Origin of the sequence: Methanobrevibacter sp., assembly GCF_045114555.1 — an archaeon.
Lineage (GTDB): Archaea > Methanobacteriota > Methanobacteria > Methanobacteriales > Methanobacteriaceae > Methanobrevibacter.
Map to the genome: position 1 here is coordinate 1 of NZ_JBGUKT010000016.1, position 115,343 is coordinate 115,343.

Consider the following 115,343-nt stretch of genomic DNA (forward strand, 5'->3'; position numbering starts at 1 on the left):
CATTTCTAATCTTTGATTTTCATCAATAACAGGAATTCTCTTTTTCTTTTTAACAGTTGAATCTCTTGCTATTACAACTACAAGGACTGCATCTTCTCCACCTAATTCCTTTGCCTTTTCAAGATACAATCCATGTCCCGGATGTAATAAGTCAAATGCTCCTGTTGCCATTACTTTCATGTTTTAATTCTCCATTTAATAATAAAATATATAATTATAATTTTAGATTTATTTTTAATTTTTAAATTTAGTTTAAATTTATTTTTTAGTTTTATTTTTAATTTTTAAATTTAGTTTAAATTTATTTTTTTAGTTTTTTATTTAATTTCTTGGTATTTTAAAGCATCTACAAGATTTATTTTGTCCTTGTATAATGCAGAACCAATTACAACTCCCTTAGCACCGGTTGTTTGGAGTTGTTTCAAGTCATCTAAGCTTGTAACTCCTCCAGAGTATACAACTGGAATGTCTACAGAGTTTACAAGGTCTATGACAGGATCCACATAGAATCCACCAAGCAATCCTTCCACATCAACATTTGTAAACAATATGCTTCCTGCACCAAGATTTTGGAATTCTTTGCTTATTTCAGTTGCAGACTTGTCTATCTTTTCCTGCCACCCTTTTATGACAACTTTATTGTCTTTGCTGTCAAGGGAAATCATTACCCTTTCACTGCCATATTCATCAGAGAGTTTAGTAATTGTTTCTGGGTTCTTGATTCCCATGGTTCCAATAATCAATCTATCAATATCAAGGTTGAGCAACTCTTCTGCATATTCAATGCTTCTTATGCCTCCTCCAAGTTGAATGGGAACGCTTACCTCATCAAGCACTTTTCGAATGGTTTCAATGTTTGTTGTGCTTTCAAGTGCACCATCAAGGTCAATCACATGAACAACTTCTGCACCTAAGTCTTCCCATTTCCTTGCAACCTTTTCAGGGTTTTCAATAATCACCTGTTCGGTTCCAGGTTCTCCTTGCACTAACTGCACGCATTTTCCATTCTTAATGTCTACAGCAGGCATAATCAGCATTTTATTATCTTGAAATGACATTTTGATTCCTTTAAAAGTGTTTTATAATACTAATTGAAAATTTCTAAATGAAAATTTTTAACAATTATAATATTATAATATATTCATTTTATATTATTAATTATTTATTGTTTAAAATTATTTTTTGTTTAAAAAGAATTTTAAAAAAAGTTTTTTTAATTATTTTTTATAATCAACTAATTCTCCAATTCTATTCAAAACAGAATCTATTGATTTTTTGCTGTAATTCAGTTCAATTGCATCAAATTTGCATACCTGCACGCAGTGTCCACAGCCAAGACATTTCTCTTGATTGATAGTTATCCTTCCTTCTTCAAGACTAATTGCATTTCCAAAACAAACATTTTCACTTAAGCATTTTTTACACATTCTGCAATTGTCATTTTGGGTATGGACTTCAACATCATCAAGTCTTTTTATCTTATTGCTGATATCATCATCTAAATCTGGAATGATTTTCCATAAGCAACAGCAGGGACAGCAATGGCAAATGGTCAATAGCTCTTCTTTAGGTCCTACATTCATTAGGACACTATCTATTTTATTTCTACCAATTAGATGGCTTAATCCAAGCTCATCTGCCATTTCAACATGTTCTAAAGCTTCTTCAACACTTGCGACTTTACCATATTTTGAAGCAATCTTTTTAGTTGCAGGGCCTAAAAAGATACAACCGAAGTCATGAGGATAATCCTTACAATTTGAAGAGCTTCTGCAAAGACAGCTGTTCATAATGAAAATGTCATTCGCTTCCTTTATTGCTTCCTTGATGATTTCGCTTGGCACAAATTCTGAATCATCTTTTTCAAAGCTTTGGTTGATTTCAATCTTTGCAGTGATTGTGGATCTTTTTGTATTATTGATTGTATTTTTATTTGGAAGGACAAAAAGCTCGTTATCTTCAAAAAAGACTTTATCTACTATTCTTTTAATTATCCTTGACTTTCTAGTTAATCTGGAAAAGAAAAAACGTGTTTGGAATGTGTATTTGACTAATGATTTTGAAAATGTTTTGTCTTTTTCCTCACCTATTTCATTGTCCTTCATATTTTTGTCTCTTTTCTTTTATTTTAATTCTATATACACTATTGTTTTATTTGTACTTAAAACATTTGATTTTTCTAAGGTTTTTGCTAATTTTAACAAAACATTTATATATGATGTAAAATAATTATTACATATGTAATGTATTTTTTACAAAAGTAAATAATTTTTAACAAAAGTAAAAAATTAATTACATATTTTCTAATTTCCTCCTTTGATTATTTTGTGCACATAATATTCAAATAAATTTAGAAAAAATTATTTTTCAATTTTAGAAATGTTGAAAATTTTTTTAATTGTTATATTAGTATATTTTATTATTATTTTATTATCAAAGGTGATATAGTGACTGATTATGTTATTGAAACAACTAACTTATCCAAAAGGTATTCAGAAAACTTAGTTGTGAATTCCATAGATATGCATGTGGAGAAGGGAAAGATCTATGGTCTTTTAGGTAAGAATGGGGCTGGAAAAACCACCACTATGTGTATGCTTCTAAACCTCGTGTATCCAAGCGGAGGGGAGATTCTTCTCTTTGGAAAAGATCCTAAAAGATATACAAAGGAAGTTTATTCTAACATAGGTTCGATTATAGAAACTCCAGGATTCTATGAAAATCTCACTGCTTATGAAAATTTAGAGATAATTGCTCGGCTTCGAGGAAATTATAATCCTCTAAATGTCAAGATGGTTTTGGAGATGGTTAATCTGGACCAAGAAAAAACCAAGCAATTCAAGGATTTTTCATTGGGGATGAAACAGCGCTTAGGAATAGCAGCTGCAATTATGCATAATCCTGAATTATTGATTCTTGATGAGCCTATTAATGGTCTTGATCCATTCGGAATTAAGGAAATCAGAGACTTGCTAAAAAAGCTCTCCTGTGAGTATGGTGTGACAATCCTGATTTCAAGCCATATCCTAAGTGAAATAGAAAACATTGCTGATGTAATAGGATTTATGGACAATGGCGTGTTAATAGATGAGATAAGTCGAGAAGAGCTTCACAATAGATTAAACAAATTCGTTGAATTTGAAGTTTCAGACATTGATTTGGCTGTTGAACTCTTGAATAAAACAGGAATGAAGGAAAATGCAGATTACTGCTTTAGAAGGAATTTAGGCGAATACATTGATGATTTGGATTCTAATAAAAACAGTGATAAAATGGTGATTAGCGGAACCATTCATTTGCTTTCAAATTTGGATTTAAGGGATGAGTTCAATAGCTTGTTTGTAAGTTCTGGAATCAAAGTAAGAAAAGTGAATCTGTGTGAAGAGAACTTGGAAGAATTCTTTACAAGAATAATTTCCAACACTTAGGAAATTAATATTATTATATTTTTTATAGGTGATTAGATGCTTACTTTTATAAAAATGGAATTTCTAAAGCTAAAAAGATCCAAGATATTCTTATTGAGCATACTTATGGCTGCGTTGCCTTCAATTTTAATGTTTATAGCAACATTTGCTTTTGATGAAACTCAAAGCTTTGAGGCATTATTCTCCACTGTGAATATGTATATGTCTGCATTATTTGCAATTCTTTTATTCTCAATAATCATTTCCTACCTTTTTGGAAGGGAATACAATGAACATACATTAAAGACCATGCTGACTGTTCCAATATCCAGAGGGAAATTCTTGATTTCCAAATATGTCATGTTTCTAATTTGGATTTTGATCTTAACAGTGGTTACAAGCCTATCCACTCTTGCATTTGGTTTTTTAGCAGGGCTTACTGGATTTACATTCCAGCTATTCATAAATAGTTTTGCTGAATTGCTGTTTGCAAATATCCTGTTGTTCTTGACATTCTCCCCATTTGTTTTCATTTCATTGTTCATTACAAATATGGTTCCTGCAATGGTTGGTGGTGCAAGCTTGACTTTAGTGAGCTTATTGGTTAATGGTCAAAGTTGGGCTCCATATGTCCCTTGGGCATGCCCTTACTTGATTTCCTCTGGTGAGATAGCAGATTATGGTGTAAGTCTGATGATTCCTTATGGTGTAATTTTAGCTACTTTCATAATTGGATTGGTTGTTTCCTATGTATACTTTACAAAAAAAGATGTTCCTCTTTAATTAAATTAATTTAAATTAAATTGTTTAAATAAATTAAACGCCTCATTTAACTAAAAAAGATGTTATTTTCTCAACCTCTTTTATTTTCAAAACATCTTTTTTAGTTTTCTTTTTTTAGTTTATTTTTTTTAGTTTATTTTTTTTTTTTATTCTGAAAATTAAATAAAAAATTTTAAATATAATTTTTCACTTAATAGTAATTAGTAGTACAAATTCATAAAAAAGTATTACTAATTCTAATTTTTTCTTAAAAATAGTAATAACTTTTCTTGGTGTGAAAGTATGAATGTTAATATTAAAGAGTTGAGCAATGATCCTAATGAAATAGGAAAAGTTCAAGAATTCTTATTCAAAATGATTAAAAAAGAATTTGGCTATGATTATGTGCCTGAGTGGCATCAGGATATAGTCAATATGGATGAATATTACATTAATCCTAAAAGAAATGCCTTTTTTGTTGCTTATTCTGAAGATGATGAAATTATAGGAACAATTGGCATACGAGCTTACGATAAAAACTTTGAGCAATTCAAAGGTATTTATTCAAATGAAACTACCTCAAGCATTTGGAGATTATTTGTAGATGAAAGATACAGACGCTGTGGATTGGCATCTAAAATCTATAGCATAGCTGAAAATTTTGCAAAGGAAAATGGATTCAATGACATTTATTTGCATACACATAGGAATTTGGATGGTGCTCTCCAATATTGGACAAAAATGGGGTTCATTATTAGATTAGATGAACAGGATGATTTAGAAACTGTTCATATGGACAAGCATATTAAAAAATTAGAAATTTCACCACAAGCAAGCATTTTGACTTATGCAATAAAGTTATAATCCATTAAATATTAACATTCTAAAATTAGTAAAACACATGCTATCCTTTTTAATTGGGATAGCTTTTTTTTTTAAAACTATGGCCTTTTAACAAATTTTTGAGTGTGTGGACAGGCATAAATGCATTTACCGCATACAGTATCAGGTTTTCCTAGGTTTTCTTCAGAAACTTTCAGTGCATACCTTTCACACTTCTTATCATCATAAAAATCGTTTCTTTTAAGTCTGTAATTCCAGTTCTTGCCGCTTATTGCACCTCCTGGACAGGCATCTCTGCAGATCATGCACTTCCCACATTTTGATTCAAGAATAGGTTCTCCAAAATCAAGAGGAGCATTAGTCAGAACTGATGACATTCTTAATGCAGACCCATACTTTAATGTTGTAAGGAGTGCAGATTTTCCAATCCAGCCAAGCCCTGCACGGGTAGCTATTGTTTTATGAGGAAGTTCAAATGAATTGAATTCACCAAAATCAGTTCCCAATCTCTTTTTTGTTTGTGCATATGCATCATATCCCTTATCAATCAAATATTCTTCACAAAGCATTCCAAGTGCATCCAATCGAGTATTCAAATCCACTAATTCAAGAACATACTCTAATGTTGGTGCATTTTCCATTTCCCTGATAATTTCCTTGGGGTAAGTGATATAAAAGACAACTCCAGAGTTCAATCCTTCCTTAGGTGAAAAATTGGTGATGTCTGCAAATCCTACTTCTGTTGCACCATGGCTTTGCAAATATTCTTTCAATTCAATCGATAATGACATGGTCGAATATTTACATTTAATGATATTTAAATCTATTTTAAGTATTATTTTTAGTCAAACCTAAATATTTTAGTTTGTAAAATTTATTTTAATATATTTAAAATATTGTAAAAATTAGTTCATTTTATTATTAATCCAACTATTTTTTTAATTTTTTTTTAAACAAAATTATATTTATCAAATATATTTGAAAAGTAATAAATATCTTTTTATATTTATTATTGCATAATTAAAATTAGTATTAAAATAATTAAATAAAGTATTACTAATATTGCATTTTTTTGAAAAAAGTAATACTCTATGAAATTAGGTTATTTTAATCAAAATTTTATATGGTGAATAAATTATGGACAAAAAATTGATTATAGGTGCTGTAGCTGCTATTGTCATTATTGCTATTGCTGCTTTTGCTCTTTCAGGCGGAAGCCATGACAGCGATCCTACACATTTGACTGTAGCTGCACACAGTAACATTCCAGAGCCGGAATCTGGTTTCAACCCACTTACCGGTTGGGGTTGTGGACACCAAAACTATAACCCCTTAGTACAAAGCTGTTTATTTAAAACAGATAAAAATGGAGATATAGTTCCAGATCTTGCAACTGACTATAAGATTAGTGCGGATGGTTTAACTTGGACTGTAAATGTTCGAGATGATGTTAAATTCTCAGACAACTCTAGTTTTAATGCAAAGGATGTAGCATTTACATTCAATACTGCAAAAGATACTGAGACTGATTTGGATTTAACTAACCTCAAGAAAGTCACTGCTAAAAATGATACTTGTGTTGAGTTTACCTTAGAAGAACCAAGATCTACCTTTATTTATGACTTAAGATATGTTGGTATTGTACCTGAAGAGTATGACAATGCCACTTATGGAGAAAATCCAATAGGTACCGGACCATATGTATTAGACCACTGGGATAAAGGTCAACAAGCAATTTTCAAAGTTAATGATAATTATTATGGTGACAAACCTTACTTCACACAAGTTACCATGTTGTTCCCTGATGAAGCTACTTGGTTAGAACTTGCTAAATCCGGTGATGTGGATGTAGTTCCTGTAGCAACTTCCGCTTTAAATCAATCTGTAGATGGATACAAATTCTATGAAGTATCTGCTGGTAGAGCACAAGGTGTATCCTTCCCTTATCTTGAAGATAACGGTCAAACTACTGAAAGTGGCTGGAAAATAGGTAATAATGTTACTGCTGATAAAGCAATCAGACAAGCATTGAATGTCGGTGTAGACCGTCAAAAAATGTGTGATGAAGTATTCTCTGGACATGCTAAACCAGAATTCACCAGTGTAGACACTAGAGATTATGCAAATGAAGCTGCTAAAGGAACTGATTCTGATGTAGCTAAAGCAAAACAAATCCTTAAAGATGGAGGATGGGAAGACACCGATGGTGATGGAATCGTTGAAAAAGATGGTGTAAAAGCATCCTTTGACTTATACTATCCACCAGATTATCTTGACAGGCAATCTTTAGCAACTGTATTTGCAGAACAAGCTAAAGAAATAGGTATTGATGTAAAACTCCAAGGTGCTGACTGGGATACCATTTATGCAAACATGTACTCTTCAGCTGCATTGATGCAACAAACTTCACCTGACCCATATAAATCCATCTATCAGCAATACCACAGTAAGGCTCCAGATGAATTCTATATGAACCCTGGTTTATACAACAATACCGCTTCTGATGCATTAATGGAACAAGCAATGCATGCTAATGACTTCAATCAAGCCAATTCCTTATGGGCGCAATCCGCACTTGTAGGTGATGGCGGTTGGGGTCCTGCTGGAGACGCTCCATTTGCATGGTTAGTCAACTATGACTACAACTATTTCATTAAGAATGACATCGATATTGGTGAACAACCAGATGGTTTAGGAAATGACGTTTTAATTAATATCTGTGATTGGACAAGAACCAATTCCACAGCTTAATTTTTCATTTCCTTTTTTATTTTTTTTTATAAATTTATTCTTTTAAATTCTTATTAAGTCTCATATTTTATCTAGAAGAAAATAATCTTGTTTAAATAAAAATTTCTTAGTTTATTTTAAAAGAATATTTTAGAATTTAAAAAATAATGGGGGTTTATTTTCAATGAATAAACAAAAAGTAGCAAAATATTTTGGTTGGAAATTAGTACGTTTTATCGTATTGATGATTGCAGTTGCAATATTTAGTTTTGTATTATTAGATTTATCCCCTATTGACCCAGTTAATGCTTATTTACATGGTGCTGCAGTATCAGAAGCTCAAAGACAAATTTTACAACAGTATTTCGGTACAAATGTCCCATTGCCTGAAAAGATTTTCCATTGGCTTTTGGACCTGATTCAAGGAGATTTGGGAACTTCTTTAATATATCGTAGACCTGTGATTGATGTTATTCTCGATAAATTCACTGCTTCTCTTGCTTTAATGGCAATATCTTGGATATTAAGTGGTGTCATTGGTTTTGCATTAGGAGTTGTTGCAGGTAAAAACAAAGGCTCTTGGATTGATAAGGCTGTAAAGGTATATTGTTATGCAATTCAATCTGCACCATCCTTTTGGGTTGGTATGCTTGTATTGATGATATTTTCAGTTTATCTGGGATGGTTCCCAATAGGATTTGGTGTTCCTATTGGTGTTAGAAGTACTGATGCAACATTTATAGAGTGGGCAACAAGGCTTGTCCTTCCTACATTGACATTGAGTCTTGTGGGTCTTGCTCCAATTACAATGTACACACGTAATGAATTGACCCAAGTTTTATCTTCTGATTTTGTATTGTTTGCAAAATCAAGAGGTGAAAAAGGTTGGGATTTAGTGAAAAACCATGGTATAAGGAATATATTATTGCCTGCAATTACATTGCAATTCCTATCATTCAGTGAATTGTTCGGTGGAGCAGTTATGATAGAACAGGTATTTTCATATCCTGGAATCGGACAGACTGCTGTTGCAGCAGGTCTGCAGAATGATGTTCCGCTATTTTTGGGGATTGTGGTCATCAGTGCCATATTTGTATTTGTCGGTAACTTGCTTGCGGATATTTCCTATTACTTTATAGACCCAAGAATTAAGGAGAATGAGTTCAATGATTAAGAAAAAAGCTAATGATAAAGAGCAATGGTTCATATACCGTGCGAATCTTAGAACAAAAACCCTTGTAGTAATTGGGCTAGCAATTGTGATTATCCTAAGCATTTTCATAAGTGGTTATTTCATTAGAGATATCCCTACTAACTTTGCTAGTGCAATGCAGATGCCTTCCTTAGAACATCTTTTCGGGACTGATTGGATGGGAAGGGACATGTTTCAGCGAACAATTGCTGGACTTGGATTAAGTATTATGGTAGGTTTCATTGCATCTGTTGTCAGTACAATAATTTCCATTGTTCTCGGATTATTCTCAAGCTTCAACAAATTCGCAGATGAAGTTGTTGCAGGGATAATAGACTTATTCGGATCAATTCCTCACATCCTTTTAATCATTCTTGTTTCAATAATGTTTGGAGGGGGAGTATACGGTGTAATCATGGGTGTCGGTTTGACACATTGGACACCTCTTGCAAGGGTTTTAAGATCTGAAGTTAAGGAGATAATGACAAAAGAGTACATTTCTCTAGCAGAAAATCTTGGAAGAAATAAAGTTTGGATAGCAATTAAACACATTTTCCCATTAATCATTTCCCAAATAATTGTGGGGGTAATCCTAATGTTCCCTCATGCAATCATGCACGAAGCTGCGATTACATTTTTAGGATTTGGATTACCTCCTCATGAACCTGCAATTGGGGTAATATTAGCGGAATCCATGCACTACTTATCATCAGGATGCTGGTGGTTAGCTTTCTATCCTGGTTTATCATTACTCTTAGTTGTATTGCTATTTGACTTGATTGGAGAAAATGTTGAAAAATTACTCAATCCTGAAACTGCACAAGAATAAGAGAAATTTTTAATTTCTCTTTTTTTAATTTTTTTGGGGATAATATGGATATAGAAATTAGAGAGATTCAAAATGATGCAGATGAAATAGAAGCTGTTCAGAAATTTTTGTATGAACAAATTAGGTTAGTCTATGATATTGGTCCCACTCCTAAATTTCACTACGATATTGAAGGGTTGGATGAGTATTACGTTTTGCCTAAGAGAAATTGCTTTTTTGCAGCCTATGATGGGGATAAGATAGTTGCAACAGCAGGAATTAGGGCATATGACAGAGATTTTGAGTTTTTCAGAGGACAATACACACAAGATAATACTGCAAGCATTTGGAGATTAATGGTTGATGAAGATTATAGGAGAAATGGAATTGCACGAATTCTTGTAAAACATATGGAAGAGTTCGCTAAAAAAGCAGGTTATAAGCAAATCTATCTACATACTCATAGGTATCTTGATTCAGGGTTGCCATTTTGGAAGTCTCAAGGATTTGTTATAACTGTAGAAGAGGATGACTATGATGAAACAAGTCATATGATAAAGATTATTTAATTATTTGATGTTTAAATTGAAATTAAAACAATAATAGGTGGTTTAATGGACAAATTATTGGATGTTGAAAATGTTTCAATTTCATTTACACAATATACGAAGGGATTAAATCAAAGAAATTTAAAAGTCATAACTGATTTGACCTTAGATATAGCTGAAGGTGAAATTTTAGCGGTATTAGGTTCAAGTGGGTCTGGAAAAAGCCTGCTTGCTCATGCAATATTTGGGATTTTACCTGAAAATGCTAATCTTAATGGAAAAATTAAATTCAAAGGCAAGGAATTGTCTCAAGAAGATAAAGAGGAAATCAGAGGAAAAGGCATAGTTCTTGTGCCTCAATCTGTCAACTTCTTGGATCCTTTAATGAAAATATCAGATATTGCAATTGGTCATTGCGATAGCGAGGAAGAGAAAAAGGCAAAGAAAATCAAGCAAAGGGAAATCTTTGAACATTATAATTTAGGGCCTGAAGTGGATGACATGTATCCATTCCAATTGTCTGGAGGTATGGCAAGGAGAGTTCTTGTATCAACTGCATTGCTTGCAGATCCTGATCTTGTTGTAGCTGATGAGCCAACTCCTGGGCTTGATGAAAAAACTGTTCAAGAGACATTAAATCATTTTAAGCATATGAAAGAAGCGGGAATAGGCGTTCTTTTAATCACACACGATATCCATGCAGCATTGGAAGTTGCGGATAGGATTGGAATATTCTATTCAGGTTATGTGATTGAGATTGCACTTAAGGAAGACTTCTCAGGGGATGGGGAAAACCTCCTGCACCCATATACAAAATCATTATATAAGGCATTGCCTGCAAATGGATTTGAAGTGATTGAAGGATATCAACCTTTGCATGGAGAAATCATTGAAGGATGTCCGTATTATGACAGATGTGATATGAGATTTGACAGATGTAAGAAAGAAAGGCCTGAATTGGTTGATGTTGGATTGAAGAAGATTAGATGCTTTAAATATTACGAAGATGCTGATGATGAGATTGTTGAAGAGCCTGTAATTGAAGAGGATGCTAATGAAATTATTGAAGAAGGTGCATAAATGGAGCTTATAGCAAAGAACATTTCATTTAAATATCCGTCAGCTAAAAAGTACTTATTGCAGGATGTTAATTTGGAATTGGACAATAAGAAGATCATAGGTTTGATTGGTGATAGTGGTAGTGGTAAATCCACATTATGCAAAATATTATCTGGATATGTAAGCAAATATCAAGGAGAAGTGACATTTGATGGCAAACCACTTCCAAAAAAAGGATTCAAGCCAGTTCAATTGATTTATCAACATCCCGAAAAGGTTATGAATCCTAAATGGAGAATGAGTCAGGTTTTAGCCGAATCTTGGGATGTAAAGGATGAAGATTTGGCCCAATTTGGAATTCAAAAGTCTTGGCTTACAAGATTCCCACAGGAATTGTCCGGAGGGGAACTTCAAAGGTTTTCAGTGCTCAGATCACTTAATCCAAATACAAAGTTCCTCATTGCTGATGAAATGACAACTATGCTTGATGCAATTACACAGGCACAAATCTTGGATACTGTTTTAAAAATAGTTAAAGATAGAAAAATGGGATTCCTTTTGGTAAGTCACGATATGGATTTGGTGGATACAATCTGTGATGATAAGATATATTTAAAGGATATCAATGCTGCTATGAAGTAGTAGTTAAAAATATTTTATTATTCATTATTTTTTATTTTTATTTATTATTCTAAACCACCTATTTTTTTATTTTTTCATAACAATTATCTCTTTTTTTATTATTTTCATTTTCTTTTTTTGCAGCGGTTCTTCTAAATTTTCAATAAAAAATAGTAAAAAATTAATTTCATGTAATTACATGAAATTAAAAAATCAATCAAAATCGTTCTTTAGTAATTTTCCTTGAAATTCTTCAGTAATCTGGAAAATATGGAAATATTTGAAGGTGGTTGTTCAATTTCCTCTTTTTTAAACCATTTCGCTTTGGTGATTTCATTCTCATCCACCTTGATTTCACCAGACTTGTATTTGCAGATGCAACCGATCATCAAGGAGTTTGGGAATGGCCAGGATTGGCTTCCAAAGTATTGGACATCTTCAACTTCAATTCCAACTTCTTCCATAACCTCTCTTTTGACTGCTTCCTCAACGCTTTCTCCAGCTTCCAAGAATCCTGCAATCAATGCGTATCTTGGATATTCGTGATAAGAATGTCTTGCCATCAAAATCTTTTTGGTTGGATTTCCATTTTCATCGAGGTCCTCTTCATCTTCCTTGATAATTGTGGTAATTATTGCAGGGCAAATCCTTGTAAAGCTTGTAAATCCACATTCAGGGCATACTTTAGCCATTTCCACATCAGATGTAACTGTCTTTGCACCGCATCTTCCACAATATTGGTGGTTGTTTTCCCAATCGATGATTTGAATGGCTCTTCCACCAAGATAATAGGTTTCTTCGTTAATGTCAAAAACTTCATAAAGATTGATGAATTTTAAATTGATCTCTTCATTCTCTTCCTTAAAAGCTTCAATGTCAAAGTCTTCAGCGAGTTCAACTGCATAAGCGTCCTTAAGGTAAAATTCTCCAAAGTAAATGCAGTTTTTAATATCCTCTTCATTGATGTTAAGCTCACTTAAGTCCTTGAGTAACGGGAGCTGATAATCAATCAATAAAAGGTCTCTGTCATTGAATATGAAATAAAACTTTTCATCAGTATCTTTAGCTTTAAGACCTATTTTATAATTATCATATAAGCTTAGTGATTCCTTTGTATCGTGTTGTGTTTTCATATTTTATAATATGTTATTTTAGTTTATATTTTTAATTATTGAGACTCGATTTTTTTTTAACAAATAGCTAAATATTTATATTTTTAATAAAAAAATTAATAATAAAATTATAATACAAATTGTATTAGTAATTAAAATTGTTATAAAAGTATACTCAAAATTATTATTTTTGTGATTGTTATGAAACGAACTGCCTTAAAGATTGCTTACATTGGAACTCACTTTCATGGATTTCAAAGACAGCCTGATGTAAGAACCGTTGAAGAGGAACTGATTTATCATCTTAGAAAATTAGGATACATTGATGATTTAAAGGCTTCAAGGTTTAGGATAGCTGGAAGAACCGATGCAGGAGTTCACAGTCTTGGAAATGTAATAAGCTTTCAAAGCGAGAAGGAAGTTCGTGTCAATCAGATAAACAATAGCTTGCCGGATGATATTCAGATAATCGCTTGGGCACCGGTTAGATTTGGATTCAAGCCAAGATATGCCCAAATGAGATGGTATCGTTACATTCTCTTTGAAGAGGATTTGGATATTGATCTTTTAAGACAGACTGCAGAGGTCTTTAAGGGAACTCATAACTTCACTAATTTTACTAAAAGAAAGCAGAAGACAACTGAAAGAACAATTGAAGATATCAGAATATCAAGACCAATAATTGATGAGGAAGACAAGAATAAGAACAATAATTTCGCTCATTTGAACAAGACTTACAGCCCTATTTTTGTAGACATTTACGGTGAAAGCTTCTTATGGAATATGGTTCGTAAGATGATGAGAGTTTTCTTGGATGTAAATTATGGAAAGCTCACTCTTGATGATGTAAGAAAATTATTGGACCCAGAAGAAGACGAGCCAAGAGCATATATCAAGGTTGTAGAACCTGAAAATCTAATTTTAATGGATATTGAATATGATGGAATAAGATTCAGATATGATGATTATGCATGCGAGAGGTTCAGAAGATATATGGTAGATAATCTCTTTGAATTGCAAAAGACTTATTCTGTTAGTGAATCTATGCTAAACAGTTTTGAAAGTTTAACTGATAGCGAAAAATAGTTTTATTTTTTTTATTATTTTTTTTTTTAAAGCATTGAAAAAAATAGAAAATTCTTATTAATTAAAGTAAATTAATTAATAAGAAGATATTTAATAAATCTTTAATTTTAAATTAAAGTATGTTTTAAGCCATCGCTAAGGTTAAAACAAAACCTAAAACCCATACGACTACTGCTAGAATCATAATATATTTTGCATGTTTTTGGTAGAATGGGTCTTCTTTTTTAACAAAGTATAATACTATTCCTGCAATTAAACCTAAGATAGGTATGAGTATAGCAAGAAGATATCCTACAATTACAATAATTTTGTCTATAGTTTCAGCCATTTTTTATCCTCCATAATTTTTAAAGAATAATTTACATTATTCTTTGTTAATAATATTTTTTTAGAAAGTAATATATTAAATTTTATATTTTTTATTACCTTTTTTAATTATTTATATTAATTGCTGAATATATTCATTTTTTTTAAAATTCTATTACAATATTATTCCAAATAATCATGAGTTTCTTTTAATTTTTCCATAATAAGTTTCATGGATTTCTTTTCCTTTTCATTTCCCACTTTTTGACAGACTCTATTCAGCTCTTTCATATGAGTCCAGATCATGTCCTGCTTTTCTTTGTACTTATGGTCAAATCTGCAGTAATAAACCAAGCTTTCTATAACGGCATTCATAGCTCTGTTTAAAGGAACAATCTCGTTATAATCACTAATGTAAATGTCTTCCACTTCACAAGTCACTACATTTCCAATTCCATTGTTGTAGTCATTCTCTCTTTTCTTCTCTATTGTCTTTACAACATGAGCCTTAAAGAATCCTAATGAGTCCTTTATCATAGGGAATTCATTGAACTCTCCAAAATACTCTTCTTCCAGTTCTCCAAGAGTAGAATAAGTAAAAATAAGTGGGTCTTTTGTAATGTTCACAATCAATTCCCCATTTTCCATAATGTTTAGATGGGTGTGAACACAATTGTCCAAATGAATGACAACATGATTTGAATCCTTGCAGATTACTCCAATTGGAGCGGCATTTTTTACATTTTCTTTGCTTTGTGTAGTGACAATGGTTTCATACAATTGTCCTTTAAACATGTTTAATGATTCTAAATTATCTGCTTTTTTATAGTGTTTATTGTTAATGATTAGTTCTTGGTTCATGTTTGTCCTCAATAATTATTTAAATATTTAAATTATATATTTTTTCTTTTTTTATTTTTTAACTTTCAAGATTAATTAAACTATATATTATTTGAAAAACATATCTTTAAATAATATAAATTATTATAAAATTTATCAAATCATAAACTGAATTATCAACTAAATAAAGGATGTTTTAAAATGAAAATAGCTATTGTACTTGGAACAAGACCGGAAATAATCAAAATGGCTTCTGTCATGGATGAGATTGAAAAGAGAGGCCATGAACTCTTATTGATTCATACTGGTCAGCATTATGATAAGGAAATGTCTGAGAATTTCTTCATTGACTTAAAGCTCCCAACTCCAAACTATAATATTCATGTTGGATCAGGGTCTCATGGAAAGCAAACTGGAAAGATGATGGAAGGTATTGAAGAGGTTCTCTTAGATGAAAAACCGGATATTCTACTTGTTCAAGGAGATACAAATGCAGTTCTTGCTGGTGCACTTGTTGCAAGCAAATTGCATATTCCTGTAGGTCATGTTGAAGCAGGGCTTCGTTCATTTGATGAGACAATGCCTGAAGAAATCAACAGGCTTGCAGCAGACATCTGTTCCAAATTATATTTTGTTCCAACTGAAGAGTCTGCAATAAACCTCGCTATGGAAGGAATTTCAAGAAAAAGGATATTCATAACTGGAAACACTGTTGTTGATGCATGTTTCAGAAACCTTGAAATATCCAAGAATAGAGAAAAAGATGAATACGATGAAGGTCTTGCAGAGCTTGATATTGACAATATGGAAAACATCCTTACCCTAACAATGCATAGGGCAGAAACAGTTGATGATAAGGAAAGATTAACCAATATTATAGAAGCTTTAGAGGAACTTGATGACATGAACATCATCTTCCCAATTCATCCAAGAACCAAAAAGACTATGGAAAACTTCGGTCTCTTTGACAGATTAAATGATCTCAAACATGTTCATATCATAAAACCAGTAGGTTATCTTGATTTCCTGCTTTTAATTTCAAAATCAACAATCATATTGACTGATTCCGGAGGTCTTCAGGAAGAGGCAATCACTCTTGATGTGCCTGCACTTACCTTAAGGTACAATACTGAAAGGCCTGAAACTGTAACTGCAGGTGGAAACATTCTTGTAGGTTCCGATAAGGAAGTCATACTTGAAAATGCAAGAAGAATTTTGGATGATGAAGAGTTTGCAAATAAGATGAAATCTGCTAAAAACCCATATGGAATGGGAAATGCTGCAGAGCTAATGATTAAAATAATAGAAGATGCAAATAAAAATGACAGTTTAAAAATGGAAGCTCCTGATGAAGTGATGTCAAGCTTTACAAGAAAGATGAAAGTCGTTGATGAAGATATAAGTGTGGTCGAATTTGAAGACAAGAACAGTTCGTTGATCAAGATTGCTTTTGATGGTGAGGAAATCAAATTCCCATATGATGATTTGAATTTGAATGGTTTAACTATTATCTATGAAGATTATGCTAATTAAGGTGGCAATATGCTCGATTTAAAAGATGTGAATGATGATTCAATATTAGTGTTTGAATACTTTACTGCTTCTGGTGTAGAGGATTTATCAATAGTTTCAGAAGCTGTAGAACTTATTAGATCCCTTGTCAGTGATTTGAAGGATGAGGATATTTATGTTTTGCTTGCAAAACAGTTTGAAAACATTTTTGATGACTTTGACTTTGATGTAAAAACCATGGTCATTGAAGAGTCTCTTGAAGATTGGCTCGAAAGGGAAGCTTACATATTCGATAGAGCAATGTTCATTGCAGCTGAAAATGACAATAATTTATACAATCTAACCAAATTGCTCGAATCCAAGGAAATAAAGGTTTACGGCAGTGACCATTTTGCAGTGAACCTTGCCTCTGACAAATATGAAACCTTTGATTATTTGGCCAATAGGATTCCTCAGCCAATGACCTATAACATTCTCTTGAACAAGAAAACCTATTGGAAAAGGGCTATTCAAATCTTCTTTGACACAATCAATGGGGATTATGGTGATGGAAGCAATGATAATGCAGTTCCTATCATGCAGAAACCTAAAGACATTCCAGTTTTGGACAATTCAGATAAAGATGTGGTTAAAGAGAACAAGCTCATTGCAAAGCCACGTTTTGGAGTGGATTGTGATGACATTAAGATAATTGCCTCTAAAAAGGATATTGATGATTTGGAGGAAATTTATGGTGACGGTTCAAGATTCATTGTTCAGCCATTCATTGAAGGTGATGTTTGCAGTGTCTGCCTTATCAGTGATGGCAAGGAAGCCCTTCCCATAAGCTTGAATAAGCAGATTGTAGAAATCGATGAAAATGGTGGGGAATATCTTGGAGGATACGTTCCATATGAACATCCGCTTAAGGATAAGGTCTTTGAGTATGCAAAAAAGGCTTGTGAATATGTTCCTGGATTAAAAGGTTTTATAGGAATTGATTTCATTATTGAAGATGAATACATTTATCTTTTGGAGATAAACTCCAGATTCACAACTTCCTATGTTGGACTTCAAAAAATCATCAACATCAATATAGCTAAAACAATCATTGATTTGATTGATAAGAAAATAAGTGTTGATGGTATTGGTGAAATTACTTATAGTTCAAAAGCAAGCTTTTATAAGAATGATGATGGAATTTTAGAAATTAAAATAGAAGATAATTAATTTTTATAATAGGATGAATTAGAAATTAAAATAGAAGATAATTAATTTTCATATATTGATGAATTTTAGAAATTAGATTGGGGAATAATTATACTTTTTTGGTGATAATGTGAAAGTAGCAGGTTTTGATATCGGTGGTGCAAACACTGATTTAGCAATTGTAGAATATGAAAATGGTGAAATAAAAGATATTCAAACAGTATTTGAATACTTGCCTATGTGGTCTCAAAATGAGAGATTGGGAAATGTCTTATACGATTTGATTGAAAAGATCTGTCCGGTTGATGAGATAGATGCTGTAGGAATTTCAATGACTGCAGAGTTAGTTGATGCATTTGAAACAAAGGCTCAAGGGGTATTGGATATTGCAACTACTTGCGAAAAGCTCTTTGACTGCCCTGTTGCATATATCGGTACAGATAAGGTTTTGTCACTTGCAGAGCTTATTGCAAACCCTATTGAAGTTGCTGCTGCAAACTGGATTGCCACTTCACATATTGTTGCTGAAATTGAAAAGGATTGCATTTTTGTAGATACCGGAAGCACAACCACTGACATTATTCCAATAAAAGATGGAAAGGAATGTGCAAAAGGCAGAACCGATTTTGAAAGGTCCGCTACTGGTGAACTTGTATACACTGGAACCTTAAGAACCAATTTAACAAGCTTTGTAGATTCAATTCCCCTTAATGGAGAAACCTACAGGGTTGCTTCAGAACTTTTTTCAATAACTGCTGATGTTTATAATGTCCTTGATTTGATTAAAGATGAGGATTATGTTTGCGCTACCTGTGATGGTGCAGGAAAATCAAAGGAAGAGTCTGCAAGAAGAATTTCAAGAGTTGTATGCGCAGATTTGGATATCTTATCAATGGATGACATTAAGGAAATGGCAGATTATATTCACAAGGAGCAAGTCAAGCAAATAGCTGCAGGCCTTAAGGAAGTTTCAGATAGGGAGGGATTGAATAAAGTTATCGTAACCGGTCTTGGAAAAGACATTTTATGTGCTGAAGCAGCTAAACTCTTAGGTCTTGATGTTAAATCCATGGGTGACTTTTACAGTGATGATGAATGTACAGTTGCTCCAGCTATTGGCACTGCAATCATGATGAAAAATTACTTGGATTAAATTTTTAGATTAAATTAAATATTAATTGTCAAATTTGTGATATTATGGGTAAAAAGGCTAAAATCGTAATAATTAGCTTAATAATTATCATTGCAGCTATTTTAGGATTTTTCATTCTAACTGAAGGCAGCAGCGAAATTATAGGTGAGAATAGTTTAGGCGCTGTAACTAAGGTCAACTATACTCACTCAGACGATACCACTGTGAAAATTGCAGTAGTTTCAGGTATGCATTCAAGAGAAAAACTTCATAAGATCATTCTCCCTCTAGTCTGCAGGGCCTTTGCATTTACTCATGGTGATGTGGAAGTCATAAACTATCAAGTTAAGGTAACTGATTCTCCAGATGACTTTGATAGAGGCAGAGCTAATGGGGAATCTTTAGTTCATGATTATGTTGTCCGTGATGTTGCCAAGTTAAATCCGGATTTAGTCATCATCGGTCATGACCATGAGCCAAGCTATGGTGAGGGTTATTATATAGCCACACCTACAATGGATAATGCGTCTGTTGATTTGGCTGAAGAAGTAACAGGTGATATTGGATTTAACTATTATAAAAGAAATAAGACAAGACCTGCAAAAAGCACATCTATCAAAAAGGTAGACACTCCTTTAGTTGAAACTGGAACTCGCGTATTCGTTTATGAAATTCCAGAAACAGATTCAAAAACCTTAGCCTTTATAGGATCCTATAGGTTATTGGAGGCATCCTATAATCATTTGCTTAATCAATAAGTGAAAATTGATTTTTAGTTGAAAAAATTAAATTGTTAACTTAAGAAATTACCCATAAGCTTATATACTTAAATTTATTAATAATTAAAAATATAGTTTTAAATGAAAATAACGAATTAATTTTATTTTGAGGCAAATAATGGAAATTGAAATTTTTAATTTACTGATTGCTGTTGCAGGTGCAATATATTTTATGCTACCTGCTTATGTCGCTAACCTTAGCGGTCTTGCATTCGGTGGAGGAACACCAGTTGACGGTGGAAAGGAATGCAAGGATGGGCGTAGGCTTATTGGTAATGGTGTAACATGGAAAGGCCTAATAAATGGTACAATTCTTGGGACCATTGTTGGTGGAGTATTGGGAATTATCGGTACCTTTTATGGAGATTTAAGTGTCTTGACTGGTGGGATAATAGATCTTCCAGTTTATGGTAGCATAACCGGTGGTTTAATCTTAGGATTCCTAATGGCTTTCGGTGCATTGTTAGGAGATTTAGTTGGAAGTTTCATAAAAAGAAGGATTGGCCTTCAAAGTGGAGAGCCAGCTCCTATTATGGACCAATTGGATTTCGTAGTAGGTGCATTGATTTTAAGCTTATTGGTCGTTAAGATCAGCTGGGAATTTTTCATTATAGTTGCTGTTTTAACTCTTATTTTGCATTTAGGCTCTAATATGATTGCTTATTTGCTTGGAATTAAGGATGTTTGGTATTAGTTCTGTGTTTATTAGTCCTGTATTAAAGTCCTTTTTTCTATTTTTTAACTATTTTTCTATTTTTGTTTTTTAACTTTTAATCTATCATTACCTTTCTTAATGATTTATTCTATTTTTAAATTATTCATCATCAAAAATATCAACTAATGGCTTTTGCTCATTTGTTTTAATGATTGGAGTTTCCTCTCTTTTTTTACCTTTCTCATCTCGTTTCTTAAATCTCCAACCATATTCCTTAAGCTCTTTTTCACGAACTCCATATTTGTTTGCTACCCATCTTAATCCGTGTTCCTCAACTTCCGATTTGACATCTTCTGGGTCGTTGAATGTTATTGGGTCTATGCTTTCGTAATATTCAAGGACTTTTAAAATTCTGTTATTAGGTATGTTATTTGCTTTAATCCATTCACTTAATTTCATGCCATGCACCTAAATTCTTTAAAATATGTTTTCTTAATTATATATTATTTAAACTGATTTATAAAACTTTAATATGGATTTCATTATCTGGTTATATTTTTTGCCATATCATTCAGTGTTTCATTGAATTATTTATCTGTCATTTTTTCAGTTCTTATGCTATTTTATATATTAAGTTTAAATATTAAAAAGGATATATTAAATATATCATGTTAATGTAAGTTTTTTAAAAGCTTAGTTCAGTTTACTATTTTTAGTAATGAGCTTTTTATTAAACTATTGTTTAGGAATACTAACTTTAAGAATTATATTTACACAGATCATGGATTAAAAAAATCAATTGTGGTGAAAAGATGCATATTAAAAATACAACTAGTTTATGTCCTATATGCCTTAAGCCTTTAGATGCGGAGGTCTATGAAGAGGACGGAAGAGTCTGGATTAAAAAAGAATGTCCAGAACATGGGGAGTTTAATAATACTTATTGGAGTGATGCAGAGTTATACAACAGAATTGATCAAGTTGACCCAATCACTCAAGACTTGGAAAATCCTATGGTGGAAAAAGTTGCAAAATGTCCTTCAAATTGTGGTATTTGTTCAGAGCACGAATCTTACACAGTTTTAGGATTAATTGATGTGACAAACAGATGCAATTTGAAATGCCCTATCTGTTTTGCTAATGCAGCAACTTCCAAGAAATTATTTGAACCTACTCAAGATGAAATCCGTCAAATGCTCAGGAACTTAAGAAGTGAAAAGCCTGTTCCTGCACCAGCTATTCAATATGCTGGTGGTGAACCTACTGTAAGAAAAGATTTGCCTGATTTAATCAGAATGGCTAGGGAAGAAGGATTCAATCATACTCAAATTGCTACCAATGGTATAAGAATTGCTAAAAAAGAAGGCTATGCTCAAGAATTAAAAGATGCAGGATTAAACACTGTTTACTTACAATTTGATGGTGTTACTGAAGAGCCTTATTTAATTGCAAGAAGCAAAAACCTATTGGATGTTAAATTGGAAGCAATTGAAAAATGTAGAGAAGCAGGTTTAGGTGTTGTAATTGTACCTACCGTTGTAAAAGGTGTTAATGACCAGCAAGTTGGAGACATTATCAGATTTGCTATTGAAAACATTGATATTATTCATGGTGTCAATTTCCAACCTGTATCATTCTCTGGAAGAACTCCATCTGACCAAGTTGAAGAGCAAAGAATCACAATTCCTGACTTCTTGAACTTAGTTGATGAACAAACTGAAGGTCAAATCTCCAAGGATGATTTCTATTCAGCTACATCTGTACAACCTGTATCTGAATTTATTGGAGCTTTAAGAAATGAAGAACCTCCAGTAACCTTAAACTGTCATCAACACTGCGGTTCAGCTACTTACATATTCATTGAAGATGGTAAAATCATTCCTATTACAAGATTCATTGATATTGATAAGTTCTTAGTGTTCTTAAACAAATACACTGAAAAATTGGAATCCGGTTCATTTGCAATCAAGTCCAGAATTTTTGCTAGTGCTACTAAAAACTTCAATAAAATCTTTAAGGAAGAAGAGGCACCATCTGGATTGGATATGAAAAAGATTATTTTTGATATCTTTAAAGATCAATCTTATGATGCTTTAGGTGAATTCCATGTAAATTCATTACTCATTTCATGTATGCATTTCATGGACCCATTCAACTTCGACACTGATAGGGTAAAAGACTGTGTTATTCACTATGCAGTGCCTGATGGAAGAGTCATTCCATTCTGTACCATGAACTCCATTTACAGACAAGGCATTGAAGATGAATTCTCAGTTCCATTAACTCAGAAAATGACTGAATTCAATGACAAGACTGGAAAAGAAGAGGAAGATGAAGATTAGATAATCTTCATTGTTTTTTAAATTCTTTTCTTTTTTTATTAAATTCATTTCTTTTTTTATCAAATTCTTTTATTTTTCTATTTTCATTCTATTTTTTTATAATTTTTTAATTAGTTTCTATTTTAGGATATCTTTCATTTGGTTTATATTTTAGGATATTTTTTTATTTCATTTCATTTTTTTCTATTATTCTATAATTTTTCAATTTTTAGTCTTTTTTCTATTTTTTCTTACATTATTTTCTAATTTTAAGCCATTTTTATAAAAATTTTTCAATAAGTTTATATAATAAAATTAATATATTAATATTGAAATATTTAAGTTTGTTAAATATTGTAATTTAATTAAAATTATAACATTTGATATTTGGAGTTAATGGGATAAATTGAAATTTTTTATCTTTTCCATTATTGAATAGTATAAAAATGGTCGTGAAATTATGATTATTAGAGCACCTTCAAGATTACATATGTCTCTTATTGATTTAAACGGGTCATATAAGAGAATTGATGGTGGTATAGGTCTCGCACTTAGCGATCCACAATTTGTTTTAGAAAGTGAAGAAACCAATGAAAAAGGATTTACCTTAGAATTTGCTGATGGCATTAGAGAGGATTCCAGAGAGGAATGTTTAGAAAAGATTCCAAATGCTGCAGAAAAAATTGCAAAGATTTGTGATATTGAATCTGGATTCCATTTTAAAGTTTTAGAAGCATACCCTGCTCATTCAGGATTAGGTTCCGGTACTCAAATTGCAGTTTGTACCGCTCACTTAATGACTGAAACTGCAGGACTTAAATTTACAAGCAGAGAATTAAGTACTATGGTCGGCAGAGGAGGAACCTCTGGTATTGGTACTTTTGCACATGACTTAGGCGGGTTTATTGTTGATGGGGGACACAGTTTAGAAGAAAAACCTGGATTCTTGCCATCTTCTGCATCTAAAGCAAAACCTGCTACATTGATTGCAAGATATGAGTTCCCTGAAGAATGGAATATCTTGCTTGCTATGCCTGAAGTGGAAGAGCATATGCATGACCAACAGGAAGTAAATGTTTTCCAAACATACTGTCCAATTCCAAAAACTGAAGTTGAACAGGTTTCTCATTTGATTTTAATGAACTTGCTCCCATTCTTGCTTGAAAAGGACATTGTTAACTTCGGTTGGGCAATCAAGGAACTTCAAAAAGTTGGTTTCAATAAGCTCGAACACAGTTTAGACCCACATTACTTGCCTACTATGCAAGCACTTGACGATGCAGGAGCTTATGGTACTGGTATCAGTTCATTCGGCCCTACCTTATACACTGTCTTCGATGATGACAATAAGGATATTGTAAAGGCAGCTGAAGAGATTGTAGGTAAGGATAAGGTAAAAGTAACCAAAGCACAAAACCATGGTTATGTAATTGAAAAATAGTTATCCTAAATCGTAACTATTTTTTATTTTTTTAATTATTTTTTGAATTTTATTAAATTTTTATATATGTAGTGAATACTATGGCTGAAATTAAAGGAAAGGTTTGGAATTTTGGAGATAACATTGACACTGATGTCATCATTCCCGGAAGATATTTAAGAACATTCAATCCAAAGGATTTGGCAGAACATGTTCTTGAAGGAGAAAGAGCGGATTTCACCAAAAATGTAAAGCAAGGGGACTTGATACTTGCTGGTGAAAACTTTGGATGCGGTTCTTCAAGGGAACAGGCTCCAGTGGCTATCAAGGCAGCAGGAGTTGAAGCGATCATTGCAAAATCATTTGCACGTATCTTCTATAGAAATGCAATCAACATAGGTCTTCCTGTTGTGGTTGCAGACATTGAAGCAGATGATGGCGATATCGTATCAGTTGATTTGGAGCATGGAATCATTGTCAATGAAACTAAAAACATTGAAGTGGAATTCCAAGCTTTTGAAGAATTCATGATAAATATATTGTCTGATGGTGGTCTAGTTAAACATTATTTAAAAGAAAAAGAATAAGTTTAATTAAATTGATTGGTGATATATTTAAACCAGTGTTGTTCTGGTAAACTATTTATTAAATCAATCAAACATTTATTTTAAAGGATATCATTTTGAAATATATCTTTCTTTTATTTTTTACTTAAGATTTTTTAGAAAAATTATATTATTTCATATTTTTGTGATGATTTTTTTTAAATCGAAATGATCTTTTAAAATTAATTTTTTTAAAATTAATTATGATTAATACATAAGTTTATAATTAACTTAATCTATAATATTATAATAATCAAAATAATTTATTAATTAAAATTAATGACATAGCTATTTTTAATTATTTTCTTAATTTTTCAAGTCATGAAAAATTAATATGTTTTAATTTATTATTTTTATTGAGATTTCAAATTTTAGATAAATTTTTAGCTGTGTTTTTAATGAAAAAAAAACAGAAGATAACGAGGTGAAAATATGGTTTGTCCAGTTTGCGGATCTGATGAAGCAGTCATTTTAAAGAATAAGCTTATCAAAGGCAAAAATAAGGAAATTAGAGAATTCCTATTGAAATGTGATGAATGCGGATCTGTTTATAATGAAAGAATTTCTCAGGATAACCCAAAACCATTCAGATTAATCATTAGTGAACATGAAGATACTCATAAGATATTCATTGACTTATTCCCTGATGAACAACTTGTTGTTGGGGATTTCCTAATGTCAGAGCTTGGAAAAGTGAAGATCACTTCTTTAGAGCTTGAAGGAGAAAAGAGAGTTAAGAAAGCTATTGCTCGTGATGTAAAGACCATTTGGGCGTCATCTGAAGAGATTCCTGCACGTTTTGGAGTTTCCATTGACTTGCATGGAAAAGTCGCTTCATTCAAATGTGAAACAGAACGTGACTTCAAGATAGCTGTTGACGATATTCTCAAGATTGACAAGTATGTTGCAAGAGTACATGTAATCAAGACAGAAGAGAGAAAAACCACTAAAGGTTATGCTAAGGCAAAAGTCATTAAAAGGGTTTATGCAAAACCTGTTAAGTTCAATCATTTTGATTATGATTTAACCAAATACATTGTTCAGGCAAAGCCTTTGAATAAACATAAAAGTTAATTTAACGACAATTTAAAACAATTTAAAATTTTCTATTGGGATGATATATTCAATTCCCATATAATCTATTTTTATTTTTAGAGGATAATATGAAAGTATTTATAGAAACTTACGGATGCACATTCAATCAAGCTGATTCTGAAATTATGGCAGGTATTTTAAATGCCAATTCCATTGATATTGTAGATAATCAAGAGGAAGCGGATGCAATTATTGTAAACACCTGTTATGTAAAATTGCCTACTGAAAGCAAGGTGATAAATAGAATCAGAAGGCTTCAAGAGGAATTTCCAGATAAGGAAATCATTGTTGCAGGATGTATGGTTGAAGTGGATCCTAAAAAGCTTGATGCAATTGGACCGAACTGCTCTTGGATTGGTCCTCACCAATTGAACAAGACTGCTGATGTTGTCAAGTCAGCTATTGGTGGGGAAGTTTCCAGAGAGTTTGGCTTTTCAGATGAGCCTAAAGTTTGTGTTCCTAAAATACGTCAGGACCCATATGTTCATGTTATCCAAATATGTGAAGGTTGCTTAGGTTCCTGCAGTTACTGTTGCACTCGCTTTGCAAGGGGCCATCTAAACAGTTATCCGATTGAGGATATTGTAAAGGAAGCAAAACAAGCTATTGAAGATGGTTGCGTAGAAATTGAGCTTACAGCTCAAGACACTTCTGCATTTGGAAAGGACACTGGTGAAAAGCTATCTGACTTGATTAAGGAAGTGGCTGGTTTAGATGGTGACTTTAAAGTTCGTGTTGGAATGATGCACCCTAAAAACATAGGAAATGACCTTGAGAATCTAATTGATGCATTTAAGATGGAAAAGGTATACAATTTCATCCATTTGCCTATTCAATCTGGAAGTGATGCAGTCTTGAAGCATATGAGAAGGAATCACACTGTTGAAGATTATAAGAAAATTGTTTATAGGTTTAAGGAGGAAATCCCAAACCTTACATTGGCTACAGATATCATTATAGGTTATCCTACAGAAACTGAAGAGGACTTTTTGATGACTGCAGATTTGATTGAAGAGATAAAATTCAATTTGATTCATTTATCAAAGTATCAGCATAGGGAAGGTGCAAGTTCATCTGATCTTCCAAATATTCCATTTGAGGATATGAAAAGAAGATCCAAAATTTTATCCGATATTAAATTTGGAATTATTGAAGAGGAAAACAAATGCCTAAAGGGTAAGGAATTAAATGCATTGGTTGTTGGTAAAGGTTCCAAAGGTGGTTTCATTGCAAAAACCGATTCATATATTCCAGTAGTTGTTCAGGATGTCGAATTAGGTGAGTTTATCAAGGTTCATATTGATGAGACAACCGGAACTTATCTGATTGGTCATAAGATCTAATTTTTTATTCTTTTCTTATTCTTTTATTTTATCATTTAATTTTTCATTTAATTTTTCATTTTATTCAGCATTTATTCTATCATTTAATTTTTTATTTATTTTATCATTAATTTTTCATTTTATTCAGCATTTATTTTATCCTTTATTTTTTCTTATTTTACTTTTATGAAATTATCAATTCCCTAATTATTTTTTTAAGGAATTTTTTCTAATTATTATTACTTTTACACTAATATTTTCATTATTTTCTAATTTAGAAAATTCTTAGAAAATTTAGATAAAAAACTCTTTTAAAATTAGTTATTTTTTTAAATAACTTTTAAATTATCTTGTATTTTTGTTTTAAAGACTAATTTATATTTTATTTACCTTTTAAAGAAAATTTTCTTTCTTTGCTTTTTTTAAAGACTATTTGTTATTTATTTAATAAAATAAAGATATTTGGCTATTTATTTAAAGAATTAAGAGTTTTTAAAAGGTTTATTTTTTAAGAGTTCTATGGCTTTTAAATACCTTTTTTTCATATATTTTTTATTAAATTTTTTTAATTAGTTTTAATATTTCTCATTATTAAAAAATCTATATTTTTACAACTATTTTTTGAATAATAAGTGATTTAATGGCCTTAAAAAAACAAAACATTTATATACTAGGTAGAACACACTTTCAATTGGAGGTGAAAATATGAGTGAATTACCAATCGCACCTGTCGGTCGTATCTTAAAAAATGCTGGCGCACAAAGAATTAGTGATGATGCAAAAGTTGCATTAGCTGAAGCTCTTGAAGAAAAAGGTGACGAATTAGCTAAAAAAGCAGTTAATTTCGCACGCCACGCTGGTAGAAAAACCGTAAAAGCTGAAGATATCAAATTAGCAATCAAATAAGTTTGTTATCTCTAGTTTTTAACTGTTAACTATTGGCCAAGATCTTTATTGGCCAATTATTTTTTTTTAAAATTTCTGTCTATTTTTATCTATTTTTACATATTTTTATCTATTTTTACATATTTTTATCTATTTGCACTGTTTTTTAATACTGTTTAACTTTTTTAAATATTATTCTTAATAATTAAAAATTTTTTCACATGGTTTTCCATTAAGTTTATATGTAATTATTAACATATTTTAATATGTCTGTCATTTTATTTGTTAGGCTCTAGGCATCGGTTTTTTAAGATTTTGTTTTTAAAAAGAGTTATTTTTAAATGAAATTTCTTAATTTTAATTTTCTAAAATTATTGATTTAGAAACATTTATATATAATTATAAACATATTTTAATGAGTAAGAAGGACCGGTGGTCTAGGGGTATGATACCGCCTTGACATGGCGGTGATCACGAGTTCGAATCTCGTTCGGTCCATTTGCCGTAGTAGTTCAGTTGGGAGAACGCCAGACTGAAGATCTGGATGTCGCTGGTTCAAGTCCGGCCTACGGCACTTTTTTTATCGAGGAATATTTAGTTTTATTATATACGAACTATTTTTTTAAAAATAAAACCAGCAGATTTTAAAATGCTTCAAAAAAAGAATGTTATTGATAATTAAAATTTGAAAAAATAGAAATAAAAAAGAAAATAAATAAATTATAAAATTTTGTATAATTTATTTAAATAAGTCTTGGGCCTGTTTTTTGATTAGGATCCACTTTCTGATTATCAAGTACATGATTAAGTTGATCCATAATGATGTGTCCGGAAGAAGTTCCAATCTTGCTTACTCCTGCAGCAAGAACATTATTTGCTAACTTATAGTTATCAATTCCGCCAGCTGCTTTCATTTCAAGATGCGGAGCATTCTTTTTCATAATTCTTAAACTTTCCATCAAGGAATAGAAATGTTGTTTTCCATTGAATCCGCTTGAGGTCTTAACGTAATCTGCTCCTCCTTCTTCACACATTCTGGAAGCTCCAGCCATTTCATCTTCATTAAGAAGAGGGTTTTCAATAATTACTTTGAGTATGTGGTCTCCAATTGCTTCTTTAACTGCTTTGATATCATTTTTAACGTATTCGAAGTCACGTTCTTTAATTGATGGGATATTTGCCATCATGTCGATTTCATCTGCACCATCTGCAATTGCAGCTTTAGCTTCTGCTACTTTTCCTTCGGTGTTTCCTGCACCTAATGGGAAGTCAATAACAGTCACCACTTTCATGTCAGTGTCTTTCAATTCTTCTTTTGCTAGTTTAACAAAATGAGGTAAAACTACAACAGCATAAAAAGGATATTCCTTTGCTTTTGCGAAGAATGCTTTCATTTCCTCAATGGTTGCAGTATTATCTAAATGAGTAAATTCAATAGCTTTTGCAAGTTTTTCAGCTTTGTTGATCATTTAAGTCATCTCCCTATTTTTAAAACGATTCTAATCTCCAATAAGATTAATTCAGTAATCATTCAATTATTTTTCATAATTAATATTAAATTTTAATCTTCAATAAATATAATTTTCATAAATAATATTAAATTTTAATCATTTTTTCATAATTTTAATCATTAATTTAATATTAGTTAATTTAATATTAGTTTTATATGTATATAATAGTTAGTTTAACTTCAAACTATATAATACTTTTGTCTTGTCTGATTGTTTCAACTTTTGATGTTTTTTTAATAAAACAAATATTTAAGTGCTATTTAAACCAATTTTTTAGCCATATATGGGCCTTTACGTTCATAACCGAATTTGCGGTAATAATTTCTGGCTCCAATGCCGCTGATAATCAATAGCTCTTCCTTGTTCTGGTCGATACTTATCTCTTCAGCACGTTTCAACAACTTTTCACCAAAGCCTGTGTGCTGTCCGATATTACTTCCTTTCTGTCCGATCTTTATCATGTTTCCATAAACATGCAATTCACGCACAATAGCTGTTTTATTATCAATCTCTTCTCTATGTGCTTTTTCGGAAGGCATTCTTAATCTTAGGAATCCTGCTAGGGTCTCTTCATTCTTATCTTCAATGGATAGGAAGTGTTCTCTTCCTTCTGTAGCAATGTAATCTTCTTCAAACAGTTTATAATCATCAATGGAATACTCTTCCTTGGTCTTTTTATGGCCTATTTCCCGGCATCTTATGCATTGGCAATTGATATTCTCTTCTTCAAGACGATTGTAGACCAGTTCGCCAAGGTTGGATTTCTTAACGCCATCTTCAATTAATGTGGATGGAATATCCCTTTGGATTCTCATGGTCCTTACCCATTTCGGCAAGATTTTCTTGATTTGAACTATCAGTTCAACAGCTTCCTCATCACTGTATGGTCTGTATCTGCCTTCTTTCCATAATTTGTGAAGCTCACTTCCATCAGTAACAAGACAAGGGTAAATCTTAAGCATGTCTGGCTTGAAGTTTTCATTTGTAAAGATGGTTTTAAACATTTCCAAATCTTTTTCTGGGCATTGTTCTATTCTAGGTTCATCTCTTGCAAGAGGGAAAAGACCAGGCATCATATGCATAGCCACTTTCACCCCAGAGTCCCTTAAAATCCTGTTTGCTTCAATGACATCCTCAACTGTATGCCCTCTTTTGATTTTTTCATAAATATGGTTATGGATGGTTTGAACACCTAATTCAACCCTTGTAACCCCCATCTTCAACATTCTGTCAACATGAGTCTCCTTACAGTAGTCTGGTCTGGTTTCAAATGTCATTCCAATGCATCTTACTTTAGAGCTTTCGTTTATTCTTTGGATGTCGTCTATAAGGACATAATCATTTGGGGGATATGTCTTAAGGGCATTGTTGCTATATGGAGGATACTTTAAGAGATCCTCTTTATTAAAAGTTTCAATATCTCCAATTTCAGTTATGTTTTCAAGAATCACTCCAAAGTCACTCATTGCCTTCAAACATTGTGAAACGAACCATTCCTGATAGCATATGTCTTTTGAAGGGAAGGTTCCTCCCATAATGATGAGTTCAACCTTATCGATTGGGTGACCTACCTTGTGCAATTGCTTTAGGCGGTTGTAGCACTGGACATATGGATGGAATTTGAACATCCTTCCTCTAAGTGCTGCAGGTTCCTCTCCAGTATAGCTTGGAGGTGCAATGTCACTTTCAGGACAATAGTAGCATCTTCCATGAGGGCATTGGTGCGGATGGCACATCACTGCAACAATAGCCACTCCAGATATTGTTCTGGTTGGTTTCTTTCTCAATAGATTGGAAACGATTTTCTTCTCTTCAAGGCTTGCATGTTCAAGGATTACAGAATTGCTCATAAATTTCTTTAGATTCCTATCTCTACAGAGCTGTCTTTTTTCCACTTCAAGCTCACGGCGAGTAGTTATCTTTCCGTTTATGATATCCTCGATGATAATTCGACATGCTTCTTCCATTAAGTTCACCATATAAATTTTTCAATATTTTTTTTTTAAGATTTAATTTGTTTTCTATTAATATATTATATTGCTTTTAAAATATTAATTTATTTTCACATATTATATAAATCTTATTACTTTTAAAAATATTTAGATAAGTTTATATATTTTCATTTCATATTCTTAAATAATGGAAATTATGTAATGGCATAATTTCATGAAATTAATAATTGAGGTAATAGAATGAAAATTAAACAATTATTAGGTATGATGGCTTTAGATGCTAATGCAAATGAAGTAGGTAAAATCGATGATGCTGAATTTGATCCTCAAGAAGGTAAAATCACTGCAATAACCATTGTCCTTAAGAAAAACTTCATCTCTTCCAACAAAATCGAAATTGACTTTGAAGATGTAAAAAGCATTGGAGATTACGTTTTATTAGATAAGGAAATCAACAAAGAAGCTGCAATTGAAGAAGCTGAAAAAGCAAAAGAAGCTAAAGAAGAAGTGGAAGAAGTTGAAGCTGAAATTGTTGATGATGAAGCAGAAGCAGAAGAAGAGACTGAAGAAGCAGCTGAAGTGGAAATAGATTAAATTTAAATTTTTATTTATTTTCTTCTTTGAAGACTTTATTAAAACTTATTGGTGATAATATGAGTTTTTGTGATATTCGAGGAGAAACCATTGATGTAGGTACTTTTATAAGATATACAGGCACTGGTACCATAAGCAAAGTTGTTGACTTGAAAGAAGAAGACAATGAGCAATGGGTAAAATTAGATGAACCTGCCTTATGGTATGCAGCTGACTCTTTAGAAGTTGTTAATGAAAAAGACATCATTGATTCTGAAAACCTTGATAAGGACACTCTTGAGCAAGTCAAGGACATTAAGGAAGGCTATGAAGAACTCAATGCCAACTTAAATGACATTCAAGGTTGTGAAGGTGGAGGATAATTCTCCTCTTTCTTTATTTTTTCTTTTTTTAAATTTTTTATATTATTAAAATCAAAATCTATCTATTTTTCATATTTTTTCAAATATTTTTTTAAGATCTTTTTTTTAAAAATAGTAAAGAGATAATTAATTATTCAAATTTTGTTTAAGGTCTTTTTTTTAAAAATAGTAAAAAGATAATTAATTAATAATTATCTGCGAATTTTTTAATGTTATGAGCTAATTTTGGACCAATTCCATCAACCTTTTGAAGCTCTTTTTCTGAATATGGTCTTAAATCATCACCGAACACATCAACCAATGCTCTTGCACGACGCCTTCCTAAACGTTTGACTCCAATAACAAGAGGAATGATGTCTTCTTTTACACCATAGTAAAGCCTTGCAGAAAGGAAATCCAAATCTTTTGAATAAGCGTATTTTCCAAGAACTTCAAGAGTATTCTTAGTAAACCTTACAAGCAATGAAGCTTCATATGCAGAGCGTCTGGTGGATGAGGAGTAAACATGATAAGCATTTTCAATTTGGTACTCTGTCCTTTCGTTTATCCATTCAATTAAAGACACTGCTGTTGCTTCAGGGTTTCCAATGTCAATGGCAAATAGGCCATAGTTGGATAGCATTTCACGAACAGGGTCCTTGGATTTTCTGCCCTTAAATGCAATGAGAGGCATATCTGGAGTTTGTGCTAATTGGTAAATAAGTTCCTCCGCCTTAAAGTTATCCAGATTGTTTGCATATTCCTTGATTTTTACAGCTGTTTCAACACTATAATTGGATCTTGCTATAAGATTACCGAATGGAGTTGTCTTGAGTCCGCTTGGGGTAGCTTGCAAAATCTGGTTCTGAAGCAAGAATTCCAAGGCATTCATGATTTCAAATTTCAAGCTTTCCTCAGCAAAGAAGCTCATGGAAGCATTTGCAGTCATCTGATATCCATAGAATGTTTTGGTGAAAAAGTCCTGAAGCTCTTCCGGAGTTTTTGATAAAGTGGATGCCACTTGTGCAATAATCTGCTTAAATACAGCATCCTTGTTTTCAATTAATTTAGAGTTTGTAGGTTCTACTTGACCATTGATGTAACGCTCTTCAAGAGTGATTGCCTCTTCCATGGATTTGGCAATCAAATAGGAATAACCTGTATCGTCATATTGAGGCCTTCCTGCTCTACCGGACATTTGCTCATAATCAAAAACTGGAATCGCTTGAGGACCATCTGAAGTCCATCTTGTATAGTCTCTGATAACCACATATTTTGAAGGAAGGTTAACCCCATACATTAAGCTTGGAGTGGCTGCAATCATTAGGATATTTCCATTTCTGAATTCCTCTTCAATGATTTCCTTTTGCTCACTGAAAAGACCTGCATGGTGGAAAACCGCACCGTTTTCACAGCTTTCAGCTAATTTAAGGCAAGTTGAAGTTGGTCTTGATCCCTTTTTCTCAGGAACTGAAAGCAACTTATCTGCCACTTCCTTGAAGCGTTGCTTTTGCTCAGCTGTAGTTTTCTTCTTCAGCTTACCTGCAACATAATTGGCAAGGCTTTCTGTAAATCTTCTTGTTGATACGAAGCTCAATGCCTGTGCATCATCTGAGATTGCCTTTTCAATAACTTTTACAACCACATCATTCTTGTTTTTTGTATTGAACATTTCAGCATCCAATACGTCTTTATTTAATGGGACTGGTCTGTAGTCATGCTCTACGACAGTTGCATCTAACCAGTTTTCAATCTCACCCATATTTTCAAGAGTTGCTGATAATGCAATGATCCTTAAGCTTGGATTGATTATTTTTGCCCTGGTTATTGCACATTCTATAGTAGGACCTCTTGTAAATTCGCCGATCATATGGAACTCATCGATGATTAATGTATCGACTTCCCTTAAGGCATCCCATGAAAATCTGGTCAATGCATCAAATGATTCAAATACCATAACTGACAAGTCTGAAGATGAAGGATGTTTTCCCACCTCGATTCCAAATTCCTCGAATTTCTTGAATTCCTTGACTTTTTCATTTTGGATTGAAAGGAGAGGTGCAGCATAAACCGCTTTTCCACCATCTAAAATGGATTTGAGAGCCGCCATTATTCCAAGCACGGTTTTCCCACTAGCGGTAGGAATAGCTATGACACAATTCTTATTGTTTTCAAGGTATCCTGATTCAATCACTGCCTTTTGGGCAGGATTGAAATCCTCAATGTAAGGATAGCAGCTATTGATTATTGTCTTAATGTTTTCAGGGATGTTTTCCATATTAATCAGTCTAATAGTTTTTATAAATGAAATAAAAGATTAATTTTTATAATATGTTTGTATTTAATATATAATCTTGATTTTCTTAGAGCATTTGGTAAGTTTTAAAATTTAAACGGATTAGATTTTTTCTTTCTTAAGAACTACAATGTCAGAGATTTTAGTGTCTGGATATTGTCCGTTTTCATCTTTTTCAACTGCTTTTGTCATGTCCCAAATGGTGAGCAATGCTACGCTTACTCCAGTGATTGCTTCCATTTCCACACCGGTTTGTCCAGTCAATCTACATTCGCAAGTTGCAGTGATTTCCTCTTCTCCAACATCAAATTCTATTTCGATTCCACTCAAGTTCAATGGATGGCAAAGGGGAATGATGTCAGATGTCTTTTTTACAGCTTGAATTCCAGCTATTTGGGCAGTTGTCAATACATTTCCCTTTTTGATTTCTGCATTCTTGATCATGTCAATTGTTTCCTTTTGAAGATGAATCTTTCCGCTTGCCACTGCAGTTCTTCTTTGCTGTGGCTTAGCTCCAACTTCCACCATATGAACTCCAGTTTCAGTTAGGTGAGTAAATTCTTTTTCTCCCATTTGATAACCTCTAAATTAATTGATAATTTTGCAAATATGTTTTCTTTAATTTAGTTTATTTTTTATTATTAATAACTATTATCCAAAATTTGAGTATAATTTAGCTTAATAATTATTATTTTTTAATTTAAATGAATTTTATTAATTTAAATTAATTTTTAAATGTTTTTATAATTTTTAATTCAATTCATCATAAGGCAATTCGGTTTCTCCAAAGTCTTTTGCCCTATCTCTTGCATTTGACTTGAATCTTTCCATCAATTCTTCATCGCTCAAGACTCTATCAATAGCATTCGCCAAATCTGTTGGGTCATTTGGATCTATCAGTAAACCAACATCTTCAGTAATGATTTCCTTTATTCCTCCAACATTGCTTCCAATGACTGGCTTTCCACAGGATAAAGCTTCAATAAGCACAAGCCCAAAACTTTCACTGAATGATGGCAATACGAGAAGGTCGCAACTTGGTATCACATCTTCGACATCTCTTCTTGTGCCTGTAAAGTAAACATTTTGAATATCTTCCTTTTCACATTTTTCCTTGAGCTCTTTTGATTGTGGGCCATCACCAACGATGACAAGATTCGCTTCCACGCTCATTTCTTTTTTAGCGTCAATCAGCAATTCAACATTCTTTCTTTTAATTATATTTCCGACAAATAAAATGATAGGTTTATCTGCATCTATGCCGAATTCTTGGACCAATTCTTTTTTAAATTTGTCCTTGTTTTCTTCTGTGGTTTTAAACTTATCGACATCTATACTATTCCAGTGCAATCTTGTCTTTTCTTTAATATTTGGAATATTTGTCTTTATGATTTCCTCTTTTAAAGTTTCACTTACAGCAAGTACTACATCAGCATCCTTAAGCACTTTATTGATGAGAGGTCTTGTGAACTTTTGCTTTTTGTAGGTTTCAAACATGTCTGATCCATGTGAGGTTACATAGGTTTTGGTATGAGTTGATTTTCCAGCCTTTACGCTTGCCCATCCTGCAGGCAGCAAATAATGTCCGTGGATAATGTCTATGTTTTCCCTTTCAATCAACTTCTTAAGCTCTCTTTCAGCATTGATTGCAAAGAATAATCCTCGAAGTCCTGGAATGTTAACTCCTTTTGTGCCTATAACATGGATTCCATCAATATCCTTAATGTCCTTGTGAGGGTAAGTGATTACATACACTTCATGGCCTTTTTTTATCAATTCCTTTGATAATGTGTGTATATGGACTCCAACTCCTCCAATATGTGGTGGAAATTGTCCAACCATAGCAATTTTCATGTTTTAACCTCTTAAATTTAGAAATATTTGGATTAATTAATTTAATATTAACTAAACATTAACTTAATGTTATAATATATCTTATTAATTCTATTTATTCTTATATAAAATTGCTTGAAAAAATAGTGTAATTGTTTGAAAAATAGTAAAAATTTGTTTTTAAAATGGGTGTTGAAAATTTAATTAAAATAAAAATAGTAAATAGTAAAAAAAGAAAAATATAGAAAATTGTTTTTGCAATTATTCTAATCTTTCTAATAACTCTTCGAGAGTTGGAGCACCAATGAATGCTAATGAATTGTTGATTGCAATTGCAGGGACTGCGTGAACTCCATAATCAATAGCTAAATCTCTGTTAGCAGGATCAGCAATACTGAGGATTTGAACTTCGATTTCATCTCCTAATTTTGCTTTTGCTTCTTCAACAACTTTTACAGCACCTGGACAATGTGGACAGGTTGGTGAGGTAAATACTTCTATTTTGTGTGCCATTATATCACCTTGTTTAATAATTATTTAAGTTTATTTTGTTTTTAGTTAAATTGTAATTATAAATTCATAAAAATCTTTAACTTTTATAAATTTATTTTATATATTATTGTTCGTTAGTATATAAATATTCCTATTTAAATAGAAAACATAGTTAAGAAGAAATAGATTAATTTTTGCTTTTTAATTAAAAAATAGTCTAAAACTCTAAATTGAAAATCTTATTTTCACTTAAAGTTTCAGTTAAGCTTTTTTTGCTTTTAGGATAATTAACTGCAGTGTAATTGGTTGCATTAGCTTTTGAAGCAGCTAATTCAATAGCCTTATTCTTATTTCCAAGCTTATCAACTAATCCTAAGTTTTTAGCTTCATTACCATTGTATCTTTTGCCATGAGCTAATTTTGCAAGGTAATTTGGTTTCAAGTCTCTGTTTTTAGCTATTGCTTTGATGAATTGTGTATAATCTTGATCTATCATCTTTTGGCCGTTTAAAAGATTATCTGGGTTTGTTTCATTTGATTTATTCAATTTAAGATAATCCTTATTGTAAACTCCAGTAAGCTTGACTTTAGAGTATTTGCTGCTGTCAATATAGCTAAGGCCGATTCCTCCAATTGAAGAAGATGAACTTGCAACGATAGCATCAGCACTGCTTGCAATCAAATAGCTCTCATCCAATCCCTTATCTCCAATGTATGCAACAACTGGCTTGGTTGAGCTTTTAATGCAACTTGCAATCTCTTCACTTGCTACCTGGCTTCCACCTTTACTGTTGATATCCAAAACAATAGCCTTTACATTTGGATTTGAATTAGCTTCATTCAATGCATTTTCTATTTGGCTTGCGCTAGTGAATATCTTGGTGGAATTGGATGAATCATAGGTGACAGCTCCATTGATTGTTATGACTGCTATCTCATCTTGCTGTGTAACTAAATTTCCAAATGGTAAAACAAGTACTAAAAGCAATACTATAGCAAGTATAATAAATGCACCTAAACCGATGTTAAGCCAATTTGTATTGTTTTCACTCATAGTATCACTCTTTTTTCTTATAATGCAGCATTTTTAGTTATTGTAATATTTCTTTATTTTTCATATTAATTTTTAAAAATTATTGTATTATAATATATTTACTTACATTAATATAAAGTTTATTTTTATAAAACTTATTTTTTTAATAAATTTATACAATACTTTAATTGATTTACATTAAATATATATCATTTGATTTTAAAAATTAATATATAGATTTATAAGATATTAGGTGATTTTTTGACTAAAACAGTATTTTCTCCAGGTTCTGCAACAATAATCAATGCTATTTCAACAGGTTTCGGTTCTGCATTTGGCATAGGCTTAGGTATTGAGGCAGAGGCCAAGTTTTCCGATGTCGGTGTCAACTGCTCATCAGATATAGGGGCTGATCCTCATTTGATGAACTTATGTGTAGAACAGGTTTTAGACCATTACAAGATAGGAAGTGCATTGGATTTCGATGATATCATACCTAGCTTGGATTTTGGAAATGGGCAGGGAATTGAAGTCAATACAAAATCCAATTTGCCTTTAGGTTCTGGCCTTTCTTCAAGCAGCGCTTTATCAAATGCTGTTGTCATGGCTACTGCTGCATTGGTTGCAAGCGAGTTTTGCCTTGAGCCATTGACAGATATGGAAATGATAAACATGGGTATTGATGCATCTCTTGAAGCGGGAGTTACAATTACAGGTGCTTTTGATGACGCTTCAGCATCTTTCTTTGGAGGATTAACCATCACAGATAATGGAAATAGGGAGATTTTGCATCAGGAAAGAATGCCTGATTATGATGTTTTGGTATTCATGCCTGATAAGGAATCCTTAAGCGGATCTTCCGATGTTGAAAGGATGAAATTGGTTGCTCCATTTGTAAGCATGGCATTCAATAAAGCCCTTGATGGTGATTATCTTGAAGCTTTGACATTAAATGGGCTCTTGTATGGTAATGTTTTAGGATTTAATAATAATATTGCTCTTGATGCACTTCAAGCTGGCGCACTTGCTTCTGGATTGTCTGGAACAGGTTCCTCTTTTGTAGCTATTGTGGATGAGAGTTCCATTGATGGCGTTAAAGAGGCTTGGGCTTCATATGATGGTAGAGTCATTGAAACAACTGTGGATAATAGAGGAACAAGGATTATTTAATTATTTTTCTTTTTCTTTTTTCTTTTTTTATTTTTTACTATTTTTTCTATTTTTACACTATTTTTTAAAATAAAGTGGTCTGCTTAGTTTTATCCTTGCTTGGAAACTCATGCAAGTATTCAAATATTTCATCTGGATTGTTCATGATATTGTTTTCATTTGTTCTTTTATAGAAGATCTTCATTAATTCCTTTTGATTTGGACTAGCTATTCCATAGCTGTTTCCATAAGTCATGATGTATTTTTCCTTAAGTCCTGGAAAATGCTTGTCCAGTTTTTTATAGAAATATTTCCTGTTTCCTTCCCTTAAGGTCATTCCCATTCCAAAGCAGATTATTCCTTTTACATTTGACTCTATGCAATAGTCAAGTATTCCATTGATGTTTTCTTCTGTATCGTTAATGAATGGAAGAATTGGGCATAGCCAAACAACTGTCGGTATGTCGTGCTTATTTAGAATTTTCAATACTTTCACTCTTTCCTTTGTAGTGCAAACATTAGGTTCAAGTATTTTGCATAAGTCCTCATTGTATGTTGTCAAGGTCATCTGAATGACTACTTTTGCCTTTTCATTGATTTCTTTAAGCAAATCCAAGTCCCTGAGTATTAGGTTTGATTTTGTTATGCAAGTAAATCCATGACCGTATTTGTTAATCAGCTCTAATGATTCTCTCACATTTTGTATCTTCTTTTCAAGAGGTATGTATGGGTCTGTCATTGATCCTGTTCCAATCATGACCTTTTCCTTTTTATTCTTTAGGGCTTTCTTAAGGAGTTCTGTTGCATTTGCCTTGACTTCAATGTCTTCAAATGCATGGTCCATATTGTAGACATTGCTCCTTGAGTCGCAGTAGATGCAGCCATGTGTGCAACCTCTGTACAGGTTCATTCCATTCTTGTTGGACAGGATGCTTTTAGCGTTAATGTAGTGCATGATTTCACTTTTATTCCCAATAATTTCATTTTTACAAAATTTATTTTTTGTTCTTGGTTTAATATTTGTTATAATATATTTTAATTGTTTTTGAGAGCATCTGAAAAGAAATTTTTAAATAGGATAATTTATTTTTCAAAAATAATTTCAATAACTATCTTTATATAAGATGAGATATAAAGTATAATTATTATCAAAACTATGGAGTTATTTTTGTGGATAAGAAAGAGATTATGGGCTTATTTGAAAATGAGGAAGAAGCTCAGGATGTTCTTGAAAAGTCTAGAAAAAGAATCGATGAAATTGATAATGATTTAGTTAACTTAATAAGTGAAAGAACTTCACTTGGTAGGGATATTGTTTTAGCTAAAGTCTTTTTAGGCATGGAAATTTATGATAAGTCAAGAGAAGCTCAAGTTCATGCCAAAGTAAATAAATTAGCTGAAGACTTGAATATTGACAACGATATTCTTAGCGATATTATGGACATGCTAACAACTTTAAGTAAAAATAAACAAAGAGAAATTTTGGAGGAATGATTATGGGAAATATTAGAACTTCATTCGTAAAACGTATATCAAAAGAATTAATTGAAACTCACCAAGGCAAATTTACTACTGATTTTGAAGAAAACAAAAAATTAGTAGCAGAGTACTCTACTGTAAGTACCAAACACTTAAGAAATAAAATTGCTGGTTACATTACTAGATTAGTAAAACAACAAGCAAACCAAGCTTAATTTTATTTTTTACTTTTTTTAAGATTAATTTATTTTAATCTTCTATTTTTAGATTAATTAATTTAATCTACTACTTTTTTATAATTTTTATAGCAATCTTATCATTTTTTAAATTTTTATTGGTAATTATTTGGATCTTTTTTGTTTAGGTTTTTATTAATTATTCAGTATTTTTTATTAACAAATGGATAATTTACATTAAAAAATTGTAAAATTAATAATTAAATATATAAATACCCTTTAATATAATTAATAAATGGATAATAGTCTATAAAATATGATTTATCAAAATATTTATTTTAATTTTTAATTTAAAAGAAAAGGTGTGTAAACAAATGGAATTAATTGTAGCCAAATTTGGCGGTACTTCGATTGGAAATGGACAAAGAATTAGAAAAGCTGCACAATCTATCGTAAATGCATATATGGAAGGAAAGAAGGTTGTGGTTGTTGTATCAGCTATTAACAAGACTACTGATGACTTAGTAGCTATTGCTGATGAATCCATTGGAAAAGAAGTAACTGAAAAGCAATTGGCGGAAATTTTATCCATGGGTGAGAGAACCAGCATTAGAGTATTTTCATCAGTCTTGGAATCCTTAGGTGTAAAATCCGAATACATAGATCCAAGCCATGACTTATGGCCTGTAATTACTGATGACAACTATGGAAAAGCTCAAATTGATTTTGAAAGAACTGAAGAACAATCTCAAGGGCTTTTAGGACTTTTAGATCAAGGAATCATTCCAGTTGTCTGCGGATTCTTGGGAAGAACTGAAAATGGAGAAGTGACCACCTTAGGAAGAGGTGGAAGTGATGTAACTGCATTCCTGTTAGGGCATTGCTTAAATGCAGATGATGTGATTATCGTTACCGATGTGGATGGAGTAATGTCAACTGATCCAAGAAAAATCAATGAAGCTGAAAAATTGGACTACATCTCTGTTGAAGAGATGAGAGATTTAGCTACTCACGGAGCACAAGTTTTACACCCTCATGCTTTAAGATTTAAAGATCCTGAAATAAAAGCAAAAATCATTAGCTTTGAAAAAGGTGATTTGTCTGACCCTGGGACTGAGATTGTAGGTCCCTTTGAAGATTCCATGAGCAAATCAGTATGCTTGCATCCGGAACCTATTTCTGTAGTTGCTTTGGTTGGGGAAGATTTGCTTAATCAAATTGGTCTCCTTGCAAAAATGACAACTTTGGTAGCGGAAGCTAATATCAACATTTATGGAATTTCTGCAGGTCAAAATTCAATTACCTTATTCTTGGATAAATGCGATGCTGATGAAGCATACCATTTATTGCACAACTTAGTCATTGCTGAAGACAGTTTAAGCTCAATATCCTTAGGAAGAGACATTGCAATGTTAACCATGATTAACCCAGACTTTATTGAAACTCCTGGTGTAATCACTGAAATCACCAATCCACTTAAGGAAGCACACATAAACATCGTTGAAATCTCATCATCCCAAACTGCTATTGTCTTATTTATTAACTGGGAAGATGGTAAGGTAGCATACGACTTAATAAAGGGAGTTTTATAACTCTCGCTTTTATTATTTTTACCCAATAAAGAGGCATTTACTTTATTTTCATTAAAGGGAAGTAATTTGTTTCTATCGTTTTTTATTGTAATTAATTTTATTTACAATCCTTGAAGGTTCGTAAAAATATTTGGTTTTTAATGATACGAACTTTAACTGATTAAGTATTTGAAATTAATATGATTCTTTAGAAATTAAAATTAAATGAAAAAAATAAAATAATTAGATTTATTAAATAATCGAAATAAAAATTCAAAAATAATTATAATAGTAAATAGGTGTTTTTTATGCGTTTTGAAGGAACTGCTGTTGCTATGGTCACTCCTATGCATGAGGATGGATCCATAGATGAAGAAGGATACAGACAGAATATTAACTGGTTGATTGACAATGATGTGGATGGTTTAGTTGCTGTAGGAACCACTGGTGAATCCGCTACTTTAACCCATGATGAACATAGAAAAGTTCTTGATATCATGATTGATGAAGTTGATGGCAGAGTAACCACCATTGCTGGAACTGGAAGTAATGCAACTACCGAAGCATTGGACTTAACCAAATATGCAGATGATGCTGGAGCAGACATGGCTCTATTGATCACTCCATATTACAACAAACCACAGCAACATGGTGTAATTGAACATTATACCCAAATTGCAAATGCAGTGGACATTGACTTGATCACTTACAATGTTCCATCACGTACCAGTTTGGATATGGCTCCTGAAACCATTGTTGAACTTGCAAAAGTGGACAATATCTCTGCTTTAAAAGAAGCTTCCTCTGATGTGGACAAAGTATCCAAAACCATGAAACTCTTAAGGGATGAAGGATTGGAAGACGATATCGTAATATTGTCTGGTAGTGATGAATTGACCCTTCCTTTAATGTCTGTTGGTGCAAGAGGTGTAGTGAGTGCATCTGCAAACATCGATCCAAGAACCATGGTTCAAATGGTAAACTGCATTTTAGACGGTGACTATGATAAAGCATTGGAATTACATTACAAACAATATGACTTAATCAAAGCTTTATTTATTGAAACCAGTCCTGCACCTGCAAAAGAAGCATTGAAAATGATGGGAATGCCTGCAGGTCCATTAAGATTACCTTTAGTTCCTATGTTAGAAGAGAACAGAGCAATCTTAAGAAAAGCATTGGAAGATGCTGGAATTTTATAATTCCAGTTTTTATTTTTTTATTAGAATTTAATTTATGATTATAACTAAATGTTTTAGATGATATTATGATAAAAGTTGCTGTAACTGGAGCTGCTGGAAGAATGGGCTCCGGAATTATAAGAAAAATTACTGAACAGGATGATATGGAAGTAGTAGCTGCTATTGAAATGCCAAACACCCCTTTAGCAGGTGTAGATGCAGGTGAAAAAGCAGGTATCGGTAATATTGGAGTTCCTATCGTCGGTTCAGAGGATTTGGAAAAAGCATTGAAAGAATCTGGAGCTGAAGTATTGGTTGACTTTACCATTGCTCCTGCTGCTGTTGAAACAATTAAAAGAACTGCTGATTGCGGTGTAAACTTAGTTGTTGGAACAACAGGTTTCACCGAAGAGCAAGCTAAAGGAAACGCTGATGTAATCAAGGAAAAGAACATCAAGGCAGTTATTTCCTCTAATTTCTCAATTGGAGTAAACGTATTCTTTAAGGTATTGAAGGACTTGACTCCTATCTTGAATGACTTTGATATTGAAATCATTGAAGCTCACCACAACCAAAAGGCGGATGCTCCTTCCGGAACTGCTATGACTGCATTTGAAGTGGTTGCTGACGCTCTTGAAAGAAACCCTGAAGAAGTGGGTGTCTATGGAAGACAAGGTCAAGTAGGTAAAAGAACCAAAGAGGAAATCGGTATACACGCAGTACGTGGTGGAGACATTGTAGGAGACCACACTGTATTGTATGTTGGTGATGGTGAAAGATTGGAAGTTAAACACATGGCACATACTAGAGAAGTATTCATTGCTGGTGTTATCAGAGCTTTAAGATTCGTAGGTTCCGCTGAAAGCGGAAAAGTAAATGACATGTCTGATGTTTTAGGAATTTAATTTAGATTTTATTAAGATTATCGAGATGATTTAAATGGTAAAAGTAGGTGTACTTGGTGCAACTGGAATGGTAGGTCAAAGATTCATCCAATTGTTGGCTGATCATCCTGATTTTGAAATTGCTGCACTTGCAGCTTCCGGAAGATCTGCAGGCAAAAAATATGAAGACGCTACCACTTGGTATATGAATAGTGAAATGCCTGAATCCGTAAGAGACATTACTGTAATTGAAACTGACCCTGCACAGATGGATAATGATGTTGAAATAGTGTTCTCTTCACTTCCTGCTGATTTTGCTGCAAAAGTCGAGCCAGAATTTGCAAAGGATTTTGTTGTGGCATCAAATGCTAGTGCGATGAGAATGAAAAAGGACATACCTTTAGTCATTCCTGAAGTCAATCCACAATTCCTGGACATGATTGAAGCGCAACAGAAAAACAACAACTGGGACGGATTCATCGTAACCAACCCTAACTGTTCAACCATTGCTTTGACCTTAACATTAAAACCAATTTATGATAATTTCAACATAAACAGGATTTATGTATCTACCATGCAAGCTGTTTCAGGAGCAGGTTATAACGGTGTTCCTTCAATGGCTATTGTAGATAACTTGGTTCCATACATTGGCGGTGAAGAGGAAAAGATGGAAAGCGAAACATTGCATCTTTTAGGTTCACTTGACGGTGATGAAGTTGTACCTGCAAACTTCTCATTAAGCGCATCCTGTCACAGAGTGCCTGTTATTGACGGTCACACTGAAGCAGTATTCGTAGAGCTTGATGATGAAGCAGACATTGATAAAATCAAAAAGACAATGGCTGATTTTAGAGGACTTCCTCAAGAATTAGGTCTTCATTCCGCTCCAGATCAACCTGTTATCGTAAAAGAAGAAGATGACAGACCTCAACCAAGAATGGATAGAATGGCTTATGGTGGTATGGCTGCTACTGTAGGTAGAGTTAGAAAAGATCAAGCATTTGATAACAGCTTCAAATATGTTCTTGTAGGACATAATACAATTAGAGGTGCTGCTGGTGCTTCTATTTTGAATGCTGAATTGATTAATAAACAAATATTATAATATTTTTTATTAATTCTTTTTTTTACTTTTTTTTAATTATTTTTATTTTCTATTTTTCTATTTTGCACTGATATTTAAAGAGTGTTTCGTAAAACTATTGTTTAATGAACTTAATTAAACAAACATTGTGGTTACATATAACCACAATTTTATTTTTTTAAATTGCTATTTATATATAATGCTTTACATAATTTTAATTATCTATCAATAAAGGTGAGAACATGGGTTTATTTGATAGGTTTAAAACACCAAAATGGCAACATAAAGATTCAAAAGTAAGATTAGAAGCGGTAAAAGAATTAAATGATGATGATATATTAGTAGAAATTGCTAAAAATGATTCTGATACTGATGTTCGTAAAACTGCGATTAGTAGGATTAGTGATGAACAGTTTCTTTTTGACATTGCTAAAAATGATAAAGATCCAGAGATTCGAGAGATTGCTTTTCAAAATATCACAGACCAATCTCTTTTAGCGGATATAGCAAAGAATGATTCTGAGTGGAGTCTCCGTTTTTGGGCTGTAGTGAATATAAATGATGTATCTATTTTATTAGATATAGCAAATAATGATTCTGTTCGACTTGTTCGTTGTAAAGCTATAGAGAATATAAATGATGTATCTATTTTATCAGATATTGCTATGAATGGTACGGATACAGACAATAGGAGGTGTGCTATTAAAAACATAAGCAATGAAGCCATTTTAGTAAAAATTATTAAAAACACTTCTAATTCTGAAGTCTGGAAAGAGGCAATTAAGAAACTTAATGTTAAAAATATAAATGATAAACATGTTTTAGCAGTTATAGCAAAAAATGCTATTTCAGTTTCCGATTGTTGTTATGCAGTCAATAAGATTAGTGATGTATATGTTTTAGCAGACATTGCTAAAAATGCTTCTCTTTTCGATGCTAGTTCACTTGCTATTGAAAAAATTAATGATGAATCTATTTTATCAGATATTGCTATGAATGCTACTGATTTTAAGGCTGTTAGAAAAGCTATTGAAAAAATTTCTGACGAGGATTCTTTGATAAACATTGCTTTAAATAATGAAATTGGCCTTGCTCGGTATGATGCTGTTGAAGGGATTACTGATGAATCCGTTTTAATTGACATTGCTTTAAATGATGAAGATTATTTGGTTCGTCAACAAGCAACTAAACGAATTACTGATCAGTCTACTTTAGAAAAGATTTCTAAAAATGAAAAAGTGATTCGTGAAAATAAAGAAAGATTAGAAGAGGAAAAATGGATGACCTGTAAGAAATGTGGTAGTAAAAATATAACTACTGAATACCATACTATGACTGATCCTGGCGACAGTACCTGCGTATGGAGAAGATACGATTATATTTGTAACGATTGTGGTAATATAACCTCAAGACAATTATAAATTTTTTCACAGGAAATGGCAATGTATAAGAAGTTTAATTTAATTCATTAAACCAAGGTTTTACGAAACTCAAATAAACTATAATTATTATTAGATTTGCATTACTATTTGGGGCAATTAACGGATTTAAGAATTCTAAATTATTTTAGAAACCTTTATATTACTTATTTAATAAAATATTTATTAAAAAAAGCATTGGGGTAAAATAATGAATAAAAAACAAAAACTGGCAATAATCATTTTGTCAATATTTATTATTGGGATGTGTATAGGTGCAGCTGATGCTGCTCACACAGTAAAAAAAGGTAAATACAAAGCCAAATTAAATAACAAAGAATATAAAAAATTAACAAAGACACAAACAAAGTACAAGACAGTAACAAAGACAAGGAATGTTACAAAATACCACATTAATGTGAATGTGACATCTGATGGTGGAAGTAAAACATGGACTACATTATATGATTTGGATGAGAAAGACCTTGAATATTATGAAAGTGGAAGGTATAAACAGGATTATACTGGATTTGAAGAAGGTGAATTGGAATATAATGTTGAAAAAGTGCCTTACACAGTAACTGAAAAATATCAAGTTAAAGAACCATATAAAGTCAGAGTCAAGGCAAAAGTACAAAAAACAGTAGGATACAAAAAAGTTAAATTAGACCGAGTAGTAGGTCACAAGTATAAGACTGTTTACAAATACAAAACAGTAAAACTCAAACAAGTAGTTTACAATGCAAAAACTGATACATATACTAATTACAGAGGCACCCATCTAAAGTATAAGTATAAAGATTGGAAACTTGTAAAGACAATTACAAAATATAAATCAGATGGCAGTTACATAGAATATGATGTTATAAAAAGTAAAAAGAAAGTAGCAGTTAAACAAAAAATTCCAATCATTAAAACCGTAAAGACTAAAAAACCAATATTGATGAATATAAGAACCACTAACTCTGCAAATCGTTTATTGAAAGGTAAAAAAGTCTATGTGGAAATATATTGCAACGGAAACTTATTGAAAAAAGGAACTGTAAATATAAAGTGATTCTAATCAAATATTAATGGGGAAAACTTATGAATAAAAAACAAAAATTGGCAATAGTGATATTGTCATTATTTGTTATCGGTATGTGCATTGGGGCAGCTGATGCAGCACATACAGTAACAAAGGGGAAAACTAAGGTAAAAATAACAAATAAAGAGTATAAGAAGTTAACTGCTACAAAGACTCAATACAAAAATGTTACAAAAACAAGAAATGTGACCAAATATAAAACTGTTGAAAAAACAAGAAATGTAACTAAATATAATACTGTTACTAAAACAAGGCAGGTCAATAAAACTAAAACAGAAACTGAAAGCGTAAATACTGCAAGACTTTATCAAGATTACAATTATGACAGCGAAAGTGGAAATATTATACTTTCTTATGAAGCTAATAGAACAATGAATCAAGATAAAGTTAATTCTTTGCAAAAACAAGGTTATATAAAAAATGGAACATATACTTTAACTTATTATCCTAATGGGGTTAATGACTACTGGAAGTATACTGATGAAAATGGCAAAACATTAATATTTTATGGTTATTTTGAAGATGAATTTACTAATTTTACAAAAACAACCACTTATCTTGAAGATGAAGAGTATACTGAGGATGAACCTTACACAGTAGAAGAGACTTATCAAGAGAAAGTGCCTTATACTGCTACTGAAAAATACAAGGTGAAAGTTCCTTATAAAGTAAGAAAAGATGCAACAGTCACTAAAAAAGTGCCTAAAAAATTTAAGACTGTTAAAGAAGCTTACTATGTATGGAAAAAGGTTAAATCATATTATACAGTTAGCGAATGGAAATATGTTGGTAAGTCTGAAATTTTAGGATTGCAAACACCAGCAATGAAAAAAGACACACAGAGAAGGGTCAAAAAAATAAGGGCTGCTGGTTGGAAAATAAACAAAGATGAGCATCGTAGCAAATACGATTTGGTTGATGGTGGTGTTTACAGACACTACTACCTATGTACCAAAAAAGTTTATTATACCGAAAAGAAAAAAGTCAAAAAATACAAAAAAGTTAAAAAACAAGTAAAAATTAGAATTAAGAGTTGGGCTCAAGATGCTTGTCCTAAAGGAAAAGTATGGGTAACCCTATATTATGGAGATCAACTCAAAAAAGGAAAATGCATTTCACAAGGTTATGCAAAAATTAAATAATTATTAAGTAGATAAGATATTAAATTATCATCTTATCTTTTTCTTTTTTTCTACTTTTCCAGTTACTGCAATATCATCAGCATATAAGACAGTAACTCTTGCAATACGTAATTTAGTTCATTAAACCAAAGTTTTATGAAACCGAAGACAATAGAAGAACTGTAAAAATAATTAGAAATTAATTATCATTATCTTCTTTCATTGTTTTTTTAGCTAATTCTTCATCGATGACTTCCCAATGAAGTCCTTTAGCTTTAACTTTTTCTTTAAGTTTTGAAAGTGAAACTGATTGTATTGTCTTTTGTTTTCCATCTTCAGTCCACCTGTAAATCCATAAAAATCCTTTTTTACAACTTGGACATTTTCTTTTTGCTACACGAAAGATACCAGTTCTTGTTAAAGAGGAATAACGAAAATCAGTATTGTTTTCTTCAGTCTTTACATTTTTGTCTTCTTCTATAGTTCTTTTAGCTAATTTTTCATCTATAATTTCCCAATGAAGATCTTTAGCTTTTACTTTCTCTTCTAATTTAGATAATGAAATAGAAAATATTGATTTTCTTTTTCCTTCATCATCTAAATAATTATATCCCCACATAAAACCTTGTCTGTATTTAGAATGTTTCTTTTTAGAGACAAGATAAAAACCTGTTGTTGTGTTTGTTTTACTTTGAGCTTCAGACATCTTTTTTCTTGATTCAGCCGAAAAGGTTCTGCCAAGATTGGCTTCACGAATCTTTTGTTTAGTTTCTTCGGTATGTTTTTTTCCTAAAAAAGCTTGCTTACCTTTGTTTGATTCGCTAATTTTTCTTCTATGTTCCTCACTAAATTTTCTCCCAAAATTATAACTATTTTCACCACTCAACATTTCTGAAAGTTTTCGTTTAGTTTCTTCGGAATGCTTGAACCCACGAGAGCCTTCACCACCATCTGTGTAATTAAATTTAGGATTAAATAATGCGATAAGAGTTCTTTCCCAATAATTTAATTCATCAATGCCACATTTTTTTAATACAATAAGGTCATATCTTTCTTTGTTATTCTGCAAAATTCTGTTAATTGTTTGGGCACCATATCTTGCAGGAGAAAGGTGTTCATTATGCCTTAATTTAATATCAAAAGCTTGACCTACATAAACAAGTTCATCCTTGAGATTATCCCAATACCCATAGATTCCTGATGTCATACTGTAGCACCTATTTATGTTTTTCACTTGTTTTATTTTGTTTAATTAAGTTCATAAACCATAGCTTTACGAAACATATTATAAAAATATTTTTTAATTTAGTTGTTTTTATAAGAAATAATTAATTTGGATGGTAAAAATTGACTTAGGAGAAAGTATTCTATTTATTAAAAAAATGTAATATTTAGACTTAAAAATATAATATATAGTTAAGATTTATAAAATTACTAAAATTCTAATTTTTTAGATAATAACTTTTAAAGAGTTGAAACATATCTTTAATTAAGAAAAAATTCTTCAGATCATTTATAATGTCCATTTATAAGTTTAGTAAATTTAAAGTTCAATGAACTTAATTAAACTAATTTTTTACGATTTTAACTCCATTCATTATAGTCCCATAACAGCTCCAACAACCACAAGCACTACTGGAATAGTTATAATCACGATTCCTATTAAATCTATGATGGCTCCTGTCTTAATCATCTTTGTGATAGGGACATAGCCAGATGAGTAGACAATTGCGTTAGGCGGTGTGGAGACAGGCATCATAAATCCGAGTGATGAGGATAAAGCAATACCTACAGCAACAGGAATAGGGCTGAATCCCAGTGACAGGGCTGTAGTAATTGCAATCGGGCCAATAAGATTGGTAGATGCTGTGTTTGAAGTGAACTCTGTAAGCAAGAGTGTGAAAACACAGAAAACCGCAATGAAGAGAATCTCAGACGGATTAGATCCTATCATGCCGCTTAGACAGCTACCCATCCAGTTGGATAGGCCTGTGGTGTACATCAGTGCTCCTAGGGACAAACCACCGCCGAAAAGTAGTAGTGTGCTCCAATCTATACCTGCAACACCGTCTTTCCATTTCAGTGTCATCTCCCCTTTCTTAAGGTTAACTGGCAGGAAGAACAGTAGCAATCCACCAATTAAAGCAACTATGTGCTCTGGGAAATATCTGCTGAATGCTTTCACAATTGCGGCATCAGGGCCGTAGACGATAGTCAGTACTGCAGGTGTGATCCAAAGAATAACTGTCAATATGAAAGCAAATAGTGTATTCTTCTGTGCTTTGGTCCATTTGCCGAGCTCTTTGACATGTTCGCTGATATATGTTTCTGCTCCTTTTATGTGTTTGTCATCTGATGGGTACATACGCCATAATATGATATAAGTTAACGCGAAATAGGCAATCATTGCAACAAATCCCCACATCATCCATTGGGCGAATGATATATGTGGAGCATTAGGGGCAAGTTGCTCGAGGAATCCCATCATAATGAGATTGGAAGGTGTACCGATTGGAGTGAAGACCCCACCAATGGAACAGGCATAAGCTATCATCAGCATAACCCCTGTGGCATATTTATAATTGGAAAGGTCTATTTCCTTACCGTTTTTAGCCATCATCTCCCTGATGGCTTCAAGAAGTCCCAGTGCAATTGGGAACATCATAGCTGCTGTGGCAGTATTGCTAACCCAGCTTGAACAAACCATACATACCAGTCCTATGGCAAGGAATATGCGCTGAGGGGAGTCCCCTACCCATTTCATCGAAATGATGCCGTAAGCAATACGTTTGTCAAGACCATTCACAATCATAGCTGTTGCAATGAGGAAACTACCCATAAACAGAAATATGATTGGATTTGCAAAGTTTGAAAAGGCCTCTTTCATAGGCACAACACCAAGCATGACACAGAGTGTGGGACCAAGCAAGGATGTGACTGGGATAGCTATAGGTTCGGTTATCCACCAAATGGATACCAGTGCCATTATTGCCAATAGATGATGGGCTGGATCTGAAAGTCCATTTATTGGGAGAAACCAGAGTATAATAGCACATAACGGTCCTAAAATGGCGCCAATGATGTGACGTTTTCTGTCAAATGAGTTTTCCATTTCTTGCATATTTTCAGCAGAATCTTGACTTTCTGTTTTCATACGTATCATTATTGATTTTCATGAATCATTAAAAAGCAATGATATAAATAGAGGTTTAAAATGAATTTTATCCCTACTCAAATTCTATTTTGATTTATTTTTTAATATTTAATTATATTTCAATTATTGTTAATAAACTATTTGAATTGAATATAATAACCATTATGATGTTTTGATTTAACATTGGATAGAAGTATTAATTTATTTTATTTTAACAAAATATATTTAATTCAATGATAGCCTCAAAAGATATATATTCCTTAAAAAATATAGATATGCATACTGAAAGAGGCAATAATAATCTCTTTTTTAACAATAATCAGTATTTTATTAATTAATCTAATCATCAATTTTATTATTAATAATTATTAAAAGTGAAAATATGTCTAATGAAAAACCCTTCGGACTTACTGCTCGACAAAAGATACAAAAGGGAATGACAATCACTCGAGAAAAGATCGTACCTATAGAATTTGATGAAAGCAGATATGATATTGTTGAGGTTAATGTTGAAATCAAGGATTTAGACCCTGTTTTCCATGACTATAAAATTGTAAACCTATCTGATCTTCATCTTGGTCAATGGCTGACTGCAGAGTATTTGGAAGGTGTAATCGATATTGTAAACAGACAGGAACCAGACATGGTAGCACTTACTGGAGACTATGTTTCCTATATTCTTGATGATGTTGCAGAAGACCTTGAGAGATGCCTGTCAATGATTGAAGTTAAAGATGCATCCCTTGCAGTGCTTGGAAATCATGACCATTGGAACGGAGCAAATGAAATTAGGCAAATCTTGAAAAATGCAGGAATAATGGATGTGAGCAATGATGTCTATTCAATATCCAAGGATGCAGAAAAGGGAGTGGTTAATCTTCACATTGCCGGTGTTGACAGCATGAAACTGAATAAGGAAGACATTGATGCCGTTATGCTTAAAATACCTGAACAGGGCCCTGCAATAATGCTTGCGCATGAACCTGATTTTGCAGACATTACTGCCACTACCGGAAGATTTGCACTTCAAATATCCGGCCATTCGCATGGTGGACAATTTATTATTCCCGGACTCAACACCACAATTTTAAGAAGTGCATGTTCTCGAAAATACCCTGTTGGAGAATACCAAGTGGGGGATATGGTACAATATACATCTAAGGGATTGGGAACAAATGTTTTTTGGCTCAGAATCAATTGTGCTCCTGAAATAACAATTTTTAAATTAAAAAGTCCTGAAGCTGAAGAAAAGATTGAAAATAAGGAAATCAAAAATGTTAATCAAACATTATCAGTTAGTCATTCCAAGAAAATCTTCCCAACAAGGGATGATGTTGACAATTTCCTAAATATTGATGATATTAGCGAATTTATAGAATCAAAAAGAAAAAGAATTCCAGAGTATATGGAAAATAAAACAGACAACATTAAGGAAAACATAAACGAGATTCCGAAATATATCGAAAATAAGACAGAGGAAATAAAAAGCAATTTAAAGTTTAATTGAGTTCATAAACCAAGCTTTAAAACGCTATTATAAAAATCTTTTACAAATTTAGTTGTTTTTGTTTTTATGAAGTTTTGTGAAACTTTGGTTTAATGAAATAATTTAAACCTCGAGCAGATGAAGGACTTGGGAGTAAGATTTGAATTCATTATGCTAACTATTGCATTGAAGAAATGACAACGGATATTTCGGATATCAGTTCAAGTGGAGAATTTTCAAAGGAAATTCATGATTTTTTATTAAGCATTGAAGAATTCATAAGGGGTAGTGCTCTTTAAAAATAGAAAATTATAATATATAACATTTTATTAAGCAAAATAAGCAATGGAAATTAAAAGTAAATAATGAAGATTTAAGTTTAGATTTGATTAAAATAAGTTGATTTCAGTAACCCTCTTCATCAGCTAAATCAAGGTCATCAGGATTTTCAATAATGTATCCGCATTCATGGCATTTATATTGGTGTAATTGATCTCTTCAATAGCTTCAGAACCGCATCTTGGACATCTTACCATATTCGCCCCTCCTTTTATATGTTGTATATTATTTAATGTCGATTAAATAAATATTTTTTCTAATAGATATTGAAAATAATAATTTTTGTTAAGTTAACTTATTGCTTATCCTAAAATAATAATTTATATACTCTAAAAAAAACAAAACTATATTTATGAATATTCTAGTTCAATTAAAAAACTTATTAATGGAAAGCTTAATTGAAAATAAGAAACTCATCATTGGGTTATATGCACTATTTATCATAGTGTTTATGATTGCTTGGATTTATTCTTCATCTCATGCAGCAGAAGCGATAAGCACTTTAAATGCAGCCAATGATACAGCAAGCTCTATGGGGCTAAGCACTACTGTAAGTCCAGTGGATCTATTCATCACCAATGAGATGGGTGGAATCGTCACTTATATTGCATCAATTTTCTTTGGAATTTTTGCAATTGTTGGATTATTATATAATGCACTTAATTTAGGCGCTCTTGGACCAATAATGGGATATTTTTCTCCTGGAGGAAGTTTACAGTATATCATATACCTTATCCCTCATGGAATATTTGAAATAACTGCAACTGTTCTTCAGTCTGCAGCAGGAATATTGCTCTTTATGTTTATTTATAGATTCATAATGGCAATTGTTGGAAAAGAGACTCGTGGGTTGTCTGAAAGCTTTGAAAAAGCCAAAAAACCATTGATTCACAGTTTGGTGATAATGGTCTTTGCTACAATTCTATTGCTTATAGCAGCACCTATTGAAGCATATATTTCAGTTCCAATATCTGAGCTTTTGCTTGGAATTTAATTAAAGCTTTTTTTATTGCTTTTTTATTTTTATCATTAGATTTAATCTAATGATCCATTTATTTTATTTTTTTCCCATATTCCTATCATGCCAAAACAATTCTCTAATTTTATATTATTTAATGTGTGAAAAGTTTACTATTTATGGTTTATAATAATTTAAGAGTATTTTGCTCTTATTTTTTAGAGCAAAACATAAATATTAAATAATTGATTAAATCAGTAACTGCAATGTTCACATATCATTTTTATAAATGACAATTAAAATTCTCATGCCATTACACAAGCAAGAAAAACGGCAGTTACAGAAATTATGGCTAAGTAGGTTACTTGACATTTAAGTATATAGTTCAATTTCATTTTTACACCTCATGATTTTCGGAAACATGTAATTCCTATTTTCTAGTATATTGGAGAACATATATAAAGATTTGCGTATGTAAGCGCTTACTTACATCTTAAAATAGAAAATAATACATTATTTGGGCTTAAAATAGAAAAATAATGAGGATAAATTGATAAAATTAAAAAATATGGAAAAATGGCTAAATGGACGATTTGGGTTTTGAATATCATTCCAATAGATAAATGATTAGATGGATGAATGATTAGAGGAAATTGCAGTAGAATTCTAAGATGTAACTGGAGTTATGAAACCTAAATAAAATTATTGTACTAACCCGTATTTAAGTAAGGTCATTGACCTGTATTTGGACTTAATTATACAATGCATCATAATCAATAAACTCTTTTTTCACATTAACATTATCAACATCCACTCTTTCACTGTATATGCACTTGCCGTAATCCAAATGGGTTCTGTACACTTCAAATATTGCATAATCTGCCTTTTCATCCAAATGCACTTGGTATGGCACATCTCCAAGATAGCAAGTTCCCACATAGTTGCTGTCATTATATAAGACTTCCCCATTTTTTGAGTAGAAGATAACATTTATGGCATGTGTTCCAAAGCTTCTCTGATTGTATGTGATCTCATATCCCTTTTCTGTAGAAATCTTTGAATCATACTGGCTTGAATGAATGTATCTGGTGATTTTCAAATCATCTACGATGACTGAGCTAGCCATGGAATTGGTGACTGCAGGTACAATGACTGTTGCTATAACTATTATCGCAAGAACGATTAGAATTCCTGCAAGACAATATTTTCCAGAGTTGTCATTTTCAGAGCCAGCATTCTGGTTGATGGATCCATTTCCCGCATAACTTCGGGGATAGTATCCTCCGACATCAGAATCATCATAATTTCTTCCATACATCTTTTCTGCATCGTTGGCTCCATAGTGATAGTCTGCATTCTGCATGAAAAAGTCATCATCACCAATCATGATTTCCCCCATTCGTTCTTTTGATTAATTCTATTTTCATTATAAGTATTTATTTTTTTACATTTCTATTTTTCTAAATGGTTAAACCACTTAATTAGTTTAGCAAAATACTTATTTAACGTTTCGTAAAATAAGATTATAAAGAATATTTACATAATATTTTAAATTTTAATAGTTAAGTTTATTTTTTATAAGAAACTTTTTTAAGAGTTTTATTTTTTTTAAAGAGGATTATCATATGATGGAAATTCATTGCAAGGATTGCGGAGGCAATAAGTTTGCCAGAAAGGAAGAGATGTACATTTGCACTTCCTGTGGCAGAGAGTATTCCGCATTTGAAGTCATAGAGCTTACGGATGATGTGATATCTGACCAAAAGACTTTCGAATCAAAGAAAGGATCCATAACTGAAAAGACTAAGGATTTCCATCCTAAAAAACCCTTAAGCTATTATGAAGCTGCTTTAAAAAGAAATCCTGAGGATTATGATGCTCAATTGAATATAATTTACCTAAAAGCTGATAAGGCTAAAGTCACTGAAATAATTCCATATATTAGAAAAATGACCAATATATCCCCTAAAATATTGAAGTCAATACAGGATAGTCATTTGGATGAGGAAAAAGAAATGGAAGCAATTTGGGAAGTAGGTGGCGTATTTCAGATAACTGCAGTCACTTTCAAGAATTCTGGGGATGCAAATACAAGGAAAATGGCCAATGATGCCTATGCCCAAAGAGTCAATAAGGAATGGTATCTTCGCATTCTCGAATTGACTAAACTGTTTTTCACTTTTGGTGATGATTTGGAAAGCGTATTTGATGGCAAGTATAATGATTTGGCTGTAAATTCATATAAGACTGGAATTTGGTATTATCTGGATATAATTAAGCTTGCAGAGGATCAGGAGGTTCATATTAAAAAGATAAGGAATTATGAAGAGAAAATAAGATTGGTTGAACCTGATTTTGAGTCTAGGTTGGATCTTAAAGTTGGTAAAAACAAGGAATCCTTCTTTGGAAGATTATTGTCCAGAAATTAGCATTTTTATTTTTCCTTAGTTTTCATAAGATGAATCTTAAATTTTCTTTTTAGTTTATTTTAACACTTTACATTATATTGTTCCATATGTATTTCATGTTTTTTTCACTAATATATTGTCAGTAATGTCTTTTTCATGTGATGCCAATTGTTGTTTTGTTTCTTGTTTTTTGCCCAAATAAAATCTTCCCATTCATTCTATGAATATCTGCTTTTCATTATTTGATATTTTTATCATGAATAATATTTTCTCATTCAATTCATGAACTCATTGTAATCCATGATAAAAGATATTGCCAATTTAATGAAATGACTTTTCTTCTAAAATTTAATTTTAAAATTTCATTGAAAGATTGTTCCATTTATTTAGCCTACTCTTTAAACAGGTGTTTTTTGAAACTTATGAAAGAGAAAAAAATTATATATGCCCTATAATAAATAGGAATATGTAAAAATTAAATTTTTTAATAATGAGATGGGTATTGTGTTCATTGAACTTTAAATGGATTTTACATGATACTGATCTCATTAATAAGAATTTGAATTTTCAATTGATTTGACGGAGAAATTTTATGTTGGAAGAATTCATGCCTTTTGTAGGCCTAATTATTTTTGGAAATATAGAAAACCTTATTTTGGCATCGCAAGGTGTTGTTGCAGGTGTAAATCCTAAAGTTTTAGGATTGTTGAGTATTTTTGCTGTCGTTGTATGGCTATTTATAGGATTTGTTGCAACTGATGTCGCAATGCAATATTCCCAATACATCACATTCCTTGGTGGACTAGCGATTGTAATATTAGGTATCATATCCATCCGCGATGCAGTTCATCATATCTCAGAAACTAAAGGAGATGCATAAGATGATAAATTTAAGAGATTATGCCCAGTTTACAGGACTGCTCATCTTTGGGAACATTGAAAACCTCATCTTGGCATCCCAAGGTGCTGTAGCACATGTAGACCCATTTATATTGTCCATATTGAGCCTGATTGCAGTGGCCATATGGCTGTTGCTTGGAACATATGGGACAAAACTGGCTATCAAATATGCAGACTACATTGAAATATTCGGTGGAGTGGCCATCATAGTTTTAGGTATTCAATCCATGCTTGAAGCTATGGGGTTATAATATTTCTGCCTCCCCTTATCTTTTCTTTATTTATTCTATTTTCTTAGTTTCAATCTATTCTTTTTAGAAAAATTTTGGTGCAAAGAACAAAAAATGTTGGTGCTAAGAACAAAATAGTTAAATAATTTAAAGTATAATATAATATTGTTTTTTTATAATTTTTCAACCGGGCCCGTAGCTCAGTCTGGCAGAGCGCTTGGCTCTTAACCTTGTTGTCGCGGGTTCAATCCCCGTCGGGCCCGTTTTTTATTAATTCTTTTTTCTATTTTTTTACTTTTTTTCACATTCACAAATAATGAAATAAATTAATCTAACTTAAAAAATTAATAAAAAATAAAAAGAAATTAAAAATTAATAAAAATAGGGTTAAAAATTAAAAATTAATGCTTAAAAGTCAAATTAACTTTATTTAAAGCTTTAATATATTTGTCTGCATATTTTTGTTTAAGATTCTTTGAATAAGAAGCCTCTGTTTCATAAATATAAGAAACAATACCCTTATTTGCTATAGGAACAGTTATGTAAGCAGGACTTGAGCCTAATTGAGGATCAAACCTTTTTATGTGTGGTGCCAATTTAAGCAATCTTTTTAAATAAGTCGAAGACTTATTATGGAGTTTTTTAGATATTTTAACACTTTTAATTTTTTTATTTGAAATCATGTGAATAAATCGAGGATACTTGTATCCGCTAAGCCTGTAGTTTGTTTCATGGATATCAGTTACTATTTGAGGATTTTCTTTAGATATGTCCTTTACAACATATTTTTGACCCAGAACCTGACCGTTCATTCTGCTTTTAGAATAGCTGTTCTTATCTTTAGTCACATGAATGTAATACAAGACAAATCTTCTATTTAATTTTCCATTTTTGTTTTTCAGGCTTTTTTGCATCGCTTTATGCATTCCATTCTCTTGAACATGAACTCCAACAATTAGGGCAATGGTTTTGGTTGAGGATAAATTGCCATAGTACAACTTTTCAACATAGCCTTTTGTAGTTTTACCTAAAATCCTTTTATATGTGAATATTTTGGATTTGGTTCCATCATTAGCGAGAATGAAATATTTCAAAACCTTATTTGAAGATAAAGTGATATTATTCTTGAACTTTTTACTGTTTAGAGTAGGATTCTTGCCGTCTGTGGTATAATAAATAATTCCTTTCTTATCTGATTTTAGCTTTATAACTGTTTTTTTGGATTTGATTATCATTTTATTAATCCATACGCGAGGGGCCTTTTTACTGGCTAATGTGGAATTATTAGATACAATAGGTGTGCTTTGATTAGTTGAAACAGAATTGCTGTTCCCTTCACTTGATGAAGAATCATCTATACTTAAATCACCAGTCTCTTCAATGTAGTTTGAGGGCTGTGTATTATGATCAATAACAGGAATATCTCTTGAATCATCTGCTATGCCACTATTTTCAGCACTTACTGTTGCAATGGAACATAGCAAAGATAAAATGATTAGAATTAATAACAGGAATTTTTTATAAGACAAGATATGGCCTCCAATTAATATCATTAAAAATAGTTTGTTTAAACCTATATAAATAAATGTTTCTAGTTAAATAAAAAATCATTAAAGTTTTCTAATTCTAGGGTTTTATTAAACAAAATAATAACATATTTAAATTTTTATCATCAAATTATAATAAGATGTTTATAAATTAATAAATTAGTTGGAACTAAAGAGGTAAAAATATGAATCCTATTTTAATTGATGATGAGAAATGTATTGCATGCTCCTCTTGCATAAATGACTGTCCTAATTCATTCATTTATTTGGAAGATGGCAAAATAGAAACACATGACAAGGGTTGTATGGAATGTGGGCATTGCTATGCCATTTGTCCGGAAGGGGCCATTAAAATGGCCAATTATGATTTCACTGATGAAATGGTAGTGTCTATGAGGGAAATTGATGAAGATACTCTTCTAAATGCAATGAAAAGCAGACGCACTATACGGCAGTTCAAACAAATTGATGTGGAAGATGAAAAAATCAATATGATTTTAGAAGCTGGAAGATATGCGCCAACTGGTGCAAATTCTCAGGATGTTAAATATACAATTCTTGGATCCAAACAGGATGAAGCTGAGGAGATTTGCGTAAATCTGTTTAGAAAAGGCAAAAAATTAGGAAATCTAAGCAGCTATTTGAGAAGAATTGAGGTGACGGATGATTTCTTCTTTAAGGGAGCTCCATTGGTTATAGTTGTTTCAAGCAAAAGCAATATAAATGCAGGTCTCGCAAGTGCATATATGGAAATAATGGCTAACAGCATGGATCTTGGAGTTTTATATAGTGGATTCTTTGTAATGTGTTCAAAATTAAGCAGAAAGCTTAGGAAACTTATTGAATTGGAAAAAGGCTATGATGTAGTTTCATGTATGGTAATAGGTTATCCTAAGGTCAAATATCAAAGAATCGTACCTCGTAAGGATTTGCAGGTGAAAAAATTATAATTTTCAATGGCTGTGTTTGTATTAAATGAATAATCTTTAAAATTTTCTTGTTTTTTAATCAAAACTTAAATACTTATGTAATTTTAATTCAATTTATGCAAATACTATAAATAAAAGTTTAAACATATTTTAAATTGATATAGTTTTAATTAGAGATTAATCTATTTTGATTAACATTAAATTAAGTTATCAAGTGATAAAATGAGCTTTGAAAATTCAAATGATATGGATAAATTGCAAAAATTGGTAAAATCTTCTCTTTTAGAAATCAACAAACTTAAAATGGAAATCGTTCAATTGAAAGAGGAGCAAAATTCTTTGAAATCTAGTGATGAATTCGAAACATTAAAAAGCGAATCCGAAGAACTATTAAATGAAAAGGATGCTGAAATTTTTGATTTAAGAGAAAAGCATGAAGTTGAAATCACAGATTTGAAGAATAAGCATGTGGCGGAAGTTTCAAATTTAAAACTTAAACATCAAGAAGATTTAACTGCTAAAGAAAATGAAATTTCCGATTTAAAAACTCGTTTTGATGATGATTTAAAAAGCAAAAGCCTTGAACTTAGCGACTTTTTAGCTAAATTTGACAATGACATGAAAGTCAAGGATGATGAGATTGCAGACATCAAGGCTAAATATCAAGCTGATTTAAATACTAAAAACTATGAAATAGAAAACCTTACTCATTCTTTAAATACAAACATTGGAGTGTTGAACAGATCCAAGGACCTATTGAATTCAAAGGATGAAACAATCAGGAACTTGTCTGATAAGGTTAATGAACTTACTGACCTAAACGAATCTCTTTCTAAAATGAAGGAATCCTTTGATGAGGAATTCAACAGTTTCAAAACATTGGAATTAGGTCAGGCAAATCTGAAGTTAAAAGAGGCATTGAATGAAGTCAGCTTTAAGGATAATGAAATTCAAGCCATCTCCAATGACCTTAAGATTGCAAACAATAAGAACTCCGACTTGCAACGTCAGGTGAATGAAGCGAAGAATAAGGAAAATCAGGCAAACCTTAAATTGGCAAATACCTTAACTGCACTTGATGAAAAGAATATGGAGATTCAATCACTCAATTCTCAAATCGCTTCTCAAAATGAAGAGATTCTCGACTTGAAAAATAACCTTGTAAATAAGGATAATCTTGTAGCATTGCAAAGGGAACTTGATTCCCGTGATGTAGCTATCCGTGAAAGAGATGTCCAAATCAGCTTATTGAAGGACAAGTCTGTTTCCCGTGAGGAATATGCTAAGTTGCAAACCGAACTATCCAAGAAGGACTTGCAAATCCAAAGGCTCAATGAAGTCAAGGATTTATTCTTTGAATTGTCCGATAACACATTCCTTGAGGACCAATCTCATGATGGCATAATGAACAAGACATCTGCTGGCGATAGGGAATTAATGGAATTGAATGACATTAAGAAAGAGTTGGAATTGGCTAAGGAAAATAATCTTAAGATTAGAGCTGTAGAAGAGCAAGATTTAGAAAAAATCGCTAATTTAATAGATTCTACAGGATCTCAATCTTCTGACCTTAATTTGGAAGATTCCCTTAATGAGCTTAATCAAAGCAATGTTGAAGAGGTTGCAAAATTAAAACAGGAGCTTGAAGAGTACAAGTCTTCAGTTGCAGAACTTGAGAAATTCAAATTCGTTTACGAAAAATTGACTGCTCCGCAATTGAATAACCTTAACTCAATTCAATCTCAAATCTATCATTTGCTTCCTGAAGATGAAGCTATGGATACATTATCCGTCAAAGAGTATCTTAATGATATCGCTTTCAAGAACCTTTCATTTGGTAACACCAAAAATATTCTTAAGAGTTTAGAGAGAAAAGGTTATGTTGAAGTAGCTAAAAAGGAAAATGATGTATTCTTCTGGCAAAAGCTTCCTTTACCTGAAGAATAATTAATTTTCCTTTATTTTCTTTTTTTATTATTTTTTAGTTTTATTTTCCCATATGCTTATTTTTATGGTGGTTTTGGATTTCATGTAATTTTTAAAATTTTCATGAAATCGTTTTTTCTTATTTTTTTCTATTTTTAATACCTTTTGTTAATGCCCTTTTTTAATACTATATTTTTTCTAATTCCTCTATCATACTCTTCATCATACTCGTTTCATCATGTATTGAATATGTCTAATTGTTGAAATGATAGGTACCAATAGGAACAGATAAATAAAGTTAGGGTTTACGTTAAAGTCCAATAGGTTTACAATAACTGTGGCTCCCATAACGATATACAATGTGTTGTATACATGTTTCTTGTCTTCTTCACTTGTGTATTCCTCAAGGAATCCTCTTTTATGGGCATAATAGAACATTAATAAGAAGAACACTACAACTGAAAGGATATTTAATCCAAAGATCACATTTGACAAGAAGAAGTGTGAATAGTTTCCGATTATGGATGTTGTAAATGGTATGAAGCATATGTTGGCTAAAAAAAACATATTCAACCATATATAAGGAATATTCAATTTTTTTATTTTCATAAACTCATGATGATAAAGCCAGAATGAAGCCAATAGTATAAAACTAACAATTACCACTCCAGCAACTGATGAGATGGAGCCGATAAAATCTATAAATCCTGTATAATTGACTATTTTCTCTTCCGGCAATGCCATCCCAAAAATCAAAAGGGTCATTACTATACTGAATATACCATCAGTAAGTCCCATTAGTCTTCCAGGATCAATATCAAGGTCTTTTTCAAATGCATCTACGAATCTTTGGTAAGTGCTGATTCTCTTATGGGTTCTTTCAAGTTTTCTTATTTCTTCATCGATGTTCTCTTCATTGATATTTTCGCTGAATTTATTTTTTCTCTTTGCATCTTCAAGTTTTTCCTGAACTTTTACAGCTCTATTTTCATCCATTTCCTCTATTTTCCGATTAATCTTTTCTTTCAGACTTTCCAATTCTTTGTATTTTTCATCAAGATCTGCATTGTCATAATCATTAGGTGGATTGTGATTTTCAATTCCTTCATTTACTATAAAATCACCTCCAAGTCAATTATAATTACTTAAAATTTTGTTTATCTTATTATAATAATATTTTGGAAAATATGCTTAGCTCATCATGCCTTTTTCAATTGTTTACCGCAAAGGAACTAGTGTTAACTGCAAAGGAACTTTCAATTTTAATATATTTTTGTAACTAAATTAAATTTATATTATTTTGTTCATATTTTTTTAAAATAATTATAATTTTATTCAATTTTTATTCCTTTTTCTATATTTTTCTTTAAAATAATAATTTTCCAAAAATTCATCATAAAAACAAAAACTTTATATATTACTTTAAACCCATTGTTATTATAGAATAAATATTATTAAATTAGTTGAATCTATCAATGATTTAAATTAACTTATATTTATTTAATCTATCAAAAAAATTATTTATTAAAAAAATTGAGGTGTATAGAATGGCACAAGGTCAACCTATTTTCATTTTACCTGAAGGAACTAACAGATTGTTAGGTAGAGATGCTCAAAGAACCAACATCTTAGCAGGTAAAGTATTAGCAGAAACTGTAAGAACCACTTTAGGTCCAAAAGGAATGGACAAAATGTTAGTGGATGGACTCGGAGACATTGTAGTAACCAATGACGGAGTTACTATCTTAAAAGAAATGGATATTGAACACCCTGCAGCAAAAATGCTCGTAGAAGTTGCAAAAACCCAAGAAGACGAAGTTGGAGACGGAACTACTACTGCAGTAATCATTGCTGGAGAACTCCTCAAAAAATCTGAAACTTTATTGGATATGGACATTCACCCAACCATTATTGCTATGGGTTACAGACAAGCAGCAGAAAAAGCACAAGAAATCTTAGATGAAATTGCTATTGAAGACATTTCCCGTGACATGTTAGTAAAAGTAGCTATGACTGCTATGACTGGTAAAGGAACTGAAAAAGCTCGTGAACCTTTAGCAAACTTAATCGTAGATGCTGTACAACAAGTAGCTGACGATGGTGAAGTTGACACTGATCACATTAAAATCGAGAAAAAAGATGGTGCAGTAGTGGAAGAATCTACTTTAATCCAAGGTGTAATCGTAGACAAGGAAAAAGTACACCCAGGTATGCCATCTGAATTAAAAGACGCAAAAGTTGTTTTAATCAACTCTCCTTTAGAAGTTAAAGAAACTGAAGTAGATGCTGAAATCAGAATCACTGACCCTGCTCAAATGCAAGCATTCATCGAACAAGAAGAACAAATGGTCAGAGATATGGTTAACAAAATCGCTGATGTCGGTGCAAACGTATTATTCGCACAAAAAGGTATCGACGACTTAGCACAACACTACTTAGCTAAAGCAGGAATCATGGCTGTAAGAAGAGTCAAAAAATCTGACATTGACAAATTAGCTAAAGCAACCGGCGCTACCGTTGTATCCAACTTAGATGACTTAACCGAAGCTGACTTAGGTCACGCAGGTTCTGTAATCGAGAAGAAAATCTCTGGTGACGACATGATCTTTGTAGAAGAATGTCAAGAACCTAAAGCAGTAACCTTACTCGTAAGAGGAAGTACCAAACACATCGTTGACGAAATCGACAGAGCTGTTGATGACGCAATCGGTGTAGTGGCTGCTACTGTAGAAGACGGTCAAGTTGTAGCTGGTGGAGGAGCTCCTGAAATCGCTATGGCTAAAAAACTTAAAGAATATGCTCAATCCATTAGCGGAAGAGAACAATTAGCAGTAACTGCATTTGCAGAATCCTTAGAAATTGTTCCTAAAACCTTAGCTGAAAACGCTGGTTTAGACAGCATTGACTCTTTAGTAGACTTAAGAGCTGCTCACGAAAAATCTGCTTACATGGGATTAAACGTATTCACTGGCGATGTTACTGACATGAAAGAAGAAGGTGTTGTAGAACCTAAACGTGTCAAAAAACAAGCTATTCAATCTGCTTCCGAAGCTGCTGAAATGATTTTAAGAATCGATGACGTAATCGCTTCCAGCGGAACCAGTGCTGGCGACATGCCTATGGACCCAGGTATGGGCGGTATGCCTCCAATGATGTAGACCCAGCTTTTCCAGGCCTACGGCCTGAAAAACCTGGACCAAAACTCTTTCCTATTCAGGTAGGAGTTTGATCTTTAACAAATGAACCTTTTTTAAGGTTTATTTCTTTTCTTTTTTTTACTTTTATTTTTTTAATTTCTACTTATTTTCTAATATTAAATTTATTTTCAATTATTCATTTTTCAATTTAAAATTTCTCATTGGTTTTACATATTAAACTATTTCTAATAATAATGCTTATTTTTTAATATATTAAACTATAAATAATTTATTTTTAATTTAACTAACTAATTACTGTCTATTTTTAATATTACTTTTCAAATGCTCTTTGTTTATGTTTATATTCTTTAAAAATCAATCTTTATTCAAGAATATTTTTAAAATGTAAAGGATTTGATAAAATGTCTTTGGAAAATAAAAAAGATTTGGTAAATAAAAAAGAGCATAATGGAGAAAATTATAAAGAAGATAAGTATCTGAAAAATAGCATTGATTATGCTTTCGATGAACCTTCTCAATTAATGGGTGACGGGGATAATGAAATTCCAATTGATCTTGAAGAGAATGATTTGAATGAATTGGCACTATTGGGGTTTTTCAATGATTTCACATTGGTTGATATAGGCATTCATGAGTTTATTAGAGAAGTTTATTTTGAGGAGTAATCTTCTTTAATTTTCCTTTTATTATTTTAACATTTCATTAAGAGATACTAAAATTTATTAAGCATGCAATCAATATTATTATTGATAAGATTATATCGATAAATTAGTATTGAAAAATGATTGATGAGGAGTAATAAAATGGCTGATAATGAAAAAAATATTAGAAGTGAAGAAGAGAAGGAACTGATCATTAATGCCCGAAAACCTGTTGGCGAATTGGGAGATAAATTATTGGATAGGATGAATGAAAGTCATGAAAGCCTTGCTCAATGGGGTGTAAGCCATTTGGATATTCTAAAGGATGATGTTATTTTAGATATTGGTTGTGGTGGAGGAGTCAATGTTGAAAGATTCCTTAAAATGACTGAAAATAAGGTTTATGGACTTGATTATTCTGAAATAGCTGTGGAGAAATCCACAAAGTTAAATCAAAAAGCTATTGGCGAAGGAAGATGTGAGATTATTCAAGGGTCTGTCTCTGAACTCCCATTTGAAGACAATACCTTTGACATAGTAACTGGATTTGAAACAGTTTATTTCTGGCCAGACTTTGTGAATGACTGCAAAGAAGTCAGAAGAGTGTTGAAAGATGATGGAATAATGTTCATCTGCAATGAGGCAATTCCTGATGAAGAGGATGAGCGTCAAAAGGAACTCATTGATCTTTTGGATATGAAAATATTCTCTGAAGATGAATTTGATGAATATTTGCGTGAGGCAGGATTTTCAGATATTATCTGTTTCTCAAAAAGTGGTCCTGATAGTGTAGATAGGGAATTAGTCACTGGATGGCTTTGCGTTATTGCTAGAAAATAATAAAATCTATTTTTTTCATTCACATCTAGTTATTTCCTTTTATTTTTTCTTTTCTTTTCTTTTTTTCTTATTTTTTATTTTTATAAACAATTTCATATATTTTTTCTAATTTTTGGCAATAATTAATTTTTTTAAGTAAATTTTAAATATGATTAAATGTTAATAAAATATGTTAAAGATTAATTTTGATTATATTTCTTATTAATTATTATTTTTCATTGATATTTTTTTTAAATCCGTTCGGAAATAATAACTAATAAAAAATAGCAATCATTTTAATCATATTGTGTAAATGGTGATTAGATGAGTATGGCTTTATCAATTGGTTTAATTTCCTTAATAATTTTTGGAAATATCGAGAACTTAATTTTAGCTTCTCAAGGAGTAGTTAAAGCAGCAAATCCTTTAAAATTAGCGATTTTTAGTTTAATTTTTGTAACTTGTTGGTTAATAATTGGTACTGTTTGTACTCAGCAATTGGAAGCTTATGGTATTTACATTGAATTCATTGGTGGATTAGCTATTTTTATTTTAGGTATTCAATCAATGCTAGAAGCAGTTAGAGGTTAGTGATAGAATGTCTTCAATGAAAGAGTTTATAAATGAATATAAGCCATTCTTAGGATTATTAATTTTCGGAAACATCGAAAACTTGGTTTTATCCGCTCAAGGTGTTATTGAAGGAGCAAATCCTTTACTTGTTGCGGGACTAAGTTTATTAGCAGTAATCATTTGGCAGTTTATAGGTGTTTTCGGTACAAAATCCGCTATGAAATATTCCAGACACATTGAGTTTATTGGTGGATTTGCTATATTTGTTTTAGGTATTCAATCAATGCTTCCTTTGATATATCAGTTGATTTAAATTTTTAAGGATTTTCCTTATTTTAATTTAAATTATTGCCCATTTTCCTTATTTATATAATAAAAATCTTAATTATAGAAAGATTTATATATTATGTTAACTAACATTTATATGTTGTATATTGCGGTGTTAGTCCAGCCTGGTTAAGACTCTAGCCTGCCACGTTAGAGACCCGGGTTCAAATCCCGGACGCCGCACTTTTTTTATATTGCAGCTGTGGTATAGTCTGGTTATTACTTGGGCCTTCCAAGCCTACAACCCGGGTTCGAATCCCGGCAGCTGCATCTGTTTTTTTCTTATTTTTCTAAAATTTTTTTGCTATTTTTCTAGATTTTCTAGTTATTCTAATTTTTTAAAAATCATTTACAAATTTTTTAGATCCATTAGTTTTCTTTAGAAATTTTTTCACATTCTGCTTTTTTCCATATTTATTCAATGATTTTTTATTAACTTCTTTTAGTATTGCTTAATGATTCATTTTTAGCTGTTTTTCTGCTTATTTTATTAAATAAGTTTATATGTATTAAAATATAATATTATATTAATATAATCTTATAATGAATATTTTAAGTTTTTAGTCATTTTAAGTTTATATTTCATTATAAAAACAAAATAAAAGATAAAACTACTGTTGAAATTAAAAATTATATTTATTTATTTAAATTAAAATTAAATTAATAGCAATTATTAGCTATTTCAATTAAGACTAAATTATAAAATGGTTGTGATTTAATGGCAGGAATTGTTGGATATGGGGCAAATGTGCCTTCATATAGAATTAAAGTAGAAGAAATCGCAAAGGTATGGGGAGATAACCCTGATTCAATCTCAAACGGTTTAATCGTTAATGAAAAATCAGTGCCTTCATCTGATGAAGATACTGCAACCATTGCAGTTAGCGCTGCAAGATATGCATTAGCTAGAGCACAAATCGATCCTCAAGATATTGGAGCAGTTTATGTTGGTTCAGAATCTCATCCTTATGCAGTAAAGCCAACCGCTACAATCGTTGCAGAAGCAATTGGAGCTACTCCTGATATGACTGCAGCAGACTTGGAATTTGCTTGTAAAGCAGGAACTGCAGGAATTCAAGCCACTATGGGTTTAGTAGACTCTGGCATGATTAAATACGGTTTAGCTATTGGTGCTGATACCTCCCAAGGAGCTCCTGGAGATGCTTTGGAATACACTGCATCTGCTGGTGGTGCAGCTTACATCATTGGTAACAAAAACACTATTGCTGACTTTGGAACTACTTACAGCTACACTACTGACACTCCTGATTTTTACAGAAGAGAAGGTCAACCTTATCCAAGTCACGGAGGAAGATTCACTGGTGATCCAGCTTACTTCAAACATGTATTTGGAGCAGCAAAAGGATTGCTTGAGAAAACCGATACAACAGTGGAAGATTATGATTATGCTATTTTCCATCAACCTAATGGTAAATTCTACTTAAGAGCAGCTACTAAATTAGGATTCAAACCAGAACAATATAAAGATGGTCTCTTAACTCCTAATGTAGGAAACACTTACTCTGGTGCTGTTCCTTTAGCACTTTCAAATGTTTTGGATAAAGCAGAACCTGGAGATAAGATTTTCATTGTATCCTACGGTTCAGGTGCAGGTAGTGATGGATTTACCTTAACTGTAAATGACAGAATTGAAGAAGTTAAAAATTTAGCTCCTACAACTGAAGAAATCCTCTCTAAAAAGATTTACGTTGATTATGCAGTTTATGCTAAATTTAAAGGAAAACTTAGAATGGCATAGAAAGAGGATAGAGTTAGAGGAATTAATTATAATTATTATGATAAAGGTGAAAAAATGAGAGATGTTGCAATTATCGGAGCTTCCCAAACAAAATTCGGTGAATTATGGGACAGTTCATTTAGAGAATTAATTTCACAAGCTGGTCTTGGAGCTATGGAAGATGCTAATGTTAGCGGTGCAGACTTAGAGGCAATGTTTGTTGGAAACATGTCTGCAGGTCTTTTCGTAGGTCAAGAACATATAGCAGCACTTATTTCTGATAGTATGGGTATGAACCCAATTCCATGTACAAGAGTTGAAGCTGCTTGTGCATCAGGAGGACTCGCACTTAGACAAGGTATTATGGCTGTCGCTTCAGGTTACCATGATATTGTGGTATCTGCAGGTGTAGAAAAGATGACTGATGTTGTTGATGCAACTCCTGCTATTGCTACCGCTTCTGACCAAGAATGGGAAGCACAGCAAGGAGCTACTTTCCCATCATTATACGCTATGATTGCTCAAAGGCATATGTATGAATATGGAACCACTAGAGAGCAATTGGCTATGATGTCTGTAGTAAACCATAAGAATGCTTCAAACAACCCTAATGCTCAATTCCCATTTGAAATTAGTGTTGATAAAGTATTGGCATCCTCTCCTGTTGCAGATCCATTAACTTTACTCGACTGTTCACCTGTTTCTGACGGTGCAGCAGCTATTGTTATTTGTGCAGCAGAAAGAGCTAAGGAATTCACTGACACTCCTATTTATGTAAAGGCATCTGCACAGTCTTCTGGAACCATTGCATTGCACAGCAGAAAAGACATAACTACTTTAGATGCAACCATTGCAGCTTCCAGAAAAGCATATGATATGGCTGGAGTGACTGTAAAGGATATTGACGCTACTGAAGTTCACGATTGTTTCTCAATTAATGGATTGCTTGCAATTGAAGACCTTGGATTTGCTAAGAAAGGTGAAGGTGGAAAAGTTCTTGAGGAAGGACAAACCAATATCGATGGTGATTGTCCAATTAACCCATCTGGTGGTTTAAAAGCAAGAGGACACCCTCTTGGTGCTACTGGTATTGCTCAAGCTGCTGAAATCGTATGGCAATTAAGAGGAGAAGCAGGCAAACGTCAAGTGGATGGTGCTGAAATCGGTATGACCCATAATGTTGGTGGTACTGGTGGTACTTGTGCTGTTCACATATTTGGTAGAGATCTCAATTAGATTTCTACTTTCTTAACTTTTTTTATAATCTTTTTTTATTTTAGCTATTTTTTATTAATTTTTATTCTAATTTTTCTTATTTGATTTTTCTTAATTTTATTGATTTTTTAAATCAATTTTTTAATCTTCAAAAATAAGTTTATCAATATAATCCATATCAAGTGCTTCTTCTACAATGTTTGCTAGTTTTTCAAGTGAGTTCTCTACACTTGTTTCATATGGGTCTTCACTTGTTTTTATTTCTAGCCCTTTGTTTTTCCTTATATGATTTAAGAGTTCTCTTCTTAAATTGTAATTATTGAATATTCCATGGAAATAGGTTCCGAATACATTATTTTGGTAAGCTCCATCATATATTCCTTCATTATTATTTCCCATTCCCTCTTTAATTTTAAATAAAGGTTTAGCACTTAAAAGATTTGTTGTTCCTTCGTGCAATTCATATCCTGCGACCTCTTCTCCATTGATTTTTGAGAATATCTCATGGATTTGGTCAGATTCATCATTAAGACCTAATTCAAAGGTAGCAAGACTTTGCTTCACGATTTTTTCTTCTCTAATGAATTCACTTTCAATGTCTAAAATACCTAATCCTTCAATTTCATCAAGTTGAGACTCTTTATGATTTTTATCGTAAATCCTATTTCCTAAAATTTGGTATCCTCCACAGATTCCAATAATTGGTATTTTCTTATTGTTATGCAATTTTCTTATTCTATTGGCCATTCCGGACTCTTCCAATTCTTTCATGTCTTCAGTGGAGTTTCTGGTTCCAGGCAAAATAAGCGCATCAATATCTTTAAGCTTTTCTTTATCATCATATAATTCAATCATTCTAATTTCAACATCGTCCTCAGCATCAAAAGGATCGATATCTGTGAAATTAGCTATCTTTGGAAGTTTTAGAACACCTATGATTATGTGTTTTTCATTTTCATCGAATTCTTTTTTCCAGTTATGTTCCTTTAATGATGCGGAGTCCTCTTCAGGAAGCTGCAGGTTTTCTGCATATGGGACTATTCCAAGGACTGGAACTTCAATGATTTCTTCTAATCTTTCGATTCCAGAGCATAACAATTCCTGTTTTCCCCTGAATTTGTTTATGATAACTCCTTTGAATCTTGATCTGTCTGCATCATCAAGCAATAGGAAGGTTCCGGCTATTGAAGCAAACACTCCTCCCTTATCAATGTCTCCAACAAGAAGCACATTTGCATCAGCTATTTCTGCGGCACCCATATTTGCAAGGTCTCCCTCCCTTAAGTTGATTTCAGCAGGAGATCCAGCACCTTCCATAATTATCATGTCATAATCTTTCTTTAAGTTGTTTAATGAGTCTATTACCGCTTCTTTTGCCATGATTCTATAATCTTCATCGTCCATCAGATTATTGTCAATATCCTTTTGGGTAGCTTTTGTCTTGTCATACTTTCTAAAGAAGTCCTTGTTTCCAACTGCTTCCCCTTGAATGATTACCTGTGAACATGATTCTCCTTTTGGCTTTAATAAGATAGGGTTCATGTCTACTGTAGGATCTATATTTGCAGCTTTTGCCTGCAATACCTGTGCAATGGCTATTTCCTTGTTTTCCTTTGTAGTGTATGAGTTTAAGGACATATTCTGTGATTTGAATGGTGCAACCTTATATCCTCTTTTTGTATATATCCTACAAAGTGCTGCAACGATTAAACTCTTTCCTGCATTGGAAGCAGTTCCTTGAATCATTAAACATTTTGTCATAATCTTACCCAAATTCTTGTATATTAGTTTCATTTGTTTTTTATAAAATATAAATTTTATTTGATTTGATAATTATTTGTATTATTTTTGGATTTTCTTTCCCAGATTTTCTTTAGACTTATTTTAGTTAATAAAAGTTACTAAAATACAAACCTTTTTATATGACTAAAATCATAAAGTTATTAAGCATGTAGTTTAATATATATTAATATAATGTAATATTAATGAATTATTAATGAAAAATTGAGGTAATTTATAAATTTAAAACTTTATTAAAAAAAACAATCGTCATATTAACTAGAAATTAAGTAAAATGAAAATATTTAGGAGGTTTTATATGGAAGAAGATAAAGTAATGGCTACAGAAGTAGAAGAGTTAGAGTCTAAAGAAGAAATCGTAGACTCTTCTGTAGAAGACAATATAATTGATGAAGCTGAAGAAGCTGATAAAGTTGCTGATGCTGATGCAGTTGAAGAAATTGCAGAAACCAAAGCAGAAAATAAGGATTCCCTTGAAGTCGAGTTTGTTGAAGATGACGAAGGAAATCGCAGAATCAAACCTATGCTTGATTATGAGTCAATTTCAAACACTGCAGATATAGAAGTGCCTCCTTTGCTTATTGACCAGGTAATTGGTCATGAAGAGTCTGTTGAGACTATTAAAAAGGCAGCAAAACAAAGAAGAAATGTTCTTCTTATTGGTGACCCTGGTGTAGGTAAGTCAATGTTAGCTAAAGGAATGGCTGAATTATTGCCTCCTGAAGTGCTTCAAGACGTATTGGTTTATCCAAATCCTGAAGATAGCAATTACCCATTGATTAGAACAGTGCCAGCAGGTCAAGGTAAAAAGATCGTTAAGGCAAACAAGGCTAATGCTAAAAGCGGTGATGAGAAAAAGATGATGATTACCATGTTCGTCACTGCAGCTATTTTCGTTCTTGGATTGATGTATCAGAGAATCTTTGAAGCTATTATTGCTGCACTTCTTGTTATATTTATTTCAATGCAAATCAAGCCTAAAATGACCAATAGCGCTCCAAAATTATTGGTCAACAATGGAGACAAAAGATTTGCACCATTTATGGATGCTACTGGTGCTCATGCAGGTGCATTGCTCGGTGATGTAAGACACGACCCTTACCAATCTGGTGGTCTTGGAACCCCTGCACACGAACGTGTAGAAAGCGGTATGATCCATAAGGCACATAAAGGGGTTTTATACATTGACGAAATAGGTACAATGAGCATGAAAACCCAACAAGAGCTTTTATCTGCAATGCAAGAGAAGAAATATGCAATCACTGGTCAAAGTGAAAACAGCAGTGGTGCAATGGTTCGTTCTCAAGCGGTTCCTTGTGATTTTGTTCTTGTAGCTTCCGGTAACATTCAAGTTCTTGAAGGTATGCACATTGCTATGCGTTCAAGAATCAGAGGTTACGGTTACGAAGTGTTCATGAAGGATTATATGGAAGATACCGAAGAAAACAGAAGAAAGCTTGTCCAATTTGTAGCTCAGGAAGTCAAGAATGATGGAAGAATTCCACACTTTGCAACTGATGCGCTTGATGAAATCATTTTGGAAGCTAAACGTAGAGCAGGCAGAAAGAATGCACTTACCCTTAGATTAAGGGAATTAGGTGGATTGGTACGTTCCTCTGGTGATGTAGCTATTGAGGAAGGTGCAGACTTAGTAACCGCTGAGCATGTTGTAACCGCAAAAAGATTTGCAAGAACCTTAGAACAGCAAATTGTTGACAGATCCATTATCCAAAGAAAAGAATACAGCGTATTCCATTCATCTGGTGGAAAAATCGGTATGGTCAATGGTTTAGCGGTTATGGGTGACAGAAGCGGTATCGTCATGCCAATCGCTGCTGAAATGGCTCCTGCAAACAGTAAGAATGAAGGTAAAATCATTGTAACCGGTAAGCTTGGAGAAATTGCATTGGATTCTGTACAGAACGTAAGTGCAATCATTAAGAAATACACTCAAGTTGACATTTCCAATCACGATATTCACGTTCAGTTCCTCCAAAGTTATGATGGAGTTGAAGGAGACAGTGCAAGTGTTTCAATAACTGCAGCTGTAATTTCTGCTGTTGAAGGAATTCCTATTAATCAATCTGTTGCACTCACCGGTTCATTAAGCGTTCGTGGAGATGTAATGCCTATTGGTGGAGCTACTGCTAAGATTGAAGCTGCAGCAGAAGCAGGTATTAAGAAAGTTTTACTTCCTAAATCCAATATGGATGACGTAATGCTTGAGAAAAAGTATGAAGACATGATTGAAATCATTCCTATTGAAACCATTGAAGATGTTTTAGAGAATATCTTGATTAATGGTAGCAAAAAGGAAAGATTGATTAAGAAAATGAGAGAAATCAGTGGTGCTGTAACCAGTAAGGTATCTGCTGACTCTATGGCTTTGTCTAATCCAAGTCATAATTAATCTCTAAATTTTTCTTATTTTTTATTTTTTATAATTATTTTTTAACTTTCTAATTTTCTTTATTTTAATTATTTTCTTATTATAATTGCTATTTTAGCTTATTTTTATTGTTGTATATGCAAAAAGTTTATATATTAAAAATGTGTTATAATAATAATTAGATGTAAAAACATCTTAATAGGAAATTTATATTAAATATTCATTTTTATCGATTTGATATTTTAACAATTTGATAAATTATGGTGGTGATAAATTGGCAACTACTTTAAAAAGAGCTATTGGTATCGTAGCTGTTATTGTTGTTTTGTTTTTAGCAATAACTGCATTATCTGGGGTATTGATTTTAGCTCAAGATGATACTGAAGGAGGAATTCCTGGAGTAGATATGGCTGCTTTATGGAGTATAAACGGCGGATTTAATTGGATTTATCCAGGAAGTTCACATAATGCAAATGGTCATACCCTTCATAACATTTATATGACTGACAATCCTTATCAAGATGCTAAGGAAATCATGGAATACACATATGGTGTAAGCCCTCATGTTTTAGTGATCATTAACGATCAGGCAGCTGCACACATTTTTGGAGACAATATTTTAGACACTATCCGTCAACATGACTGGGTTGAAGGAAACTCCCGTGGAGATGCTGTTGCTATGAGTATTACACATGTAAACCCATTGCCTATAATTCCTGATATCTTGTTAGGTAACATTAAAATCATGTTAATTTAATTGGTTTTGATTATTTGGTTTTGAATTCTTTTCAAAACTAACTTTTCTCTTTCTTTTTTCATTATTTTTTATTATTCTTTTTCCACTATTTTTTCTAATTTTAAATAATTTTTAATAATTTTTAATAATTTTTTCTAATTTTACTAATATTTAAATACTTAATTAAATAAAAATAATGATGTATATATAATCTAAAAAGTTATTTTAGACTTTTTAAAGATTATTTATTATTCAATTTATAAATTAAAAACTTTAAAAAATTAAAATTATTTATTGTGTGATTTCATGTTATTAATAGCTCAAAATCATTTTCAACTTATAGTCGAAGTAGGTTTGATTTTACTTGCTACCATGATATTTGTTCTAAATCTAGTTCCATTCTCATTAAGTGTAGTCACATTCCTGTCACTATTCTTATCTGGTGGATTTGCAATTTTATTTGGAGTGGATTTAGCGTTCCTGATATTGTCATTTGGTCAGCACGAATTTACTCACCCATTCGGCCCAATTGCTCTTTTAGCTATTATAACTGCATTAGCTTCGCTGAAGGTGATGGAAGAGTCGGGGGTTAATGTAGGGCGGCTGAAAAGGATAGTTTATATACTTTTAGCAGCTATTACTATCTTTGGAGGAGCAATGCATAGATCTTTCTTATTATTATGGTTTGTCGGTTTATTCATAGGATACACTATTATTTCAAAATCCTTTAGACAAAAATCCATTCTTACATTGAGAAGAATCGGAATGTTCTTTGGAGCTGCATTAGTTGCTTTTGGAGTATTAGAGATAGTTGCAAGAATCAGTGGTATGGAGGTTTTCTCTCCAGTGCTCAGGATTTCAAGACTTGCAGCAAATTCATTATCCAGTTTAAAATTAGTAGTTGAAAATACTTGGTTAATTGGACATGATCCTGCATCCTCTTACTGGTCCAATAGTTCCGGATTTGCAGACGGTTATATCAGTTTGCCAATGCAATTCATTTTATTGTTTGGTTTACCGTTCCCTCTCTTCTTTGGTCTATTAGTAACCAGAAAGGATACAATCGATTATATGCTTCCAGGTATTTTTGGTTATGCTTATGACTTTGGATATCTCACATTCCTGATATTGCTCTTAATAGTTTTAGGAACAATCATTGTTGGATTGATGATTTTAAGAGAATATAGACATAAAAGAGAAAGTAAAAATAGAAAATACCTTGGTAAAGAGGTTCTTTTAATAGGTTCCCTTACTGGTTTTGTTTCTCAAGCAGTGATTGGTCTTTTCTTATTCAACAGGACTGTAAACGGTATGGCTTTACTCACATTCATGTTCTTGGGATCTTTAGTATTGGCTCATACTGTAACCATTAGAAGAGACAGCAATGAAGCTGTAAGCAGATAAAAAATAATTTTTCTATTTTTTATTTTTTTATTATATTTTTTTAACTCTTTTTAACTTTTTTTAACTTTTTTTAACTTTTTACATTTTTTAATAATTTTGTTATTTTTTAACTATTTTTTTTAAAACTTTTTTAATTTTTAATCTTGTTTTTTAATTTTTGTTTTTCTTGTATGTTTTTTATAAAAATTCTTAATGATTTTTCCTGATTTTTTTAAAATAGTAATATTTAATTATAAACATTTATAAAGATATTAGTATATTATTAATTTGATTAATTAATAAAATTTTAAGATTAACGACAATATTTTTGGTGATTATTTTGATAATTGGTGGTTCAGCATCACAAAAATTGGCAGCAAATGTTGCTAAGGAATTAGGAGAAACCTTATGTCCTCTTGAAACTAAAAAATTCCCTGATGGGGAAAGGTATGTTAGGATCAAAGGGGAAATTGAAAAGAATGTTACAGTCATTCAATCAACTGGTTTCCCTCAAGATGAAAATTTAATTGAATTGTTATTTATACTTAGAACTCTTAAGGATTTAGGTGCAGAGCATATTAAAGTTGTTGTTCCTTATTTGGGTTATGGTAGACAGGAATTAAGATTTAAGGACGGTGAAGCTATTTCTGCTCAATTGGTATCTAATTTGATTGAAGAATCTGGTGCAGATGAATTCATTTCAATCAACTTGCATGAAGATAGTGTCAGAGACTTCTTCACCATTCCAACTGCAAATCTTTCTGCTATGCCTCCAATTGCAGAATATATTGCAGACAAAGTGGAAAACCCTATAATCATCGCTCCAGATAAAGGGGCTTTAGGATTTGCAGAGGAAATAGCTGAAATTCTTGGCTGCAACTGTACCTATATGAGCAAAGTCAGATTAGGTCCAGATAAGGTTGAAACCAGAATCGTGGATGTTCAATGTGATTTTGACTCAGAAGATCTTGATAAGGTCAAACAGGATTCTAAAGTGAATATTGATTCTGTAGCTGGTAAGGAAGCGGTTATCATTGATGACATTATAGCTACTGGTGGAACAATTGTAAATGCAATCGGAATATTAAAGGAGCATGGTGCAAAATCTGTAGATGTATGTTGTGTTCACCCTGTGCTTGTAAATGATGCTGTCTTAAAGATCATGGCTGCAGGAGCTCGTGACTTATCAAGTACTGACACTTTGAAATCTGATGTCAGTTCAATTTCTGTAGCGAAATTGATTGCAGATGCTTTAAGATAATTTAATCTATATTTTTTATTATATTGAATTCCAATATTTTTTTAATTAACTTTTTATTTTCTTTTATTTTCTTTTATTTCTTTTGTTTTATTTATTGGAATTTACCCTATTTTTTTATTCATTTTATTTTCTTTTTAAAAAAGTATTACTCATGAATTATTTCAATAATAATTGTTTGATAAATCAACAATAGTTTTATATTATATTAATTAAAATATTATATTATAATTTAATTAATTTATATTTGGAGATATTGAATGCACGAATTTGCTATGGCTCAAGGGATTTTCAACACAGTTTTAGAAACTGCACAAGCTAATGATGCAATTGAAGTTACTGAAATGGTAATTGAGATTGGAAAGTTGGCTATGTTGAATCCAGAACAATTGAAATTTATGCTTGGCGTTATGCTTGAAGGTGAAGAATTAACTAAAAATGCCAAGATGATCATTAATACTATTGATGTTGAAATTAAATGTCATAATTGTGGCTTTGAAGGTATAGGTAATGTTGATGACAGTGATCATTATGCTCCTATGATTTTATGCCCTGAATGTGAAAGTCATAGGGTTCAAGTTGTAAATGGTAAAGACATTACCGTTAGAAGCATTAGTATTGAAAAAGAAGATGATGAAAATTAGTTAAAAATGACAATAGAAAATTCTATTGAAATAATTAATATATCTTTTGATAATTCTTATACTTTTTTAATAAACTATTAAAAATATTGTCCAAATTTTTAAAATTATTAAACTTATTATAAAATTATATGTTTTGAAGGTGAATCATATGCATAAGATTGCAGATGTAGAGATAGCAAAGAATATTATGGATGCTAATGACAGATTAGCACATAAGAATTTACATTTATTGGAAGACCACGATATATTTTGTATAGACTTCGTAGGAGCTATTGGATCTGGTAAAACTGCTCTTATTGAAGACTTAATTGATAATCTTGATGAAAAAGTTGGTGTGCTCGCAGGAGATATCATCAGTGATTTTGATGCAGATAGGATCAAATCCCACAATGCACCTGTTGTTGGATTGAACACTGGTACTGAATGTCACTTGGATGCACATTTGGTAAGTCATGGTTTAGGTGATCTTCCTCTTGATGATATTGATTACCTCTTCATTGAAAATGTAGGTAATTTAATCTGCCCTGTTGACTTCCAATTAGGTTCTCATATGAGAATTGTTGTTGTAAGTGTTACTGAAGGTGACGATACAGTAGAGAAACACCCTTACATTTTCAAGGATTCTGACTTGATTATCATCAATAAGATTGATTTGGCTGATGCTGTCGGTGCAAGCACTGATAAGATGGTTGCAGATGCTAAAAAACTTAATCCTGATGTTAAAGTCATTACTACAAGCTTAAAAGAAGGTAAAGGATTAGATGAAGTGATTGAAGCTATTAAAGATGCTAAAGCACACGAAGCTGAACATCACCATCATCATGACCATGACCACAATCATGAGCACAGTCATGACCATGATCATCATCATTAATCTTTCTTCTATTTTTTTAACTTTTTTTAATATTTTATTTCAAATAAGTCTTTTTTAGATTTTTATTTCTTTTAATTTTATTTTTTTATTAAATTATTACTAAAATTTATTAAGTATTACTAAAATAATATTTATAAAAGGTGATTTCATGAAAATATGGATTGATATATCAAATGCTCCTCATGTAAGATTTTTTAAAGATGTAATTAAGTATTTTGAAAATGAGGGAGAGGATGTTTTAGTCACTGCACGTAAATTCGGTGACATTCATAAATTAATGGATATGTATGATATTGATTTTGTATCTGTAGGTAAGCATGGAGTCACTTTGGAAGAAAAGCTTAAGGAAAGTGCACAGCGTGTTGTAGACTTGGCAGACCTTATTTCCGGTGAAAACTTTGATGTGGCATTGTCAAAGCATTCCATTGAACTTCCAAGGGTGGCATTTGGCCTTGCAATTCCAAGTCTTTTTGTTCTGGATAATGAGCATGCAATGGCTGCTAATAAATTGACTCTTCCATTATGCAGCAAGATCATAGTTCCAAGTATTATCGATGAGTGGAAATTATTGCAGTATGGTGCAAATCCTAATGATATCATCAAATATAATGGAACTTCTGAACTTATGCACTTTAACAATTTCAAGTTTAATGAGAATGTCTTTGATGATTTAGGGCTTGATTTGCCTTTGCAGAAGACAATACTTATGAGGCCTGAGCCTTCTCTTGCTTCCTATTTGAATACTGATTGCAGAAAATCTGTTTTATCTCCGGTAGTGGATGTATTGAAGGAATATGCTAATATCCTTATACTTCCTAGATTTAAGGAGCAAGCAGAGATTTTTGAAGGAATAAAGAATGTAACAATCCTTAAGCCTCCTGTTGACACTTCAAGTATCATAAAGGCATGTGATCTTGTCATTGGTGCAGGTGGAACAATGAATAGGGAAGCAGCTATTCTACAGACTCCTGTCATTTCATGTTATCCTGGTGACACCTTATCAGTTGATCAGTTTTATGTGGATAATGGTTTGATGTATAGAACAACTGATTTAGAGGATATTACAAAACAGGCACTTAATTTTATTGTTAATCCACACAAGCCAATTGACTTTAAAACAGATGATTTATTTGGATTGATTGTCAACAAGACTTATGAGTTAGGTAACTCTAAAAAATAAGTTTATTTTATTAATAAATTAATGAATTAATAAATAAATTTTAATGGCAACTATAAAAAATGAACTTATTTTAATAAATTATTTTAAAAAATATTTTTTTATTCTTCTTTTATATTGAATTAAAATTGATGAAATTTGGAGCATTTTAAAATGAAAATTACAGTTGCAGGTGTAGGATATGTGGGGCTTTCCCTTGCTGTTCTACTAGCTCAAAAACATGATGTTACTGCTATTACAACAACAGAATCAAAGCGAAAAAACTAAATCAGTTCATTAGCCCTATTCGGGATGATGAAATAGAAAGATTTTTTAAGGAGGCTCGTGAAGGGAAACGAGAACTTAATCTTCATACAACTACTGATAAGGAAAGCGCATATAAGAATGCTGAACTTGTTATTATAGCCACTCCAACAAACTATGATGATGTCAATCATTTCTTTGATACTTCTGCGGTTGAGGATGCTATAGAATGGACTCTTAAAGTTAACCCTGATGTGCTTATGGTTATAAAATCAACAATACCTGTTGGATATACAGAGTCTGTGCGTGAGAAATATGGTGTTAAGAATATTATATTTAGTCCGGAATTCCTTCGTGAGTCAAAAGCCCTTTATGATAATTTGCATCCAAGCCGTATAGTTGTTGGTTGTGATGATGAGCAGATGGAAGATGGGCAGATGTTTGCAGACCTTCTTTTGGAAGGTGCAAGAGAAGAAGAGAAGAAATCCAATTCTCCTGAACAGGATATTCCTATATTGTTGACACATCTAACAGAGGCGGAAGCTATTAAGCTTTTTGCCAACACTTACCTTGCTGTAAGGGTGAGTTACTTTAATGAGCTCGATACTTATGCCCAGACTAAAGGCCTTGATACACAGATGATTATAGATGGCGTATGCATGGACCCTCGTATTGGTGGGCATTATAATAATCCTTCATTTGGTTATGGAGGATACTTTTTGCCTAAAGATACAAAACAATTGTTGGCAAACTATAAGGATGTTCCACAGACTATGATAGAGGCTGTTGTTCATTCCAATTCAGTGCGTAAGAATTTCATTGCTGATCAGATTATTTCAAAAAATCCTAAAACAGTTGGAGTTTACAGACTTACCATGAAGAGCAATAGTGATAATTTCCGTGCATCTGCTATACAAGGTGTTATGAAGCGTATAAAAGCAGAGGGAATTCCGATAATTATTTATGAGCCAACACTGGAGGATGGGAGTGAATTCTTTAGGTCTGAAGTGGTAAATGATATTAATCGGTTCAAGAGTGAAAGTGATGTCATTCTAGCAAATAGATTTGATTCACATATTCTTGGTGATGTTGTGGATAAGGTATATACAAGAGACCTATTTAGAAGAGACTGATAGTTTTTTTAAGAGAATTTTATTTATGGTGAATGGAATGAATTAAGAGTTTTCACTCTTAATTATTTTTTTCCAATCATATTTCCTCAACTTTTTTTATTGCAATCCATCAATTCCAGCCATTCTTCATTAGGATTATGCTCCTTAAAGTATTTTTCAAAGATTTCCTTTCTGTTTTTAATTATCTTTTCATACCTTTCAGGGTTCTCTTCCTTGAATTTATTATGAAGGGCTACTGTTAAACGATTCAAATATTCATTTAAGTTTTCCTTTTCCTCTTCACTTAAACTGTCAAAGATGTCAATATCCTCATGATTTTTGAATTCAATTGCTCTCCCTTCTTCTGTCAATTCAACAAGCAAGACCCTTTTATCTTTAGGGGATGGAACTTTTCTGATGAAGTTTTGCTGCTCCAATTTGTTTAAGGTTTCATTGAGGGAAGTGACACTGATATTTAATATTTCAGACAATTCCTTAGTGGAAAATCCATCTTTCCTTTTTAAAAAGCCGATTAGTCTACCTTGTCCCTTAGTAATGCTTTTCATTTCTGGATTTTGCTTTTTGTTTCTCTTATCCAGAATTTCATTTATCATAATGAATTTATGGAACAATAATTGATTATCCACTTCATTAAAATCAAAATAATCTTTTTTTGAATTATTTTCCTCATTCATATGATATTCTCCTTGCTTTGTGCATTCAAGGTATTGTAGTAATATCCTTTTTGCTCCAATAGCTCTTCATGTGAACCTTGCTCTATGATATGTCCATCTTCAATTACAATTATCTTGTCTGCATTTCTGACAGTTGACAGTCTATGAGCAATGATGAAGCTTGTTCTGTCTTGCATCAATTTATCCATAGCTTCCTGAATTATCTTTTCAGTTCTTGTATCGACTGAAGATGTTGCTTCATCCAAAATCAGTATCTGCTTGTTTGAGAGAATGGTTCTTGCAATTGTCAAGAGTTGCTTTTGACCATGGGAGATATTGTCTGCATCTTCGTTAAGCTCACTTTCGTATCCTTCAGGGATTTGCCTTATGAAATGGTCTGCATGGGCCTCTTTTGAAGCGTTTATGACTTCCTCTTCAGTGGCATCCAATTTACCATAACGTATATTGTTGTATATTGTGTCATTGAATAGCCAAGTGTCTTGAAGCACCATTCCTACAAGAGATCTTACGCTATGCTTGTCGTATTTGTTGATGTTCACGCCATCAATCTTTATCTCACCGCCATTCAGGTCATAGAATCTCATGAGCAGTTTCACTATTGTGGTCTTTCCTGCTCCAGTTTCACCTACAATAGCTATTTTCTCCCCCTTCTTGACTTTGAATGAAAGGTCCTTGATTACTGGCTCATCTTCGCTGTAACCGAAGTTGACATTTTCAAAGCTTATATCATCATTGATTTCCTTGATTTGCTCTTTTGAAGGGTTCTCTTCAATCCTTATTTCAAGGAACTCAAATATTCTTTCACTTGCAGCCATTGCAGTCTGTATCATATTCATTATTCTTGTTATCTGTTCAATAGGTGTTGTGAAGTTTTTTGAGTATTGGATAAATGCCAAAATGTCTCCAACGCTTATTGCCTTTTGAAGCACGAGAACTGCTCCAAGAACGGATATAATCACATATTGCAAATTGGAAATGAAGTGTACAAAAGGACCTGATAGGCTTGAGAAGAACTTGGATTTCCATTCCTGCTCATACCAATTTTCATTTTCCTCTTCAAAGATTCTCATGGATTCTTTTTCCTGATTGAATGATCGAATGATTTCATGGCCTGTAAATGATTCTTCGATTTGTCCATTCAGGTTTCCTCTGTATCTTAATTGCTTTAGATAGTAATCCTGTGAGAATTTGGTTATGTAAGTTATTATCAGGAAAGCTATTGGGACCAATACTATTGTAGTGAGTGTCAGCCATAGATTAATGGATAGCATCATCACTGTAACTCCCACAATTGTAATGACTCCAGTCAACAATTGGTTGAATGTTTGAACAATTCCTGTTTGGAGAGAGTCTACATCGTTTGTGATTCTTGATAGAATGTCTCCTCTAGTATTTATATCCAGATCTCCCATTGACAAGTGAGTTATCTTTTCAATTAAGTCCTTTCTTAGATTATAACTGATATCTGTTGTTATGTCCAGAAGGAGATAACTTTGTAGATAGGAAAAGACTGCACTTATTATATATAAGATTACGATTGCAATGAGCAGATTGATTATATGATTCAAATCCATATTTCCAGAGTTTATCCCATTAAATATTGCAGTTGTAGCAAATCCTATTAAAAGAGGGCTTATGACTGAAAACACTGTTGATATGATTCCGCATATAACTGTCAAGCTTAGCTTCAATTTATATCCTGTCAAGAGAGAGAATATGTTCTTTATGGATTGTTTAGCGTTTGCCGGTTTTTCAGGAGGTGCTCTTCTTGGTTTTCTTGCCATATCATTTGCCTCCCACTGTTTTCTTGAGGTAACTTGTATCTAGAACATAATTAGAGGATTCCTCATTCTCATACAATAAGTCTTTTGAACGGTCTATTTGTGAGGATACTATTTCTCTATAGATATTGCAGTTTTCATTAAGGTAATCATGGCTTCCCTTATCGATTATTTTCCCTTCATCAAGAACAATAATCTCATCAGCATCCATGATTGTTGAAATCCTTTGTGATACAATAAGCATTGATGAGTTTTCCTTTAAGCCTTTTAGGTTCTCTTTCACCTTTGCTTCAGTGTTCATGTCAAGTGCTGAGAAGCAGTCGTCAAATAGGTAGAAGTCACGTTCAGCCAATATGGATCTTGCAAGTTGTAGACGTTGCTTTTGCCCTCCAGAGTAATTGGATGCTCCTTGTGAAACACCATCCTCTAAGCTTTCTATAAAGTCAACTTCTGCCATTTTCAATGCTTTTTCAATCTCTTCATCACTTGCATCCTCTTTTCCTATCAGCATATTTGACCTTATTGTTCCTTCAAAAAGGATTGCCTTTTGTGGAGCATAGGAAATTCTGTCCCTTAATGCAGTTAGTTTATATTCCTTGATATTCTTGTCATTGACTAGGATTTCACCGCCAGTTACATCCTGAAGACGAGGAATCAGATTCAAGATTGTGGATTTACCGCTTCCAGTTCCTCCAATTATTGCAGTGGTTTTTCCCTTTTCCAATTTGAAGTTTATGTCTTTCAATGTTTCCTTTTCACTTCCAGGATAACTGTAAACCACATCTTTAAATTCAATTATTGGATTATCATCTATGGCGTCAATTGGCCCATCGCTGATTGTTATTTCTGTATTTATCACTTCAGCTACACGTCTTCCAGATACTAGAATCCTTGGAATCATGACAAGGAATCCACCCATCATTAAAAATGCCATAACGATTTGTGTAGCGTATTGGATGAATGCTATGATTGTTCCAGTTAATATCTCCCCTTGTATAGCATCGTATGCACCAAAGTATAAAATGAGAACTATCATTAGGTTCAAGAGTAAAGTCATCGCTGGCAATAGGACTAAGAGAATTCTAAATACATTCAAGTTCACTGTTCTGAAGTCTTCATTGGTTTTTCTAAATCTTTCCTCTTCGTAGTCCTGTCTTACAAATGCCTTGATTACAGGTATTCCCATCAATATTTCCCTTGAAGTCTGGTTGATCTTATCAGTCAATTCCTGCATTACCTTGAAGTAAGGAACGGTTCTGATGAATATTATGACAAAAGGAATGATTGCTGCAGCAAATGTCACTGCAATGATCCATAAAAGGTTGGTTCCAAGTTCCATTGCCTTAAGTATGCTCCCTATACCTAATATTGGTGAAAAGAGTATTGTTGTAAAGAACAGTCCTAAAAAGATTTGTATTTGATATACATCGTTTGTATTACGTGTAATGAGTGATGCTCTTGATATCTTGTTCAATTCAAAGTTTGAAAATTTCAATATCTTCTCATAGCTTATTTTTCTTAAATCTCTCCCATAGGCTGCGGATACTTTACTTGAGAAGTATGAGAGCCCTATTGTAGCTAAAACCCCAACTAAGACCATAGCCATCATCATTGTTCCTACACTTATTATGTAGTCAAAATCTGTGTTCTGTATTCCTATGTCTACAATGTCTGCAGTGTATTTAGGCAGAGTAAGGTTACAGTAAACATCAATGAGTAGGAATGCAACAATGAGAATAAGTGGAATTATGCTCTTTTTTAAGGGGCTAAGAAGTTTTCCTATAGTTTTCAATGTTTTAGTTAAATCCATAATTTTATTTCCATAATTTTTTTAAAGGTACCTTTAAATTATTTTCTATAGGTACCTTTTAATTTTATATTATATAAATATTTTTAATTGATTTTCATTAATTTTCATATGCTCTTTCTTTTCCTTTAATAGCAAGTTGAAACTAATATTTTAGTGTTCATATGGTTACTCTTTTTTAATTTACAATATTAAATTTAAATCATTTTATTTGGTTTATTTGATTATTGAATTGATGATTGGTGTTTAATATGGATTTTAAAAAAGAAAAGTACATAAAGATTATACTATACATCATATCACGTTGCACACATAAGGAAAACCTTGGAAAAACGATTATTTCGGTTTTGCTCTATTTCATTGACTTCAATTATTATGAATTATACGGTGAATCATTGACCAATGAGGTTTATCTAAAATCAAGGATTGGAATAGTTCCCAAGCATTTCAATGAGATTATGAATCAGTTGATAAGGTCTCATAATCTTTATTATAGGCAAGAGGTTTACTATTACTATCTAATCAAAAGGTATTATATAAGGCAGATTCCATTGTTTAATTTCACTAAAGATGAACAAAGGATTATTGATTATGTCATTTATGAATTAAGTGATTTTAGCGCTACGGATTTATTGATTTATCAAAGGGGAGACATGCCTTATAAATTGGTGAATATGGATGAGGAATTGGATTATAATCATGTATTCTATCGAGATGAGCTTTATTCTGTACGTAAGTATTGATTATTGTTTCTTAACAATATAGAAAACTTTAAATGTAACTATAATCATTATAATTATTAAATGAAATATTTATTAAATAGATATTTGATCAGATATTTGAAAGTTCTAGGGGGAATTTTATGTATGGTTTATGTCCTGCTTGCGGAAGTGAATTAGACGACGAAGGAAACTGTTGGGTATGTGGATATATGGCTCATTTTGGAAGTCCTGATGATTATGACTATGATGATTTTAATGATGAATACTTGCCTTAGGAGCTTATTTATTTAGGTGATATTATGCTTATTTGTCCTATTTGCGGTTATCCATTGGATAGTGATGGTCGTTGCTGGAACTGTGGATATTGGATGAGAACTCATCCATTGGATCCTTTTGCACCAGGTTCTGTTTATAATGGCGGCAGCAGTGATGACTAAATAAATGGGATTGTTTTTCATTTCCATTTTTTCTTTTAATTTATTATTTTCATTTATTTTTTTACTTTTTACTTTTTTATTTTTCCTTTTTGTACTAATTTTCAATCTATTTGTCTGTCATATTAATTAATTTTATTTATAATAATTAACAAAAGTATAAAGTGATTAATTATTCTAAAATTAATAATGAAAATTTATAAAATATTTTTATTTAAAAATTATTAAAGTGATAAAATGAAAGCATTAGTTTTACTTGGATGTCCTGAAGCTCCTTCACAAACTCCTATTGGATTGTATGCTTCATACAAATTAGGCCAAATGGGCTATGATGTAACAGTATCAAGCAATCCTGCAGCAGGAAAGATATTGGATATTTCAGATCCTGAAGGGGTTTACGTTAAAAAAAGAGTTGATATTGAAAAATGTTTGGATGAGATTGAGGAAGGAGATTATGACTTATTGGTGGGTTGCGTTCACAAGGATGCAGCAGCTACTTTCTTCATAACCTATTATCATATATTGAAATGCAAGGCATTAGCTATTGTATTTTCAAGGGAAGCGGAAGAAGTGGCTGAATTTGCAGATATGGTTGAATCATCCACTGATGCAGATATCATTGCTGTAAGAGCTTTCCATAATCCAAATCCAATTAAGGTAAGATTTGACAAATATTTAAAAACTTTAGAGGAATAAGGAAAAATTTTAATTGGAGATAAATTATATTTAACTATTTATTAAAGAAAGGATGGTGATTAGATGTCTTTCTGTTTAGAAACATATTTGCAACAAAATGATGATTATGAAATACTCGTTCAACGTTCAGGAGTCAAGCAATGCTATAAGCTCATTGAAGAGAATGCAAAGGAAATCATTCATGTAAATCCGGGTGATAAGGTCTTAGGCGCAAGATTGATAGGTCTTCCTCCAATACCTGTGGGAATCAATGAGGATGAAGGAACAATATTGATTACCTATACCAAGCCTTGCCATGGAACTGCAGCTATTAAAATTCCAATTAGTCCAGAAGAAATTGCAGATGTCAGAGCAATGGATATTGGTGTTTAATTAATATTAACGATTTAAATTTATTATTTTAGTTTATTGATGGTGATTATTTGATTACAACTGTTGTAGGTAGTTTTGGGATTGATTTGAAGGAACCTGAAACTCTTGGTGAAAAGATAAAGTCTTCAATTGGATTCTATGATCCTTATAAGATAGCTATTGAAGAGGCAGTCAAATTGCAATTGGACTGTGGAATAGACATTATTGGAGACGGTCAGCCAAGAGGGGATATGGTAGGTTCCTTTGTAAAGCATATTCCAGGATTCTCATATGAAATGAATTCTTCAGTTATTGTATCCAAGATAAGGGCCCCTCAAGTGGATATAATGATCAAGGACTTGAAATTTGCTCTAAATGTCCTTAAAAAAGAGATTAAGGATAGGAACATGAGTGAGGATGAGGCAAGCAAGAAAGGAGTAAAGCTAATGTTGACTGGACCTTCCACTATTGTTCACTCTTCAAGAGTTGAATCATTTTACAAGGAGAGAAATCCTGCTATCATTGATTGCGCTTATGCATTAAGACGTGAGGTGGAGTCTGCTGAGAAGGCTGGAGCAAAATATGTTCAAATCGATGAACCCTTCTTATCTACTGGCATGGTTGACTTAAAGGTTGCAAAAGAAGCGATAGGAATCCTTACCGATGGCATTGAAATGCCTATGGGAATGCATGTATGCGGTAATCTTGATGGATGTTTCAAGGAAATTGCAAAGTTCCCTATTGATATATTGGATTGTGAATTTGCTGGAAACAATGTGAATATTGGTGTTCTTGAAGCAAATGCGGATTTGCTTAAAGGCAAAAAATTAGGATTCGGATGTGTCGATTCAGCTGTAAATGCTGTTGATGACAAAGAAGAAGTTAAAGCTCTAGTTGAAAGAGGTATTGCAGCAGTAGGCAAGGAAAACATGCTCCTTGATCCTGATTGCGGTTTAAGAAAAGTTGATATTCCAATTGCAAAAGAAAAGCTAAGAATTCTCTCTGATTTGGCTAAAGAGTTTAATTAACTCTTTTTTTTACTTTTTTTAGAATTTTCATTTATTGATTATCAGGTGTCATTCATGAAAGCAACAGATTTATTGGAAAAAATAAGAGAAAATTTGAAAGATTATCCTATAGACTATTTAAAGAGAAAAGCTATGGATGATAGATATCCTGATAGCATTACAAAACGATTAGCTATTTATAATTCTTCAATTTATGATGAGATATATGAAAAGAATATTGAAGAGGACTATGAAATAAAAGATGCTGTAATTAAGAATATAGAAGATGATGTAAACTATTATTTTAGCGTTTATGATCCAGGAGACATTGAAACAAGGGATTTCACAAGAGAACTTTCTTTATATCTTGTTTTAATAGCTAAAAAGCCATTGCATCCTTTTGGAGATAATCCTACAAAGTATGATGTCTTTTTGGAAAACGGTGAATACAAATGCAAGAACCGGATTATCCACATTAAGGATGAAAGGTCATTATGTCGTTATTGCGTTTGCAAAAATGCAGGTTATTCCTTTGGATTTATATAAATTATATATTTAAGTCATTAAGGAAAATATATTTCATCATTTTTTAATTTTTTTTTAATAAAAAAATGCATTTTAAAAATGATTGAGTGATTTCATGACTATAAATGAGGAAATGTATAAGGAATTTTCAAATGTTGTTATTGGAGAGGATAGCATATCCAATGATGCTCTTTTACAGATTTTAAAGGATTATGCTGGAACAGTATCTGTATTTGACTTGATGGAAATCAATGCAGAACTGATTGAGGAAAGCAAGTATGTTCAAGATAGCTATAAAAAGAAAAGTCATGGAGTATATGCAAAATACTTTTTAGCTCGCTTAAATGAAGTAAGGGCCAATAATAATCATTATACACATAAAATAGATAAGGAAGAGTTTATAGATGCAGTGGCAACATTGCAATCCTATGAGGATTCTGAGTCATTAAGCCATAAAACAAAATTTCCATTGGTTTATGCTATCATATCACTATACACTACTTTTATTCTTGAAGAGCCAATACATCCTGTGGGAACTCCATTTCCTGGTTCATTGTATGTGGAGGAAATAAATGGGAAGTATTATTGCCCTGTAAAGGATGCAAATGCTGATTCTCCTAATGCAGTCTGTAAGATGTGCATTGCAGAACAATTGGAATTTTAAGAAAATATTAATACGGAAATAGTAGTTCAAACGAAAAATAGAAAAAATTATAAAAAAATAAAAAAGAAAATATGAAAGATTAATCTATAAGTCATCTGTGTAGATGATAGGTTTGATCAAGTCTTTTGGTTTTCCATACATAAGCTTGAAAGTTTCTTCGATTTCATCAATTATTTAACTAATTCTTTTCCTTTTTCGAAAGCTTCTTTTCTTTCCTTAGGGAAAATCTTTTCATGTCTTTCATATCTTTCTTCAGCATTGAAGAACCATGGCCAATCGGTTTTGCTGTAATCCTTAAGCTGAAGTGTTTCTCCAGATACAAAGACTTCAGTTGGTCCTACAAAGCCATTGAATACATTTTGATAATTTTTAAGCAATTCTTCATACATGGTGTCAGGTGCATTGCTTGTCATTATGAGCAATGTTGGAATTGGATTTTCATTACAGCATGGAGTCTCTGTATTGTATGTTAAGTTTTGGAATACCAATCTTTCATAAAGTGCTCTAAATGATGCTGTAAGTTCACCTAAATAGTTTGGTGATCCTATTATCAATCCATCAGCTTCACGGATTGCATCCAATACTTCTGTCAAACCGTCTTTTCGTATGCAACGTCCTTTGTATTTCTCTTTTTTACAACCGAAGCATGAAACGCAACCTGTGTACTTTTCCAAACGGAACAAGTTGAATTTCTGTACTTCCGCTCCTGCAGATTCCGCTCCTTTTATCGCTTCATCAATTAAAGTGTCAGTATTCCATCCTTTTCTTGGTCCTGCATTAACCGCTATTACTTTTTTAGCCATTTTATCTCCATTTAAAATTTGTTAAAAAAATCATTATATATTGTAAAAATTTCATTATATGAATTAATTTTTATTATTTATTTAATTTAACTATTGTTATTGTTTTTTATATTGTTGTTTTTTATCATTGTTTTATTCTCATTGTTGTTTTAATTTTTAATTTTTGTGATATTGTTTATAATAACAATTTTGCATTGGAATAATTTTATAAAATTTTAAATAGTTAGTTAATTAAAATTATTATTATAATATTTTATTCATTATCAATAAGTAAATTCAATTTAAATCAATAATTTTAAATCAATTTAATTATTTTTATTTGAATAAACTAATTATAAATTAAAATATATTTTAATTGAGGTTAAACTATGGTTAGTGTCAATTTAGAAGCTAAAAAAACTGTAGATGTAATGATTGAAAAAGCTGACGACCTTAACATTGCTGTTTCCAAATTAGGAAATGGAGCAACCGTTATTGACTGTGGTGTAAATGTTGCTGGTAGTTTTAAAGCAGGTGAATTATATACTAAAGTATGTCTTGGAGGATTAGCTGATGTAGGTATTTCCATTCCTGGAGACTTATCTGAAAAATTCGCATTACCTTCTGTAAAAATAAAAACCGATTTCCCAGCTATTTCCACTTTAGGTGCACAAAAAGCAGGTTGGTCTGTTTCTGTAGGTGAATTCTTTGCATTAGGTTCCGGTCCAGCTAGAGCATTATCCTTAAAACCAGCTGAAACCTATGAGGAAATTGATTACAAAGATGAAGCGGATCTCGCAATCTTAACTTTAGAAGCTGATGTATTGCCTGGTGAAGACGTAGCTCAATACATTGCAGATGAATGTGGTGTAGATGTAGCAAATGTATTCTTGCTTGTAGCTCCTACCGCTTCCTTAGTTGGATCCATCCAAATTGCAGGAAGAGTTGTAGAAAACGGTACCTACAAAATGTTAGAATTCTTAAAATTCGATGTTAAAAAAGTTGTACATGCAGCAGGTATTGCACCAATTGCACCTATTGACCCAGATGGATTAAAAGCTATGGGTAAAACCAACGATGCAGTTTTATTCGGTGGAAGAACTTACTACTACGTCAAATCTGAAGAAGGAGATGACATTGCAGCAGTAGCAGCTCAATTACCATCTTCTGCAGCTGACGGATATGGTAAACCATTCTTTGATGTATTTAAAGATGCAGGATTTGATTTCTACCAAATCGACAAAGGAATGTTTGCACCAGCTGAAGTTGTTATCAACGATTTAACTACTGGTAAATTATACAAAGAAGGATTCGTTAACGCTGAATTGCTCAAAAAATCCTTCGGTATCGAATAAATTTAGTGTTTATTCTTAGTTTTTAAAATTTAAATAGCTATTTTTAGCTATTTATTACTTTTTTCTTTTTTCTATTTTTTCTTAATTTTCATTATTTTTCTTGTTTTATATCCAATTTTTCTCTTATTTTCTTCCAATATTTTCAGTATTAATATTCTATCTATTTTTACTTATTTTATAATATTAAAGAGTAATACTTTTTAAAATTGAAAATTATTACTTAATATATAAGTAAAATGGATTTTAGTAATAATTATTACTTATTTACCTAAAATAAGCTATTTGGTATTACTTTTTTTAGAAATATTTTTATATATTAAATCATAATTATTTAATATAAAGTATTAATATAATATTTTTTTCATAATAAGTATTACTTTTTGATTTTTTATTTTTTTAATTTAGTTATGAATTATATTAATTATTCTTAAAAATGATTAAAGTGATCAAATGAATTTTACCATTAAGCAATTGTCTGATGATTGTGATACAAAGATTAGGGTTAGGAATTTCCTGTTTTCTCAAATAAGGTCTGAATATGGCTATGGTTACATTCCATCTTGGCATAAGGATATAATAGACTTGAACAAGTATTATATAGATTGCAAGAAAAACAGGCTGTTTTATGTTGAGGATAGTGGTAATGGGAGAATCATTGCTACCATAGCGGTTAGGCAGTATGATAAAGACTTTATGGAATTTCAAGGATTATACTCAAAGGAATCCACAGCAAGCATTTGGAGACTGTTTGTAGATAAGTATTATAGGCGTTGTGGATTGGCTACACAATTATATAATGTTGTTGAAGAGTTCTGCTGTGAAAATAACTTCAATGAGATTTATTTGCATACCCATAAGAATCTTGAAGCAGGATTTAGCTTTTGGAAAAAGGTGGGATTCAATGTTACTTGGGATACAAATAATGAGCTTCAGACAGTTCATATGGTAAAGAATTTATCAAGTAAATAAAATTTATTTTATTAATTTTAATTTAAAATTTATATATCTTTAAATATAAAATATAAATTAAATTTAATTTTACATTTTTTTATATAAAATTAAAAAATAAACTTTTTGAATTAATGATATTTTTTTAAAGACTTTTGTGTGATAAAATGAGTTGCTATAAATATTGGGGAACAATTGAAGAGATTGCAAATAAACTTTCAAGTTATGGGGATTTAGATACTGAAGGCATTTCTGCATTGGACGGCACTGACATTGAGGAGATTACAAAGATCTTGGATGATATTGAAGTCATTGCCCATGACAAGGAAATAGACTTTGACTCTGCAAAGCATATTCTAGATGATGAGAAAATGAATAAGGCATTGCAGTTGATTCGTAAGTTCTATGTTTATATCGGTGCAAGATTAGAACGTGAAAATGCTATGAAGATATTGGAATCTGATGATCCTAAAGCTGTTTTGGATTCATTCCATTTCTATGACAGGTATATTGGACTAATTGAAAATGAGATGCAATTGGCTAAATTCAATGAAAACAAGACTTTTGTATTCTTAGGAAGCGGTCCTTTGCCATTAACAATAATCATGTTTAATATGGTAACTGGATGCAAATGTATTGGTATTGAACAAGATCCTGATGTTGCTGAATTGTCAAGAAAAGTATTAAAACGTTTAGACCTTGATGAAGGAATTGAGATTATAACAGGTAATGAAAAGACCATTGCAGACTTGGATTATGACATCTTGATGATTGCAGCCTTTGCTGAACCTAAGGATAGGGTATTTGCAAATGTTTGGGATGTTGTTGACGAGAAGACTCCTGTACTTTACAGAACTTATACTGGTATGAGAGCTATTCTTTATTCTCCAGTAACTGAAAAGGATACAAGAGGATTCCATCAGGAAGTAATGTTGCTTCCAAGAGGTAAGACAAACAACACTTCTGTTTTAATTAGGAAAATTGTTTAATCTGAGTAAATTTAGTTTACTCTTATCTTTTTTTAATTTTTTTATTTTATTATAACTTTTTTTAAAATATTTCATTGTTTTTTCACTAATTATTTATATTTTTTTTAAACATTTTCTAAAAGTAATACTTTTTACTCAAAAAACAACAAAAAAGTAATACTATTTTTATATTTTTTTAAAATTTTTTCTAAAAGTAATACTTTTCATACTAAAATATACAAAAAAGTAATAACATTTATATAATTCTTGACATAGATTAATAATTAGTAATACTAAACATACAAAAAAGTAGAAAAAAGTAATACTTTTTAATTTACAATAAAATTTCAATGAAAAATTATAAAAGAAGGTGTCTATATTGATTGATGAAATAACTGATTTCTTATTTGGTTTGAAAATGACCATTATTTCAGCTATATTTCTCGTAATCGCTGTTATTTTCATGATACTTGGAATTGACACTCCAATTTACCTAAACCCTGCTTGGGGTGCGGTAATAATAAGTGGTATTCCAATGTTATTATTGGCTTTAACCAGATTAATCCGTGAAAAGTGGATTTCATCTGCGCTTCTTATTGCAATCGCTATGGTGGCATCACTCTTGATTGGTGAGATATTTGCAGCAGGTGAAGTTGCATGGATTATGGCTTTAGGTGCTCTTTTAGAAGACTGGACAGTTGAAAGAGCTAAAAAAGGTTTAAGAAATCTTATTAATTTAACTCCACAAACAGGTAGAAGAATTGTGGATGGCAAGGAAGAAATGATTTCCGTTGATGAGATTAAAATCGGAGATACTTTGAGAATTCTTCCTGGTGAAAGTGTACCTGTTGACGGTGAAATTATAAACGGTACCTCTTCTCTTGATCAATCCATCATGACTGGGGAATCATTGCCGATTGATAAGGATGTAGGGGATGAGGTGTTCTGCGGTACCATGAATTTGTATGGTGCAATTGACATTAAAGCAACCAGTTTAGGTGAAAACTCTTCACTTCAAAAGTTGATTGACCTTGTAAAGGCAGCTGATGAAAAGCAAGCTCCAACTCAAAGGATTGCAGACAAATGGGCAACATGGCTTGTTCCTGTTGCATTGATAATTGCAATTGCAGCATGGCTCATTACAGGAAATATTGAAAGGGGAGTAACAGTCCTCGTAGTATTCTGTCCATGTGCATTGATACTTGCCACACCAACTGCAATTATGGCAGCTATTGGTCAGGCAACAAAATATGGAGTGCTCATTAAATCTGGTGAAGCTTTAGAGACATTAGGTGGATTGAATACATTAGTGTTCGATAAAACAGGTACTTTAACTTATGGTAATTTAGCAGTTTCAGATATTATTTCCTTGAAAGATGATTTGGATGACATGGATGTCTTAAAGATAGTTGCCTCTTGTGAGAAATTAAGTGAGCATCCATTGGCTAAAGCTGTTGTAGACAAAGCAAAAGAAGTTGAAATTGATATTGAAGAACCACAAGACTTTAAGATGTTCCCTGGAAAAGGGGTAAGTTGTAAGAACTCTTATGGTCAAGTATATGCAGGAAACTCCAAATTTTTATCAGAAAATAATATTGATTTTAATGTTGATAGTGAACTAAACCAGTTAAAACATGAAGGTAAGGCTTCAATTATCGTGGCTTTAAATGATAGTGTAGTCGGTTTGATTGGATTGTCTGATGTGATACGTGAAGATTCCAAAGACATGATACAAAACTTGCATGAATTGGGAACTGAAACAATATTGCTTACAGGGGATAATACTGAAACTGCTAATTATTTTGCTTCTCAAGTTGGAATTGGAAAGGTATATGGTAATCTTCTTCCTCAAGAAAAGCTTGATTGGATTGAAAAGCTTAAAAGCGAAGGCAAGAAAGTCTGTATGATTGGTGATGGTGTAAATGATGCACCTGCACTTAAGACTGCTGATGTAAGTGTAGCTATGGGGTCCGTTGGAAGTGATGTTGCTATTGAAGCAGCAGACATTGCACTTTTAGGTGATGACATTGGAAAAATCCCATATCTTAAAAAGCTTTCAAATTCAACATTGTTTACAATCAAGGCAAACATTATCATTTCCATGACAATCAATGCAGTGGCTATTGTATGTTCCGTTTTAGGATTGTTGAATCCAGTTACTGGAGCTATTGTTCACAATGCAGGGTCCTGTCTTGTAGTGCTTAATGCAGCATTGCTGTATGATAGGAAGTTTGATGATTCAATTAAGAAAATCGATACTGAAAATGTAGAGCATTCACATTATCATTTCCACAACGATGGTGAGCACTCACATTCTCATGATGGCATTAAGATAATTGATGAAATCGAAACTGATAATGGAATTAAGCATATGCATGTTCACAAACATGCCTTAAGCAGACAAAGTTGTGAAACCTATCACAACTAGTCTTTTTTTATTTCTTTTTTTTATTTTATTTCTTTTTTCCACTCTTTTTTATCTATTATTTTTTTCAAACATTTTTTTTTCTTTCAATTGATTTATAAAAATTTATTAACATTAAAGTTTATACTAACTATAACAATGTTTTAAATAATTCGAATTATTCAAAATTTGATTAAAATTATTTGTGAGTGATTATTATGGAATTGGATTCAAATGAAGTAGTAAAGAAAATCGAAGAATACAGAAAGGATTACAGTTGTTCACAAGCAACTCTTATGGGAATTTGTGATGTTGCAGGCATGCCTACTGAAGAATTGGCTCTTCTTGCAAAAGGATTCTCTGGAGGAATTGGAGGAACTTTCTCTGAAGGAACCTGTGGTGCTGTAACCGGTGCTGTAATGGCTTTAGGTCTTTTAGGTGCAGATGAAAAGCAAATCATTTCCGCTTCCAAAAAGTTATTCAATGAATTCAAGGACAAGTATGAATCTGTAACTTGTGGATACATCTCAAAAGATGGTGACGACAAATCTCCATGTGTTGAAGTATGTTTATTTGCAGGTGAAAAGGTCTGTGAATACTTAAAAGAATAATTTTTCATATTTTTCACTATTACATTATTTTTTTTATTATGTTAATTTCTTTTTTTATTAATTAATTATTATTTTATGCTTTTTTATCTTATTTTTCCCTTTTTTTCAATTATTTTTATATTTAACCTGGTTTTGTATTACTTTTTTTACTTTTAAGCATTTTTATTAATACTTTTTTATTACTTTTTCACTAATTTTTTACAATAAAGTAATACTTTTTTAGAATAATGTATTACATTTATATACTTTAAAATCATAATTATAATTGTAATATCTTTTTTATATTTAGTATTACTTTTTTAGAATTTTGTTTAAAATAGTAATACTGGAGGATGTTATTTTTTAAGTAATTTAACGAGGAAATTATATGGATAGAAAGATTTTAGTAGGTTCTGTAATTGTATTAATAGCAATTATCAGCGTAGGTTCTGCTTCTGCAGGCTGGTTTGACTTTTTAACAGGAGGATCTGAACATGCTCCTGATGAGTTAATCACTTGTGTAGCAGCACACGGTGAAGAACCGGAATTCGGGTTTGACCCAATGCACGGTTGGGGATACCACGATTCCGGAACAGACCCATTAATTCAAAGTACAATTCTGAAAAGAAATGCTGACAACGAATTTGTAAATGACTTGGCAACAGATTATGAAATTTCTGATGATTTGAAAACATATACTGTAACCATTCGTGATGATGTAAAATTCACAGATGGTTCCAAATTAACCGCTAAAGATGTAGCTTTCTCCTATAACACTGCTAAAGAGTTTGGAGAAGGTGCAGACTTAACCCATATGGAAGAAGCTAAAGCAGATGGAGATAAAGTAGTATTTACTCTTGATCAACCGGATTCCACATTCATCAACAAATTGACTGATGTGGGTATCGTTCCAGAAGCTACTTATGACAATGCAACATACGGTCAAAATCCAATCGGTTCTGGACCTTATAAATTAGCTCAATGGGACAAAGGTCAACAATTCATCTTAGAGAAAAACCCTGATTACTATGGTGAAGAACCTTACTTCAACAAAATTACTAACCTCTTCCTTGACCCTGATGCAGCATTTGCAGCAGTTAAAAATGGAGATGTTGACATTGCTGAAGTAGCAGTAGCATATGCTGATGAAGATATTGAAGGTTATCATATGGAATACTTCGATTCCATTGATGTACGTGGTGTTTCCTTACCAACCACAATGGATGAAGGAGAAACAAGTGAAGATGGCATTGCAATCGGTAACAATGTAACTGGAGACCCTGCTGTCAGACAAGCTTTAGCTATTGGTATTGACAGAGAAGAGTTAATAGATGGTGCATTAAACGGATATGGTAATGTATCCTACACTGGTGTGGCTAACCAATTACCATGGGCATTTGATGCTGGATACAAAGACGGTCAAGTAGATCAAGCAAAAACCATTCTTGAACAAGCAGGATGGAAAGACACTGATGGTGATGGTATCAGAGAAAAAGACGGCCAAAAAGCTGAATTCACTGTATACTATAAAGCATCCGCAGTTGAAAGACAAGCAATTGCAGTAACTTTAGCAGAGCAAGCAAAAGAATTAGGTATTGAAATCACTCCTAAAGGTGCAAGTTGGGATGAAATTGACCCAGACAAATACAGTCAAGGAGTTGTATGGGGATTCGGTTCAGCGGATCCATACTCAATTGAGCACCAATACGGTTCAGATGTAGCTTGTGTAGGTTATGATAACCCTGGAAATCTTCAAGATTCTGCTGTAGATGCGTTAATTGATAAAGCAATGGCTCAACCTGCCGATGCTTCATACAGTACTTGGAAGCAAGCTGCAAAACAAGCTACTTCCCACAATTCATTCTTATGGATTGGTACTATGGACTACACTTACTTTGTAAGTGATGACTTAGACATTTCCAACAGCACTCACCTCATCTACCCACACGGTGGAGACATTTGGGGTAACATCTATGACTGGAAACGTCTTGATACAAATGAAACTGCATAAATGGTTAAAAATTTGATGCAAGTGAAATTGTAAAATTAAAAATTATTAATATAAAATGGTTTATTTTTTAATAAATCATTTTTAATAATTTTTTGATATTCCAATTATTTTTAGAATCATTTAAAGAATTTTTTAAGATTTTTGAGTAATTTTTTAAAAGATTCTTTAAATAATTTTTTAATTATTTTATCAAGGATTTTTTAATATTCATTAAAAGATTCTTTAAATAATTTTTTTATTATTTATCATGCATTTTTTATAATTTTTTAGAATTAAAATGATTTTTAAGGATTTTAAAGTATTTTCATACTGATTTTTTAATAGATTATATGGGTTGATTAAAATTAATAGTAAAAATTTAGCGAAATTTTTAGGATTGAAAGTTGTGAGATTAATAATTTTATTAATCGTTATAGCCGCTATCAGTTTTATAATGATACAAATGTCCCCTATTGATCCTGTTAGAGCTTATTTAGGGCAACGAATTGTTAGTCAGGAGCAATTGGCCATTATGGGAGAATATTGGGGAACTAATTTATCTTTAGGTGAAAGAGTAGTTGGTTGGCTTTCAACTTTAGCTACTGGAAGCATGGGCTTTTCATTGATTTATCGAGTTCCTGTGACAGAAGTAATTGTACAGAAATTTACAGCTTCATTAACTCTTATGGCAACTTCATGGGTAATCTCTGGAATATTTGGTTTCGGATTAGGTGTCCTTGCTGGTGCTAAAGAAGGTACTTGGATTGATAAGGCGATTAAAACCTACAGTTATATATTACAATCTTCACCTACCTTTTGGATAGGATTGGTGCTGTTGATGCTATTTTCAGTTTACTTGGGTTGGTTCCCAATAGGGCTTTCTGTACCTATTGGCCAATTGTCTGATACAGTAACCTTCTGGCAATGGTTATACAGGTTGATATTGCCTGCAGTGACTTTAAGTATTGTGGGAATAGCTTCCTTAACAATGTTCACAAGAGACAAGCTTATTCAAGTAAAAAAAAGTGATTATTTCTTGTTTGCACAAGCAAGAGGTGAAAGCTTTTGGGGAATAATCAAAAACCACGGAATAAGAAATATTTTGCTTCCTGCTATTTCCATCCAATTCTTGTCATTTAATGAATTATTCGGTGGAACCATTCTTGTGGAACAAGTATTTGCATATCCTGGAATCGGACAGGCAACTGTGGCTGCTGGTTTAAGGTCAGATGTTCCCTTATTGCTTGGTATTGTGATTATCAGTGCAATCTTTGTATTTACTGGAAACCTTATTGCAGATATAATTTATAAATATGTTGATCCAAGATTAAGGGGTGATGATGATGACTGAGATACCATGGTACAATAAAGGATTATTCAGTTCATTGAACTTAAGGCAAAAAACACTTTTGACCATTGGTCTTACTGGGTTGATTTTATTGGTTATTTTCATTTGCGGATGGATGACTAATGCCAATTTACCAACAGACTTTTCCATAAAAATGCAAGCTCCTTCATTGGTTCATCCATTTGGTACTGATTGGATGGGAAGGGACATGTTTACCCGTACAATAAAAGGTTTAAGCTTAAGTATTGTCATTGGTATCGGTGCATCAGTAATTTCCAGCATAATAGCCACTATTTTAGCATTTCTTGCAAGTGCAAATAAATGGTTGGATGAGGCTGTTTCTTGGGCAATTGACTTGTTTGCATCCATTCCCCATATATTATTGCTTATGATGATATCAATTGCATTAGGTAAAGGTGCATTCGGTGTAATTATGGCTGTAGCATTTTCTCACTGGGTTAACTTAACTAGGGTGCTTAGGGCGGAAGTATTGCAAATCAATACGTCTGAATATGTTGCTTTATCCAATAGATTAGGTAGAAGCAAGTTATGGATTGCAAAAGAGCATATTTTGCCTTTAGTAATATCTCAAATATTTGTAGGAACCTTGCTTGTATTCCCTCATGCAATTATGCACGAAGCAAGTATAACATTCTTAGGATTTGGGTTATCACCACATGAGCCCGCTATTGGTATTATCCTATCCGAATCAATGTCCTATCTTGCAATGGGCGCTTGGTGGTTAGCATTCTTCCCAGGTCTTGCATTATTGATTGTAGTATTGTTGTTTGATATTATTGGAGATAATTTAAAACGCTTGCTTGACCCTGGAGAGGCAAATAACTAGATTAGGTGGTATTATGGAGAAATTATTAGAAGTAAATAATTTATCAATATCTTTTACACAGTATGTCCAAGGATTAGTTAGGCACGATTTAAAGGTAATTTCTGATTTGTCACTTGATATTGGTGAAAGTGAAATCGTAGCTGTATTAGGTTCCAGTGGTTCAGGTAAAAGTCTTTTAGCTCACACAATTTTAGGTATTTTGCCTTACAATGCTCATGTGACAGGAGAAGTTAAATATAATGGGCAAGTTTTAAACCAAGAGATGAAAGAAAAAATAAGAGGTAAGGAAATCTGCTTAATACCTCAATCTGTAAATTTCTTGGATCCTTTAATGAAAGTTTCCCAACAGGCTGTCGGTGAATGTAAAGACGATAATGAACGTAAAGAGAAACAAATAAGGCAAAGGGAAGTATTCAGTAAATATGGGTTGGATGAAAGTGTAGATGATTTGTATCCTTTTGAGTTATCTGGTGGAATGGCGAGAAAAGTATTATTATCTACAGCTTTGTTGAATGATCCTAATTTATTGATTGCCGATGAACCTACTCCTGGTCTTGATGCAAAAAGTGTTGAAGAGACAATTCAGGACATTAGAAAATTAAAAGATCAAGGCAAAGGTGTCTTACTGATTACTCACGAAATAGATGTTGCTTTAAAGACAGCAGATAGGATTGCAATATTCTATTCAGGGTATGTGATTGAAATCAATAAAGTGGAAAACTTCTTGAATTCTGAAAACTTATTGCATCCATATACCAAAGCTTTAGTCGATGCATTGCCAAAAAATGGTTTCAAGTTAACTGAAGGAGTTCAACCATTGGAGGAGGTCACTGGTTGCCCTTATTATGAAAATTGCCAAATACGTTCAGACAAATGTAATCAATCAAAACCAGAACTTATTGAACATGATGGTGCAATGATTAGGTGCTTTAATTTTGATAAAGTTATTTCTGAAGAGTCTGTTTCTGAGGAATTCGTAGATGGTTTTGGTTCTGAAGAGTCTGTTTCTGATGAAGTAGTTGAAGAAGAAGCTAAAGATGAAGAAGTTGTTGGAGCTGAAGAAGAACTTAATGATGAGGGGGTTAATGATGGAGCTTAAGGCAGAAAATATTTCTTTTTCATATCATAAGAAGAAACCAATATTAAATGATGTTTCATTATCTCTTAACAGTAATCAGATCATTGGATTAATTGGAGATAGTGGTAGTGGTAAGAGTACATTATGTAAGGTTATTTCCGGTTATATTAGCAATTATACTGGTGAGGTAACTATTGATGGTAATTCTGTTAATAGAAATGGTTATGACCCTATTCAATTAATTTTCCAACATCCTGAAAAGACTATGAATCCTAAATGGAAGATGGAAAAGGTATTGAGGGAATCATGGATTCCTCCACAGGATTTGAAAGACACTTTTGGTCTAAAGGATAATTGGCTGACTCGTTGGCCAAATGAACTTTCCGGTGGGGAATTGCAACGTTTCAGCATATTAAGGTCTCTTAATCCAAAGACAAAATTCATCATTGCAGATGAGATAAGCACAATGCTTGATGCTGTTACACAGGTACAGATATGGGAAGCGCTTATTAATCATTGTAAAGCTAATAATATAGGTATATTAGCGGTCAGTCACGATAAGGACTTGCTTGAAGTAATTTGTGATGATATTTTGTATTTTAATGAAATAAATCATATTTAAGATTAAACTATTATTCTTTCTTTTTCTACAATATAGTTTATTCTTTTCTTTTTTATTTTTTATTTTTAAATTTTTATTTTTTATTATTTTTTATTTTAATTTTTTATCATTTTTCCATATTTTTATAGTTTTTATTAATTTTATCCTAAAATATAAAACTAATAATTAATTAAATAATATATACTAATTAAAAATTTTAATAATGAGTAATCAAATTTTGGAGTGAGAAAATGAAAGTTTTATTAATTAATGGAAGTCCACATAAGGAAGGATGCACTTTTACAGCATTGACTGAAATCAAAAACCAATTGGAAAAAGAGGGTGTTGACAGTGAAATATTCTGGATTGGCAATAGACCAGTTAGAGGTTGCATAGCTTGTCTTAAATGTGGCCATAACAATGGAAAATGTGCATTTGATGATGATCCTGCTAATGAAATAATTGATAAGTTAATAGAATCTGATGGAGTGATTATAGGTTCTCCAGTTTATTATGCTGGTCCTAACGGTGCATTATGCGCTATACTTGATAGGGTTTTCTATGCAGCTAGTTCCAATTTTGCCTTTAAACCTGGTGCTTCTATCGTAAGCTGCCGTAGAGGTGGTGCAAGTGCAAGCTTTGATAGATTGAACAAGTACTTCACAATTTCAAGCATGCCAGTGGTTGCATCACAATATTGGAATAGTGTTCATGGAAACACTCCTGAAGAGGTAAAGCAAGATTTGGAAGGTCTCCAAACAATGAGAACATTGGCAAGCAATATGGCATGGTTTTTAAAATCAATTGAAAATGCAGAATTGCCTAAGCATGAAGAAGAAAAACAAAGAACTAATTTTATCCGATAATATAATATTTTTCCTTATAAAAGCCACTATTTATGATAATGTTTATATTTATTAAAAAAGAAATATCATTATTGTGTAAATCTAAAAAAATTATTTACTAATGTTTTAAAAAATTTAGGAGTAATTCTATGGATACTGGAAATAAAATAATTATTATTTTACTTATCTTGATTGCAATTGCTGCACTTGTTTGCGGTTTCCTTTTTATATCTAATGGATTAGGAAACTCAGAGGATACAGAATTGCAAGAAAATGTAACTAATGTTACTAACACAACAATCAATGAAACAGAGAATTTAACAGTTGATGATGGCACAGATACCAGTGTTAGCAGTAGTTCAAGTTCTTCAAGTTCTGGTGTGAAATATAAACCTAGATCTTCAAGTTCTAGCCATTCTGTTAGTCCAAGTCACTCTGGAGGATCATCTGGTTCTGGTAGCACACCTTCTCCTACCCCTAGTGATTCAGGTTCTGGATCTTCTGATGGTGGAGGTTCCTCTGATGGTGGAGGTTCCTCTGATGGTGGAGGATCTTCTGATGGTGGAGGTTCCTCTGATGGTGGAGGATCTTCTTCAGGATCTACTGATTCAGGATAATTAAATATCCATAATTCTTTTTTCATTATTTTTTCATTTTTTATATTTTTTTAGATTTTTTATTATTTTTTTAAATTTTTTTCTTATTTTTATTTTTAGATTTTTTATTATTTTTTTAAATTTTTTTCAAAATTTTCCATTTGAGTTTCATATTTTTCAATCATTTCAGGCTTCATTTTTTATTATTTTTAAGCAATTTTTCATACTTAATTAGGTTATCTAAACATTGTCTTTTATTTTTAATTTAAATGCTTATTTTTTGATTTTGCCTTTAATTTATCCTTTATTCTTTAAAATAAGAATATTCTATTTTTTAAAAAATCTTTGTTTAATTATATATTAATATAATATATAATATGGGATTTTACTTTTGTGTTTTTTAATTTAAAAAGCTTTATTTATTGCTTTTTTGATTAAATTCTTTTAATTTTGTTTATATTTCATTTATTTGGTTAATATTTTGTTATATTTTAATAAAATACATATGTTTAGTTCTTTATTTATCTAATAAAGCATTATTAGATTGTTTTTAATTTTATCCAATAATAATTATTTTTTTCTTATTTAATTTGGTATTTTTCATTATTTTTTATAAATGGGTATAAAATATATTTTATTTTAAAATTAAGTTATTTTTAGATTGTTATATTGGATTTAAACTGATAATATACTTTGGATTAAATTTTTTTTAAGAGAAACATTTATATTATATTAATTAAAAATTTTTATATAACATTAAAAAAGAATTTTTTAATTTGTTAAAAAAGTTCTAAAATAATTTTATTTTTACAAATATATTAAAAATTTGTTTTTAATATAATAATTAACATTATTTTTCTTATTATGTTAGTTCATCTTTTTTAATGTATTGAGGTGAAAAAATTTCGAATAAAAACAAAACATTACTTATGTTGATTTTAGCATTGTTCATTGTTTCAATTGCTTCAGTATCAGCAAGTGATGTGAGTGACATAAATGATAATCAGAATTATCTTGCAGAAAGTGATGGATCAGTTAGTGAAGATTTAGATAATCAAGGGATTGTTTCTTCTGAAAGTACTGATTCAACAAATGATAATTCAGGATTAATTGGAAATGATGATGGTTCTGATGATTCAAGTACAGAATCTTCTGATATAATCCCTAATTCTGATTCTGAAGATGATGGTTCAGATGAAACTACTAAAAATTCTACAACTATTACAAGTTCTAGTTCTAAAGTGGTTAATGGAGAAGATTATTCAGTCACTTTAAAAGATAAGGATGGGAATCCTTTATCTGGAAAAAACTTAATTTTCACATTTAATGGATCTAATTTCACTAGAACTACAGATTATAATGGTGTGGCTAGTCTAAAAATCAGTGGAAAAGCGGGTGTATATGCCATTGCTGTTATTTTTGAAGGTGATGACTTATATGAAAATTCATCTATTTCCACTCAAGTAACTGTTAGCAAGATTCCAACAAGCATTAGTAATGCAAGTAGTTCTGCAATTAAAGGAAAAACTTACTATGTTGTCTTAAAAGACAAAAATGGTAAAGTGTTATCCTCTAAAAAAGTAACTCTTAGCTTTAATGGTAAGACTTATACTAAAACTACAGATTCAAAAGGTAAAGTTAGTTTAACAATTACTGGTACAGTAGCTAAGACTTATAAATTAACTTATAAGTTTGCTGGTGATGATTATTATGCCGCTAGTTCCGGATCAATAAGCCTTAAGGTTAAAATGCCTACAAAAATTGTTGGATCTAATGCACGTATAGTGAAAGGAAGTAAATATACTGTTACTTTAAAAGATTCTAACAATAAGGTTCTATCTAAAAAAACCGTAAAAGTACTTTATAATGGCAAAACTTATACTAAAACCACAAGTTCAAAAGGAGTTGTGACCTTAACTTTAAGCCCAACTCCTGGGAAAACTTATGAAATTACTTATAACTATGCAGGCAGTTCCTATTATGGGGCTTCTTCTAAAAAAGTAAATGTATTCATTAAAACTCCAACTAAATTATCCAATTCAGGAAGTTCAGTTGGTAAAGGAAAATATTATTATATTACTTTAAATGATTATAAGGGCAAGGTTTTAACTGGAAAGACAGTGTCAATTACATATAGGGGAAAAACTTATAAGAAAACTACTAATTCCAAAGGACAAGTTAGTTTAAAGATAACTTCTCCAATAGGTTATACCTATAAGCTTTCTTATAAATATGGTGGAAATAGTAATTATGGATCCAGTTCTGGTTCAGTAAGCCTTAAAACCAAGATGGCTACCAGTTTATCTGGACCTACTGCTAAAACTATTATTAAAGGGAGCGCTTATAAAGTAACTTTAAAAGATGGTAATGGTAGGGCATTATCTGGTCAAACCGTAACATTTACTATTGATGGTAAAAATTATAAGAAAACTACCAGTTCTAAGGGAGTTGCTAGTATAAATATTAATTTAGCAGCTGGCAAAACCTATAAATTGTCCTATAAATATGCTGGAACTTCCTATTATAATAGGTCCTCTTCTGGAACTAAAAATATTGCAGTAAAGCTTTCAAGTAATATAAAGAATTCTGGAAGTTCTATAATGAATAACAGTTCTTATGTGGTTACTTTAAGGGATTCTAATTCAAAGATTTTAGCTAATAAACTTATTACATTTAATTTTGATAGTAAGACTTATACTGACACTACAGATGCTAATGGTGCTGCAAGTCTCTTCATTGTAGAGAATTCCCCTAAAACAGCTAAATTAACTTATTCATTTGCAGGAGATAGTGTCTATGATGCTTCATCAGGTTCTGTAAACTTAAATGTTAAATCGGATAAGGTTTTCACATTTAATCAGATTGTTGATGCATCTAAAAGTTTGAGATCATTTGTTGAATCTAAGGGATATCTCCCATCTACAGTTTCTGTAAATGGTATTAATGTTAACATAACCAGTTTTGCTTATTTGATGTCTAAATCTGTTATTAATATTAATAATGGTAAAAAGCTTGATGTAGAAGTTATCAATATTAGTTCTAATTACACTAATAATGGAAGCTCTTCAATTAATGCTGATTTGAATAAAACAAAGTATATAGATTTGGCAAATGCATTAATTAATGGAGCGGTATCCGATGAAAAACTTCCAAGTTCTATTGATACAAATATAGGGGAAATATCTCCTAACTTATACATATTTGGACTTTCTAAAGCTTTAGATTTCTATTCAAATAATAATAGATTGCCAAATTACATTACTTTCAATGCAAAGGATGTTGATGGTACACCCGGTTCAGATGTCACTAAAAGAGGAAATACTTCCCAGTATAAGGAAGGTTTAAATGAGATACAAGCACTTACTTCTGCTCAATTAGCTCAATATTTAAGCTCTTCTGGAAATGATGCACTTAATTCAGCAATCCGTTCATTGGCTAATGATTTAACTGCAGGCAAATCTACTGTATGGGCTAAAGCTGAAGCAATATTCAATTGGGTTAGAGATAATGTGAAATATGAATATTATGCAAACACCAAGTATAAGGCAACAGGTACTTTAAGCAATAAGAGAGGTAACTGTTGTGATCATGCTAATTTGATTGTAGCACTTTGTAGGGCTGCAGACATACCTGCTAGATATTCCCATGGTAAGAACTGTAAGTTCTCAAGCGGTTTGAATACTGGTCACGTATGGGCACAAATTTATGTTGATGGTGTTTGGTATTCTGCTGATGCAACAAGCAGCAGAAACAAGTTAGGTAATATTCAGAATTGGAATACCAATTCATTTACTCTTCATGGTCAGTATGTCCATTTATCTTTCTAAGTTGGATGGGGACTGATCTTTAATCTTTTCTTTTTTATTTTTAATTTCTTTCTATTTTTTTAATTTTTCTATTTTCAGTATTTCTATTTTTTCTAAATTTTTCAATAATTTTTTTCTTTAATTATATTAATTATAGGTATGATAATTTTAATACTTGTAATTTTATAATTGATTTGATTAATCTTATTTTGATTTATTTTAGTAGTTACACTATTTTCATATCATAATGTCCGCATTCATCTACATATCCCCTATACTTTAACCAATTTTCATTGAAAAAATAATATTTAAATAATTTAAGTATGATATATTATACTGTTTAAAGAAATTTATACGAGGCGTAAAATGGCAAATAATGGACATGGACATCATGGAGCTGCAAATTTGACTCCTGAACAACAAAAGCAAATGATTGAACAGGAATTAAGGCTCTTTGAACATATGAAAAATATCAAATATAAAATAGCTGTTATGAGTGGAAAAGGTGGAGTAGGTAAATCCACAGTAGCCGCTAACTTAGCTGAAGCTTTCCAGAAAAAAGGATTATTAACTGGTATACTTGATGCAGACATTCACGGACCTAATATTCCTAAAATGTTAGGTGTTGAAGGAAAGGATGTCATGATTGAACATGGGGAAATGATTCCAGTAATGAGCAAAAATGGAATCAAGGTCATGTCAATGGGATTTCTGATTGATTCTCAAGACACTCCTATTATTTGGAGAGGCCCTCAAAAATCAGGATCAATCAAGCAGTTCATGGCAGACACTGCATGGGGAGACCTTGATGTTTTAATTATCGATAACCCTCCAGGAACTGGAGATGAACCATTGACTGTACTTCAGGCATTGCCTAATGTGGATGCAGTCATTATGGTGACTACGCCAAATAGCCTATCACAGGAAGATGTATTGAAATGTGTAGGTATGGTTAAAATGCTAAACATTGAGGATATTGGACTTATTGAGAATATGTCTTATTATGTATGCCCTCATTGTGGTGAAAAAACCAACATATTCGGTGAGTCTCAAGGGGAAAAATTTGCTAACGATATGGGAGTTGTTTATTTAGGCAATTTGCCTTTAACTGAACAGGTTCCGGAATCTGCAAATCAGGACAGCACTATGGTAAATAGCTATGCAGATTCTGAAGTCAGTCAAAAGTTTTCAGAGATAATTGACAATATAAAATTAGCGTTTTTAGATGATGATTAATTTTCACATCATCTATTTTTGGGGGTGGTCTATTGAAGAAAAACCATATAATTATCATAGCAATAGTTTTCTTAATCCTGTTTGGAGCATTAGCATTTTTAAGCACTTCTCCAAGAGATAGTGATGCAACAAATGCAATAATTCATAATGCAACACTGAATGTCTCATCTGAAGGTCCTATTGAACTTTCTAAGATTCTTGAGGATATTAAAACTGCAGATTATTACAAGGGTTACGATAATGAAACTGTAAAATGGATGGAATCATTAGGAAATAAATATGTATTTGTTTCAGACGATGCATTGGTAGTGATGGATAAAAGTGATTCAGATAAGATTCCCTCAATTTTTGCCTGTGATGTCATATTTTATGAAATATTTTCATGCGATATTCTAGAGAATCATACATTAGGGAATGTAAAATATCCTAAAGATGTTTTATATGTAAAGAATGTGAAATATATTAGGGAAGAAGCTTTTTATTTTGAAGTTTAATTTTGATATTATTTCTTTATTTTTTCTTTGATTTTTAATTTCTAATTTTTTTATTTTTTATTTACAATTTTCCTTTTTTATTTTTAATCATTATTTAATTTAATTAAGTATTTTTAAACGATTAATAATCGAAATACCATTTTTTAAAACAGATTAAGATAATTTTATATAGTTTAGAAAACATAAATTATTATATAAAATTGTATGATTATCTAATCAATTTTATACTTTAAAAATCAATTATAAAGGCTATAATTATAAATTATAATAATAAATTATCTTTTTAGTCTTAAGGTATTTAGAGGTGTTTGTATGACTATATTGGATGGTATTTTAGAAGATAACAAGAAATTTGTCGAAAACTTTGAAGGAGAGGAAATGTCTCACCATGCACAAAAGAAGTTAGCTATCCTTACTTGTATGGATTGCAGATTGATTGACTTCTTTGAACCAGCTTTAGGACTTAAAAGAGGAGATGCAAAAATAGTCAGAAATGCAGGAAACTCCATTGTAGGTGAAGATGCAATCAGATCCATTGGTGCTGCATTATACAATCTCGGTGCTGAAGAGGTATTGGTCGTAGGCCACACTGAATGTGGTATGGCTGGTGCTGATGCAGATGCATTGAAAGAGAAAATGATTGCAAGAGGCATCAAAGAGGAAGACATTGCAAAATATGACTTGGCAGAATGGATTGGAGGATTTGAATCTGAAGAGGCAAATGTGCTTGATGTTGTTGACAAGATCAAAAATCATCCATTGATTCCAGATGTTCCAGTGCACGGTCTTATAATTGACATTGTAACTGGAGAATTAAAAGTCTTGAAAGAAGATTATTAATGCAAACCTTTATATATAACGGAATCATAATATTATGTCCTACTTGTATATTTCGCAAGTTTGATTAATTTCATAAAGGTTTATAATATTTGATTAAAACCATCATAAGTTTTTAGAAAAATTGAAAAATTTTTTCTAAAATCTTTTATTTTTATTGAAAACACCAGAAATTAATTTATTTAGCCAGAATAGATTAATTTGTCATATATCACTAAAAATAACAATTATTGCAAAGGTTAATTTATGTTATTGTAACTGCAGTAACCTTGCTATTACTAATGGGGCTATCAAAGTTCCCAAAACATACATTATACCACGACTTGGATTCGTGCTAGCTTATGCCAAAAGCTTAGCTTTCAATTAATAACCAGTTAATTGAAATTGTAGATAAAATCAAACATCATCAAAATCATACTTTATAGGACACTTTCTTTTTTAGTTCTATTTTTCATTGCAATAGTATTTAATTACTATTTAGTTGTCAACTTTATTATCCCACTTTATTAATAAAACCATATCCCACCCATTTATTCTTAAGTTTTGATAATGGAGTAGTAATCTGAATTCGTATGTATTAAAAGGTAAAAAATGAGCGTAAAAGAATCTATTATTAAAAACAGTGTATCCGGCAGTAAAACTATTTTTAAAAATGAAATTGGAGAAAAAGAATATTCATCTATCTTAAGGAATCAATCTAGACGTAGAAGATTTTCCCGCTTAGAAAGCAATGAAGTTCAAGTAGTCACATGTCCAGTTTGTGGATCCAGTGAATTTTTCATTGATAACATCCGTTCTGAAAAATCCTGTAAAAAATGTGGCTTGGTTCTTGAAGAGAACATTATCGATTCAACCTTCAGAGGAACCGCTAGAGATAAGGAAGGTAATTTCAAAGGTCAAAATGGTGCACCTAATGATATCACTATTCACGATGGTGGATTGTCTACCACTTTTGATATCAATAAAGGAAATATCAAAGACTATGCCAAATGGAAACGTTTGAAAAGATTGCACAATCAATCTCGTGTAGGGGGCACTCGTGATAGAAATTTATCCAGAGCTTTCACTGAGTTGGGTTTGGTAATTTCCAAATTAGCTCTTTCAAGCAGCGTAAAAAGGGAATCTGCATCCATTTATAGAAAAGCATTGGATAAGGATTTAATCAGAGGAAGAAGCATTAGCAAACTTTTGGTTGCTACTGTTTACATTTCATGCAGGCTCTGTAAAGTTCCACGTACTTTAGATGAAATCGAGAAAGGCACTGGAATAAATCAAAAGACCATTAGTAAAAATTACAGGTTCCTTGCAAGAGAATTAGGTATTAAGTTATCCCCTATCTCTCCAAATGATTACATTCCAAGGTTTGCTAGCAGATTAGGGTTGTCTTCTCAAGTTGAAGTTAAATCCATTGAAATCATCAATCAGGCAAAGGATTTGGGATTGACCTCTGGTAAAGATCCTGCAAGTGTTGCAGCTGCAACTTTGTATGGAACTTCCATGTTGTTTGGTGAGCGCAAAACTCAAACTGAGATTGCAAAAACCCTTGGAGTAACTGAAGTTACCATTAGAAACAGATTTAAGGAATTAAACAGTAAATTAGACTTTGTATAAGTTTAATCCTGTTTAACCTTTAATTTTTTAGCTATTTTTATTTTCAAATATTTTTTAAAAATTCATTCTTTTTTCTATTTTTATACTATTTTTCAAGCCTCATTTGCAGAGCTTCTGCTTAAGAGTATCAATGCAGCTATTGTAATGATCACTCCACAAACCATAAGTGCTGTAGGCATTTCCATATAAACTATCATTCCAAATGCAAGAGCTGCTATTGGCTCTCCAGATGATAATATAACAGCGGTTCCAGCGTCCATATGATTTAATGAAATTGTAATGAATATGTAAGGCAATGCGAATGAGACTAATGAATGCAACAATAGGAATAATATGTTTGGAACTGGATTCAAGCTTACGAAATTAGCAATTTGGGTGAAATTGGTAAATGGAATTGTCACTATTGTGATTGTAATCAATGAGTATAATAGTATTGTAAATGTATGCCTTCCCATATCAATTGATTTTCTTGATGTAACTGAGTATATTGCCCAGAAAATAGCAGACCCAATACCTGCTATGATTCCTATCCATGAAATGTCAATTGAATTTTCTTCAAGAAGTCCAGTAACCAATGTACAGCCGATAAGTACAAGAATTACGCATAATACTTTAATTGAAGTGATTTTCTCTTTAAACAGGAAGTATTCCAATACCAGTACGAAAACTGGTGCAGTGCTCAATAATATAGCTGCAAGAGATAATGGAACAGTATTGATGGAGCTATTGTAACATAAGTTCAATCCAAGTATGCATAGTCCACACAGTACAAATAATGGAATATCCTCTTTATTAATCTTCAATAGGCTTTTATCAGTGAGGAATATGGCTATAGCTATGTAAAGAATAGCTATTGAAAATCTTAAAAAAAGCAATGTGGTTGAATCCACTCCATTTTCAGTTAATGTTCTGACAAATATTCCAGTGGATC

107 protein-coding genes and 5 tRNA genes (1 of these 112 running past the window's edge) are annotated in these 115,343 nt (G+C 32.0%); 85 read left to right on the forward strand and 27 right to left on the reverse strand.

Annotated features, from left to right (window positions below):
- The 3 genes from ACJMLB_RS02845 to ACJMLB_RS02855 form a co-directional block, all read right to left on the reverse strand.
- Window positions 1-180, reverse strand: a 180-nt coding sequence (locus ACJMLB_RS02845; protein WP_405323479.1) for an adenylyltransferase/cytidyltransferase family protein, incomplete at its 3' end; no start/stop codon positions are given.
- A 137-nt stretch (window positions 181-317) separates the two neighbouring features.
- Window positions 318-1,058, reverse strand: coding sequence for a 1-(5-phosphoribosyl)-5-[(5-phosphoribosylamino)methylideneamino]imidazole-4-carboxamide isomerase (hisA, locus tag ACJMLB_RS02850; protein ID WP_405323481.1), 741 nt, complete (start codon window positions 1,056-1,058; stop codon window positions 318-320).
- Window positions 1,059-1,217: 159 nt separating this feature from the next.
- Complete coding sequence (locus ACJMLB_RS02855; RefSeq protein ID WP_405323484.1) at window positions 1,218-2,105, reverse strand: indolepyruvate ferredoxin oxidoreductase subunit alpha; 888 nt, start codon at window positions 2,103-2,105, stop codon at window positions 1,218-1,220.
- Between the two features lie 342 nt (window positions 2,106-2,447).
- Here ACJMLB_RS02855 and ACJMLB_RS02860 point away from each other — a divergent pair, with 342 nt between their 5' ends.
- From ACJMLB_RS02860 to ACJMLB_RS02870, 3 genes are all read left to right on the forward strand, one after another.
- The gene (locus tag ACJMLB_RS02860; protein WP_405323487.1) at window positions 2,448-3,428 is read left to right on the forward strand and encodes an ABC transporter ATP-binding protein; all 981 of its coding nucleotides are present in this window, start codon (window positions 2,448-2,450) and stop codon (window positions 3,426-3,428) included.
- Between the two features lie 36 nt (window positions 3,429-3,464).
- Complete coding sequence (locus ACJMLB_RS02865) at window positions 3,465-4,190, forward strand: ABC transporter permease (RefSeq protein ID WP_405323490.1); 726 nt, start codon at window positions 3,465-3,467, stop codon at window positions 4,188-4,190.
- Window positions 4,191-4,472: 282 nt separating this feature from the next.
- Window positions 4,473-5,033 carry a GNAT family N-acetyltransferase gene (locus ACJMLB_RS02870; RefSeq protein WP_405323493.1) on the forward strand — a complete coding sequence of 187 codons (561 nt, stop codon included), beginning with the start codon at window positions 4,473-4,475 and terminating at the stop codon, window positions 5,031-5,033.
- 77 nt (window positions 5,034-5,110) lie between these two features.
- Here the strand turns inward: ACJMLB_RS02870 and ACJMLB_RS02875 are convergent, their stop codons facing one another.
- Window positions 5,111-5,803, reverse strand: coding sequence for a 4Fe-4S double cluster binding domain-containing protein (locus tag ACJMLB_RS02875; protein ID WP_405323496.1), 693 nt, complete (start codon window positions 5,801-5,803; stop codon window positions 5,111-5,113).
- Between the two features lie 346 nt (window positions 5,804-6,149).
- On the opposite strand from ACJMLB_RS02875, the gene ACJMLB_RS02880 reads away from it, so the two are divergent.
- From ACJMLB_RS02880 to ACJMLB_RS02905, 6 genes are all read left to right on the forward strand, one after another.
- On the forward strand, window positions 6,150-7,763 hold the full coding sequence (locus ACJMLB_RS02880) for an ABC transporter substrate-binding protein (protein ID WP_405323499.1): 1,614 nt from the start codon (window positions 6,150-6,152) through the stop codon (window positions 7,761-7,763).
- A gap of 163 nt (window positions 7,764-7,926) precedes the next feature.
- Window positions 7,927-8,916, forward strand: coding sequence for an ABC transporter permease (locus tag ACJMLB_RS02885; RefSeq protein ID WP_405323501.1), 990 nt, complete (start codon window positions 7,927-7,929; stop codon window positions 8,914-8,916).
- Window positions 8,909-9,763 carry an ABC transporter permease gene (locus ACJMLB_RS02890; RefSeq protein ID WP_405323504.1) on the forward strand — a complete coding sequence of 285 codons (855 nt, stop codon included), beginning with the start codon at window positions 8,909-8,911 and terminating at the stop codon, window positions 9,761-9,763. Before ACJMLB_RS02885 ends, ACJMLB_RS02890 begins: the two co-directional genes overlap by 8 nt.
- Before the next feature lie 44 nt (window positions 9,764-9,807).
- Window positions 9,808-10,311: a GNAT family N-acetyltransferase gene (locus ACJMLB_RS02895; protein WP_405323507.1), complete on the forward strand. Its 504-nt coding sequence runs from the start codon at window positions 9,808-9,810 to the stop codon at window positions 10,309-10,311.
- A gap of 45 nt (window positions 10,312-10,356) precedes the next feature.
- The gene (locus ACJMLB_RS02900) at window positions 10,357-11,370 is read left to right on the forward strand and encodes an oligopeptide/dipeptide ABC transporter ATP-binding protein (protein ID WP_405323510.1); all 1,014 of its coding nucleotides are present in this window, start codon (window positions 10,357-10,359) and stop codon (window positions 11,368-11,370) included.
- Complete coding sequence (locus ACJMLB_RS02905) at window positions 11,371-11,991, forward strand: ABC transporter ATP-binding protein (protein ID WP_405323513.1); 621 nt, start codon at window positions 11,371-11,373, stop codon at window positions 11,989-11,991.
- 209 nt (window positions 11,992-12,200) lie between these two features.
- Here ACJMLB_RS02905 and nudC read toward each other — a convergent pair whose 3' ends face one another.
- Window positions 12,201-13,103: an NAD(+) diphosphatase gene (gene nudC / locus ACJMLB_RS02910; RefSeq protein WP_405323515.1), complete on the reverse strand. Its 903-nt coding sequence runs from the start codon at window positions 13,101-13,103 to the stop codon at window positions 12,201-12,203.
- A 180-nt stretch (window positions 13,104-13,283) separates the two neighbouring features.
- On the opposite strand from nudC, the gene truA reads away from it, so the two are divergent.
- Window positions 13,284-14,168 carry a tRNA pseudouridine(38-40) synthase TruA gene (gene truA, locus ACJMLB_RS02915; RefSeq protein WP_405323518.1) on the forward strand — a complete coding sequence of 295 codons (885 nt, stop codon included), beginning with the start codon at window positions 13,284-13,286 and terminating at the stop codon, window positions 14,166-14,168.
- Window positions 14,169-14,292: 124 nt separating this feature from the next.
- Here truA and ACJMLB_RS02920 read toward each other — a convergent pair whose 3' ends face one another.
- Window positions 14,293-14,496, reverse strand: coding sequence for a DUF4870 domain-containing protein (locus ACJMLB_RS02920; RefSeq protein ID WP_405323520.1), 204 nt, complete (start codon window positions 14,494-14,496; stop codon window positions 14,293-14,295).
- Window positions 14,497-14,657: 161 nt separating this feature from the next.
- Complete coding sequence (locus ACJMLB_RS02925; protein ID WP_405323523.1) at window positions 14,658-15,335, reverse strand: DUF447 domain-containing protein; 678 nt, start codon at window positions 15,333-15,335, stop codon at window positions 14,658-14,660.
- A gap of 180 nt (window positions 15,336-15,515) precedes the next feature.
- On the opposite strand from ACJMLB_RS02925, the gene wecB reads away from it, so the two are divergent.
- The 5 genes from wecB (at window position 15,516) to ACJMLB_RS02950 (ending at window position 20,619) form a co-directional block, all read left to right on the forward strand.
- Entirely contained in the window at window positions 15,516-16,847 is a 1,332-nt protein-coding gene (wecB, locus tag ACJMLB_RS02930) for a non-hydrolyzing UDP-N-acetylglucosamine 2-epimerase (RefSeq protein WP_405323525.1), read from the forward strand.
- Window positions 16,848-16,856: 9 nt separating this feature from the next.
- Window positions 16,857-18,035 carry an ATP-grasp domain-containing protein gene (locus ACJMLB_RS02935; RefSeq protein ID WP_405323528.1) on the forward strand — a complete coding sequence of 393 codons (1,179 nt, stop codon included), beginning with the start codon at window positions 16,857-16,859 and terminating at the stop codon, window positions 18,033-18,035.
- Between the two features lie 109 nt (window positions 18,036-18,144).
- Window positions 18,145-19,167, forward strand: a complete 1,023-nt coding sequence (locus ACJMLB_RS02940; RefSeq protein WP_405323531.1) for a hydantoinase/oxoprolinase family protein — start codon at window positions 18,145-18,147, stop codon at window positions 19,165-19,167.
- A 44-nt stretch (window positions 19,168-19,211) separates the two neighbouring features.
- Entirely contained in the window at window positions 19,212-19,904 is a 693-nt protein-coding gene (locus ACJMLB_RS02945; protein ID WP_405323533.1) for a hypothetical protein, read from the forward strand.
- Between the two features lie 139 nt (window positions 19,905-20,043).
- Entirely contained in the window at window positions 20,044-20,619 is a 576-nt protein-coding gene (locus ACJMLB_RS02950) for a CDP-2,3-bis-(O-geranylgeranyl)-sn-glycerol synthase (RefSeq protein ID WP_295606300.1), read from the forward strand.
- 120 nt (window positions 20,620-20,739) lie between these two features.
- On the opposite strand, the gene ACJMLB_RS02955 is transcribed toward ACJMLB_RS02950, so the two are convergent.
- Complete coding sequence (locus ACJMLB_RS02955; RefSeq protein WP_295606303.1) at window positions 20,740-21,039, reverse strand: hypothetical protein; 300 nt, start codon at window positions 21,037-21,039, stop codon at window positions 20,740-20,742.
- A 353-nt stretch (window positions 21,040-21,392) separates the two neighbouring features.
- On the opposite strand from ACJMLB_RS02955, the gene tes reads away from it, so the two are divergent.
- The 8 genes from tes to ACJMLB_RS02995 all read left to right on the forward strand — a co-directional run bounded on the left by tes (window position 21,393) and on the right by ACJMLB_RS02995 (window position 28,802).
- Window positions 21,393-22,922, forward strand: coding sequence for a tetraether lipid synthase Tes (gene tes, locus ACJMLB_RS02960; protein ID WP_295606307.1), 1,530 nt, complete (start codon window positions 21,393-21,395; stop codon window positions 22,920-22,922).
- A 439-nt stretch (window positions 22,923-23,361) separates the two neighbouring features.
- Entirely contained in the window at window positions 23,362-24,342 is a 981-nt protein-coding gene (locus tag ACJMLB_RS02965) for a beta-ribofuranosylaminobenzene 5'-phosphate synthase (RefSeq protein ID WP_295606310.1), read from the forward strand.
- 80 nt (window positions 24,343-24,422) lie between these two features.
- Window positions 24,423-24,908, forward strand: coding sequence for a homoaconitase small subunit (gene hacB, locus ACJMLB_RS02970; RefSeq protein ID WP_295606313.1), 486 nt, complete (start codon window positions 24,423-24,425; stop codon window positions 24,906-24,908).
- Between the two features lie 450 nt (window positions 24,909-25,358).
- Entirely contained in the window at window positions 25,359-26,000 is a 642-nt protein-coding gene (locus tag ACJMLB_RS02975) for an HVO_0476 family zinc finger protein (RefSeq protein WP_405323538.1), read from the forward strand.
- 89 nt (window positions 26,001-26,089) lie between these two features.
- Window positions 26,090-27,364: a tRNA (N(6)-L-threonylcarbamoyladenosine(37)-C(2))-methylthiotransferase gene (locus tag ACJMLB_RS02980; protein ID WP_405323541.1), complete on the forward strand. Its 1,275-nt coding sequence runs from the start codon at window positions 26,090-26,092 to the stop codon at window positions 27,362-27,364.
- Between the two features lie 684 nt (window positions 27,365-28,048).
- Complete coding sequence (locus ACJMLB_RS02985) at window positions 28,049-28,249, forward strand: histone family protein (protein ID WP_012956484.1); 201 nt, start codon at window positions 28,049-28,051, stop codon at window positions 28,247-28,249.
- A 405-nt stretch (window positions 28,250-28,654) separates the two neighbouring features.
- Window positions 28,655-28,726 (forward strand) — tRNA-Val (locus tag ACJMLB_RS02990).
- Window positions 28,727-28,729: 3 nt separating this feature from the next.
- Window positions 28,730-28,802: transfer RNA gene (locus tag ACJMLB_RS02995), tRNA-Phe, on the forward strand.
- 169 nt (window positions 28,803-28,971) lie between these two features.
- Here ACJMLB_RS02995 and deoC read toward each other — a convergent pair.
- Complete coding sequence (gene deoC / locus ACJMLB_RS03000; protein WP_295606320.1) at window positions 28,972-29,697, reverse strand: deoxyribose-phosphate aldolase; 726 nt, start codon at window positions 29,695-29,697, stop codon at window positions 28,972-28,974.
- Window positions 29,698-29,999: 302 nt separating this feature from the next.
- Window positions 30,000-31,706 carry a tRNA uridine(34) 5-carboxymethylaminomethyl modification radical SAM/GNAT enzyme Elp3 gene (locus ACJMLB_RS03005; protein ID WP_405323545.1) on the reverse strand — a complete coding sequence of 569 codons (1,707 nt, stop codon included), beginning with the start codon at window positions 31,704-31,706 and terminating at the stop codon, window positions 30,000-30,002.
- A 225-nt stretch (window positions 31,707-31,931) separates the two neighbouring features.
- Here ACJMLB_RS03005 and ACJMLB_RS03010 point away from each other — a divergent pair, with 225 nt between their 5' ends.
- Complete coding sequence (locus tag ACJMLB_RS03010) at window positions 31,932-32,285, forward strand: PRC-barrel domain-containing protein (RefSeq protein WP_405323548.1); 354 nt, start codon at window positions 31,932-31,934, stop codon at window positions 32,283-32,285.
- Between the two features lie 59 nt (window positions 32,286-32,344).
- Complete coding sequence (locus tag ACJMLB_RS03015) at window positions 32,345-32,647, forward strand: DUF2098 domain-containing protein (protein ID WP_295606739.1); 303 nt, start codon at window positions 32,345-32,347, stop codon at window positions 32,645-32,647.
- 184 nt (window positions 32,648-32,831) lie between these two features.
- Here ACJMLB_RS03015 and ACJMLB_RS03020 read toward each other — a convergent pair whose 3' ends face one another.
- From ACJMLB_RS03020 to ACJMLB_RS03040, 5 genes are all read right to left on the reverse strand, one after another.
- Window positions 32,832-34,913, reverse strand: a complete 2,082-nt coding sequence (locus tag ACJMLB_RS03020) for a DEAD/DEAH box helicase (RefSeq protein ID WP_405323692.1) — start codon at window positions 34,911-34,913, stop codon at window positions 32,832-32,834.
- Window positions 34,914-35,024: 111 nt separating this feature from the next.
- Window positions 35,025-35,495: a cyclic pyranopterin monophosphate synthase MoaC gene (gene moaC / locus ACJMLB_RS03025; RefSeq protein ID WP_405323551.1), complete on the reverse strand. Its 471-nt coding sequence runs from the start codon at window positions 35,493-35,495 to the stop codon at window positions 35,025-35,027.
- Between the two features lie 177 nt (window positions 35,496-35,672).
- Entirely contained in the window at window positions 35,673-36,776 is a 1,104-nt protein-coding gene (locus ACJMLB_RS03030) for a glycosyltransferase family 4 protein (RefSeq protein ID WP_405323554.1), read from the reverse strand.
- Between the two features lie 240 nt (window positions 36,777-37,016).
- On the reverse strand, window positions 37,017-37,268 hold the full coding sequence (locus tag ACJMLB_RS03035; RefSeq protein ID WP_304087109.1) for an MJ0307 family thioredoxin: 252 nt from the start codon (window positions 37,266-37,268) through the stop codon (window positions 37,017-37,019).
- A gap of 196 nt (window positions 37,269-37,464) precedes the next feature.
- Window positions 37,465-38,301 (reverse strand): S49 family peptidase, encoded by an 837-nt coding sequence (locus ACJMLB_RS03040; RefSeq protein ID WP_405323558.1) that lies wholly within the window; start codon window positions 38,299-38,301, stop codon window positions 37,465-37,467.
- Between the two features lie 240 nt (window positions 38,302-38,541).
- On the opposite strand from ACJMLB_RS03040, the gene ACJMLB_RS03045 reads away from it, so the two are divergent.
- Complete coding sequence (locus ACJMLB_RS03045) at window positions 38,542-39,450, forward strand: shikimate kinase (RefSeq protein ID WP_405323561.1); 909 nt, start codon at window positions 38,542-38,544, stop codon at window positions 39,448-39,450.
- Window positions 39,451-39,514: 64 nt separating this feature from the next.
- Here the strand turns inward: ACJMLB_RS03045 and ACJMLB_RS03050 are convergent, their stop codons facing one another.
- Window positions 39,515-40,384 carry a radical SAM protein gene (locus ACJMLB_RS03050; protein WP_405323563.1) on the reverse strand — a complete coding sequence of 290 codons (870 nt, stop codon included), beginning with the start codon at window positions 40,382-40,384 and terminating at the stop codon, window positions 39,515-39,517.
- 215 nt (window positions 40,385-40,599) lie between these two features.
- On the opposite strand from ACJMLB_RS03050, the gene ACJMLB_RS03055 reads away from it, so the two are divergent.
- The 9 genes from ACJMLB_RS03055 (at window position 40,600) to ACJMLB_RS03095 (ending at window position 49,451) form a co-directional block, all read left to right on the forward strand.
- Window positions 40,600-40,923 carry a chorismate mutase gene (locus tag ACJMLB_RS03055; RefSeq protein ID WP_405323566.1) on the forward strand — a complete coding sequence of 108 codons (324 nt, stop codon included), beginning with the start codon at window positions 40,600-40,602 and terminating at the stop codon, window positions 40,921-40,923.
- Window positions 40,924-40,925: 2 nt separating this feature from the next.
- On the forward strand, window positions 40,926-41,123 hold the full coding sequence (locus tag ACJMLB_RS03060) for a 30S ribosomal protein S17e (RefSeq protein ID WP_295606763.1): 198 nt from the start codon (window positions 40,926-40,928) through the stop codon (window positions 41,121-41,123).
- 335 nt (window positions 41,124-41,458) lie between these two features.
- The gene (locus ACJMLB_RS03065; RefSeq protein ID WP_405323569.1) at window positions 41,459-42,676 is read left to right on the forward strand and encodes an aspartate kinase; all 1,218 of its coding nucleotides are present in this window, start codon (window positions 41,459-41,461) and stop codon (window positions 42,674-42,676) included.
- A 287-nt stretch (window positions 42,677-42,963) separates the two neighbouring features.
- On the forward strand, window positions 42,964-43,857 hold the full coding sequence (dapA, locus tag ACJMLB_RS03070) for a 4-hydroxy-tetrahydrodipicolinate synthase (protein ID WP_405323572.1): 894 nt from the start codon (window positions 42,964-42,966) through the stop codon (window positions 43,855-43,857).
- A 65-nt stretch (window positions 43,858-43,922) separates the two neighbouring features.
- A complete protein-coding gene (dapB, locus tag ACJMLB_RS03075) occupies window positions 43,923-44,741 on the forward strand; it encodes a 4-hydroxy-tetrahydrodipicolinate reductase (protein ID WP_405323574.1) in 819 nt (272 codons plus the stop codon).
- A gap of 34 nt (window positions 44,742-44,775) precedes the next feature.
- Window positions 44,776-45,825 carry an aspartate-semialdehyde dehydrogenase gene (gene asd, locus ACJMLB_RS03080; RefSeq protein WP_405323577.1) on the forward strand — a complete coding sequence of 350 codons (1,050 nt, stop codon included), beginning with the start codon at window positions 44,776-44,778 and terminating at the stop codon, window positions 45,823-45,825.
- Between the two features lie 221 nt (window positions 45,826-46,046).
- A complete protein-coding gene (locus ACJMLB_RS03085) occupies window positions 46,047-47,225 on the forward strand; it encodes a hypothetical protein (RefSeq protein ID WP_405323579.1) in 1,179 nt (392 codons plus the stop codon).
- Between the two features lie 241 nt (window positions 47,226-47,466).
- A complete protein-coding gene (locus ACJMLB_RS03090) occupies window positions 47,467-48,279 on the forward strand; it encodes a hypothetical protein (protein WP_405323581.1) in 813 nt (270 codons plus the stop codon).
- Window positions 48,280-48,308: 29 nt separating this feature from the next.
- Window positions 48,309-49,451, forward strand: coding sequence for a hypothetical protein (locus ACJMLB_RS03095; RefSeq protein ID WP_405323584.1), 1,143 nt, complete (start codon window positions 48,309-48,311; stop codon window positions 49,449-49,451).
- 178 nt (window positions 49,452-49,629) lie between these two features.
- Here the strand turns inward: ACJMLB_RS03095 and ACJMLB_RS03100 are convergent, their stop codons facing one another.
- A complete protein-coding gene (locus tag ACJMLB_RS03100; protein ID WP_405323587.1) occupies window positions 49,630-50,637 on the reverse strand; it encodes an NUMOD3 domain-containing DNA-binding protein in 1,008 nt (335 codons plus the stop codon).
- 390 nt (window positions 50,638-51,027) lie between these two features.
- Complete coding sequence (locus ACJMLB_RS03105) at window positions 51,028-52,593, reverse strand: SLC13 family permease (RefSeq protein ID WP_405323589.1); 1,566 nt, start codon at window positions 52,591-52,593, stop codon at window positions 51,028-51,030.
- Between the two features lie 373 nt (window positions 52,594-52,966).
- Between ACJMLB_RS03105 and ACJMLB_RS03110 the strand changes: the two genes are divergently transcribed.
- Window positions 52,967-54,091 (forward strand): metallophosphoesterase, encoded by a 1,125-nt coding sequence (locus ACJMLB_RS03110; protein WP_405323592.1) that lies wholly within the window; start codon window positions 52,967-52,969, stop codon window positions 54,089-54,091.
- A gap of 703 nt (window positions 54,092-54,794) precedes the next feature.
- Window positions 54,795-55,403, forward strand: coding sequence for a stage II sporulation protein M (locus tag ACJMLB_RS03115; RefSeq protein WP_405323595.1), 609 nt, complete (start codon window positions 54,795-54,797; stop codon window positions 55,401-55,403).
- 715 nt (window positions 55,404-56,118) lie between these two features.
- On the opposite strand, the gene ACJMLB_RS03120 is transcribed toward ACJMLB_RS03115, so the two are convergent.
- On the reverse strand, window positions 56,119-56,754 hold the full coding sequence (locus ACJMLB_RS03120; protein ID WP_405323598.1) for a hypothetical protein: 636 nt from the start codon (window positions 56,752-56,754) through the stop codon (window positions 56,119-56,121).
- A gap of 238 nt (window positions 56,755-56,992) precedes the next feature.
- On the opposite strand from ACJMLB_RS03120, the gene ACJMLB_RS03125 reads away from it, so the two are divergent.
- From ACJMLB_RS03125 to ACJMLB_RS03140, 4 genes are all read left to right on the forward strand, one after another.
- Window positions 56,993-57,796: a hypothetical protein gene (locus ACJMLB_RS03125; protein WP_405323601.1), complete on the forward strand. Its 804-nt coding sequence runs from the start codon at window positions 56,993-56,995 to the stop codon at window positions 57,794-57,796.
- A 571-nt stretch (window positions 57,797-58,367) separates the two neighbouring features.
- On the forward strand, window positions 58,368-58,655 hold the full coding sequence (locus tag ACJMLB_RS03130; protein ID WP_304086391.1) for a hypothetical protein: 288 nt from the start codon (window positions 58,368-58,370) through the stop codon (window positions 58,653-58,655).
- A gap of 1 nt (window position 58,656) precedes the next feature.
- Entirely contained in the window at window positions 58,657-58,926 is a 270-nt protein-coding gene (locus ACJMLB_RS03135) for a hypothetical protein (protein WP_405323604.1), read from the forward strand.
- Window positions 58,927-59,094: 168 nt separating this feature from the next.
- Window positions 59,095-59,168, forward strand: a tRNA-Lys gene (locus tag ACJMLB_RS03140).
- Window positions 59,169-59,306: 138 nt separating this feature from the next.
- Here ACJMLB_RS03140 and ACJMLB_RS03145 read toward each other — a convergent pair.
- Complete coding sequence (locus tag ACJMLB_RS03145) at window positions 59,307-60,458, reverse strand: chitobiase/beta-hexosaminidase C-terminal domain-containing protein (RefSeq protein WP_296856423.1); 1,152 nt, start codon at window positions 60,456-60,458, stop codon at window positions 59,307-59,309.
- A gap of 179 nt (window positions 60,459-60,637) precedes the next feature.
- On the opposite strand from ACJMLB_RS03145, the gene ACJMLB_RS03150 reads away from it, so the two are divergent.
- Together ACJMLB_RS03150 and ACJMLB_RS03155 are read left to right on the forward strand one after the other, a co-directional pair.
- On the forward strand, window positions 60,638-61,402 hold the full coding sequence (locus ACJMLB_RS03150; RefSeq protein ID WP_405323607.1) for a nitroreductase family protein: 765 nt from the start codon (window positions 60,638-60,640) through the stop codon (window positions 61,400-61,402).
- 201 nt (window positions 61,403-61,603) lie between these two features.
- Complete coding sequence (locus tag ACJMLB_RS03155; protein ID WP_405323610.1) at window positions 61,604-63,328, forward strand: hypothetical protein; 1,725 nt, start codon at window positions 61,604-61,606, stop codon at window positions 63,326-63,328.
- 201 nt (window positions 63,329-63,529) lie between these two features.
- Here ACJMLB_RS03155 and ACJMLB_RS03160 read toward each other — a convergent pair whose 3' ends face one another.
- Window positions 63,530-64,303: a TMEM175 family protein gene (locus ACJMLB_RS03160; RefSeq protein ID WP_405323612.1), complete on the reverse strand. Its 774-nt coding sequence runs from the start codon at window positions 64,301-64,303 to the stop codon at window positions 63,530-63,532.
- Window positions 64,304-64,854: 551 nt separating this feature from the next.
- Here ACJMLB_RS03160 and thsA point away from each other — a divergent pair.
- From thsA to ACJMLB_RS03205, 9 genes are all read left to right on the forward strand, one after another.
- A complete protein-coding gene (gene thsA / locus ACJMLB_RS03165) occupies window positions 64,855-66,465 on the forward strand; it encodes a thermosome subunit alpha (RefSeq protein WP_405323615.1) in 1,611 nt (536 codons plus the stop codon).
- Between the two features lie 401 nt (window positions 66,466-66,866).
- Window positions 66,867-67,130: a hypothetical protein gene (locus ACJMLB_RS03170; protein WP_405289010.1), complete on the forward strand. Its 264-nt coding sequence runs from the start codon at window positions 66,867-66,869 to the stop codon at window positions 67,128-67,130.
- 138 nt (window positions 67,131-67,268) lie between these two features.
- Window positions 67,269-67,946 carry a class I SAM-dependent methyltransferase gene (locus tag ACJMLB_RS03175; RefSeq protein WP_295606839.1) on the forward strand — a complete coding sequence of 226 codons (678 nt, stop codon included), beginning with the start codon at window positions 67,269-67,271 and terminating at the stop codon, window positions 67,944-67,946.
- A 303-nt stretch (window positions 67,947-68,249) separates the two neighbouring features.
- Window positions 68,250-68,516: a hypothetical protein gene (locus ACJMLB_RS03180; RefSeq protein ID WP_405323618.1), complete on the forward strand. Its 267-nt coding sequence runs from the start codon at window positions 68,250-68,252 to the stop codon at window positions 68,514-68,516.
- A gap of 7 nt (window positions 68,517-68,523) precedes the next feature.
- Entirely contained in the window at window positions 68,524-68,811 is a 288-nt protein-coding gene (locus ACJMLB_RS03185; protein WP_405323621.1) for a hypothetical protein, read from the forward strand.
- Window positions 68,812-68,934: 123 nt separating this feature from the next.
- Window positions 68,935-69,008, forward strand: a tRNA-Gly gene (locus ACJMLB_RS03190).
- 13 nt (window positions 69,009-69,021) lie between these two features.
- Window positions 69,022-69,095: transfer RNA gene (locus tag ACJMLB_RS03195), tRNA-Gly, on the forward strand.
- A gap of 448 nt (window positions 69,096-69,543) precedes the next feature.
- Window positions 69,544-70,584: a hydroxymethylglutaryl-CoA synthase gene (locus tag ACJMLB_RS03200; RefSeq protein ID WP_405323623.1), complete on the forward strand. Its 1,041-nt coding sequence runs from the start codon at window positions 69,544-69,546 to the stop codon at window positions 70,582-70,584.
- A 54-nt stretch (window positions 70,585-70,638) separates the two neighbouring features.
- Window positions 70,639-71,799, forward strand: coding sequence for a thiolase domain-containing protein (locus tag ACJMLB_RS03205; RefSeq protein WP_405323626.1), 1,161 nt, complete (start codon window positions 70,639-70,641; stop codon window positions 71,797-71,799).
- Window positions 71,800-71,919: 120 nt separating this feature from the next.
- Here ACJMLB_RS03205 and cobQ read toward each other — a convergent pair whose 3' ends face one another.
- Window positions 71,920-73,539: a cobyric acid synthase CobQ gene (gene cobQ, locus ACJMLB_RS03210; protein WP_405323629.1), complete on the reverse strand. Its 1,620-nt coding sequence runs from the start codon at window positions 73,537-73,539 to the stop codon at window positions 71,920-71,922.
- A gap of 562 nt (window positions 73,540-74,101) precedes the next feature.
- Between cobQ and lonB the strand changes: the two genes are divergently transcribed.
- The 8 genes from lonB to ACJMLB_RS03250 all read left to right on the forward strand — a co-directional run bounded on the left by lonB (window position 74,102) and on the right by ACJMLB_RS03250 (window position 83,415).
- Window positions 74,102-75,988 carry an ATP-dependent protease LonB gene (gene lonB / locus ACJMLB_RS03215; protein ID WP_405323694.1) on the forward strand — a complete coding sequence of 629 codons (1,887 nt, stop codon included), beginning with the start codon at window positions 74,102-74,104 and terminating at the stop codon, window positions 75,986-75,988.
- A gap of 253 nt (window positions 75,989-76,241) precedes the next feature.
- Complete coding sequence (locus ACJMLB_RS03220; protein WP_405323631.1) at window positions 76,242-76,724, forward strand: hypothetical protein; 483 nt, start codon at window positions 76,242-76,244, stop codon at window positions 76,722-76,724.
- Between the two features lie 285 nt (window positions 76,725-77,009).
- Window positions 77,010-78,107: a hypothetical protein gene (locus tag ACJMLB_RS03225; RefSeq protein ID WP_405323633.1), complete on the forward strand. Its 1,098-nt coding sequence runs from the start codon at window positions 77,010-77,012 to the stop codon at window positions 78,105-78,107.
- Between the two features lie 319 nt (window positions 78,108-78,426).
- Window positions 78,427-79,347 carry a ribose-phosphate diphosphokinase gene (locus ACJMLB_RS03230; RefSeq protein ID WP_405323635.1) on the forward strand — a complete coding sequence of 307 codons (921 nt, stop codon included), beginning with the start codon at window positions 78,427-78,429 and terminating at the stop codon, window positions 79,345-79,347.
- A 257-nt stretch (window positions 79,348-79,604) separates the two neighbouring features.
- Window positions 79,605-79,988, forward strand: coding sequence for a hydrogenase maturation nickel metallochaperone HypA (gene hypA, locus ACJMLB_RS03235; RefSeq protein WP_296869314.1), 384 nt, complete (start codon window positions 79,605-79,607; stop codon window positions 79,986-79,988).
- A 148-nt stretch (window positions 79,989-80,136) separates the two neighbouring features.
- Window positions 80,137-80,862, forward strand: coding sequence for a hydrogenase nickel incorporation protein HypB (gene hypB, locus ACJMLB_RS03240; protein ID WP_405323637.1), 726 nt, complete (start codon window positions 80,137-80,139; stop codon window positions 80,860-80,862).
- Window positions 80,863-81,010: 148 nt separating this feature from the next.
- Window positions 81,011-82,042 carry a DUF354 domain-containing protein gene (locus tag ACJMLB_RS03245; protein ID WP_405323639.1) on the forward strand — a complete coding sequence of 344 codons (1,032 nt, stop codon included), beginning with the start codon at window positions 81,011-81,013 and terminating at the stop codon, window positions 82,040-82,042.
- 296 nt (window positions 82,043-82,338) lie between these two features.
- Window positions 82,339-83,415, forward strand: a complete 1,077-nt coding sequence (locus ACJMLB_RS03250; protein ID WP_405323696.1) for a nucleotide sugar dehydrogenase — start codon at window positions 82,339-82,341, stop codon at window positions 83,413-83,415.
- Window positions 83,416-83,501: 86 nt separating this feature from the next.
- Here the strand turns inward: ACJMLB_RS03250 and ACJMLB_RS03255 are convergent, their stop codons facing one another.
- The 3 genes from ACJMLB_RS03255 to ACJMLB_RS03265 are packed head-to-tail and all read right to left on the reverse strand — an operon-like array spanning window position 83,502 to window position 87,680.
- Window positions 83,502-84,089: a MarR family winged helix-turn-helix transcriptional regulator gene (locus ACJMLB_RS03255; RefSeq protein WP_405323641.1), complete on the reverse strand. Its 588-nt coding sequence runs from the start codon at window positions 84,087-84,089 to the stop codon at window positions 83,502-83,504.
- Window positions 84,086-85,873 (reverse strand): ABC transporter ATP-binding protein, encoded by a 1,788-nt coding sequence (locus tag ACJMLB_RS03260; protein WP_405323643.1) that lies wholly within the window; start codon window positions 85,871-85,873, stop codon window positions 84,086-84,088. Before ACJMLB_RS03260 ends, ACJMLB_RS03255 begins: the two co-directional genes overlap by 4 nt.
- A gap of 1 nt (window position 85,874) precedes the next feature.
- Window positions 85,875-87,680, reverse strand: a complete 1,806-nt coding sequence (locus tag ACJMLB_RS03265; RefSeq protein ID WP_405323645.1) for an ABC transporter ATP-binding protein — start codon at window positions 87,678-87,680, stop codon at window positions 85,875-85,877.
- Between the two features lie 248 nt (window positions 87,681-87,928).
- On the opposite strand from ACJMLB_RS03265, the gene ACJMLB_RS03270 reads away from it, so the two are divergent.
- From ACJMLB_RS03270 to ACJMLB_RS03305, 8 genes are all read left to right on the forward strand, one after another.
- Entirely contained in the window at window positions 87,929-88,420 is a 492-nt protein-coding gene (locus ACJMLB_RS03270) for a type II toxin-antitoxin system antitoxin SocA domain-containing protein (protein ID WP_405323647.1), read from the forward strand.
- Window positions 88,421-88,539: 119 nt separating this feature from the next.
- Window positions 88,540-88,674 (forward strand): hypothetical protein, encoded by a 135-nt coding sequence (locus ACJMLB_RS03275; RefSeq protein ID WP_292788714.1) that lies wholly within the window; start codon window positions 88,540-88,542, stop codon window positions 88,672-88,674.
- A 24-nt stretch (window positions 88,675-88,698) separates the two neighbouring features.
- Window positions 88,699-88,836, forward strand: a complete 138-nt coding sequence (locus ACJMLB_RS03280; protein ID WP_292776569.1) for a hypothetical protein — start codon at window positions 88,699-88,701, stop codon at window positions 88,834-88,836.
- 234 nt (window positions 88,837-89,070) lie between these two features.
- Entirely contained in the window at window positions 89,071-89,529 is a 459-nt protein-coding gene (locus tag ACJMLB_RS03285) for a DUF1890 domain-containing protein (RefSeq protein ID WP_405323649.1), read from the forward strand.
- Between the two features lie 63 nt (window positions 89,530-89,592).
- Window positions 89,593-89,901 (forward strand): DUF1894 domain-containing protein, encoded by a 309-nt coding sequence (locus ACJMLB_RS03290; RefSeq protein WP_292776563.1) that lies wholly within the window; start codon window positions 89,593-89,595, stop codon window positions 89,899-89,901.
- Between the two features lie 50 nt (window positions 89,902-89,951).
- Entirely contained in the window at window positions 89,952-90,908 is a 957-nt protein-coding gene (locus tag ACJMLB_RS03295; protein WP_405323651.1) for a methionine synthase, read from the forward strand.
- A 54-nt stretch (window positions 90,909-90,962) separates the two neighbouring features.
- The gene (locus tag ACJMLB_RS03300; RefSeq protein ID WP_405323653.1) at window positions 90,963-91,433 is read left to right on the forward strand and encodes a DUF2115 family protein; all 471 of its coding nucleotides are present in this window, start codon (window positions 90,963-90,965) and stop codon (window positions 91,431-91,433) included.
- A gap of 94 nt (window positions 91,434-91,527) precedes the next feature.
- Entirely contained in the window at window positions 91,528-92,076 is a 549-nt protein-coding gene (locus ACJMLB_RS03305; RefSeq protein WP_405323655.1) for a DUF2115 domain-containing protein, read from the forward strand.
- A 170-nt stretch (window positions 92,077-92,246) separates the two neighbouring features.
- Here ACJMLB_RS03305 and ACJMLB_RS03310 read toward each other — a convergent pair whose 3' ends face one another.
- Window positions 92,247-92,879 carry a flavodoxin family protein gene (locus ACJMLB_RS03310; protein WP_405323656.1) on the reverse strand — a complete coding sequence of 211 codons (633 nt, stop codon included), beginning with the start codon at window positions 92,877-92,879 and terminating at the stop codon, window positions 92,247-92,249.
- Window positions 92,880-93,247: 368 nt separating this feature from the next.
- On the opposite strand from ACJMLB_RS03310, the gene mch reads away from it, so the two are divergent.
- The 17 genes from mch to ACJMLB_RS03395 all read left to right on the forward strand — a co-directional run bounded on the left by mch (window position 93,248) and on the right by ACJMLB_RS03395 (window position 114,412).
- Complete coding sequence (gene mch / locus ACJMLB_RS03315) at window positions 93,248-94,213, forward strand: methenyltetrahydromethanopterin cyclohydrolase (protein ID WP_405323658.1); 966 nt, start codon at window positions 93,248-93,250, stop codon at window positions 94,211-94,213.
- A gap of 450 nt (window positions 94,214-94,663) precedes the next feature.
- Entirely contained in the window at window positions 94,664-95,182 is a 519-nt protein-coding gene (locus ACJMLB_RS03320; RefSeq protein WP_405323660.1) for a GNAT family N-acetyltransferase, read from the forward strand.
- A 146-nt stretch (window positions 95,183-95,328) separates the two neighbouring features.
- Window positions 95,329-96,150 carry a nicotianamine synthase family protein gene (locus ACJMLB_RS03325; RefSeq protein ID WP_405323662.1) on the forward strand — a complete coding sequence of 274 codons (822 nt, stop codon included), beginning with the start codon at window positions 95,329-95,331 and terminating at the stop codon, window positions 96,148-96,150.
- A gap of 358 nt (window positions 96,151-96,508) precedes the next feature.
- The gene (locus ACJMLB_RS03330; protein ID WP_405323664.1) at window positions 96,509-98,557 is read left to right on the forward strand and encodes a heavy metal translocating P-type ATPase; all 2,049 of its coding nucleotides are present in this window, start codon (window positions 96,509-96,511) and stop codon (window positions 98,555-98,557) included.
- Between the two features lie 194 nt (window positions 98,558-98,751).
- The gene (locus tag ACJMLB_RS03335) at window positions 98,752-99,144 is read left to right on the forward strand and encodes a C-GCAxxG-C-C family protein (RefSeq protein WP_296856393.1); all 393 of its coding nucleotides are present in this window, start codon (window positions 98,752-98,754) and stop codon (window positions 99,142-99,144) included.
- A 367-nt stretch (window positions 99,145-99,511) separates the two neighbouring features.
- Window positions 99,512-101,134 carry an ABC transporter substrate-binding protein gene (locus ACJMLB_RS03340; RefSeq protein WP_405323665.1) on the forward strand — a complete coding sequence of 541 codons (1,623 nt, stop codon included), beginning with the start codon at window positions 99,512-99,514 and terminating at the stop codon, window positions 101,132-101,134.
- 433 nt (window positions 101,135-101,567) lie between these two features.
- The gene (locus tag ACJMLB_RS03345) at window positions 101,568-102,464 is read left to right on the forward strand and encodes an ABC transporter permease (RefSeq protein ID WP_405323666.1); all 897 of its coding nucleotides are present in this window, start codon (window positions 101,568-101,570) and stop codon (window positions 102,462-102,464) included.
- The gene (locus ACJMLB_RS03350) at window positions 102,454-103,308 is read left to right on the forward strand and encodes an ABC transporter permease (protein ID WP_405323667.1); all 855 of its coding nucleotides are present in this window, start codon (window positions 102,454-102,456) and stop codon (window positions 103,306-103,308) included. The genes ACJMLB_RS03345 and ACJMLB_RS03350 overlap by 11 nt, the downstream gene beginning before the upstream one ends.
- Before the next feature lie 13 nt (window positions 103,309-103,321).
- On the forward strand, window positions 103,322-104,407 hold the full coding sequence (locus ACJMLB_RS03355; RefSeq protein ID WP_405323669.1) for an oligopeptide/dipeptide ABC transporter ATP-binding protein: 1,086 nt from the start codon (window positions 103,322-103,324) through the stop codon (window positions 104,405-104,407).
- Entirely contained in the window at window positions 104,397-105,008 is a 612-nt protein-coding gene (locus ACJMLB_RS03360; RefSeq protein WP_405323670.1) for an ABC transporter ATP-binding protein, read from the forward strand. The genes ACJMLB_RS03355 and ACJMLB_RS03360 overlap by 11 nt, the downstream gene beginning before the upstream one ends.
- 230 nt (window positions 105,009-105,238) lie before the next feature.
- Window positions 105,239-105,853 (forward strand): flavodoxin family protein, encoded by a 615-nt coding sequence (locus ACJMLB_RS03365; RefSeq protein ID WP_405323672.1) that lies wholly within the window; start codon window positions 105,239-105,241, stop codon window positions 105,851-105,853.
- Between the two features lie 128 nt (window positions 105,854-105,981).
- Window positions 105,982-106,449: a hypothetical protein gene (locus ACJMLB_RS03370; protein WP_405323673.1), complete on the forward strand. Its 468-nt coding sequence runs from the start codon at window positions 105,982-105,984 to the stop codon at window positions 106,447-106,449.
- Window positions 106,450-107,357: 908 nt separating this feature from the next.
- Window positions 107,358-110,255, forward strand: a complete 2,898-nt coding sequence (locus tag ACJMLB_RS03375; protein WP_405323675.1) for a transglutaminase domain-containing protein — start codon at window positions 107,358-107,360, stop codon at window positions 110,253-110,255.
- Between the two features lie 345 nt (window positions 110,256-110,600).
- The gene (locus ACJMLB_RS03380; protein WP_405323677.1) at window positions 110,601-111,470 is read left to right on the forward strand and encodes an Mrp/NBP35 family ATP-binding protein; all 870 of its coding nucleotides are present in this window, start codon (window positions 110,601-110,603) and stop codon (window positions 111,468-111,470) included.
- Window positions 111,471-111,502: 32 nt separating this feature from the next.
- Entirely contained in the window at window positions 111,503-111,964 is a 462-nt protein-coding gene (locus ACJMLB_RS03385; RefSeq protein WP_405323679.1) for a hypothetical protein, read from the forward strand.
- A gap of 312 nt (window positions 111,965-112,276) precedes the next feature.
- Window positions 112,277-112,804, forward strand: a complete 528-nt coding sequence (locus ACJMLB_RS03390; RefSeq protein ID WP_295606456.1) for a carbonic anhydrase — start codon at window positions 112,277-112,279, stop codon at window positions 112,802-112,804.
- Between the two features lie 588 nt (window positions 112,805-113,392).
- On the forward strand, window positions 113,393-114,412 hold the full coding sequence (locus tag ACJMLB_RS03395) for a transcription initiation factor IIB family protein (protein ID WP_405323681.1): 1,020 nt from the start codon (window positions 113,393-113,395) through the stop codon (window positions 114,410-114,412).
- Between the two features lie 92 nt (window positions 114,413-114,504).
- Here the strand turns inward: ACJMLB_RS03395 and ACJMLB_RS03400 are convergent, their stop codons facing one another.
- Window positions 114,505-115,343, reverse strand: partial view of a DMT family transporter gene (locus ACJMLB_RS03400; protein WP_405323682.1) — the 3' portion only. The gene runs 49 nt beyond the window's last position; only the last 839 of its 888 coding nucleotides appear in the window; its start codon lies beyond the right edge, outside the window — the gene reads right to left on this strand; it ends in the stop codon at window positions 114,505-114,507.

Bases quoted from the DNA above. Each gene is read 5' to 3' on its own strand.
- ACJMLB_RS02855 (WP_405323484.1), bottom strand. From the start codon at position 2,105: ATGAAGGACAATGAAATAGGTGAGGAAAAAGACAAAACATTTTCAAAA.
- ACJMLB_RS03390 (WP_295606456.1), top strand. From the start codon at position 112,277: ATGACTATATTGGATGGTATTTTAGAAGATAACAAGAAATTTGTCGAA.
- ACJMLB_RS03305 (WP_405323655.1), top strand. From the start codon at position 91,528: ATGACTATAAATGAGGAAATGTATAAGGAATTTTCAAATGTTGTTATT.
- tes (WP_295606307.1), top strand. From the start codon at position 21,393: ATGCATATTAAAAATACAACTAGTTTATGTCCTATATGCCTTAAGCCT.
- deoC (WP_295606320.1), bottom strand. From the start codon at position 29,697: ATGATCAACAAAGCTGAAAAACTTGCAAAAGCTATTGAATTTACTCAT.
- asd (WP_405323577.1), top strand. From the start codon at position 44,776: ATGGTAAAAGTAGGTGTACTTGGTGCAACTGGAATGGTAGGTCAAAGA.
- ACJMLB_RS03350 (WP_405323667.1), top strand. From the start codon at position 102,454: ATGATGACTGAGATACCATGGTACAATAAAGGATTATTCAGTTCATTG.
- ACJMLB_RS03320 (WP_405323660.1), top strand. From the start codon at position 94,664: ATGAATTTTACCATTAAGCAATTGTCTGATGATTGTGATACAAAGATT.
- ACJMLB_RS03200 (WP_405323623.1), top strand. From the start codon at position 69,544: ATGGCAGGAATTGTTGGATATGGGGCAAATGTGCCTTCATATAGAATT.
- ACJMLB_RS03010 (WP_405323548.1), top strand. From the start codon at position 31,932: ATGAAAATTAAACAATTATTAGGTATGATGGCTTTAGATGCTAATGCA.
- ACJMLB_RS03255 (WP_405323641.1), bottom strand. From the start codon at position 84,089: ATGAATGAGGAAAATAATTCAAAAAAAGATTATTTTGATTTTAATGAA.
- ACJMLB_RS02905 (WP_405323513.1), top strand. From the start codon at position 11,371: ATGGAGCTTATAGCAAAGAACATTTCATTTAAATATCCGTCAGCTAAA.
- ACJMLB_RS02955 (WP_295606303.1), bottom strand. From the start codon at position 21,039: ATGAAATTAAGTGAATGGATTAAAGCAAATAACATACCTAATAACAGA.
- ACJMLB_RS02875 (WP_405323496.1), bottom strand. From the start codon at position 5,803: ATGTCATTATCGATTGAATTGAAAGAATATTTGCAAAGCCATGGTGCA.
- ACJMLB_RS03100 (WP_405323587.1), bottom strand. From the start codon at position 50,637: ATGACATCAGGAATCTATGGGTATTGGGATAATCTCAAGGATGAACTT.
- ACJMLB_RS03310 (WP_405323656.1), bottom strand. From the start codon at position 92,879: ATGGCTAAAAAAGTAATAGCGGTTAATGCAGGACCAAGAAAAGGATGG.
- ACJMLB_RS03150 (WP_405323607.1), top strand. From the start codon at position 60,638: ATGAATCCTATTTTAATTGATGATGAGAAATGTATTGCATGCTCCTCT.
- ACJMLB_RS03135 (WP_405323604.1), top strand. From the start codon at position 58,657: ATGATAAATTTAAGAGATTATGCCCAGTTTACAGGACTGCTCATCTTT.
- ACJMLB_RS03040 (WP_405323558.1), bottom strand. From the start codon at position 38,301: ATGAGTGAAAACAATACAAATTGGCTTAACATCGGTTTAGGTGCATTT.
- ACJMLB_RS02880 (WP_405323499.1), top strand. From the start codon at position 6,150: ATGGACAAAAAATTGATTATAGGTGCTGTAGCTGCTATTGTCATTATT.
- ACJMLB_RS03105 (WP_405323589.1), bottom strand. From the start codon at position 52,593: ATGATACGTATGAAAACAGAAAGTCAAGATTCTGCTGAAAATATGCAA.
- ACJMLB_RS02945 (WP_405323533.1), top strand. From the start codon at position 19,212: ATGGGTAAAAAGGCTAAAATCGTAATAATTAGCTTAATAATTATCATT.
- ACJMLB_RS03275 (WP_292788714.1), top strand. From the start codon at position 88,540: ATGTATGGTTTATGTCCTGCTTGCGGAAGTGAATTAGACGACGAAGGA.
- ACJMLB_RS03160 (WP_405323612.1), bottom strand. From the start codon at position 64,303: ATGGATGAAAATAGAGCTGTAAAAGTTCAGGAAAAACTTGAAGATGCA.
- ACJMLB_RS03205 (WP_405323626.1), top strand. From the start codon at position 70,639: ATGAGAGATGTTGCAATTATCGGAGCTTCCCAAACAAAATTCGGTGAA.
- ACJMLB_RS02950 (WP_295606300.1), top strand. From the start codon at position 20,044: ATGGAAATTGAAATTTTTAATTTACTGATTGCTGTTGCAGGTGCAATA.
- ACJMLB_RS02985 (WP_012956484.1), top strand. From the start codon at position 28,049: ATGAGTGAATTACCAATCGCACCTGTCGGTCGTATCTTAAAAAATGCT.
- ACJMLB_RS03185 (WP_405323621.1), top strand. From the start codon at position 68,524: ATGTCTTCAATGAAAGAGTTTATAAATGAATATAAGCCATTCTTAGGA.
- ACJMLB_RS03115 (WP_405323595.1), top strand. From the start codon at position 54,795: ATGGAAAGCTTAATTGAAAATAAGAAACTCATCATTGGGTTATATGCA.
- hacB (WP_295606313.1), top strand. From the start codon at position 24,423: ATGGCTGAAATTAAAGGAAAGGTTTGGAATTTTGGAGATAACATTGAC.
- ACJMLB_RS03335 (WP_296856393.1), top strand. From the start codon at position 98,752: ATGGAATTGGATTCAAATGAAGTAGTAAAGAAAATCGAAGAATACAGA.
- ACJMLB_RS03395 (WP_405323681.1), top strand. From the start codon at position 113,393: ATGAGCGTAAAAGAATCTATTATTAAAAACAGTGTATCCGGCAGTAAA.
- ACJMLB_RS03065 (WP_405323569.1), top strand. From the start codon at position 41,459: ATGGAATTAATTGTAGCCAAATTTGGCGGTACTTCGATTGGAAATGGA.
- ACJMLB_RS03285 (WP_405323649.1), top strand. From the start codon at position 89,071: ATGAAAGCATTAGTTTTACTTGGATGTCCTGAAGCTCCTTCACAAACT.
- ACJMLB_RS02885 (WP_405323501.1), top strand. From the start codon at position 7,927: ATGAATAAACAAAAAGTAGCAAAATATTTTGGTTGGAAATTAGTACGT.
- ACJMLB_RS02870 (WP_405323493.1), top strand. From the start codon at position 4,473: ATGAATGTTAATATTAAAGAGTTGAGCAATGATCCTAATGAAATAGGA.
- ACJMLB_RS03345 (WP_405323666.1), top strand. From the start codon at position 101,568: ATGATACAAATGTCCCCTATTGATCCTGTTAGAGCTTATTTAGGGCAA.
- ACJMLB_RS03050 (WP_405323563.1), bottom strand. From the start codon at position 40,384: ATGCACTACATTAACGCTAAAAGCATCCTGTCCAACAAGAATGGAATG.
- ACJMLB_RS03355 (WP_405323669.1), top strand. From the start codon at position 103,322: ATGGAGAAATTATTAGAAGTAAATAATTTATCAATATCTTTTACACAG.
- ACJMLB_RS03265 (WP_405323645.1), bottom strand. From the start codon at position 87,680: ATGGATTTAACTAAAACATTGAAAACTATAGGAAAACTTCTTAGCCCC.
- ACJMLB_RS03360 (WP_405323670.1), top strand. From the start codon at position 104,397: ATGGAGCTTAAGGCAGAAAATATTTCTTTTTCATATCATAAGAAGAAA.
- ACJMLB_RS03375 (WP_405323675.1), top strand. From the start codon at position 107,358: ATGTTGATTTTAGCATTGTTCATTGTTTCAATTGCTTCAGTATCAGCA.
- ACJMLB_RS02920 (WP_405323520.1), bottom strand. From the start codon at position 14,496: ATGGCTGAAACTATAGACAAAATTATTGTAATTGTAGGATATCTTCTT.
- ACJMLB_RS02900 (WP_405323510.1), top strand. From the start codon at position 10,357: ATGGACAAATTATTGGATGTTGAAAATGTTTCAATTTCATTTACACAA.
- dapB (WP_405323574.1), top strand. From the start codon at position 43,923: ATGATAAAAGTTGCTGTAACTGGAGCTGCTGGAAGAATGGGCTCCGGA.
- ACJMLB_RS03175 (WP_295606839.1), top strand. From the start codon at position 67,269: ATGGCTGATAATGAAAAAAATATTAGAAGTGAAGAAGAGAAGGAACTG.
- ACJMLB_RS03170 (WP_405289010.1), top strand. From the start codon at position 66,867: ATGTCTTTGGAAAATAAAAAAGATTTGGTAAATAAAAAAGAGCATAAT.
- ACJMLB_RS03340 (WP_405323665.1), top strand. From the start codon at position 99,512: ATGGATAGAAAGATTTTAGTAGGTTCTGTAATTGTATTAATAGCAATT.
- cobQ (WP_405323629.1), bottom strand. From the start codon at position 73,539: ATGACAAAATGTTTAATGATTCAAGGAACTGCTTCCAATGCAGGAAAG.
- ACJMLB_RS03095 (WP_405323584.1), top strand. From the start codon at position 48,309: ATGAATAAAAAACAAAAATTGGCAATAGTGATATTGTCATTATTTGTT.
- ACJMLB_RS02965 (WP_295606310.1), top strand. From the start codon at position 23,362: ATGATTATTAGAGCACCTTCAAGATTACATATGTCTCTTATTGATTTA.
- ACJMLB_RS02890 (WP_405323504.1), top strand. From the start codon at position 8,909: ATGATTAAGAAAAAAGCTAATGATAAAGAGCAATGGTTCATATACCGT.
- ACJMLB_RS03110 (WP_405323592.1), top strand. From the start codon at position 52,967: ATGTCTAATGAAAAACCCTTCGGACTTACTGCTCGACAAAAGATACAA.
- ACJMLB_RS02925 (WP_405323523.1), bottom strand. From the start codon at position 15,335: ATGAACCAAGAACTAATCATTAACAATAAACACTATAAAAAAGCAGAT.
- ACJMLB_RS03145 (WP_296856423.1), bottom strand. From the start codon at position 60,458: ATGATATTAATTGGAGGCCATATCTTGTCTTATAAAAAATTCCTGTTA.
- ACJMLB_RS02980 (WP_405323541.1), top strand. From the start codon at position 26,090: ATGAAAGTATTTATAGAAACTTACGGATGCACATTCAATCAAGCTGAT.
- ACJMLB_RS03365 (WP_405323672.1), top strand. From the start codon at position 105,239: ATGAAAGTTTTATTAATTAATGGAAGTCCACATAAGGAAGGATGCACT.
- hypA (WP_296869314.1), top strand. From the start codon at position 79,605: ATGCACGAATTTGCTATGGCTCAAGGGATTTTCAACACAGTTTTAGAA.
- ACJMLB_RS03125 (WP_405323601.1), top strand. From the start codon at position 56,993: ATGATGGAAATTCATTGCAAGGATTGCGGAGGCAATAAGTTTGCCAGA.
- ACJMLB_RS03300 (WP_405323653.1), top strand. From the start codon at position 90,963: ATGAAAGCAACAGATTTATTGGAAAAAATAAGAGAAAATTTGAAAGAT.
- ACJMLB_RS02865 (WP_405323490.1), top strand. From the start codon at position 3,465: ATGCTTACTTTTATAAAAATGGAATTTCTAAAGCTAAAAAGATCCAAG.
- thsA (WP_405323615.1), top strand. From the start codon at position 64,855: ATGGCACAAGGTCAACCTATTTTCATTTTACCTGAAGGAACTAACAGA.
- nudC (WP_405323515.1), bottom strand. From the start codon at position 13,103: ATGAAAACACAACACGATACAAAGGAATCACTAAGCTTATATGATAAT.
- dapA (WP_405323572.1), top strand. From the start codon at position 42,964: ATGCGTTTTGAAGGAACTGCTGTTGCTATGGTCACTCCTATGCATGAG.
- ACJMLB_RS03005 (WP_405323545.1), bottom strand. From the start codon at position 31,706: ATGGAAGAAGCATGTCGAATTATCATCGAGGATATCATAAACGGAAAG.
- ACJMLB_RS03030 (WP_405323554.1), bottom strand. From the start codon at position 36,776: ATGAAAATTGCTATGGTTGGACAATTTCCACCACATATTGGAGGAGTT.
- ACJMLB_RS03370 (WP_405323673.1), top strand. From the start codon at position 105,982: ATGGATACTGGAAATAAAATAATTATTATTTTACTTATCTTGATTGCA.
- moaC (WP_405323551.1), bottom strand. From the start codon at position 35,495: ATGGGAGAAAAAGAATTTACTCACCTAACTGAAACTGGAGTTCATATG.
- ACJMLB_RS02975 (WP_405323538.1), top strand. From the start codon at position 25,359: ATGGTTTGTCCAGTTTGCGGATCTGATGAAGCAGTCATTTTAAAGAAT.
- wecB (WP_405323525.1), top strand. From the start codon at position 15,516: ATGAAAATAGCTATTGTACTTGGAACAAGACCGGAAATAATCAAAATG.
- ACJMLB_RS03325 (WP_405323662.1), top strand. From the start codon at position 95,329: ATGAGTTGCTATAAATATTGGGGAACAATTGAAGAGATTGCAAATAAA.
- ACJMLB_RS03015 (WP_295606739.1), top strand. From the start codon at position 32,345: ATGAGTTTTTGTGATATTCGAGGAGAAACCATTGATGTAGGTACTTTT.
- mch (WP_405323658.1), top strand. From the start codon at position 93,248: ATGGTTAGTGTCAATTTAGAAGCTAAAAAAACTGTAGATGTAATGATT.
- ACJMLB_RS03260 (WP_405323643.1), bottom strand. From the start codon at position 85,873: ATGGCAAGAAAACCAAGAAGAGCACCTCCTGAAAAACCGGCAAACGCT.
- ACJMLB_RS03225 (WP_405323633.1), top strand. From the start codon at position 77,010: ATGTTATTAATAGCTCAAAATCATTTTCAACTTATAGTCGAAGTAGGT.
- ACJMLB_RS03280 (WP_292776569.1), top strand. From the start codon at position 88,699: ATGCTTATTTGTCCTATTTGCGGTTATCCATTGGATAGTGATGGTCGT.
- hypB (WP_405323637.1), top strand. From the start codon at position 80,137: ATGCATAAGATTGCAGATGTAGAGATAGCAAAGAATATTATGGATGCT.
- ACJMLB_RS03180 (WP_405323618.1), top strand. From the start codon at position 68,250: ATGAGTATGGCTTTATCAATTGGTTTAATTTCCTTAATAATTTTTGGA.
- ACJMLB_RS02895 (WP_405323507.1), top strand. From the start codon at position 9,808: ATGGATATAGAAATTAGAGAGATTCAAAATGATGCAGATGAAATAGAA.
- ACJMLB_RS03130 (WP_304086391.1), top strand. From the start codon at position 58,368: ATGTTGGAAGAATTCATGCCTTTTGTAGGCCTAATTATTTTTGGAAAT.
- ACJMLB_RS03035 (WP_304087109.1), bottom strand. From the start codon at position 37,268: ATGGCACACAAAATAGAAGTATTTACCTCACCAACCTGTCCACATTGT.
- ACJMLB_RS03085 (WP_405323579.1), top strand. From the start codon at position 46,047: ATGGGTTTATTTGATAGGTTTAAAACACCAAAATGGCAACATAAAGAT.
- ACJMLB_RS03120 (WP_405323598.1), bottom strand. From the start codon at position 56,754: ATGATTGGTGATGATGACTTTTTCATGCAGAATGCAGACTATCACTAT.
- ACJMLB_RS03245 (WP_405323639.1), top strand. From the start codon at position 81,011: ATGAAAATATGGATTGATATATCAAATGCTCCTCATGTAAGATTTTTT.
- truA (WP_405323518.1), top strand. From the start codon at position 13,284: ATGAAACGAACTGCCTTAAAGATTGCTTACATTGGAACTCACTTTCAT.
- ACJMLB_RS03060 (WP_295606763.1), top strand. From the start codon at position 40,926: ATGGGAAATATTAGAACTTCATTCGTAAAACGTATATCAAAAGAATTA.
- ACJMLB_RS03155 (WP_405323610.1), top strand. From the start codon at position 61,604: ATGAGCTTTGAAAATTCAAATGATATGGATAAATTGCAAAAATTGGTA.
- lonB (WP_405323694.1), top strand. From the start codon at position 74,102: ATGCTTGATTATGAGTCAATTTCAAACACTGCAGATATAGAAGTGCCT.
- ACJMLB_RS03290 (WP_292776563.1), top strand. From the start codon at position 89,593: ATGTCTTTCTGTTTAGAAACATATTTGCAACAAAATGATGATTATGAA.
- hisA (WP_405323481.1), bottom strand. From the start codon at position 1,058: ATGTCATTTCAAGATAATAAAATGCTGATTATGCCTGCTGTAGACATT.
- ACJMLB_RS02935 (WP_405323528.1), top strand. From the start codon at position 16,857: ATGCTCGATTTAAAAGATGTGAATGATGATTCAATATTAGTGTTTGAA.
- ACJMLB_RS03270 (WP_405323647.1), top strand. From the start codon at position 87,929: ATGGATTTTAAAAAAGAAAAGTACATAAAGATTATACTATACATCATA.
- ACJMLB_RS03380 (WP_405323677.1), top strand. From the start codon at position 110,601: ATGGCAAATAATGGACATGGACATCATGGAGCTGCAAATTTGACTCCT.